Source organism: Nocardia sp. NPDC051929, assembly GCF_044548645.1.
Taxonomy (GTDB): domain Bacteria; phylum Actinomycetota; class Actinomycetes; order Mycobacteriales; family Mycobacteriaceae; genus Nocardia; species Nocardia sichangensis.
This window is the reverse complement of sequence record NZ_JBIUCG010000006.1, coordinates 1-113,407: the sequence shown is the minus strand read 5'-3', so window position 1 is coordinate 113,407 and position 113,407 is coordinate 1. Positions and strand designations below refer to the sequence as shown.

108 protein-coding genes and 1 tRNA gene are annotated in these 113,407 nt (G+C 68.4%); 62 read left to right on the top strand and 47 right to left on the bottom strand.

Going from position 1 to position 113,407, the window contains the following annotated elements:
- The first annotated feature begins 121 nt into the window (after positions 1-121).
- Both ACIHAX_RS09555 and ACIHAX_RS09550 read left to right on the top strand, forming a co-directional pair.
- Positions 122-838 (top strand): response regulator transcription factor, encoded by a 717-nt coding sequence (locus tag ACIHAX_RS09555; RefSeq protein WP_356960847.1) that lies wholly within the window; start codon positions 122-124, stop codon positions 836-838.
- Positions 835-2,376 carry a HAMP domain-containing sensor histidine kinase gene (locus ACIHAX_RS09550; protein ID WP_364431440.1) on the top strand — a complete coding sequence of 514 codons (1,542 nt, stop codon included), beginning with the start codon at positions 835-837 and terminating at the stop codon, positions 2,374-2,376. The genes ACIHAX_RS09555 and ACIHAX_RS09550 overlap by 4 nt, the downstream gene beginning before the upstream one ends.
- Positions 2,377-2,669: 293 nt before the next feature.
- Here ACIHAX_RS09550 and ACIHAX_RS09545 read toward each other — a convergent pair whose 3' ends face one another.
- The 3 genes from ACIHAX_RS09545 to ACIHAX_RS09535 form a co-directional block, all read right to left on the bottom strand.
- On the bottom strand, positions 2,670-3,470 hold the full coding sequence (locus ACIHAX_RS09545; RefSeq protein WP_397276785.1) for a PIG-L deacetylase family protein: 801 nt from the start codon (positions 3,468-3,470) through the stop codon (positions 2,670-2,672).
- Positions 3,471-3,492: 22 nt separating this feature from the next.
- Positions 3,493-3,888 (bottom strand): hypothetical protein, encoded by a 396-nt coding sequence (locus ACIHAX_RS09540; protein ID WP_356960842.1) that lies wholly within the window; start codon positions 3,886-3,888, stop codon positions 3,493-3,495.
- Between the two features lie 79 nt (positions 3,889-3,967).
- Positions 3,968-4,171 (bottom strand): hypothetical protein, encoded by a 204-nt coding sequence (locus ACIHAX_RS09535; protein ID WP_379253377.1) that lies wholly within the window; start codon positions 4,169-4,171, stop codon positions 3,968-3,970.
- A gap of 279 nt (positions 4,172-4,450) precedes the next feature.
- Between ACIHAX_RS09535 and galE the strand changes: the two genes are divergently transcribed.
- Positions 4,451-5,428, top strand: coding sequence for a UDP-glucose 4-epimerase GalE (galE, locus tag ACIHAX_RS09530; protein WP_397276783.1), 978 nt, complete (start codon positions 4,451-4,453; stop codon positions 5,426-5,428).
- A 459-nt stretch (positions 5,429-5,887) separates the two neighbouring features.
- On the top strand, positions 5,888-6,361 hold the full coding sequence (locus tag ACIHAX_RS09525) for a hypothetical protein (protein WP_397276781.1): 474 nt from the start codon (positions 5,888-5,890) through the stop codon (positions 6,359-6,361).
- A 10-nt stretch (positions 6,362-6,371) separates the two neighbouring features.
- On the opposite strand, the gene ACIHAX_RS09520 is transcribed toward ACIHAX_RS09525, so the two are convergent.
- Both ACIHAX_RS09520 and ACIHAX_RS09515 read right to left on the bottom strand, forming a co-directional pair.
- Positions 6,372-7,697: a cryptochrome/photolyase family protein gene (locus ACIHAX_RS09520; RefSeq protein ID WP_397276779.1), complete on the bottom strand. Its 1,326-nt coding sequence runs from the start codon at positions 7,695-7,697 to the stop codon at positions 6,372-6,374.
- Between the two features lie 157 nt (positions 7,698-7,854).
- Positions 7,855-8,478 (bottom strand): lipocalin family protein, encoded by a 624-nt coding sequence (locus tag ACIHAX_RS09515; protein ID WP_397276777.1) that lies wholly within the window; start codon positions 8,476-8,478, stop codon positions 7,855-7,857.
- A gap of 238 nt (positions 8,479-8,716) precedes the next feature.
- Here ACIHAX_RS09515 and ACIHAX_RS09510 point away from each other — a divergent pair, with 238 nt between their 5' ends.
- On the top strand, positions 8,717-9,562 hold the full coding sequence (locus ACIHAX_RS09510) for a MerR family transcriptional regulator (protein WP_397276775.1): 846 nt from the start codon (positions 8,717-8,719) through the stop codon (positions 9,560-9,562).
- 361 nt (positions 9,563-9,923) lie between these two features.
- Here ACIHAX_RS09510 and ACIHAX_RS09505 read toward each other — a convergent pair whose 3' ends face one another.
- Entirely contained in the window at positions 9,924-11,273 is a 1,350-nt protein-coding gene (locus ACIHAX_RS09505; protein ID WP_364431416.1) for a TIGR01777 family oxidoreductase, read from the bottom strand.
- A gap of 276 nt (positions 11,274-11,549) precedes the next feature.
- On the opposite strand from ACIHAX_RS09505, the gene ACIHAX_RS09500 reads away from it, so the two are divergent.
- Positions 11,550-12,356, top strand: coding sequence for a nuclear transport factor 2 family protein (locus ACIHAX_RS09500; protein WP_397276773.1), 807 nt, complete (start codon positions 11,550-11,552; stop codon positions 12,354-12,356).
- Between the two features lie 91 nt (positions 12,357-12,447).
- On the opposite strand, the gene ACIHAX_RS09495 is transcribed toward ACIHAX_RS09500, so the two are convergent.
- The gene (locus ACIHAX_RS09495) at positions 12,448-13,371 is read right to left on the bottom strand and encodes a sterol desaturase family protein (RefSeq protein ID WP_355079874.1); all 924 of its coding nucleotides are present in this window, start codon (positions 13,369-13,371) and stop codon (positions 12,448-12,450) included.
- A gap of 220 nt (positions 13,372-13,591) precedes the next feature.
- Between ACIHAX_RS09495 and ACIHAX_RS09490 the strand changes: the two genes are divergently transcribed.
- Both ACIHAX_RS09490 and ACIHAX_RS09485 read left to right on the top strand, forming a co-directional pair.
- Positions 13,592-14,755, top strand: coding sequence for a histidine kinase (locus tag ACIHAX_RS09490; protein ID WP_356960830.1), 1,164 nt, complete (start codon positions 13,592-13,594; stop codon positions 14,753-14,755).
- Positions 14,752-15,423 carry a response regulator transcription factor gene (locus ACIHAX_RS09485; protein WP_355079878.1) on the top strand — a complete coding sequence of 224 codons (672 nt, stop codon included), beginning with the start codon at positions 14,752-14,754 and terminating at the stop codon, positions 15,421-15,423. The genes ACIHAX_RS09490 and ACIHAX_RS09485 overlap by 4 nt, the downstream gene beginning before the upstream one ends.
- Before the next feature lie 195 nt (positions 15,424-15,618).
- On the opposite strand, the gene ACIHAX_RS09480 is transcribed toward ACIHAX_RS09485, so the two are convergent.
- A complete protein-coding gene (locus ACIHAX_RS09480; protein WP_355079880.1) occupies positions 15,619-16,425 on the bottom strand; it encodes a VOC family protein in 807 nt (268 codons plus the stop codon).
- A 635-nt stretch (positions 16,426-17,060) separates the two neighbouring features.
- Here ACIHAX_RS09480 and ACIHAX_RS09475 point away from each other — a divergent pair.
- From ACIHAX_RS09475 to ACIHAX_RS09460, 4 genes are read left to right on the top strand one after another with little or no spacing between them, the layout of a single operon-like run.
- Entirely contained in the window at positions 17,061-17,486 is a 426-nt protein-coding gene (locus tag ACIHAX_RS09475) for a hypothetical protein (RefSeq protein ID WP_355079882.1), read from the top strand.
- Positions 17,483-17,782: an SH3-like domain-containing protein gene (locus tag ACIHAX_RS09470; RefSeq protein WP_356960827.1), complete on the top strand. Its 300-nt coding sequence runs from the start codon at positions 17,483-17,485 to the stop codon at positions 17,780-17,782. The genes ACIHAX_RS09475 and ACIHAX_RS09470 overlap by 4 nt, the downstream gene beginning before the upstream one ends.
- A complete protein-coding gene (gene scnC, locus ACIHAX_RS09465) occupies positions 17,779-18,489 on the top strand; it encodes a thiocyanate hydrolase subunit gamma (RefSeq protein ID WP_355079885.1) in 711 nt (236 codons plus the stop codon). Before ACIHAX_RS09470 ends, scnC begins: the two co-directional genes overlap by 4 nt.
- A complete protein-coding gene (locus tag ACIHAX_RS09460; RefSeq protein ID WP_397276769.1) occupies positions 18,486-18,815 on the top strand; it encodes a ScnB in 330 nt (109 codons plus the stop codon). Before scnC ends, ACIHAX_RS09460 begins: the two co-directional genes overlap by 4 nt.
- 146 nt (positions 18,816-18,961) lie before the next feature.
- Here the strand turns inward: ACIHAX_RS09460 and ACIHAX_RS09455 are convergent.
- A tRNA-Met gene (locus ACIHAX_RS09455) sits at positions 18,962-19,035 on the bottom strand.
- Between the two features lie 529 nt (positions 19,036-19,564).
- Between ACIHAX_RS09455 and ACIHAX_RS09450 the strand changes: the two genes are divergently transcribed.
- A complete protein-coding gene (locus ACIHAX_RS09450; RefSeq protein WP_355079939.1) occupies positions 19,565-20,110 on the top strand; it encodes a transglycosylase family protein in 546 nt (181 codons plus the stop codon).
- An 83-nt stretch (positions 20,111-20,193) separates the two neighbouring features.
- Here ACIHAX_RS09450 and ACIHAX_RS09445 read toward each other — a convergent pair whose 3' ends face one another.
- On the bottom strand, positions 20,194-23,196 hold the full coding sequence (locus tag ACIHAX_RS09445; RefSeq protein ID WP_355079941.1) for a UPF0182 family protein: 3,003 nt from the start codon (positions 23,194-23,196) through the stop codon (positions 20,194-20,196).
- Between the two features lie 210 nt (positions 23,197-23,406).
- Between ACIHAX_RS09445 and ACIHAX_RS09440 the strand changes: the two genes are divergently transcribed.
- Complete coding sequence (locus tag ACIHAX_RS09440) at positions 23,407-23,988, top strand: PPA1309 family protein (RefSeq protein WP_397276767.1); 582 nt, start codon at positions 23,407-23,409, stop codon at positions 23,986-23,988.
- A 152-nt stretch (positions 23,989-24,140) separates the two neighbouring features.
- Here the strand turns inward: ACIHAX_RS09440 and ACIHAX_RS09435 are convergent, their stop codons facing one another.
- The gene (locus tag ACIHAX_RS09435) at positions 24,141-25,166 is read right to left on the bottom strand and encodes a PDZ domain-containing protein (RefSeq protein ID WP_356960796.1); all 1,026 of its coding nucleotides are present in this window, start codon (positions 25,164-25,166) and stop codon (positions 24,141-24,143) included.
- Between the two features lie 127 nt (positions 25,167-25,293).
- On the opposite strand from ACIHAX_RS09435, the gene ACIHAX_RS09430 reads away from it, so the two are divergent.
- The 3 genes from ACIHAX_RS09430 (at position 25,294) to ACIHAX_RS09420 (ending at position 29,370) form a co-directional block, all read left to right on the top strand.
- Complete coding sequence (locus ACIHAX_RS09430; RefSeq protein ID WP_355079947.1) at positions 25,294-26,706, top strand: zinc-dependent metalloprotease; 1,413 nt, start codon at positions 25,294-25,296, stop codon at positions 26,704-26,706.
- Positions 26,707-26,791: 85 nt separating this feature from the next.
- A complete protein-coding gene (locus ACIHAX_RS09425) occupies positions 26,792-27,667 on the top strand; it encodes a hypothetical protein (protein WP_356960793.1) in 876 nt (291 codons plus the stop codon).
- Between the two features lie 359 nt (positions 27,668-28,026).
- Entirely contained in the window at positions 28,027-29,370 is a 1,344-nt protein-coding gene (locus ACIHAX_RS09420) for an AarF/UbiB family protein (RefSeq protein ID WP_364431393.1), read from the top strand.
- 302 nt (positions 29,371-29,672) lie between these two features.
- Here the strand turns inward: ACIHAX_RS09420 and ACIHAX_RS09415 are convergent, their stop codons facing one another.
- The 6 genes from ACIHAX_RS09415 to ACIHAX_RS09390 all read right to left on the bottom strand — a co-directional run bounded on the left by ACIHAX_RS09415 (position 29,673) and on the right by ACIHAX_RS09390 (position 34,232).
- Positions 29,673-29,996 carry a WhiB family transcriptional regulator gene (locus tag ACIHAX_RS09415; protein WP_379256123.1) on the bottom strand — a complete coding sequence of 108 codons (324 nt, stop codon included), beginning with the start codon at positions 29,994-29,996 and terminating at the stop codon, positions 29,673-29,675.
- A 136-nt stretch (positions 29,997-30,132) separates the two neighbouring features.
- Positions 30,133-30,471 (bottom strand): hypothetical protein, encoded by a 339-nt coding sequence (locus ACIHAX_RS09410; protein WP_355079953.1) that lies wholly within the window; start codon positions 30,469-30,471, stop codon positions 30,133-30,135.
- A gap of 113 nt (positions 30,472-30,584) precedes the next feature.
- Positions 30,585-32,732: an ATP-dependent DNA helicase UvrD2 gene (locus ACIHAX_RS09405; protein WP_356960790.1), complete on the bottom strand. Its 2,148-nt coding sequence runs from the start codon at positions 32,730-32,732 to the stop codon at positions 30,585-30,587.
- A gap of 160 nt (positions 32,733-32,892) precedes the next feature.
- Positions 32,893-33,360: a MarR family transcriptional regulator gene (locus ACIHAX_RS09400; protein ID WP_355079957.1), complete on the bottom strand. Its 468-nt coding sequence runs from the start codon at positions 33,358-33,360 to the stop codon at positions 32,893-32,895.
- 9 nt (positions 33,361-33,369) lie between these two features.
- A complete protein-coding gene (locus ACIHAX_RS09395) occupies positions 33,370-33,813 on the bottom strand; it encodes an EVE domain-containing protein (protein WP_355079959.1) in 444 nt (147 codons plus the stop codon).
- Positions 33,810-34,232 carry an SRPBCC family protein gene (locus ACIHAX_RS09390; RefSeq protein WP_364431384.1) on the bottom strand — a complete coding sequence of 141 codons (423 nt, stop codon included), beginning with the start codon at positions 34,230-34,232 and terminating at the stop codon, positions 33,810-33,812. Before ACIHAX_RS09390 ends, ACIHAX_RS09395 begins: the two co-directional genes overlap by 4 nt.
- Positions 34,233-34,349: 117 nt before the next feature.
- Here ACIHAX_RS09390 and ACIHAX_RS09385 point away from each other — a divergent pair, with 117 nt between their 5' ends.
- Positions 34,350-34,580: a mycoredoxin gene (locus ACIHAX_RS09385; protein ID WP_379256129.1), complete on the top strand. Its 231-nt coding sequence runs from the start codon at positions 34,350-34,352 to the stop codon at positions 34,578-34,580.
- Between the two features lie 37 nt (positions 34,581-34,617).
- Here the strand turns inward: ACIHAX_RS09385 and nudC are convergent, their stop codons facing one another.
- Together nudC and ACIHAX_RS09375 are read right to left on the bottom strand one after the other, a co-directional pair.
- Positions 34,618-35,523 (bottom strand): NAD(+) diphosphatase, encoded by a 906-nt coding sequence (gene nudC, locus ACIHAX_RS09380; RefSeq protein WP_355079965.1) that lies wholly within the window; start codon positions 35,521-35,523, stop codon positions 34,618-34,620.
- Positions 35,524-35,568: 45 nt separating this feature from the next.
- Positions 35,569-36,624, bottom strand: coding sequence for an NAD-binding protein (locus ACIHAX_RS09375; protein ID WP_355079967.1), 1,056 nt, complete (start codon positions 36,622-36,624; stop codon positions 35,569-35,571).
- A 753-nt stretch (positions 36,625-37,377) separates the two neighbouring features.
- On the opposite strand from ACIHAX_RS09375, the gene ACIHAX_RS09370 reads away from it, so the two are divergent.
- Entirely contained in the window at positions 37,378-37,791 is a 414-nt protein-coding gene (locus tag ACIHAX_RS09370) for a hypothetical protein (protein ID WP_355079710.1), read from the top strand.
- On the opposite strand, the gene ACIHAX_RS09365 is transcribed toward ACIHAX_RS09370, so the two are convergent.
- Both ACIHAX_RS09365 and ACIHAX_RS09360 read right to left on the bottom strand, forming a co-directional pair.
- Positions 37,748-42,028: an ATP-dependent helicase gene (locus ACIHAX_RS09365; protein ID WP_397276765.1), complete on the bottom strand. Its 4,281-nt coding sequence runs from the start codon at positions 42,026-42,028 to the stop codon at positions 37,748-37,750. The genes ACIHAX_RS09370 and ACIHAX_RS09365 overlap by 44 nt on opposite strands.
- Before the next feature lie 43 nt (positions 42,029-42,071).
- Positions 42,072-45,503 carry an ATP-dependent helicase gene (locus ACIHAX_RS09360; protein WP_397276763.1) on the bottom strand — a complete coding sequence of 1,144 codons (3,432 nt, stop codon included), beginning with the start codon at positions 45,501-45,503 and terminating at the stop codon, positions 42,072-42,074.
- A 72-nt stretch (positions 45,504-45,575) separates the two neighbouring features.
- On the opposite strand from ACIHAX_RS09360, the gene ACIHAX_RS09355 reads away from it, so the two are divergent.
- From ACIHAX_RS09355 to narI, 13 genes are all read left to right on the top strand, one after another.
- Complete coding sequence (locus ACIHAX_RS09355) at positions 45,576-46,352, top strand: alpha/beta fold hydrolase (RefSeq protein ID WP_355079718.1); 777 nt, start codon at positions 45,576-45,578, stop codon at positions 46,350-46,352.
- 4 nt (positions 46,353-46,356) lie between these two features.
- Complete coding sequence (locus tag ACIHAX_RS09350) at positions 46,357-46,668, top strand: MGMT family protein (protein WP_364437536.1); 312 nt, start codon at positions 46,357-46,359, stop codon at positions 46,666-46,668.
- 54 nt (positions 46,669-46,722) lie between these two features.
- The gene (locus ACIHAX_RS09345) at positions 46,723-47,478 is read left to right on the top strand and encodes a VOC family protein (protein ID WP_356960778.1); all 756 of its coding nucleotides are present in this window, start codon (positions 46,723-46,725) and stop codon (positions 47,476-47,478) included.
- Positions 47,479-47,560: 82 nt separating this feature from the next.
- On the top strand, positions 47,561-49,300 hold the full coding sequence (locus ACIHAX_RS09340; RefSeq protein ID WP_364437540.1) for an NTP transferase domain-containing protein: 1,740 nt from the start codon (positions 47,561-47,563) through the stop codon (positions 49,298-49,300).
- Between the two features lie 472 nt (positions 49,301-49,772).
- Positions 49,773-49,943: a hypothetical protein gene (locus ACIHAX_RS09335; RefSeq protein WP_356960775.1), complete on the top strand. Its 171-nt coding sequence runs from the start codon at positions 49,773-49,775 to the stop codon at positions 49,941-49,943.
- Between the two features lie 169 nt (positions 49,944-50,112).
- The gene (locus ACIHAX_RS09330; RefSeq protein ID WP_356960774.1) at positions 50,113-50,454 is read left to right on the top strand and encodes a DUF1330 domain-containing protein; all 342 of its coding nucleotides are present in this window, start codon (positions 50,113-50,115) and stop codon (positions 50,452-50,454) included.
- Between the two features lie 76 nt (positions 50,455-50,530).
- On the top strand, positions 50,531-52,177 hold the full coding sequence (gene mtnA / locus ACIHAX_RS09325) for an S-methyl-5-thioribose-1-phosphate isomerase (RefSeq protein ID WP_364437545.1): 1,647 nt from the start codon (positions 50,531-50,533) through the stop codon (positions 52,175-52,177).
- Entirely contained in the window at positions 52,174-52,749 is a 576-nt protein-coding gene (locus ACIHAX_RS09320; protein WP_364437548.1) for a cupin, read from the top strand. Before mtnA ends, ACIHAX_RS09320 begins: the two co-directional genes overlap by 4 nt.
- Positions 52,746-53,438, top strand: a complete 693-nt coding sequence (gene mtnC / locus ACIHAX_RS09315; RefSeq protein WP_364437551.1) for an acireductone synthase — start codon at positions 52,746-52,748, stop codon at positions 53,436-53,438. The genes ACIHAX_RS09320 and mtnC overlap by 4 nt, the downstream gene beginning before the upstream one ends.
- 690 nt (positions 53,439-54,128) lie before the next feature.
- Positions 54,129-57,839 (top strand): nitrate reductase subunit alpha, encoded by a 3,711-nt coding sequence (locus ACIHAX_RS09310; RefSeq protein WP_355079736.1) that lies wholly within the window; start codon positions 54,129-54,131, stop codon positions 57,837-57,839.
- Between the two features lie 65 nt (positions 57,840-57,904).
- Entirely contained in the window at positions 57,905-59,665 is a 1,761-nt protein-coding gene (gene narH / locus ACIHAX_RS09305) for a nitrate reductase subunit beta (protein ID WP_356962401.1), read from the top strand.
- Complete coding sequence (gene narJ, locus ACIHAX_RS09300) at positions 59,662-60,342, top strand: nitrate reductase molybdenum cofactor assembly chaperone (RefSeq protein ID WP_355079738.1); 681 nt, start codon at positions 59,662-59,664, stop codon at positions 60,340-60,342. The genes narH and narJ overlap by 4 nt, the downstream gene beginning before the upstream one ends.
- Positions 60,339-61,097, top strand: a complete 759-nt coding sequence (narI, locus tag ACIHAX_RS09295) for a respiratory nitrate reductase subunit gamma (protein ID WP_355079740.1) — start codon at positions 60,339-60,341, stop codon at positions 61,095-61,097. The genes narJ and narI overlap by 4 nt, the downstream gene beginning before the upstream one ends.
- A 71-nt stretch (positions 61,098-61,168) precedes the next feature.
- Here the strand turns inward: narI and ACIHAX_RS09290 are convergent, their stop codons facing one another.
- The gene (locus ACIHAX_RS09290; protein ID WP_397276757.1) at positions 61,169-61,624 is read right to left on the bottom strand and encodes a VOC family protein; all 456 of its coding nucleotides are present in this window, start codon (positions 61,622-61,624) and stop codon (positions 61,169-61,171) included.
- Positions 61,625-61,935: 311 nt separating this feature from the next.
- On the opposite strand from ACIHAX_RS09290, the gene ACIHAX_RS09285 reads away from it, so the two are divergent.
- From ACIHAX_RS09285 to ACIHAX_RS09240, 10 genes are read left to right on the top strand one after another with little or no spacing between them, the layout of a single operon-like run.
- Entirely contained in the window at positions 61,936-62,697 is a 762-nt protein-coding gene (locus ACIHAX_RS09285) for a hypothetical protein (protein WP_397276755.1), read from the top strand.
- Between the two features lie 6 nt (positions 62,698-62,703).
- Positions 62,704-63,900, top strand: coding sequence for an SRPBCC family protein (locus ACIHAX_RS09280; protein ID WP_364437564.1), 1,197 nt, complete (start codon positions 62,704-62,706; stop codon positions 63,898-63,900).
- A complete protein-coding gene (gvpJ, locus tag ACIHAX_RS09275; protein WP_364437567.1) occupies positions 63,897-64,307 on the top strand; it encodes a gas vesicle protein GvpJ in 411 nt (136 codons plus the stop codon). Before ACIHAX_RS09280 ends, gvpJ begins: the two co-directional genes overlap by 4 nt.
- Positions 64,307-65,065, top strand: a complete 759-nt coding sequence (locus ACIHAX_RS09270; RefSeq protein WP_364437570.1) for a GvpL/GvpF family gas vesicle protein — start codon at positions 64,307-64,309, stop codon at positions 65,063-65,065. The genes gvpJ and ACIHAX_RS09270 overlap by 1 nt, the downstream gene beginning before the upstream one ends.
- 3 nt (positions 65,066-65,068) lie before the next feature.
- Positions 65,069-65,302 carry a gas vesicle protein GvpG gene (locus ACIHAX_RS09265; RefSeq protein WP_356960761.1) on the top strand — a complete coding sequence of 78 codons (234 nt, stop codon included), beginning with the start codon at positions 65,069-65,071 and terminating at the stop codon, positions 65,300-65,302.
- Positions 65,303-65,330: 28 nt separating this feature from the next.
- The gene (gvpO, locus tag ACIHAX_RS09260; protein WP_356960759.1) at positions 65,331-65,654 is read left to right on the top strand and encodes a gas vesicle protein GvpO; all 324 of its coding nucleotides are present in this window, start codon (positions 65,331-65,333) and stop codon (positions 65,652-65,654) included.
- On the top strand, positions 65,651-66,034 hold the full coding sequence (locus tag ACIHAX_RS09255; RefSeq protein WP_356960757.1) for a gas vesicle protein: 384 nt from the start codon (positions 65,651-65,653) through the stop codon (positions 66,032-66,034). The genes gvpO and ACIHAX_RS09255 overlap by 4 nt, the downstream gene beginning before the upstream one ends.
- A complete protein-coding gene (locus tag ACIHAX_RS09250; protein ID WP_397276751.1) occupies positions 66,031-66,816 on the top strand; it encodes a GvpL/GvpF family gas vesicle protein in 786 nt (261 codons plus the stop codon). The genes ACIHAX_RS09255 and ACIHAX_RS09250 overlap by 4 nt, the downstream gene beginning before the upstream one ends.
- Positions 66,813-67,028, top strand: a complete 216-nt coding sequence (locus tag ACIHAX_RS09245) for a gas vesicle protein (protein WP_355079760.1) — start codon at positions 66,813-66,815, stop codon at positions 67,026-67,028. The genes ACIHAX_RS09250 and ACIHAX_RS09245 overlap by 4 nt, the downstream gene beginning before the upstream one ends.
- Positions 67,021-67,320: a gas vesicle protein K gene (locus ACIHAX_RS09240; protein ID WP_355079762.1), complete on the top strand. Its 300-nt coding sequence runs from the start codon at positions 67,021-67,023 to the stop codon at positions 67,318-67,320. Before ACIHAX_RS09245 ends, ACIHAX_RS09240 begins: the two co-directional genes overlap by 8 nt.
- 76 nt (positions 67,321-67,396) lie before the next feature.
- On the opposite strand, the gene ACIHAX_RS09235 is transcribed toward ACIHAX_RS09240, so the two are convergent.
- Both ACIHAX_RS09235 and ACIHAX_RS09230 read right to left on the bottom strand, forming a co-directional pair.
- Positions 67,397-67,579 carry a DUF397 domain-containing protein gene (locus tag ACIHAX_RS09235; RefSeq protein ID WP_397276749.1) on the bottom strand — a complete coding sequence of 61 codons (183 nt, stop codon included), beginning with the start codon at positions 67,577-67,579 and terminating at the stop codon, positions 67,397-67,399.
- Positions 67,569-68,453: a helix-turn-helix domain-containing protein gene (locus ACIHAX_RS09230; protein ID WP_397276747.1), complete on the bottom strand. Its 885-nt coding sequence runs from the start codon at positions 68,451-68,453 to the stop codon at positions 67,569-67,571. Before ACIHAX_RS09230 ends, ACIHAX_RS09235 begins: the two co-directional genes overlap by 11 nt.
- Before the next feature lie 751 nt (positions 68,454-69,204).
- On the opposite strand from ACIHAX_RS09230, the gene ACIHAX_RS09225 reads away from it, so the two are divergent.
- From ACIHAX_RS09225 to ACIHAX_RS09205, 5 genes are all read left to right on the top strand, one after another.
- A complete protein-coding gene (locus ACIHAX_RS09225; protein ID WP_397276745.1) occupies positions 69,205-69,447 on the top strand; it encodes a hypothetical protein in 243 nt (80 codons plus the stop codon).
- Positions 69,444-69,653, top strand: a complete 210-nt coding sequence (locus tag ACIHAX_RS09220; protein ID WP_195046694.1) for a hypothetical protein — start codon at positions 69,444-69,446, stop codon at positions 69,651-69,653. The genes ACIHAX_RS09225 and ACIHAX_RS09220 overlap by 4 nt, the downstream gene beginning before the upstream one ends.
- Before the next feature lie 271 nt (positions 69,654-69,924).
- Positions 69,925-70,647 (top strand): TVP38/TMEM64 family protein, encoded by a 723-nt coding sequence (locus ACIHAX_RS09215; RefSeq protein ID WP_397276743.1) that lies wholly within the window; start codon positions 69,925-69,927, stop codon positions 70,645-70,647.
- Between the two features lie 607 nt (positions 70,648-71,254).
- Positions 71,255-71,872: a DUF1109 domain-containing protein gene (locus ACIHAX_RS09210; RefSeq protein WP_397276741.1), complete on the top strand. Its 618-nt coding sequence runs from the start codon at positions 71,255-71,257 to the stop codon at positions 71,870-71,872.
- A 68-nt stretch (positions 71,873-71,940) separates the two neighbouring features.
- A complete protein-coding gene (locus ACIHAX_RS09205; RefSeq protein WP_397276739.1) occupies positions 71,941-72,339 on the top strand; it encodes a hypothetical protein in 399 nt (132 codons plus the stop codon).
- A gap of 139 nt (positions 72,340-72,478) precedes the next feature.
- Here the strand turns inward: ACIHAX_RS09205 and ACIHAX_RS09200 are convergent, their stop codons facing one another.
- A complete protein-coding gene (locus ACIHAX_RS09200; RefSeq protein WP_355079778.1) occupies positions 72,479-72,925 on the bottom strand; it encodes a cupin domain-containing protein in 447 nt (148 codons plus the stop codon).
- Between the two features lie 100 nt (positions 72,926-73,025).
- Here ACIHAX_RS09200 and ACIHAX_RS09195 point away from each other — a divergent pair, with 100 nt between their 5' ends.
- Positions 73,026-73,721: a TetR family transcriptional regulator gene (locus tag ACIHAX_RS09195; protein ID WP_355079780.1), complete on the top strand. Its 696-nt coding sequence runs from the start codon at positions 73,026-73,028 to the stop codon at positions 73,719-73,721.
- A gap of 226 nt (positions 73,722-73,947) precedes the next feature.
- Positions 73,948-75,651 carry a metallophosphoesterase gene (locus ACIHAX_RS09190; RefSeq protein ID WP_355079781.1) on the top strand — a complete coding sequence of 568 codons (1,704 nt, stop codon included), beginning with the start codon at positions 73,948-73,950 and terminating at the stop codon, positions 75,649-75,651.
- Positions 75,652-75,657: 6 nt separating this feature from the next.
- Here ACIHAX_RS09190 and ACIHAX_RS09185 read toward each other — a convergent pair whose 3' ends face one another.
- A complete protein-coding gene (locus ACIHAX_RS09185; RefSeq protein WP_355079783.1) occupies positions 75,658-75,990 on the bottom strand; it encodes a TfoX/Sxy family protein in 333 nt (110 codons plus the stop codon).
- Between the two features lie 456 nt (positions 75,991-76,446).
- Here ACIHAX_RS09185 and ACIHAX_RS09180 point away from each other — a divergent pair, with 456 nt between their 5' ends.
- Positions 76,447-78,672, top strand: a complete 2,226-nt coding sequence (locus tag ACIHAX_RS09180) for a hypothetical protein (protein ID WP_364437608.1) — start codon at positions 76,447-76,449, stop codon at positions 78,670-78,672.
- Positions 78,673-78,709: 37 nt separating this feature from the next.
- The gene (locus ACIHAX_RS09175) at positions 78,710-79,327 is read left to right on the top strand and encodes a chloramphenicol phosphotransferase CPT family protein (protein ID WP_397276736.1); all 618 of its coding nucleotides are present in this window, start codon (positions 78,710-78,712) and stop codon (positions 79,325-79,327) included.
- 88 nt (positions 79,328-79,415) lie between these two features.
- Here ACIHAX_RS09175 and ACIHAX_RS09170 read toward each other — a convergent pair whose 3' ends face one another.
- The gene (locus ACIHAX_RS09170) at positions 79,416-80,333 is read right to left on the bottom strand and encodes an NAD-dependent epimerase/dehydratase family protein (protein ID WP_364437614.1); all 918 of its coding nucleotides are present in this window, start codon (positions 80,331-80,333) and stop codon (positions 79,416-79,418) included.
- A 141-nt stretch (positions 80,334-80,474) separates the two neighbouring features.
- Between ACIHAX_RS09170 and ACIHAX_RS09165 the strand changes: the two genes are divergently transcribed.
- On the top strand, positions 80,475-81,476 hold the full coding sequence (locus tag ACIHAX_RS09165) for a GlxA family transcriptional regulator (RefSeq protein ID WP_397276733.1): 1,002 nt from the start codon (positions 80,475-80,477) through the stop codon (positions 81,474-81,476).
- Between the two features lie 50 nt (positions 81,477-81,526).
- On the opposite strand, the gene ACIHAX_RS09160 is transcribed toward ACIHAX_RS09165, so the two are convergent.
- The gene (locus ACIHAX_RS09160) at positions 81,527-84,406 is read right to left on the bottom strand and encodes a hypothetical protein (protein ID WP_397276731.1); all 2,880 of its coding nucleotides are present in this window, start codon (positions 84,404-84,406) and stop codon (positions 81,527-81,529) included.
- Positions 84,407-84,703: 297 nt separating this feature from the next.
- On the opposite strand from ACIHAX_RS09160, the gene ACIHAX_RS09155 reads away from it, so the two are divergent.
- On the top strand, positions 84,704-85,480 hold the full coding sequence (locus tag ACIHAX_RS09155; protein ID WP_397276729.1) for an SDR family oxidoreductase: 777 nt from the start codon (positions 84,704-84,706) through the stop codon (positions 85,478-85,480).
- Between the two features lie 171 nt (positions 85,481-85,651).
- On the opposite strand, the gene ACIHAX_RS09150 is transcribed toward ACIHAX_RS09155, so the two are convergent.
- The 11 genes from ACIHAX_RS09150 to ACIHAX_RS09100 form a co-directional block, all read right to left on the bottom strand.
- Positions 85,652-85,888: a DUF2892 domain-containing protein gene (locus ACIHAX_RS09150; protein WP_397077419.1), complete on the bottom strand. Its 237-nt coding sequence runs from the start codon at positions 85,886-85,888 to the stop codon at positions 85,652-85,654.
- Between the two features lie 42 nt (positions 85,889-85,930).
- Positions 85,931-86,200 (bottom strand): metal-sensitive transcriptional regulator, encoded by a 270-nt coding sequence (locus ACIHAX_RS09145; protein ID WP_355079796.1) that lies wholly within the window; start codon positions 86,198-86,200, stop codon positions 85,931-85,933.
- A 16-nt stretch (positions 86,201-86,216) separates the two neighbouring features.
- Positions 86,217-88,409 carry an MMPL family transporter gene (locus ACIHAX_RS09140; RefSeq protein WP_397276985.1) on the bottom strand — a complete coding sequence of 731 codons (2,193 nt, stop codon included), beginning with the start codon at positions 88,407-88,409 and terminating at the stop codon, positions 86,217-86,219.
- Between the two features lie 198 nt (positions 88,410-88,607).
- Positions 88,608-89,753, bottom strand: a complete 1,146-nt coding sequence (locus tag ACIHAX_RS09135; protein WP_355079798.1) for a DUF6596 domain-containing protein — start codon at positions 89,751-89,753, stop codon at positions 88,608-88,610.
- Positions 89,750-90,157 (bottom strand): YciI family protein, encoded by a 408-nt coding sequence (locus ACIHAX_RS09130; protein ID WP_355079800.1) that lies wholly within the window; start codon positions 90,155-90,157, stop codon positions 89,750-89,752. The genes ACIHAX_RS09135 and ACIHAX_RS09130 overlap by 4 nt, the downstream gene beginning before the upstream one ends.
- Before the next feature lie 45 nt (positions 90,158-90,202).
- Complete coding sequence (locus tag ACIHAX_RS09125) at positions 90,203-90,700, bottom strand: pyridoxamine 5'-phosphate oxidase family protein (protein WP_355079802.1); 498 nt, start codon at positions 90,698-90,700, stop codon at positions 90,203-90,205.
- 589 nt (positions 90,701-91,289) lie between these two features.
- Positions 91,290-92,039: a sirohydrochlorin chelatase gene (locus tag ACIHAX_RS09120; RefSeq protein ID WP_397276725.1), complete on the bottom strand. Its 750-nt coding sequence runs from the start codon at positions 92,037-92,039 to the stop codon at positions 91,290-91,292.
- On the bottom strand, positions 92,036-93,277 hold the full coding sequence (locus ACIHAX_RS09115) for a uroporphyrinogen-III synthase (RefSeq protein WP_355079805.1): 1,242 nt from the start codon (positions 93,275-93,277) through the stop codon (positions 92,036-92,038). The genes ACIHAX_RS09120 and ACIHAX_RS09115 overlap by 4 nt, the downstream gene beginning before the upstream one ends.
- A 5-nt stretch (positions 93,278-93,282) precedes the next feature.
- Positions 93,283-93,684, bottom strand: coding sequence for a nitrite reductase small subunit NirD (gene nirD, locus ACIHAX_RS09110; RefSeq protein WP_355079807.1), 402 nt, complete (start codon positions 93,682-93,684; stop codon positions 93,283-93,285).
- 64 nt (positions 93,685-93,748) lie between these two features.
- Entirely contained in the window at positions 93,749-96,274 is a 2,526-nt protein-coding gene (gene nirB / locus ACIHAX_RS09105; protein ID WP_397276722.1) for a nitrite reductase large subunit NirB, read from the bottom strand.
- Between the two features lie 29 nt (positions 96,275-96,303).
- Positions 96,304-97,761 carry a nitrate/nitrite transporter gene (locus ACIHAX_RS09100; protein WP_397276983.1) on the bottom strand — a complete coding sequence of 486 codons (1,458 nt, stop codon included), beginning with the start codon at positions 97,759-97,761 and terminating at the stop codon, positions 96,304-96,306.
- A gap of 85 nt (positions 97,762-97,846) precedes the next feature.
- On the opposite strand from ACIHAX_RS09100, the gene ACIHAX_RS09095 reads away from it, so the two are divergent.
- Positions 97,847-98,005: a hypothetical protein gene (locus ACIHAX_RS09095; RefSeq protein WP_355079811.1), complete on the top strand. Its 159-nt coding sequence runs from the start codon at positions 97,847-97,849 to the stop codon at positions 98,003-98,005.
- A 105-nt stretch (positions 98,006-98,110) separates the two neighbouring features.
- Here ACIHAX_RS09095 and ACIHAX_RS09090 read toward each other — a convergent pair whose 3' ends face one another.
- Complete coding sequence (locus ACIHAX_RS09090; RefSeq protein ID WP_397276720.1) at positions 98,111-99,367, bottom strand: MFS transporter; 1,257 nt, start codon at positions 99,365-99,367, stop codon at positions 98,111-98,113.
- A gap of 65 nt (positions 99,368-99,432) precedes the next feature.
- On the opposite strand from ACIHAX_RS09090, the gene ACIHAX_RS09085 reads away from it, so the two are divergent.
- Both ACIHAX_RS09085 and ACIHAX_RS09080 read left to right on the top strand, forming a co-directional pair.
- A complete protein-coding gene (locus ACIHAX_RS09085; protein WP_355079815.1) occupies positions 99,433-100,104 on the top strand; it encodes a FadR/GntR family transcriptional regulator in 672 nt (223 codons plus the stop codon).
- Between the two features lie 194 nt (positions 100,105-100,298).
- Positions 100,299-101,780: a nitrate/nitrite transporter gene (locus tag ACIHAX_RS09080; protein WP_356960720.1), complete on the top strand. Its 1,482-nt coding sequence runs from the start codon at positions 100,299-100,301 to the stop codon at positions 101,778-101,780.
- A 273-nt stretch (positions 101,781-102,053) separates the two neighbouring features.
- Here the strand turns inward: ACIHAX_RS09080 and ACIHAX_RS09075 are convergent, their stop codons facing one another.
- From ACIHAX_RS09075 to ACIHAX_RS09055, 5 genes are all read right to left on the bottom strand, one after another.
- On the bottom strand, positions 102,054-102,707 hold the full coding sequence (locus tag ACIHAX_RS09075; protein WP_364437649.1) for a Uma2 family endonuclease: 654 nt from the start codon (positions 102,705-102,707) through the stop codon (positions 102,054-102,056).
- 191 nt (positions 102,708-102,898) lie between these two features.
- Complete coding sequence (locus tag ACIHAX_RS09070; protein WP_397276717.1) at positions 102,899-103,672, bottom strand: ESX secretion-associated protein EspG; 774 nt, start codon at positions 103,670-103,672, stop codon at positions 102,899-102,901.
- Between the two features lie 8 nt (positions 103,673-103,680).
- Positions 103,681-105,018, bottom strand: a complete 1,338-nt coding sequence (locus ACIHAX_RS09065; RefSeq protein WP_397276715.1) for a hypothetical protein — start codon at positions 105,016-105,018, stop codon at positions 103,681-103,683.
- Positions 105,018-105,401, bottom strand: a complete 384-nt coding sequence (locus ACIHAX_RS09060) for a hypothetical protein (RefSeq protein WP_397276713.1) — start codon at positions 105,399-105,401, stop codon at positions 105,018-105,020. Before ACIHAX_RS09060 ends, ACIHAX_RS09065 begins: the two co-directional genes overlap by 1 nt.
- Before the next feature lie 15 nt (positions 105,402-105,416).
- Complete coding sequence (locus ACIHAX_RS09055) at positions 105,417-105,929, bottom strand: DUF3558 domain-containing protein (RefSeq protein WP_379256048.1); 513 nt, start codon at positions 105,927-105,929, stop codon at positions 105,417-105,419.
- A gap of 284 nt (positions 105,930-106,213) precedes the next feature.
- Here ACIHAX_RS09055 and ACIHAX_RS09050 point away from each other — a divergent pair, with 284 nt between their 5' ends.
- On the top strand, positions 106,214-106,633 hold the full coding sequence (locus ACIHAX_RS09050) for a hypothetical protein (RefSeq protein ID WP_364437685.1): 420 nt from the start codon (positions 106,214-106,216) through the stop codon (positions 106,631-106,633).
- Between the two features lie 113 nt (positions 106,634-106,746).
- On the opposite strand, the gene ACIHAX_RS09045 is transcribed toward ACIHAX_RS09050, so the two are convergent.
- Entirely contained in the window at positions 106,747-106,941 is a 195-nt protein-coding gene (locus ACIHAX_RS09045) for a DUF397 domain-containing protein (protein ID WP_364437688.1), read from the bottom strand.
- The gene (locus ACIHAX_RS09040; RefSeq protein ID WP_397276710.1) at positions 106,938-107,813 is read right to left on the bottom strand and encodes a helix-turn-helix domain-containing protein; all 876 of its coding nucleotides are present in this window, start codon (positions 107,811-107,813) and stop codon (positions 106,938-106,940) included. Before ACIHAX_RS09040 ends, ACIHAX_RS09045 begins: the two co-directional genes overlap by 4 nt.
- A gap of 161 nt (positions 107,814-107,974) precedes the next feature.
- Between ACIHAX_RS09040 and ACIHAX_RS09035 the strand changes: the two genes are divergently transcribed.
- From ACIHAX_RS09035 to ACIHAX_RS09015, 5 genes are all read left to right on the top strand, one after another.
- Positions 107,975-108,418 (top strand): hypothetical protein, encoded by a 444-nt coding sequence (locus ACIHAX_RS09035; protein WP_364437694.1) that lies wholly within the window; start codon positions 107,975-107,977, stop codon positions 108,416-108,418.
- Positions 108,415-108,756, top strand: coding sequence for a hypothetical protein (locus ACIHAX_RS09030; RefSeq protein WP_397276708.1), 342 nt, complete (start codon positions 108,415-108,417; stop codon positions 108,754-108,756). The genes ACIHAX_RS09035 and ACIHAX_RS09030 overlap by 4 nt, the downstream gene beginning before the upstream one ends.
- 30 nt (positions 108,757-108,786) lie before the next feature.
- Entirely contained in the window at positions 108,787-109,419 is a 633-nt protein-coding gene (locus ACIHAX_RS09025; protein ID WP_364437700.1) for a hypothetical protein, read from the top strand.
- A gap of 251 nt (positions 109,420-109,670) precedes the next feature.
- Positions 109,671-110,870: a Cmx/CmrA family chloramphenicol efflux MFS transporter gene (locus ACIHAX_RS09020; protein WP_397276706.1), complete on the top strand. Its 1,200-nt coding sequence runs from the start codon at positions 109,671-109,673 to the stop codon at positions 110,868-110,870.
- A gap of 332 nt (positions 110,871-111,202) precedes the next feature.
- Positions 111,203-113,407, top strand: a 2,205-nt coding sequence (locus tag ACIHAX_RS09015; protein WP_397276981.1) for a DNA-directed RNA polymerase subunit beta, incomplete at its 3' end; no start/stop codon positions are given.

The following is a 113,407-nucleotide window of genomic DNA, read 5'->3' as shown; positions in this document are numbered from 1 at the left end:
GAGTATCGCCGCGTCCCGCGACGCGGCGATACTCCGTTCGCGTGTCCGCGCCCGCGCGGCTCCCAGGAAATACCCAGCTTGCTCGCAGGTCGCTCCGGGTCTGCGGCGTAACCATGGGATCATGACCGGCACCGAACCCGAAGCCCGCGTCCTCATCGTGGACGACGAACCGATGATCATCGAACTGCTCGCCGTGAGCCTGCGGTTCCAGGGCTTCGAGGTGGCCACCGCGCTCAGCGGAACCGAGGCGCTGGACCGCGTGCGCACCTTCCGGCCGGACGCGCTCGTCGTCGACGTGATGATGCCGGGCATGGACGGTTTCGGGATGCTGCGGCGACTGCGCGCCGACGGGGTCGACGCCCCCGTGCTCTTCCTGACCGCGCGCGACGACGTCGACGACAAGCTCACCGGCCTCACCCTGGGCGCGGACGACTACGTGACCAAGCCGTTCAGCCTGGAGGAGGTCATCGCCAGGCTCCGAGTCATCTTGCGCCGCAGCGGAATACAGTCTCTACAGGAGAACGCCAGCCGGATGGCGGTCGGCGACCTGGTGCTCGACGACGACAGCCACGAGGTGTGGAAAGCGGGCGCGCCGGTGTCGCTGTCGCCGACCGAGTTCACCCTGCTGCGGTACTTCATGGTCAACGCGGGCAAGGTGCTGAGCAAGCCGAGGATCCTCGACCACGTCTGGCGCTACGACTTCGGCGGCGACGCGGGCGTGGTCGAGTCGTATGTGTCGTACCTGCGGCGCAAGATCGACACCACCGAACCGAAGCTGCTGCGCACGCTGCGTGGCGTGGGATACGTGCTGCGCGAACCGCAGGTGAGCCGGACGTGAGCGTACGGGAGCAGCTCGCGCGGCGGGTATCGGCGGTCCCGCTGCGGATAGGGCTGGTGATCGTGCTGCTGCTGTTGACGGCGGCGGCGTTGTTCGCGTCGGGCGCTGCGGTGACCTCGGCGCTGAGCCGATCGCTCACCCAGCGCACCGACGAGCAGCTCTACGACGCGGCACGGCAGTGGGCGGAGCCGCGTCCGATGCGCCAAGTGACCACCGGCGACGGTCGCGTGCAATGGATTCCGGCCGACCTCCCGGCCCTGCCGGTGCAGCCGAGGTCGGCGGGCGAGCAGCCGCGCCGGTTCTTCGAACTGCGTACCGGCGCCGACGGGCAGGTGTATCAGGACCTGCCGGGCGCCAACAGCGCCGCGGGCAGCCCGGATCTCAGCGGCGCGAAAGCCCACACGCCGCAGACGGTGGGTTCCGCGGACGGTTCCTCGGTGCGCTGGCGTGTACTGACCACCACCAACCAGTACGGCTCGACCACCATCGGCCTGCCGCTCACCGACAACCAGGAGACGGTCTCACGGCTGATCTTCTTCGAGATCGGCACGGGGGCGGCGGCACTGCTGGCCCTCGGCGCCGTCGGCTACCTGGTCATCCGGCGCAGCCTGCGGCCCTTGCGCGAGGTGGAGCAGACCGCGGCGGCGATCGCAGGCGGCGACCTGCACCGGCGGGTCCCGGTGCGCGGCGTCGACACCGAGGTCGACCATCTGGCGCGGTCGTTGAACGAGATGCTCGCGCAGATCCAGCACGGCGTGGCCGCCATCGAGGCCTCGGAGGAAGCGGCCCGCCGCTCGGAGACGCGGATGCGCCGCTTCGTCGCGGACGCCAGCCACGAACTGCGCACGCCGCTGACCACGATCCGCGGTTTCGCCGAGCTGTACCGTCAGGGCGCCAGCAGCGACGCGGGGATGGTGGTCGGCCGGATCGAGGCCGAGGCCGAGCGGATGGGTCTGCTGGTCGAAGATCTGCTGTTGCTGGCGCGACTGGATGAGAAACGCCCGCTGGAGCGCAAACCCGTCGACCTGCTCGCCCTCGCCGGCGACGCCGTGCACAACGCCAGGGCCATCGCCGCCCGCCAGAAACCCTCGCCCGAGGCGCCGGATCGCCCGATCACACTGGCACTCGGCGACGGCGAGGGAACCATGGACGTCATCGGCGACGAGGCCCGCCTGCGCCAGGTACTGGGCAACCTGCTCGGCAACGCGCTGACCCACACCCCGCGGGAAACGCCGATCACGGTGCGGCTCACGGCCGCCCCCGACCGTGTCCGGGTCGACGTGATCGACGCGGGCCCCGGCCTGTCTCCCGAGGCCGCCGCCCGGGTGTTCGAACGCTTCTACCGCGCGGACGCCTCACGCACCCGCACCAGCGGCGGCGCCGGCCTCGGCCTGTCCATCGTCCAAGCCCTGGTGACGGCCCATGGCGGACGCGTGTCGGTCGACAGCGAACCGGGACGCGGTGCGACCTTCACCGTGGTGTTGCCTCGGGAACCCGCCGATACGCGCTCCGCAGGTGAGCGCATGCCACCGCAGTAGGCCGCCGCGAGAGAGGCTTCCGCGCCGAACCTCACCGCTCACCTGACGCAACCGTCGAATACCGGTCGGCTTCCCGTTGACGCGCGAGCAACCAGCGGCCGTGCTCTATCGGCATCGACGCCCCGGCTGGGAGCGCCCGGGTTCGGCGCGGTCCCGGCGACGCTCGTCCGGATCGAGTCGGCACAGCCCGCGCCTCACGACCCGCGCCGAAATGAATGCTGCTCGCGTCGAGAAATCTCGTCGGCGCAATCGCGCAAGTAACGCGGTGGGTCGCGCACCCGAGGGCACACCGCTCAGCGGGACGCGGGCCGGAAGATGTCGTCGAGCGGAGTTCCCGAGGTCGAGGTAGCGCCTTCTTCGGCGAACCACTCCCAGCGCATCACCCGGGCGAGCACCGGCGTCGGCATGCGAAGTAGCACCTTCGCGATGGCCGCGAAGCGGCTGGAGCCCTCGATGATCGACCGGTGGGCGGCCAGAGCCCTCTTGCGGCGGGCGGCTTGGGCGGAGACGTCGATCCGGTGGGTGATCGCCGAACGCGGACTGTAGAACGAGTCGAGCACCGATAAGTCGTAGTGGAAAAGTAGTCCCAGCCGCGTCAGCGAACGCACGAGGCGTGCGTAACCATCGCGGGGCAGGGTGGCATCCAGAACGCGCGCCACTTCGGCGAATTCGGCCGCGCGTTTGCCCACTTCGTGCACGCGGATGTGGTCGCGGTGGCCGTACCCTCCGTTGCGGTCGTAGCTGAGCAGGATCTCCGCGTTCTCCTCGCGCAGGATCGCGGCCAGCCGACGCGCCGCGTCCTCGGGGTCCGCGCGGGCGAATCGCATCCGGTCCGGCGGGTCGGCGTACAGCACCGGGCCGTGCCCGCTGTCGGCGTAGCCGAGGTGCGCTACGCGGTGCACGCCGAGGGCGGCGGCGCTCGCCTCCAACTCACCGAGCCGCAGCGCCTTCCGGCCGTCGAGATCGGCCATATGGCCGTCGGTGGCCACCACGATGACGGTCCGGTGCCCGGCGGCGGACAGTCCGGCCAGCGTCCCGCCGGTCAGCAGCGTCTCGTCGTCGGGGTGCGCGTGGAATGCCACAACGGTCGCCATCGCACCAGTGTGCCAAAGACATTCACAGCAGATCCCTGGCCAGCCTGGTCGCGCCGACGAGCATGTACCCGCCGGTCAGGGCGACCAGCGCGACCGCGGTCGGCCGGGGGACGTCGCCGCGCAGGACGCGCACCCCGCCGTGTGTCGTGTCGAGGATGTCCACCAGCAACGCCAGGCGCTGCCAGCGCGGCAACTCCTCGGCGGGCGCGGTGAGATACCCGAGGCCGAGCGCGATCGCCCGCGCGCCGAAGATCCGGGTCATGTAGTCGAGTTCGGGCGTGGGCCGCACGCCGAGCGCCGTGGTCAGCGTCCGCGGGGCCACGAGCGCGGCCGAGCCCAGCGCGACCCGCCCGAGCGCCAAGCCGCGCAGCGCACCGGCCAGTGCGGAGCGGTTTCGCCGCCTGCTGTTCGTCACCATGCTCCGAGCCTCGCCCACAAGGCCGATCAGGTCGATTACCAGCGAGGTAATCGACCTGATCGGCGGCGTGTCGAAGGACTCAGGGCAGCGGGACCCACTGGTTGAAGAACCAGAATCCGTGCGGGCTCGGCTGCGGGTCCTGGTGGTGCTGCTCGGGAACCGGGCCGCGGCCGTGGTCACGATCGTCGTGGCCAGGATCCGCGCTCGCGACGCCCGCGCCGACGCCGACCGCCGCCAGAGCGATGCCTCCGACGGCCGCGGCCTTCGCCACCTTGGACTTCAACGCCTTCATACTCGTTCTCCCTTGGTATCGGCCCGTGGGGCCATCGGCCGGACTTCGACCGCGAGAACGATCCTCGGCCCGGGATCTCGAGGGAGCCCGATACTGCGCTGGGAAATAGCTGGCAGCCGGATCGATATCGCCAGCGAATTCACAGCTTCGACAGCGTTCCCCGGCCGGGCTCGGACGCGATGATGGTTCGGAACCCGGACCCGGCCGCCGGCGCCCTCGTCACGGCCTACTCTGAGATCTTCCGCCAGCCACCCCCAGGAGAGGACATCCGTGAAGCTTCTCGTCACCGGCGGCGCCGGCTACATCGGCGGCGTCGTCGCGCATCAACTCGTCGACGCGGGCCATGAAGTGGTGATTCTCGACGACCTGTCCACCGGCTTCCCGGCGAACCTTCCCCCGCGCGCGACGTTCCACGAGCTGTCGGTCCACCGCGTCGCCGATGTGCTCACCCCGGCGGCGGGCTTCGACGGCGTGCTGCACTTCGCCGCCAAGATCGAGGTCGCCGAATCGGTCGCGAATCCGGAGAAGTACTGGTGGAACAACATCGAAGGCTCGCTCGCCCTGTTGCGCGCCGTTCGCGCCGCGGGCACCCCGCGCCTGATCTTCTCCAGCACCGGGTCGATGTACACCGGCGACGGCAGCACACCCTTCGACGAAAGCGCCGAGGTGCGTCCGGCCAACCCGTACGCGGCGACCAAGGCGACGGTGGACCTGATGATCGCGGGCGAGTGCGGCGCGAGCGAACTCGGCGCGGCGTCGCTGCGCTACTTCAACGCCTCCGGCGCCGTCGTCACCGGTGACACGCACCTGGGCGAGCGGCACGAGCCGGAGTCGCACCTGATCCCGATCCTGCTGCAAGCCGCTGCGGGACAACGTGATTCGTTCACCCTCTACGGCGCCGACTACCCGACGCCGGACGGCACCTGCATCCGCGACTATGTGCATGTGGCCGATCTGGCCGCCGCGCACCTGCTGGCGCTGGAGGCCATCCGTCCCGGCGAATACGAGGTGTACAACCTCGGCAACGGCAGCGGGTACTCCAACCGGCAGGTGCTCGACACGGTGCGCGAAGTCACCGGACGCGACTTCCCGGTCCACTACGGCCCGCGCAGGCCGGGTGACCCGGCCGTCTGCGTGGCCGCGAGCGGCAAAGCGGGGACCCGGCTCGGCTGGAAGCCACAGCGCCCCGACCTCGCCGACATCGTCTCCGACGCATGGGAGTTCCACCGGTCGGTGCACGGCGACTGATCGACCGGGAGAACGATCCAGCGAATCTCCGTGATTCCCGGGCAACCTTCGTCGGCGGGCCCGGGAAACACGAGTCGCTCAGAGGATGAGCAGGATCAGCGCCTTCTGCAAGGTGTCCACGATGCGGCCGATGGTGATCGCGATTTCGACGGTGCCCATGACAGGCCCCTTTCCTCGGACATGGCAAATCCTCGACACATCAATTCAAACGCGCGCGAACGGGATTCGCCAAGCTCGCGCGGGAACCCAGGTGGTCGAGGCGGCTTGATCCGCGTGTCCTCGCTCTTCGAATCATCTGTGTCGCGGCACCGGTCGCGACCGCGGGGCGGAACGTCGCCCCGCGCCAAACCTTTCGATCGACCGTCAGGAGCACCTGTGACATCGTCGCAACCGTTGGCCCGGAGACACTCGCACGACTGTTCTCGGCGGGCGGCGGATACGGTCGGGCGGGCCGCGGCGATGCTCGACATGCTCCCCGTCGTTCCCGACGCGGTAGACGCTCGGCTCTCGGCACTCGCCGAGGACATCGCGTGCGAGCCGAACTGCGATCTCACCCGCGCTTTGCGCGATGTCGTGGTCCACCTCGCGGCGACAGCCGAGCTCGCCCACCGGCACCGCGTGACGGCGCTCGCGGACGAACTCGCCGAGATCATCGGCATCGTCGAGGAATGCGGCCGGAACACGGCCCGATCGTTCGCGGCACCGTGGGATCCGGTCGGGGCGGCGCGCTATCGCGCCGAGATCCTGCGGCTCGCGGGTGACGCCGACGACGCGTTCCGCCGCTTGTTCGCACGGTGGTACTTCGACATCGACGATCTGGCGGCGATCGCCGGGATGCGGGATGTCGGCGACGAACTGGAGAACGTGATCAGAGCCTTCGAGTCGGTCGCCGACGCCGTGCTCGTGCAGCCGCCGAACGAGCTGTCCGGGTGACTCGGCCCCGCTACATCCCGACGACGTCGATGATCGGCGCCGGATAGTCCGCCGGATCGACGTTTTCCCGCCACGGTCGGTGAATGCGCGCACCGGGTAGATGCGCCAGCTCCGGAATCCAGCGCCGGACGTACGCGCCGTCCGGGTCGTAGCGCTGCGCCTGGCGCAGCGGATTGAGCACCCGGTTGGGCCTGGTGTCGGTCCCCGTACCCGCGACCCATTGCCAATTGAGCTGGTTGTTCGCCAGATCGCCGTCCACCAGCCAGCGCAGGAAGTGCTCCGCTCCGACCCGCCAGTCGACCAGCAGCGACTTGGTCAGGAAGCTGGCAGTGATCAGGCGTGCCCGGTTGTGCATCCAGCCTTCCGCGCGAAGCTGCCGCATGCCCGCGTCCACGACCGGGTGCCCCGTGCGCCCGTCCCGCCAGGCGTCGACCGCCTGCTGGTCGTCGCGCCAGCGGACCGAGCGGGGACGGTAGTCCGACCAGGCCGCGGACGGGCGGGCGGCCAGCAACTGGTGGTAGAAGTCGCGCCAAGCCAGCTGCCTGGCGAACGCGTGGCCGCCCTCGGTCGACATGTCGACCCGGTGCGCCAGTTCCACCGGCGACAAGCAGCCGAAATGGAGGTAGGGCGACAGCCGTGAGGTGGCGTCGGCGGCGAGGTCGTCGTTGTCGCGCGCGTAGTGTTCCACCGGCCCGGACAACCAGTCGCGCAGGATCTTCCGGCCCGTCGTCTCACCGCCCACCGTGAGCTGGGGCGACGTCGGGCCCGCGCACAGCTCGGCCGCATCCGGCAGCGGCAGGCCGAACACTCGCGGCACCGTGAGGTTGCGCGGCTTGTTCAGCGGCTTGCGCTGTGGCGCGTCGGACCAGCGCCGGAAATACGGGCTGAAGACCGCGAAGTGGTCGCGACCGGTGGCGGGCAGCAGCGTCTCCGGATCGGCGGCGGTGACGGTGGCGGGATGTGTGTGCAGCAGGCAGTCGCGGCGGGAGAGAAGCTCGCGCAGCGCGCGTTCCCGCCGGCGGCTGTAGCCGCTGACGTCGGCGGCGACGTGCACGCTCGCGGCGCGCACCTGCGCCGCCACGCGATCGACCTCCGCGGCCACGTCACCGCGGCGCACGACCAGGCCGCCGCCGATGGCGCGCAGTTCGTCGTCCAACTCGGCGAGGGCGGCGGCGAGGAACCTGGCTCGGTTGGGCGCGGCGAAGCGGCCGGAGAGGATGGCGGCGTCGAGCACGAACAGCGGCACCACCTCGGCGCCCTCCCGGTGCGCGGCGGTCAGCACCGGATTGTCTCGCACCCGCAGGTCGCGGGTGAACAATGCGATCGTGACGGTCACCGCGCACGCTCCCGACATGCGGCGCGAATGGTCATTCTCGAGCCTCCTTCGGACGGTGCGGTTCGTGCTCGGCGCCCATGAGGGCCGCGCCGGGACGGCATCGGGCGGCTCAGCCATACCGCGCGACGCGACCCTCGCGAGCGCCGAACACGCCGGATCACCCCGCGCAGAGCGGGACGATGCGCGACTCACCGCCTGTCGTCGGTGAGGTCAGATACAGGCAGGTGTTCTGGCCCGCGGCGGTGATCGCCGCGCGGACCTGCTGCCACGCATCGGCCTCCAGCGACACCGCGCGAGCCAGGACGAATCCGGACGCCCGGCTCGGGTCGGTGACCACCGCCCACGAATAATCCGGGCCGAGCGCGGTGACGATGTAGTTGGTCGGCCCGTCCAAGGCGTCTTGGGTCGGCACGCTGGGGAAGCTGACGTGCAGTTGCGCCCCGGTCTCCCGATCGTTCACCACCGCGGTGCCGTTGATCTCGTTCTGCGTGTTCGCCCACGTGGTGCAGGTGTTGCGCACCGCGATATTGCCCTGCGGATCGAGCGCGTAGTTCGCTTGCGTGTCCCGCGCGCAGGCGAGGTTGAAGTACTGCGGGATGGCGGCGAGTTGACGCCACGTGCCCAGATATCGCTCCAGTTCGAGGCGCGGCACCGGCGCGGGCCCCGCGACCTGGCCGGGCTGCCCCGAGGCGCCGCCCGCCGCCAGCGCCGTGACGGACAGGGCCGACACCGCCGCGACGAGCAGGCGGGTGGACGTACGCAGCAGATTGCGACGGTGCACGCTAACTCCTCGGAAATCGGCGACGCGGTCCACACTAGCATAGAACGATGCATAATTGATGCAACAGCTCTTCCCGGAGGACCGATGACACCGCGGACAGCGCCCCGGCTCACGACGACAGCCCGTCGGCTCACGCGCGACCGCCCGGCCCGAGATCGAGGATGACGTGGCGCCGCCGCGCGGACCCGTCGACCGGCCGGGTGGAACGAATCCCGTCGGCGGCGGGCAGAATAGTGCGATGCCCGCCGGTCCCGTCCCCGTGTCCGACGCGGCCGGATACACGGTGCGCGCGGTCGCCGAACGCCTCGGTATCCCGACCGCGACGCTGCGCAGCTGGAACCGCCGCTACGACATCGGCCCGCCGCAGCACCGCCCTGGCAAGCACCGCCTGTACACCGAGGCCGACATCGCCATGCTCGAGCGGATGCTGACCCTGATCCGCGGGGGCGCGAGCCCGGCGGGCGCGGCCGCCGCGGTGCGCGGGCCAGCGCCCACCCTCGGGCGCCGCGAATCGTTGCTGGAGGCGGCCTTCGCGTTGGACACCACCGCGGTCTCCGATCGAATCGAAGCGCATGTCCGCGCGTTCGGCGTGGTGGACACCTGGGATCTGCTGTGCCGACCGGCTTTCGCCGACATCGTCGACCGTCAGCTCAGCGGTGAGGGCTGCATCGATGTGGAGCACTTGCTGTCCTGGTGCGTGATCTCGGTGCTGCACCGGACGAACCCGCCGTCCGCGCCCGTCGGCACGACGCCGGTGGTACTCGCCTGCACCAGCGGGGAAACGCATTCGCTTCCGCTGGAGGTGCTGCGCGCGGCCCTCGCCGAACGCGGCGTGGGGGCGCGGATGCTCGGCGCCGACGTGCCCGCCGCCGCGCTCGCCGACACCTTGGCCCGGTTCGAAAACCCCGCCGCCGTGCTGCTGTGGTCGCAGCAGGAGTCCACCGCGCTGACCTCCGCGGTACGCGCGTGCCTGGGCGCGGGGGCCCGAGTCCTGGTCGGCGGCCCCGGCTGGGAGGCGGTCCTCCTCCCCGACGGCGTGGAACGTGTCGACAGTCTGCTCGACGCCGCCGACCTGCTCGCCTGAGGCGTCGAGATACGCCGGAACGGAACACTCGCCGCGGATCGTTCTCCGGCGCAGATCATGTGGGACCCGATCGACGACTGACGGCACCGATCCTTCTCCCACTATCGATGCAAAATTGATGCGTGGCCGAGAGGCGTATCGCTGTCGCAGCGCCACAGTAGGAAGACGGCGATGATCGAGCACACGCCACCGCCATCCCAGCTCTCGCCACTCGTCGGCAGCGATGCGCCGTAACACGATTCGGCCCTCGCCTACACAACGCCTCGCGTCGACCGCGGCCACCGACCGGACGCGACTCGCCCATGAACGACTTCCCGCCGGACCCAGAACCGCCTCAGGCGTCCCCTCGGTGTCGCCGAGGTCAGTCCGCGGACCTGCCGAGCAAGTGCCGCAGCGCCGGTTCCAGGGCCGGGGTACGGAACGGGTGACCGGCTTCGGTCAGTCGCGCGGGCACGACACGCTGGCTGGCCGAAGCCACTTCCCGGTTGCCTTCGCGCCCGAGTAGCAGCGCCGGACCGAACCCGGGTACCGGAAACAGTGCGGGCCGATGCAACACGCCCGCGAGGACCTTGGTGTACTCCGCGTTCCGAACAGGCTGCGGTGCAACCGCATTGACCGCGCCAGACAAGCCGGTGTCCCAGAGCGCCCGATGGTAGACGTCGATCAGGTCATCGATCCCGATCCACGACAGCCACTGTCGACCGTCACCGATGCGCCCGCCGAGCCCGGCCGTGAACAACGGGCGCAACAGCCGCAGCGTGCCGCCGCGCGGGGACTGCACGATTCCGGTGCGCACGCGCACCACCCGCACCCCCGCCTCCGCGGCGGGCGCCGTCGCGGCCTCCCATCCTTCGACCACGTCGGCGAGAAAGCCCGCACCGCGCGCCGACTGCTCGGTCAGCGCCTCGTCGCCCCGGTCGGCGCCGTAGTAGCCGATCGCGGAAGCGCTCACGAACACCGGCACCGCCGCCCGGGCCGCCACTTCGGCGAGTGCGCGGGTCGGTCCGATCCGGCTGTCGGCGATGGCTCGCTTGTGTCCCTCGGTGAACCGGCCCGCGATGGAAGCACCGGCCAGATGCACCACCGCGTCCACGCCGTCGAGCAGATCCGGCGCGGGATCGGCGGTGACCCACTGTCTTTCGTCCGCGGCGCGGGGTGGATGCCGGACCAGCCGCACCACGCGATGACCGCCGGCGGACAGGAACGCGGCCAGTGCCGAACCGACCGTGCCGGATGCTCCGGTCACCGCGACGGTCTTCGACACGAGCCCCGCCCCCGCCGCCCGCGCGTGGGCCGCGAGATCGTCGGCGAGCTGCCGGTGACGGTAGGCGAACATGGGGCGCAGCACCGCGGCGGGCACTGGCGCGTCCACCCTGTCCACCACCCGGGTGCGCGTCTCGTCGACGACCTCGAAATCGTGGGTGTGCCGCCACGGCAGCAGCCCGGCGGGCAGCGACCCGATTCCGTCGACGGTCACCGCGTCGACGAATCGGCGCGGCGGGTCGTACTCACGAGGATCGTGCCGGGCCACCCAGCGCAGTCCGCCGGGCAGTCCGAGCACCGCCCGCCCGTCGCAGAGCGAGTCCGATTCGGCGCGGGGCGACACCGGCTGCCAGGGCGGCGCCAGGCGGGTCATGGCGCCGGGGCGCGCGTGCCAGGCGAAAACCTCGGACCGGGGTAGATCGATGACGCTCGCGTACTCGATACCCATGACCCGACTGTAGCCCGAAATCGCCCAGACGCAGCGTTTCCGCATCGTTTTAGCCAAACTTCCCGAAAAACCGCAGGAAACTACCCGCGACAAATTGGTCCGATGCAATCCATCTGGCTCGATAGATTCGCGAGCGGCACAGGCCCCGGTGGATCAGTCCATCGAGTTCCCTTGTCGCGCGGAGGCGACCGGCGCGGACACACCGGATCACGACGCCAAAACTAGAACTTGTTCTACCATATGTCGAGTCCGGCTCACGTCGACGGAGGTTCTGCCATGCCGCTGGATCACTCGAGCGCAGCGCTGCTGACGGCCGTCGAGGCGTCGCCGCTCGCGGTCGCCGCGCACGACAAGTCCGCGTGGGTCGGCCTGTTCGCCCCGGACGCGGAGGTCAACGACCCGGTGGGCTCGCGCCCGCACGTCGGCCGCGCCGCCATCGAACGCTTCTACGACACCTTCATCGGGCCGAACACCATCGCGTTCCGGGTCGACCGCGACCTGGTCCATCCGCCGACGGTGCTGCGCGACCTGACCATCGTCACCACGATGTCGACCGGCGCCACCGTCTCGGTCCCGATGCATCTGCGCTACCGGCTGGTGGAACAGGACGGCGTCTGGAAGATCGCCTACCTGGCCGCGCACTGGGAGCTGGCGGGCATGATCTGGCAGCTGTTGCGCACCGGGCTGCCCGGGCTCGCCGCCGCGTTGAAGCTCGGACCGCAGTTGATCGTCAACCAGGGCGTCGGCGGGGCGCTGGGCATGCTGCGGGCGCTCGGCGGCGTGGGCCGTCGCGGAAAGCGGGCTACCACAAGGCTTTTCGCCGCCGCGGCGAGCACCGACCTCAGCGCCGTGCGCGAGCTGGTCGGGCAGCGGGTCGACATCGAACTGCCCGCGGGCACACCGGTGTCGGTGGAGGAGTTCACGAATCGAGCGCGCAACATGCGCTGGAGCAAGGTGATCGCCGCCGGACGCACCGTCACGGCGAGTGTGCGGCTCGGCGCGATACCGGGAGTCGCGGTCGTGGAGTTCGCGACCGATGGCGACGGCATCACGAGTCTGCGGTTCTATCTCGATTCCGTCTGATCCGAGCTCACGTCATCCGCCGCTTTCGAACGGCACCGATGCCGCCGGTAGCCGGACGGCTGGTGCCGCCCGGCTACCCGTCACCAGTCGATCAGGACGCGAGTCGCACGGCTGGGACGTGCTCCTCGGCGCGGACCGGCGGCTCGATCGAGGCAGGTGGTGCGGGGTGCTCGGTCCAGCCGGGCGGGCCGAAGACGTACCCGAGCCGCCCGCGCCAGGTGCTCGCGCCGCGCACGTCGCGGATCAGCGCCGCCAGTTCGTGGTAGTTGACCTTCAGCGGATTGTCGGTGCCGATGTTCTTGGTGAGGCCGTAGCGGACCGGTTCGGACTCGGCGGCGAAGCTGCCGAACATGCGATCCCAGATGATCAGGATGCCGCCGTAATTCTTGTCGATGTAGGGCTTGTTCGACCCGTGATGCACGCGGTGGTGCGACGGGGTGTTGAACAGGAATTCGATCGGGCGCGGCAGCGTCTGGACCCGCTGGGTGTGGATCGGGAACTGGTAGAGCAGCCCGATGCCCTGCAACAGGAAGATCATCCAGGCCGGGAAGCCCAGCAGCGCCGCGGGCACCCACGCCAGTCCACGCAGGATGTTGGGGATCGGATGCAGCCAGGAGAGGCGCAGCGCGGTGGAGAGGTTGAAGTGCTCGCTGGAGTGGTGCACGTTGTGCGCGGTCCACATCAGCCGGACCCGGTGATCGGCGCGGTGCGCCCAGTAGTAGCAGAGATCCGTCACGATCAAGCCGAGCACCCAGACCCACCACGATCGCGGCGACAGGTGCAGCGGCGTGATCGCCGCGGCGACGACGACCGCCGAGAACGGCACCAGATGCTGCATCAGCGGCTTGACCAGCCTGCCCAGCGTGAACGTCGTCACGTTGGATGCGGTGTCGCTGGCCGATCCGCCGTTGCCGGATCGGTCGGGATCACGGCGGTAGGCGATCCACTCGACCAGCATGAGCGCCGCGAATGCTGGGATGGCGTAGGTCAGCAACTCGAACTCCACACGGCCCATGGGTACTCCTTCTTCGTCTGCCGTCGATCCCCGACGCTACGGCCTCGGGCCTGGGAAGACATCGCGCCGACGAGGGACTTCGCGTCCCCCGCACGGGGGACGCGGGCGCGTCCGCACCCGGGCAGAGTTGTCGTCCGTGCGGCGTCTTCGGACGGGGCCCGATCATTAGGATCACCCTCAGGGCTCGGCACCGGAACCGAATGGAGGCGGTGACGAACTGGTGGACGTGAGCAGGTCGCTGGCTCGCCAGTCGGTGGTGGTCGCCGTGGTGGCCGCCGCCATCGACGCGGTGGTGCTCGGTCTGTGCGGCGTGTTCGCGGTGGCGCCGTGGCAGACGGTCGCCGCCGTGACGGCGATCGTCGCCGCCGATCTCGCCCTGGCCGCGCCGCCCCGGACGGCGGGCGTGGTCGCGGCGGTGCAGGTGCTCGTCCGGCTCCTGGCCGCGCTGCTGCTGTACCGGCACGGATTCCCGGTGCGATTCGCCGACGTCGGGTTCCTGGTGGCGGGATATCGCGCGGGGGCATGGCTCGCCGGGCCGACCTCCGTGCTCACCATGCTGCTGCTATGCGCGGGAGTCGCGGGAGCGCACCTGTTCACCGACAGCGCCGCGGCGCACGACTGGCGGCTGTTGCTCGCCGCGACCGTCTCCGCGGGCTGCGTACCGTGGCTGGTCGGCCGCTACACGGCGGCGCGCGGCGCCTACATCGCCGATCTGGAGCAGCGCGCCCGATTGCGGCAGCAGGAGCACCGGACGGCCGTGGAGCGCGCGGTCACCGATGAGCGGGCCGCCATCGCCCGCGACCTGCACGACGTGATCTCGCATCACGTCAGCGCGATCGGCATCCACGCGGGCGCGGCGCGGCTGGCCCTCGGCGGCACGGCGAGCGAGGCCGCCGCCCGGTCGCTGTCCGCGGTGGAGTCCAGCAGCCGGGCCGCGATGGTCGATCTGCGCCGCCAGCTCGACCTGCTGCACGGCCACGAGGACGAGGGGCAGCGCCAGCCGGGACTGGCCGACATCGACGGGCTGATCGAGCACGTCCGCGCGGCCGGGCTGGACGTCGAGACAAGCGTGCGCGGCGAGGCGGTGGAACTGCCGGACTCGCTGAACATCACGCTGTACCGCATCGTGCAGGAGATGCTGACCAACGCGCTGCGGCACGGAGACGGTACGCACGCGCGACTGGAGGTGGAGTACCTGCCCAAGCGGGTGGTGCTGCGCGCGACCAATCCCCTCGCCCCCGAACCGGTCACCGCGGACACCTCGGTACCGCGTGGCCTCAACGGAATCCGCCGCCGCGCCGAGCTGTTCGACGGCGACCTGGACTACGGCCGCGACGCCACGCACTGGCACACCACGGTGTCGGTGCCGATCGGAGGATCGTGAACCTGCCCATCCGCGTCCTGATCGCCGACGACCACAGCGTGTTCCGTTCCGGCCTGCGCGCCGTCGTCGACAGTCAGCCGGATCTGGATTGCGTCGCCGAGGTGAGCGACGGCCGCGCCGCGATCAGCGAGACCGCCCGGGTACGACCGGATGTCGCGATCCTCGACGTCCGGATGCCGAAACTGGACGGGCTCGCCGCCACCGCCGCGATCGTGGCCGCGGGCGGCACGCACGTCCTGGTGCTCACCACCTACGACAGCGAAGCCAACCTGTATCGCGCACTGCAGGCGGGCGCCAGCGGGTTCCTGCTGAAGAGCCTGCCGCCGGAAGAACTGGTCACGGCCATCCGGATCGCGGCGCGCGGAGACGCGCTGATCGATCCGTCGATGACCCGCCGTCTGGTCTCCCGCTTCGCGACCACGCTCGCACCGCCGCGCACCCCACCGGAGGTCGATCAGCTCACCGCCCGCGAACTGGAGGTGCTGCTGTTGCTCGCCGACGCGCGCAGCAATGCCGAGATAGCCGCTCAGCTCGGCGTCGGCGAGGAGACGGTGAAGACCCACGTCTCCCGCATCCTGGCCAAACTCGGTGTCCGCGATCGCATCCACGCCGTGGTCTACGCCCATCAGCACGGTCTGGTGTCGCCGGAATCGGCGCGCTCCGACTGACCCGGTATACCGACCGTGGCCTGGACCTCGACGAATCGTCGCACCCTTCGGCACGAGCGTCGTTCATGAACCGTGTCGACCGGGCCCTACGCTCCCGCGCCGCGAGCCGGGAGTCCGTCGACACCCCCGCCGAAACCACGATTGCTCCGGCGGCGACAAGCGAGCGCAGCGGCTCGGTTGTCGCCGCCGGACGACTCACGCGCCGGTCGGCGGCTCCCCGACTGTCGTCGTCGGGTCGATGAGGCCGAAGACCTCACCCTGCGGCCCCTGGACGAGGCCCATGCGGCCGAAGGGACTGTCGTCGGGTCCGGACATGACGGTGGCGCCGAGATCGCGCGCCTTGGCGAGCGCGTCATCGGTGTTGCCGACCTGGAACCAGGCCAGCCAATACGACGGGTTGTCGCCGGGCATCTTCGTCGAGTCGTTGATGCCGCCGACGGCGTCCCCGCCCTGCGGCAAGCTGAAGGTGGAGTAGACGAAATTCTCGCCGTCGCCGATTTCGGAGTACTGCCAGCCGAACACATCGGCGTAGAACTCCTGGGCCTTCTTGTAGTCGCTGGTGTGCAGTTCGTTCCAGCAGTAGGCGCCGTGCTCGTTGTATACCCCCGCGCCGCTGTGGGCCTTGGCCTCCCAGATCCCGAAGACCGCGCCGGTGGGGTCGGCGCCGACGACCATGCGGCCGACATCGAGTACGTCGAACGGTTGCATCATCAGCGAACCGCCCGCGGCGTTCACCTTCTCCGCGATGGCGTCGGCGCTGTCGGCGGCGAGGTAGGTGGTCCACACCGACGGCATCGGCATGCCTTCCGGCTTGGGTCCGATGCCCGCGGCCGCGCGGCCGTTGCGCATCGCCATCAGGTATCCCCCCGCCTCGGGCGGGCTGTCCTGGATCTCCCAGCCGAAGAGTGCGCCGTAGAATTCGCGGGCGCGCGCCGGGTCGTCGACCTGGCAGTCGACCCAGCACGGTGTTCCCTGCGGCCAGCTTCCGTCATGAGTGGGCATTGCGGGTGCCTCCTGATACGGGTTGCCGAATGTGCGGCCGAGACAGCCGGCACACGGCTAGTCAACCATCAGCATTCCGTTGGAGTGGGCCGATTCAGCCGACACTCCGGTCCTGTTCGCGAGCCTGAGACCAGGCGAAAGACCCCCTACACAGATCAGTCCCCGGTAGTCTCGTCGTTTCCGTGATCCTCAGTCGTCGCTGAGTCTCCGGTTTTGCGACTGGCTTGCCGGGGGCCTAGCCGGATCCTGGGTCGGTGTCTTCACTGCCTACCGACGTCTCAGCTGACAGTGCGCTCACCTACCGGTGCTCCGGTGTAATGACTAGTTTCCTCCACATTTTCCGCTAGTCAAGAGGGTCGGCAGCGCAATTCTCCGAGCCGGGCGCGCCCGTCTTCGCCGCGCCACAGGCATCCTTCAGCAAATCGATCTCGACGTGTACGCTCGGTATCCGAACCATGCGATTGTGACTGAGGTCACACCCGTCGTCCGACTGCACCCGCCTGCTGGGCGGGCCGTCCCGTTGGAGTTTCCATGGCGCTCGTTCCCCCTCCAGTTCCTACGCGGGAAGGCGTGCGCGAGCACACCTGCCGCAACCGCCCCGCCGTGGACCCCGGATCCGTCACTTCGGAGACATGATGAGCGCACCGAACCGATTCGACGAGTTGCAGCATCGCGTCGCGGACCTCGCACCGGTCTTTCGCGAGCCGCTGGACTCGCCCTACGAGATCTCGAACGCGTTGTTCGCCGCCCTCCGACACGTTCTGCACGACGTGGGCGGCCAGCCGGACACTCCGGTCGAGTACCGGGAGAAGGAGGAAGAGGCCTGGGAGATGAGCACGTACGTCACCTGCGAATGCCTCGGCTGGCGCGGCGTATGGAACTCCGAGGAACGCAGGCGAGCGGAGAACGACCTCGGCGCGACGCTGTACTTCGGTCTCCCCTACTACGCGCGCTGGGCGACCGTCGCGGCGAAGACATTGGTCGCCAAGGGATTGATCACCCCCGACGAACTGTCGGCCAAGCTGGACGAAGTACGCGCACGAATGGAGGCGCGCACATGAGCAGGAGATACCGGATCGGCGACCGTGTGCGCGTCCGCGACGCCACGTCGATGTTCCACACCCGCACCCAGGCCTACACCCGCGGGCACATAGGTGTCGTCGTCGAGTACCGGCCGGAGTGGATCATCCCGGAGGACGAGGCATGGGGACGGGACGACGGTCGCGTCGAGCCGTTCTACGTCGTGCGATTCCGCCAGAAGGATTTATGGCCCAAATACACCGGCTTCGACGTCGACACCCTGGAGACGGAGGTCTCCGAGCGCTGGCTCGAGCCCGCGGAGGAGGATGCCCAGTGAGCCGGACCCACGATCACGACGCGCACGCGCCGATCCGGACCAGCGAGGAGATCAGCGAATTCGAGGTGCTCGAGACGGCGGTGCGGGAACTCGCCATCGAGAAGGGGCTCTTCTCCCAGGAAGACCACCGCAGGTTCGCGGAGTGGGCCGAATCGGTGGGTCCGCACGGCGGATCGAAGCTGGTCGCCAAGGCGTGGACCGACCCCGAGTTCAAGGCCCGCCTGCTCGCCGACGGCACCGAGACGTGCAAGGAGATCGGCATCGACTGGCGCGATCCGACCGGATCGGGGACGCCGAGCGACTACACCTACTTCTACGTGCTGGAGAACACGCCCGAGGTGCACAACGTCATCGTGTGCACGCTGTGCTCGTGCTATCCGCGACCGGTGCTCGGGATGTCCCCGGACTGGTATCGCACGCCCAACTACCGTCGCCGCCTGGTGCGCTGGCCCCGGGAAGTGCTCGCCGAATTCGGCTTGCACTTCCCGCCCGACGTCGAGATCCGCGTGCACGACTCCAACCAGAAGTCGCGGTTCATGGTGATGCCGATGCGCCCCGAGGGCACCGAGGGCTGGACCGAGGAACAGCTGGCGGCCATCGTCACCCGGGACACGATGATCGGCGTGGCGCTGCCCCAGGCCGACTGGACCGCACAGCAGCCACCGAACCGAGTCGAAGCCGCCGCCGAGAAGGAGGGACGCCCGTGACGAGCGGTCCGTACGAAGTCCTGCTGGAGACCTTGGACCCCGCGTCGCACCGGGAGACCTCGCTGCTCGAGCTCGACGGCAAAGCCGACCCGTGGGAGTCCAGCATGCAGGCCACGTGCGAATGCCTCTCGTGGCGCGGCGCGTTCGACAACCTGGAACGCCGCCACGCCGAGGACACACTGGGCGAGACGATCTATCGCGACTTCCCGGTACGCACCCGATCGGTCGTCGTCACGGCGCACACCCTGATGGATCGCGGCGTGATCAGCCCGAACGAATTACGCGCCCGCATGGACGCCGTCCGGGAGCGATTCCACCGGCAGTAGCCCCGCGCGCGCCGCGGCCCGACCCGAACGGCCCGGAGCCTCGCCGGTTCCGGGCCGTTCCGGCTCGGAACGACAGCGATGCCGAGGTGCTGCCAGATCAACGCAAAACGGCTCCGGAACCATGTTCCGGAGCCGTTTTCCCTTAGTAGCGGGGACAGGATTTGAACCTGCGACCTCTGGGTTATGAGCCCAGCGAGCTACCGAGCTGCTCCACCCCGCGTCGGTGAACACAACATTACACATGGGTTCGCAGAGTCTGCAAATCGCCAGCTCAGAGGCGGTTTCGACGAGGTGAACAGACCGCACGACAGGAACATCCGCCCGCCACCGAACTCCGGAACCATGCCGCAGCAATCACGATGCCGCACATTTCCACACCGCGCCCTCAAGATTCACCACCGAAAACGCACTTCAAACGTGACCTACTTCACCATTTCAGGGTGATCTCACTCACATAACGATGCGATAACTTCGCACGGAATCAGCGTGTTGACGACGTTTCCCACCTGGTAAAACTCGCATATTCGAGTTATTCGAATCATGCAATTCCGGCGTTATCAAGATGTGATCTGCTGAGAATTCTTCGTTACCGTCACTCCACGGCCCGGATCATCCGAGACGGGCTCGAACTCGAACCGCCGAACACCGGTGACCCTGTCCCGCGGCTCGAGGATCCCCGACGACCTGGGGACAGGGACACGGCAGTAAGCACGATCGCCGTGCCGGCGGGCGCAGGGAGGGAAACGACCATGACTGAGAACCGGAAGATCAGCACCCGCGCCATCGGCTTCGCCGCCATCACCGGCGCTCTTGTTGCCGTCCCGTTCGCATTCTCCACCGCTTCCGCCTCCGCGGCCACCCACGACTGGGACGGCGTCGCGCAGTGCGAGAGCGGTGGCAACTGGGGGATCAACACCGGAAACGGCTACTACGGTGGCCTGCAGTTCTCGCAGAGCACCTGGGCCGCCAACGGCGGCAAGGGCTCGGCCCACACCGCCAGCAAGGCGGAGCAGATTCGCGTGGCGGAGAACGTGCTCGCCACCCAGGGCCCCGGCGCGTGGCCGGTGTGCGGCCGGTACCTGCGCCAGGGCACCTCCGAGCCCGAGACGCTGGCCCCGGCGGAGGAACTTCCCGCCGTGCCCGAGCCCGCCCAGCCCACCGTGAGCGCGGCGCAGTCCGTGGTCGAGAAGGCCAAGTCCGCCGCGGACGAGCTGGCCGAGCAGTACGGCCTGAAGGGACAGTTCGAGCAGATCTTGAGCCAGAACAGCGCGCTGATCGACTCCCTCGGTCGCTGACCCATCCCGCGCCGAAAGAAAGACGCCGCCATCGCGATGATGGCGGCGTCTTTCTTCGTGCCGGTCCTATCCGGCGGCACTACTCAGCGACCGGCGTCCTGATACGCCTTGACCGCGGCGTCCAGCTCGTCCAGCGCACGGCCGAAGTCCTGGAAGTTCCCGCTGCGCATGGCGTTGCGCACGTTCTCGATCTTGCGGTTGAGCTCGGCCGCCGCGGCGTCCTTGGCGGCGGACGATCCCGTCGCCGGTGGCGGGACCGAAGCGGGCGGCGGTGTCGAGGCGTTACTGGTCCCGTTGTTGCCGTTCTCGGCGGGGACCGGAGTGGTGCCCGGCTTGGGCCTGGTGCCCGAGTCACCGCCGAACGGCGTCGCCAGCGCGCCCGCGCCCGGGATCACTTGGTTCAGCGCGTCCGCCAAAGTCGAGGCGTAGCCCACCTTGACGTTGCCCGCCTCGTCGCGATAGCTCACCAGCACCCGCAGCAGCTGCGGGAAGGTCGCCGTGTTCGGCCCGGTGTTGCGTTCGTTGTAGAACGGCTCCACATAGAGGATGCCGCCGTCCGCGACCGGCAGGGTCAGCAGATTGCCATATTTGATCTTGTTCGAATTGGACAGCAGCGTTTTCTCGCGGGACACCTCAGGCGAGGTCGTCATCCGGTTCTGCGTCTGCTGCGGACCCAATGTCTGTGTGTCCGTTGGCAATCGAAGAATCGTGAATTTCCCGTAGCCGTCCGGGTCGGAACGCACCGAGATATAGGCCGCGAGATAAGGCCGGTTGTAGCCGGTCATCGCACTGGTCAGATTGAACGTCGGCTTGTTCGTTTTCGGGTCGCCCAGCAGCACGTAATACGGCGGCTGGTTGGCGGTGGTCCCGCCCTCGGTGGTCGGGTCGGCGGGAACCGACCAGAAAGCGTTGTTGGTGAAGAATTCTCGGGGATCGTCCACGTGATACTTCGACAGCATCTCGCGCTGCACCTTGAACAGATCCTCCGGGTAGCGGAAGTGCGCCCGCAGTTCCGGCGAGATCTCGCTCTCCGGCTTCACCGCGCCCGGGAACACCCCGCGCCATGCCTTCAGCACCGGGTCCGAGGAGTCCACCTCGTAGAGCGTGACGCTGCCGTCGTACGCGTCGACCGTCGCCTTCACCGAGTTGCGGATGTAGCTGACCGCCTTACGCGGCAGCAGCCGCCCGGTCTTCTTGTCGATGCTGTCCTCCAGCGCGCCCTCCAGCGAGGTGGTCTGCGCGTAGGGGTAGTTGTCCAGCGTGGTGTAGGCGTCCACGATCCAGACGATCCGTCCGCCGACAACCGCGGGGTAGGCGTTGCCGTCGGTGGTCAGCCAGGGCGCGACCTTCTGCACCCGCTCGCGCGGGCTGCGGTTGAAGATGATCTTCGAGTCGTCGCCGATGGCCGAGGAGAACAGGATGTTGCGCTCGGCGTACTTGGCCGCGAAGGCCAGGCGGTTGAACCAGTTGCCGATCGGCACGCCGCCCTTGCCGGTGTAGGTGTACTGGGCGGTGTCGGAGTCGTACTCGCGCGGACGCTGGCCGTCCATCGCGCCGACGATCGCGTAGTCCGGGTTCGCCTGCGAGATCAGCTCGCCGAAGTAGACGCGCGGCTGGTCCACCTTGATCCGCTGCTTGTCCGCCGGCGTGAACAGATCGCTGACCATGAAGATCGGATAACCGCCGTCGCCGCTGCCCCCCGCGGCATTCGGATCGTCCGACGGCGGCTTGTTCACCCGGTTGGCCGGGGCGGCGACGAAGCCGTTGCCGTGGGTGTACACGGTGTGACGGTTGATCCAGTCGGTCTGGTTGCCGCTCAGCGCCGCGGGCGAGAGCTCCCTGGCGGCGACGATGTAGTCCTGGACGTCACCGTCGAGGTTGTAGCGGTCGATGTCCAGCGACTCCGGGAAGCCGTAGAAGTTCTTCAGCTGGCGCAGCTGCGTGAATGTGGGCGAGAGGATGTTCGGGTCGAGCAGCCTGGCGTTGCCGACGGTCGCGGCGTCGACCGGCACCTCGAGCGGGCTCTTGCTGCTCTCGCCCTTGTAGTCCTTGTAATCGATCCTGTCGTCGGTGATGCCGAACGCCTGCCTGGTGGCGGCGATGTTGCGTTCGATGTACTCGCTCTCCTTGTCCGCGGCGTTCGGCCGCACCGAGAACTGTTCGACCACCAGCGGCCACACCGCGCCGACCAGGATCGAGGACAGCACCAGCAGCGCGGCGGCCATCGCGGGCACCCGCAGATCGCGCAGCACGATGCCCGCGAAGAAGGCCAGCGCGCAGATCACCGCGATGGACAGCAGGATCAGCTTGGCGGGCAGCACCGCGTTGATGTCGGTGTAGGAACCGCCGGTGAAGGTGGGTTCCTTGCGGCTGCTGGAAAGCAGTTCGTAGCGGTCGAACCAGTAGGCGATCGCCTTGAGCAGGACGAAGATCCCGGCCAGTACGGCGAGCTGGATGCGCGCGGGGCGGGTGAGCGTGCCCTCGCGGCCGGTCAGCCGCAGGCCGCCGAAGACGTAGTGGGTGACCAGGCTGGCGAAGAACGCGATCACCACCGCGACGAACAGCCAGTTCAGCACCATCCGGTAGAAGGGCAGGTCGAAGGCGTAGAAGCCGACGTCGAGGCCGAACTCCGGATCCTTCTCGCCGAACGATCCGCCGTTGAGGAACAGCTGCACCGTCACCCAGTTCGACTGCGCCACCAGACCCGACAGCAGGCCCAGCAGCACCGGGATGCCGACGCCGAACAGCCGCAGCCTGCTCATCACGGTGGTGCGGTAGCGCGCGATCGGATCGTTCGGACCCGCTACCGGCACGAACACCGGCCTGGTGCGGTAGGCCAGCAGCAGCGCCAGCCAGACCACCAGGCCGACGAAGGCCGCCACGACGAGGAACAGCAGCACCCTGGTCCGCAGCACGGTGAGATACACGTTGCGGAAGCCGACCTCGCCGAACCACAGCCAATTCGTGTAGGTGTCCGTCAACCGCGGCCCGAGCAGCAGTAACGCCGCTAGGACGATGGCCGCCACCAGCAGCACACGGCTGCGTCGGGACAGCGAAGGTAAGCCGGTGGGGGGCCGCATGCCCACGATGCCACTCTCCAAGGTCCGGCGACGCTCGCACCGATACGCTCGGCCGATGCGCCGCAGTCCGATGTTGCGGGTGGTCCTTCCGGACCGTCTCGGCCCACTCTACGGAAATCGGACACCATGCAGCTGGCAGGGTTGCGCTTGCCGCGCCGGGGAACCGATCGCCCGGGTTTCCGGCTGTCCGCGCCTGCGGTTTGATTGGATGTTCGCGTGAGCCCAGACCTGCACGCCGAACTCGTCCTTGCCCGATCCGTCCGGGAGGTGGCGGAATTCGTCGATGCCGAGGGGTGGGGCCGTCCCCCGCAGATGTTCGCCCTGGTGCCGACCGCGGATCTGGTCGCGGCGCAGCCGGAACTGGAGGATCAGCTCGACGAGGGCGACGAGCTGACGCCGGTCGCCCAGGAAGCTTTCCCGGACGACATCACCGGCGGCTCGATCGCCCTGGACGAATTCCTGGCCACCACCAGTTGGCCCCCCGCCGTCCGCGGTTGCGTGCTGGTGCAGGAGATCGTGGTGCTCCCTCCGGACGCCGAATCGACGCTCGACGACGCGCTCGCCCCGCTGCTGGCCGACCACGATGCCGCCGACGCGGCCGCGCGCGCCGCCGCCGAGGCGCACCCGGAGCGCCGGGAGGCCCGGTTGTTCGCCGCGGTGCTGCGCGACGGCGCGTCGCTGTGCCTGTTGCAGCTGCGCCCCGCGGACGACGCGGACGATTTCGGCGACCTCGACCTGCGCACCTACCCCAATCTGGCGCCGAACCTCGTCGAAGCGCTGCATCACACCCTGGAGTGAAGCGCTGACGCTCCGGTGCGGCGCTGCGCGGCCCGATCGCGGTTCAACGGCCGGGCGCGCGGCGTTCTTCGGTCGGGATCACCAGCCGCTGCGCGGTCCGGGCGAGTCGCGCGGCTTCCGTCGCGGGTTGTCGACCGACCGAGCGATCCGGCTCACCCGCAGCCGACCGGTTCCTTGCCGGTGTTGATCTCGTTGAGCGACTGCACCGCGCCGGTGAGTGTCTCGACGCGCACCAGCCGCAGGCCGTCGGGAGTCCGCTGTTTGGCCTCGTCGCAGTTGGCGGCGGGGACCATGAAGGTCTCCGCGCCCGCGTCCCGCGCGGCCATCATCTTGTACTGGATGCCGCCGATCGGCCCCACCTTGCCGTCCTGATCGATGGTTCCGGTGCCCGCGACGAACTTGCCGCCGTCCAGTTCGCCGGGGGTGAGCTTGTCGATCAGGGCCAGGCTGAACATCAGACCCGCCGAGGGGCCTCCGATGTCGGCGAGATTGAACGCGACCTCGAGCGGCGGCCGGGCGCCCTCGCCCGGCGTCACGCCGAGGTAGCCCTTGGCCGGGTCGCCGGGGCGGGCGCCGAGCACGATCGACGCGGTCTGCTCGGCGTTGTCGCGCCGGAAAACCACGGTGAGCGTGCTGCCGGGCGCCTGGGACGAGACCGCGGTCACGACATCCTTGGGGGTCGTCATCGGCGTGCCGTTGATGCTGATCAGCTCGTCACCCGCGCGCAGCGCGTCGTGGGCGGGCCCGTCGTCGGACACCTTGCGCAGCAGCACGACCGTGGGCAGGTTCAGGTAGTGCAGGGCGGCGACCTCGGCGTTGCCCTCCGAGTCCTTGAAGTCCTCTTGGTTGGACTTGTCGATCTCCTCGCGCGACACGCCGGGCGGGTAGACCTCCGAGCGCGGCACCAGGCCGTGCTTGCCGCTGGCCCAGAAGCCGAACGCCTCGAAGATGCTCAGCCCGTCGCGCACCGACACCGTGGTCATGTTGAGATGACCCGTGGTCGGATCGATCTCGGTGCCCCGCACATCGACGACGTCCTTGCCGTCCACCGTGCCGAGGGTGTTGAAGGTGGGGCCGGGCCCGAGTGCGACGAACGGCACAGTCAGTACGCTGCCGACGACACCGAGCACGAGCACCGGGATCAGTGCGGCCACCAGGGTGAGGATCCGACGATTCACCTGGACCACAGTAATGACAGCCCGCGGCGTGAGTGGGCGGAGGCGGTCATTTCGCCCGGGCGCGCCGCCTCCGGTTTCGCGCCGCGCGAACACAGGGACGCTGTGCTACACGCGTAACGTGAAGAGCATGAACGACCTCCCCTTCGGATTCTCGAACCGCGACGACGACGATCGCAAGCGCGGTGACGAGCCGAGCGGTCCCGGCCCGAACGACCCGTTCGGTTTCGGTATCGGTGGGTCCGGCGCGGGCGGGTTCGACCCGGCGCAACTCGGCCAGATGCTGACCTCGCTCGGCCAGATGCTCAGCGGCATGGGACAACCGGGCTCGGCGCAGGCCGGGCCGGTGAACTACGACGTCGCCAAGCGGCTGGCCCGCCAGCAGCTCGGCCCGACCGTCGCCCCGGTGAGCTCGGGCGCCGCGAGCGCGGTGACCGACGCCGCGCACCTCGCCGAACTCTGGCTCGACGGCGCGACCACCCTGCCCGCGGGCGCCGCCAAGACGGTCGCGTGGACCGCCAACGACTGGATCGAGCAGACCCTGCCCACCTGGCAGCGGCTGTGCGACCCGGTCGCCGAGCAGATTTCGGGCATGTGGACCGCGGCGCTGCCGGAAGAGGCCAGGCAGTTCGCCGCGCCGATGGTCGGCATGCTTGGCCAGATGGGCGGCCTGGCCTTCGGATCGCAGCTCGGCCAAGCGCTCGGCCAGCTCGCCAAAGAGGTACTGACCTCCACCGACATCGGCCTTCCGCTCGGCCCCACCGGCACCGCGGCGCTACTGCCCGCGGCGATCTCGGAGTTCAGTGCCGGACTGGAGCAGCCGGAAAGCGAGATCCTGGTGTTCCTCGCCGCGCGTGAGGCCGCCCACCAGCGGCTGTTCGCGCACGTGCCGTGGCTGCGTCAGCAGGTGCTCGGCGCGGTCGAGGACTACGCGCGCGGCATCCGGATGGACTTCTCCGCGATGGAGCAGGCCGCGCAGAACATCGACCCGATGTCGCTGACCGATCCGTCGAAGCTCGAGGAGATCTTGGCCCAGGGCACGTTCGAGCCGCAGACCACGCCCGAGCAGAAGCAGGCGCTGGAACGGCTGGAAACGCTGCTGGCGCTCATCGAGGGCTGGGTGCAGGTGGTCGTCGCCGACGCCGTGGGCGACCGCTTGCCCGGCGCGGGCGCGCTGGCGGAGACGCTGCGCAGGCGGCGCGCCACCGGCGGTCCCGCGGAACAGACCTTCGCCACGCTGGTCGGGCTGGAGTTGCGTCCGCGCAAGCTGCGCGAGGCGGCGGCGCTGTGGCGCAGGCTCACCAGCGACGCGGGCATGACCGCCCGCGACCGCGTGTGGGCGCACCCGGACCTGCTGCCGGATTCCGACGACCTGGACTCCCCCGCCGGTTTCATCGACTCGGTCATCGGCGGCGGCGCCACCGTCTTCGACGACCCGCTGGCGCAATTGGCCGAAACCGAGGCTCGTGAGCGAGCAGCACGCGAGCAAAAGGACGACGACACCGGCCCCGACCTGGGCAAAGAAGGCGGCGAATCCTCCTGATTCAGGCTGTGGATGACGCGAAATCCTGTGGATAACCAAGGATTTCGCCACGGGCCGCACCCCCCGAGGTTCGCATACTGATGACATGACAACGATGTGTCGTGGTCCTCGATTGCGGCCGCGGGTTACCGTCCTGGTCCGCCCGACCGGCGTCGTCCAACTCGGTTGCGATCCGGAAACCGCCGTGGTGCTCGATCCGGAAGGCATGGACGCGGAGACCGTCGTCACCTTCCTCCGCCTGCTCGACGGTCTGCGCACCAAGCCGCAGATCATCTGGCGCGCCGGAGAATGCGGTATCGATGCCGAACGCGCCGTGGCATTGCTCACGCTGGTCGACGAAGCCGGACTGCTGGACCACCCGGAGGACCGGGCCGGTCACGTGCGAACAGTGCGAGTACACGGCCTCGGGCCGCTGTCGGACGCGGTGTCGGCCGGCTTGCGGGCGCTCGGTATGCGGCCGAGCCGTTCCCGGGACTACCCCACCGGTACGGCGACGGCGCGGTCCTGGGGAGTGGACCTCGTGGTGCTCGCCGACACGCTGATGCCCGACCCCCGACTGGTGAGTGATCTAGTGCTGCACCAGATCCCGCATCTTTCACTGCGCATCCGCGACAGCAAGGGCGTCATCGGTCCCTTGGTGTTGCCGGGCGTCACCAGCTGCCTGCGCTGCGCGGACCTGATCCGCGCACGGAACGACACCGACTGGCCACACCTGGCGGCCCAACTACTCGGCCGCATCGGCCACGCCTCCCCCGCCGGAATCGCCGCCACCACGGCAATCGCCCTCGCCGAACTCGAAACGATCATCGACTGCTCGCCCCGACGAACCCCCGCCACCTTGAACGCGACGCTGGAACTGGACCTGGACTCCCACACCCTCGATCGCCGCCGATGGGACCGCCATCCCGACTGCGGGTGCGTGCACCTTTCCGCAGCGCACGGCGTCGGAATACCGCCGTGATGCCTCCACCCAGGAACTCATCTGGCGACCGCGAGCACGAACCGCATCGGTCCACCCCAACGACGGCGACGTCGGTCACTGACTCCGCACCGTGGGCGTGGCGGGCGCGGGACAAGATCACCTTCGCCGCGCTGGACTGGCGGCCGGATACCTCGCTGAAGCTGATCTGCCCTGGATGAGCCCCGCCATCCCGAACGCGACTCTCGAACTGAATTCGGATTCACACCCTCGGTCGGCGCGGACGCGACCGGTACCCCGCATGCATGTGCGCACTCGTTTCCGCAGGTCATGCGCACTGAAGCCGATGGTGATCAAGATTGCCGTGGCCGACCGGCCGGTCCGTCCGCCATGATGGGTACGTGTCTGAGATCGTGCGCCGTCGCTCGTCCCGCAACGCCAAGTTGGCCAAGATTCCACTCGGCATAGCCGGGCGGGCGGCCGTGGGGTTCGGCAAGAAGCTCGCCGGAGGCGACAAGTCGGAGATCAACGCGCAGCTCAATCAGAAGGCCGCGGAGCAGCTGTTCACGGTGCTCGGCGAGCTCAAGGGCGGCGCGATGAAGTTCGGGCAGGCGCTCAGCGTGATGGAGGCCGCGGTCCCCGAGGAGTTCGGCGAGCACTATCGCGAGGCGCTCACCAAGCTGCAGGCCGCCGCGCCGCCGATGCCGGCCGCGACTGTCCACCGCGTGCTCGACCAGCAGCTCGGCACCCAGTGGCGGACCCGCTTCCGTGAGTTCGACGACGCCCCGGCCGCGTCGGCCAGCATCGGGCAGGTGCACCGGGCGGTGTGGTCGGACGGGCGCACCGTCGCGGTGAAGGTGCAGTACCCCGGCGCCGACGAGGCGCTGCGCGCCGATCTCAAGACCCTGTCTCGCATGTCCGGTCTGGTCGCTTCCGTGATCCCCGGCGCGGACGTGAAGCCGATTCTCGCCGAGATCACCGAGCGCACCGAAGAGGAGCTGGACTACCGCAACGAAGCCGCCAACCAGCGCGCATTCGCCAAGGGCTTCGACGGGCACGCCGAGATCGTGGTGCCGAAGGTGGTGGCGAGCGCGCCGAAGGTGATCGTCACCGAATGGCTGGACGGCGTCCCCGTCTCCACGATCATCAAGCAGGGCGCCGAGGATCCGGAGGGCACCCGTGCGCTGCGCAATCGCGTCGCGGGGCTGATGGGCCGGTTCCACTTCTCCTCCCCGGAGGTGGTCGGACTCCTGCACGCCGACCCGCACCCGGGCAATTTCATGATGCTGCCCGACGGCAAGTTGGCGGTGATCGATTTCGGAGCCTGCGCACCGATGCCGGACGGTTTCCCCCCGGTGCTGGGCCGAATGCTGGCCCTCGCGGTCGAGGAGCGATTCGCCGAACTCACCGAACTGCTATACGACCACGGCTGGGTGATCCCCGGCCGAGTGGTCACCCACCAGGAGATCGCCGACTACCTGCGGCCGTTCACCGACCCGATCCAGGCCGACTCGTTCCACTTCACCCGCAGGTGGATGCAGCGGGTCGCGGGCAAGGCTTCGGAGATCTCCAGCCCGGAGATGAAAACCGCACGCGCACTGCAACTTCCGGCGCAGTACGTGATGATCTTCCGGGTACTCGGCGGCTCCGTCGGCATCCTGGCGCAACTCGACGCCGAACTGCCGTTCATGCAATTGGTCCGCACCTGGATGCCCGGCTTCAGCGAGGAACGCACCGCCTCCTGAGCAGAATCCCCTCGAACTCGGTCGAAGCGATAACCCCCGCGCTGAACCGCGCAACTAAAGCGCGCAACTAAAAAAAGAAACTTCACGCCACCCCCGGCCCCGTCGGGTGCGAGTCTTACGAGCACCGTTCGCGGCCCGTCTCGCGGCCGCGAACACGCAGCGCCGCAGGCGCTGCAAAGCAGACCAGCCGCCCACCAGACAACGGTGGGCGGCTGGTCTGCTTTCTCGTTCGTTGGCTCGGCCCGTGCCGGGACCGACCGAATCGAGCACATCGACCGGAGGGAGGGAAGTCACTCCCCGGCTCATGCCGGGACCGCGACCTTGCGCGGACGACCACGCGGACGCTTGCGGGCGATCACGACACCCTGGTCGAAGATCTCACCGCCCCAAACACCCCATGGCTCACCACGATCCATGGCGGCGCTCAGGCAGCCCTTGCGGATCGGGCAGGTCGCGCACAGCGCCTTGGCCTGCTCCAACTGGACCGGGCTCTCGGCGAACCAGAGGTCCGGGTCTCCAGCACGGCAGGGCAGGACCTTGGTGATCTCCTGGGTCCGAGTAGGCGACGCCACGGTTCGGCATGTCACGTCAGTAGTGGCCTGCGGCCAACTCTGTGCGGTGAACACGTCGTTCTCCTTCAGCTCGTTTGCAGCGGTTCGTTTGTTGTGGCGAAACCGGTGCCGGTCGGCTGAAGGGCCGGAGAATACTGGCCACGGTTTCGCTGTCTTGCGATCCGTGGCCAGGAGGTCGGGGAGGAGTTCCCTACCTAGGTCGACATCTGTGTCGAGTCCTGTTCACGGTCGCTGGGTGTGCGGTGCGGAGGCGTGCTGCCCGCGGATCCGCCGGCTCGAAGCCGACTTCATCCGCGAAGACACCGACTGCTGCCTCGACAGCCGTCGGGTGCCAGCCCGCGCTGGGCTTGCCCTGAATCTGGGTGCGGTTCGACGCATGCATGGCAAGGCAATTCACTTGCGTGCCGGACATGCCGAACGCACCGATTCCGGACAGACCGATCCCCTGCAAGGCGAGGATCCCCCGGGAGGCCGCCATGGGCGCATAGACCGCAACGCCACTGGCGCCGAAGTTCATGATGTTGTCCATTGCTCTGCCTCCCTCCTGTACTCGTTGTGTGTCGGTAACTGTGCGCGCCGAGATGCCCTCCCGGTGCGTGAAATCCACCATAGGCAAGATCGTCGAGCGGGACAACCTATTTTCTACCTGCGGTTTTGTGATGTGGATCGAAGCCGGGACGCCACGATCGCGAGCACATCTGCGCCGAACTGGTCGATCTTCTTCGCGCCGATGCCCGCGATCGCGGCCAGCGCGGCGTCGTCGGCGGGCTGTTGTTCGGCGATCGCGGTGAGCGTGGTGTCGGTGAACACGACGAATTCGCGCACCCGCAGCGCCTCCGCCTTCTCCGCACGCCAGTCCCGCAGTGCGGCAAGCAATTCCGCGTCCAGCTCGGCCGGGCAACGGCGGCAGCGGCCGAGCATGGTCGCGTAGGTGCCGATCAGCGGTTTCGCGCAGACCCGGCAGGTCGGGCGGACACCGTTCGGGGCCGACGGCGGTGCCGCGATCCGCGAGGCGGGCGAATCATCCGGCACGAGACCGTTGAGGAAGCGCGAACGCCGCCTGCTGCGCCTGCCGCCCTCGTTCCTGGCCAGCGCCCAGGACAGCCGCAGATGTTCGCGCGCCCTGGTGACCCCGACGTAGAGCAGCCGCCGTTCCTCCTCGAGCGCCGCCTCGTCGGCGACGGAGCCGTCGTCGGCGAGGACGTGCGCGATCGGCATGGTTCCGTCCGACAGCCCGACGAGGAACACCGCGTCCCACTCCAACCCCTTGGCGGCGTGCAGGGAGGCCAGCGTGACGCCCTGCACCGTGGGTGGATGCCTGGCCTCGGCGCGAGTCGCGAGCTCGCGCAGCAGCCCGGTGAGGTCGAGCCGGTCGTCGTGGCCGACGAGTTCCTCGGTCAGCCGCACCAGCGCGACCAGCGAGGTCCAACGTTCACGCGCCTGGGCGCCCGCGGGTTCCGTGGCGGTAAGGCCGAGCGGCGCGAGCACCGCGCGGACCAGCGAGACCAGGGAGTTGCCGCTGCGCGCCTGGTCGGGCAGGTCGTCGCGGGCGGCGGCTTGCCGCAGTGCCTGCACGGCCTGCCTGACCTCGGCGCGCGCGAAGAAGCCCTCGCCGCCGCGCACCTGATAGGGGATACCGCGCTCGGTGAGCGCCTGCTCGTAGCTCTCCGAGTGGGCGTTGATCCGATAGAGCACGGCGATCTCGGCGGTCGGTGTGCCCGCCGCGACGAGCCGGCCGATCGCCTCGGCCACCGCCGCGGCCTCCGCCGGCGCGTCGTCGTATTCGGCGAACACCGGCTCGGGCCCGTCGGCGCGCTGGCCGATCAGTTGCAGCCTGGTACCCGCGATGCGCCCGCGCGCCGCTCCGATCACCCGATTGGCCAGCGACACCACCTGCGGAGTCGACCGATAGTCGCGTTCCAGCCGGACCACGGTGGCGTCGGGGAAGCGCCGGGAGAAGTCCAGCAGGTAGCTCGGCGTGGCGCCGGTGAACGAATAGATGGTCTGGTTGGCGTCGCCGACGACGGTCAGGTCGTCGCGGTCGCCGAGCCAAGCGTCGAGCACGCGCTGTTGCAGCGGGGTGACGTCCTGGTACTCGTCGACGACGAAACTGCGGTAGCGGCCGCGGAATTCGTCGGCCACCGCCGGATAGTCCTCCAGCGCTGCGGCCGTATGCAGCAGCAGGTCGTCGAAATCCAGCAGCAGCCCGTCCGGCGTCGCCTTGAGCTTCTCGTAACCCGCGTAGACGTCCGCGACACGCAGTGCCTCGTAGGGCGTCTCGCGCCGCTGCTTCGCGACCGCCGCCGTGTAATCCTCCGGAGCGATGAGCGAGGCTTTCGCCCACTCGATTTCGCTCAGCAGGTCGCGCACGCTGTCAGTGGCCGTGGACAGCCCGGCCTGGTGCGCCGCCTGCGCGACGATCGGGAATTTCGCATCGATCAGCCGCCACGGCACGTCGCCGACGATCTGCGGCCAGAAGTACTTCAGCTGCCGCAACGCCGCCGCGTGGAACGTCCGCGCCTGCACCTGGGTCGCTTCCCCGCCGAGACCGAGGGCCCGCAGCCGGGTCCGCAGTTCCCCAGCGGCCCGAGCGGTGAACGTCACCGCGAGCACCTGATCGGCTTTGACGTGCCCCTGCGCGATCTGATGCGCGATGCGATAGGTGATGGTCCTGGTCTTTCCGGTGCCCGCGCCCGCGAGCACGCACACCGGGCCGCGCGGTGCTCGCACGGCGGCGGCCTGCTCGGGATCGAGGTCTGCGAGGTCGAGAGCGGGCACGCGATCCATCATGACAGCGCCCACCGACACACAACCGGTCGCGGTCGGGAGCAGCCGCTCGCGAGCAGACCGGCACCGAGGCAAGAGACGGCATCGGCGCGGTAGCCGTGCGCCGCACGCGACCGCCCGTTGTACGCCTCGTCGCCGCTTCGGGCGGCCGGGCGCGTGGCGTTCAGCGGTCGCTCAGCAACCGCAGGGAACGAGCGAAGGGGGCGCTGTCTTGCGAGCCGAGCGGCGCGAAGAACTCCGCGTCGCATTCCTCCACCGCGACGATGGCCCGGTTCACCAGCGCCACGCCCGCTTCGGTGGCGACCAGGGCCTTCGCCCGGCGGTCGCTGGGGTGGTCGCGGCGTTCGATCAGACCCTTCTGCGCCAGGGCGCGCAACACCTGAGAAGTCATCATCGGATCGGTGGCGGCGTATTCCGCCAGGTCACGCTGCCGGACCGGATCTTCGCGGCCGGCGGCGAGGTAGGTGAGCGAAGCCAGCAGCACGAATTGCACGTGGGTCAGGTCGAAGGGAGCGAGCGCCGCCCGCTGTGCCGCCTGCCAGCGGTTGGTCACTTGCCACAGCAACAGTCCGGGACTTTCCTCTGCCGCGCGAAATCTGGAACGCAGTCCGCCGTCCCCCGCCTCGTGCATCGGCCTCCCTCACTCGTCGGTCATCTCCCGCGCGATCAGCGCGTAGTCGTGCGGGCTGAGTTCTATCAGGCCACGACGCAGGATCATCCCCCAGTTCGGCACGCTGGTGAGGTCCAGTTCGTCACGCAGCGTATCGATCGGCGCCTCCCGCGCTTCGGCTCGGTAGCTGACCGAACGGCGCCACGGCCGGAAGCAACCGCCGTCCTGCGGGTCGGCCTGCCAGGCCGGGTGGTCGTCGATGGTGCCGATCGCGGTGAACGAGCGCACCGGCGCTCCGGCCCGCATGCCCTCGCGCGGCGAGTAGTACACCAATCCGTCGCCCGGCCGCATGCGTTCCACCGCAGCGCGCTTGCCGTGGTTCGCCTGGGCGATGCCCAGCTCGACACCGCGCCGGACATGTTCCCTGGACACGACGGCAAGCCAGTACTTCGTGCTCGAACCGGTAGCACTCATGCCGGGACCCCCTCGGCGACGGCCACCAGTGCGTCCAGGTCGGGCTGCACGGATTTCGCCAAGTCGGCGCCCAGGATCTTGATCCACAACAAGCGCAGCGGTCCGTCGATCGAGACCGTGACGGTGACCGTGGTGCGGTTTTCCGCGACGGCGACCTCGTGGGCGAAGGTGAGCCGCGCGCCGAACAGCTTCGAGACGTCGACGAACTCGCGATCGGTCAGACGCGCGACGACGAACCGGATCTTCGGGCCGCCTTTCGGCCGCAACGTCCCGGTGGCGCCCTCGGCGAACGGTCCGTCCAAGCGCACCCACTCGGTGTCGGTGTTCCACTCCGGCCAGGTGGCCATGTCGGCCCAGCGGGCGAAGAAGGCGGTCGGCGGCGCACTGGAGGTGGCCTGCGCGGTGGCGATGATCGTCATGCATTTAGTATGCGCGCATACTAAATGTCGCGCAAGTCGGGATATCGTTCGAGTCGGAACAGTGCGCGGACGTCCGGCGTTGCAGTGTCCGTGACTGACGCGAACCCCACCCTGACGATGTACTCGACCACCTGGTGCGGCTACTGCCGCAGGCTCAAGAAGCAGCTGGACGAGGCGGGCATCGGCTACGTCGAGATCGATATCGAGCAAGACCCGGCGTCGGCCGAATTCGTCGGCAGCGTGAACGGGGGCAACCACGTCGTGCCCACCGTGAAGTTCGCCGACGGTTCCACCGCGACGAACCCGTCGCTGGCGGCAGTCAAGCAGGTCCTCGCCGGTCTGTCCTGATCAGCCGCCGCGCGCGGGTCGCATCGGCCCGCGCGCGCTAGTCGATCGCGGCCCAGGATTCGATGATCGTGCGCGCGATCGAGATCGAGCCGGGCAGCAGCAACCGGGCGCCCCCGTCCCGATTCGACCAGTCGCCCACCGCCAACGCTTCGCGCACCTGTGCGCGGGTGAACCAGTCGGCCTCGGCGATCTCACCATCGGTGAAGGTCAGCGGCTGTGTGGGATCGGCCACCGCGGCGAAGCCGAGCATCAGCGAGCGCGGGAACGGCCACGGCTGGCTGCCCAGGTAGGTGATCTCGCGCACGTCGAGGCCGACTTCCTCGCGCATCTCGCGCTCCACGCAGCGCTCCAGCGACTCGCCCGCCTCGACGAACCCGGCCAGCAGCGAGAACAGCGACTTCGGCCAGCTGGCCTGGCGGGCGAGCAGCACCCGCTCCCCACCGTCGTGGATCAGGCAGATCACCGCCGGATCGATGCGCGGGAACTCCTCGTAACCGCTCTCGGTGACGCGCGACCAGCCCGCCTTGGCCGACATGGTGACGGTGCCGTCCGCGCCGTGGAACCCGGCCTTGTCGTGCCAGTTCAGCAACGCGATCGCGGTCGAGAGCAACGCGGCGGTGCGGTCGTCGACGGCGCCGCCGGCCAGCGCGCGCAGGTCGGTCAGCGCGCCCTCCAGCTCCGGATCACGCACCGCCCACAGATGGACGCCCTCCTCTACACCGAGGAACACCGCGTCCGGGCTCGGCTCGGCGGAGAACTCCACGGCCGGGTCCAGGATCAGGGCGCTTTCGTCGAGGCGCACCTGCCCGCGGCGGTTGATCCGCAGGAGCCTGGCCTCGGCCCAGCCCTCCTTCAAGGCCTGGGCATCACCTCGGATGTGCTCGGCCCTGTCGACGACAGAACGGGAGAGCAACGGAACGCTATTGAGCTGAAATGCCGACACGGTTCGAGACTATCGCCGAAGCTGCGCGGCCGGTTCGCGCCGGGGTCACTTGCCCGCTCGACGGATGTACAACAGCTTGTCGCCCGCCTCGACCGCGTCGACTTCCGGCTCGCCCACGCGGTAGAGCACCCCGTTGCGCACCACACCGAGGACGATATCGCTCAGATGCCGTGGCGAGCCGCCGATCTCGGACGGCTCCACCTCGCGTTCGGCGACGGCGAAGCCCTCCTCCGGGGTGAGCAGGTCTTCCATCATCTCCACGACCGTGGGCGTGGTGGTCGCGATGCCGAGCAACCGGCCCGCCGTCTCCGAGGACACCACCACCGAGTTCGCGCCGGACTGGCGGACCAGGTGGGTGTTCTCCGCCTCTCGGATCGAAACCACGATCTTGGCGGCCTTGTTCAGCTCCCGGGCGGTCAGGGTGACCAGCACGGCGGTGTCGTCGCGATTGGTGGCAACCACCACCGAGTCGGCGTGCTGCACACCGGCCAGCCGCAGCACGTCGGACTGGCTCGCCGAGCCGTGCACCGTGACCAGCCCGGCGTTCGCGGCCGCCTCCAAGGCGACCACGTCGGTGTCGACAACGACGATGTCGGCGGGCTGCACCCCGTCGCCGAGCATGGCGTCGATCGCGGTCCGCCCCTTCGTGCCGTATCCGACGACCACGGTGTGATTGCGCACAGTGTGCCTCCATCGCTGAATCTTGAAAGCCTGCCGGGAACGTTCGGTCAGCACGCCCAGCGTGGTTCCGACCAAGACGATCAGGAACAGGATGCGCAGTGGGGTGATGATGACGATGTTCGCCAGCCGCGCCTCGGGCGTCACCGGGTGGATGTCGCCGTATCCGGTGGTCGACAGCGACACCGTCGCGTAATAGAACGCGTCCAGGAACGACAGTTCGTTGCCCGAGTTGTCGTGGTACCCGTCGCGTCCGAGGTAGACCACCAGCGCTGCCAGGAACAGCAGCCCCGTCGCGAACAGCACCCGTCTGGTCAGCGAAATCCACGGACTGGTCTGCACTTCCGGGATGCGCAGCAGTCCGACCAGGGCGAAATCGGGCCTGCTGGCCAAGCCCAGGCTGCGCGCTCGGTCACCGAACACCGGGCACACCCGTCGTTTCGTCGCTCGTGTCGGTCATACCCGGTAATCCTTGTCCCTCCGGCACACCGGGGAGCCTACTGTGTTGGATTTGCCGCGACTGCGTCGCGGCGTGTTTGGGGGCCCCGGGGGGGGGGGGGGTGGGGGGGGGGCCCCGGGGGGGGGGGGGGGGGCCCGCGGGGCCCCCCCCCCCCCCCCCCCCCCCCCCCCCCCCGGCCCCCCCCACGGCGGATGCTCGGTCTCGCTTCGCTCGGAAGACGTGGTGGGGGTGCGCTGGGCACGTCGGCATCGAAGCTCGCTATCAGGTGTACGCGGTTCGTAGTGGTCGGCTACAGGATCGCTGCCCTTGCTCCTTCCTCGCGGACACAGCGCCCCGTCTCCTTCGTCGCGGCGCATCCGACGCCAGCTCGGCCGCGGACGCCAACACGATCCGTGTCGTTTCACCCGACCCGGGTACCTGCTCATTCGAGCCCGGCTCGGTTCACGGGCCGCAGCGGCAGACTGTCGAGCGGACCACCGCAGGCAAGCGCGGCGTTGGCGGTCGCTCGGTGCGAGCCAGGCTGTGTCGGCTCCGCAGTCGCGCGGTGGGGTCGCGGCGCTTCGGCTGGCGTCCGCGCTGATCACTCCCGCTCGATCTTGGTGAGGAGCGAAGGACGTGCCCGAGGCAGGGGCGGCGGTTCGGAGGTGCGGACCGCCGGGTCCGCATCCAAGTGACCCGGGGTCGACGCGGAGCGGCGCGGATGTAAGGGTGCCTGCATGGCAGAAAATACGCTGACGTCCGTGTCCGACGGTGGGCGGCGGCCCGCGCTGGCCCTGGCCGCCCTGCTGTTCGGCTCCGGGGTGCTGCATTTCGTCCGGCCGAAGCCCTTCGATTCGATCGTGCCGCGCTTCCTGCCCGGACGCGCCCGCGACTACACCTACGCCTCCGGCGCGGCCGAGATCGGTGTCGCCGCCGCCCTCGCGGTCCCGCGCACCCGCGGCTTCGGCGGACGGCTGGCGGCGCTGCTGTTCATCGCGGTGTTCCCGGCCAACGTGCAGTTCGCCGCGGACATGCTCGCCAGCGAGAAGGCGCCGCGGCTGGTGAAGATCGGCTCGGCGCTGCGGCTGCCGCTGCAGATCCCGCTCGTCACTCAGTCGCTGGCGGTGAGCCGGCGGGCGCGGCGTTCCTGATCAGCTCGGCCAGTTCGTCCGGACCGGCCAGGTTCGGGGGCGCGATGGTGCGGCCGGTGCGCACGTAGTGGAATGCGGCGCCGATCCGGGGCAGCATCTCGTGCTCGGGCCGTCCCTCGCGGGCGGCCATCAACCGCGCCCAGGCCAGGCGGTAGACGGCCAGCTGCATGGCGACCGCCGGTTCCTCGGCGGCGCTCGGCTCGGCGCCGGTCTTCCAGTCGACTACGATCCAGCCGCCGCCGGGTTCGGCGAATACCGCGTCCATCCGGCCGCGGATCACGGTGCCCGCGATCGAGGTTTCGAACGGGATCTCGACTTCGATCGGACTGCGATCGGCCCAGCGCGAGTTCAGGAACGCCTCCTGCATCGCGCTCAGCTCGGCGTCCAGGCCCGCGTCGGCCGCGCCGCCGTCGGCCGCGCCCGGCAGTTCGTCCAGACCGAGCAGGCGGGTGGAGCCGAACCACCGCTGCACCCAGGCGTGGAACGCGGTACCCCGGCGGGCCAGTGGATTCGGCGGGTAGGGCAACGGACGACGCAAGCGGGCGGCGAGCTTCGCCGGGTCGGCCCGGAGTTCGACCAGAGCGGTCGCCGCGATCTGTCCAGGTAGTTCCACCTCTTCGTCGGCGGCCGCGGCCGCGTGGTGTTCGGCGAGCAAGGCGTCGACGTCGGCGGCCCAGCCTTCCGGATCGGCGGGATCCGGCGCAAGGCGGGCGTCGTGCGGGCGGTACAGGTCCACCGGCGGGGGCGGAGCGAAGCCGGTCGCGGCGAATGCCGGTTCGTCGGCGGACAGATACTCCTCCACCGGGTCCGGCGCCGAACCGAAATAGGGCTCGAAATCCGCGTAGGGATCGGCGTATTCGATGGACCCGACCTCGAAGTCCCCCGCGAAATCGTCGGGCGGGTATTCGTCGTCGGGTGGATAGTAGGCCGGTTCATCCGCGAACCCCGGCTTGTCAGCGGGCCGGGGAGTAGGTCGATTCATCCGCGAATCCGACTCATCGCGGGGTGAATAGTAAGCCGATTCGCCGGTGAGACTCGGCTCATCACCCGGCCCGTAGTCGCCCGGCTCATGCTCGAACTCCGGCTCAGCGCCGGGCAGGCCAGAAGCCGAATCGCCAGTGAGACTCGGCTCATCACCCGGCCCGTAGTCGCCCGGTCGGTCCGCGAAACCCGGCTCGTCGACGTCCGGCGCGGACGGCATCTCGGCACGGGCAGACCTGGTTCTGCGGATCGAACCAGCAGCGCCGTGCGGCTTCGAGCCGTGGTGCCCGGCGGCGGCGGGACGGGCGCGCAAATTCGCCAGGGCAGCGCGGACCAGTGCCGCGCCTTGTTCGATGGGCTCGCGGCGGGCGCCGAGGGGATCGCGCGGCCACTCGGCGGCCGCGGGGTTGTCGGTGAACGGGTTGACGGCGTCGGCGGCGGGCGGGTCGTCCCAGCGGTCGATCGCCAAGACGTCGCACGCCGGGCTGCCGGGGTCCTGGTGCGCGCGCTTCAACTCCAGCAGGAAATCCGAGGGGCCTTTCGGAGTGCTGCCGGTCTCCGCCCAGTAGTGGGCCGAAACCAGCAGCACCCGTTCGGTTCTGGTGAGCGCGACGTAGAACAGGCGCCGTTCCTCATCGATCCGGCGGCGCTCCAGCGCCTCCTTGTGCGCCTTGATCGCGCGGTCGAGGTCCGCGCGGTCGTACAAGTCGGTGAGCTCGAGCACCGGCACGCCCTCGGCCGCGTCGTCCTGCCTGCGGTCACCCCGCAGCGACGTGGGCAACTCGGCGAGCGCGCCCAGCCACGTGCCGGAACCGACTTTGGACGGGAACACGCCCTCCACCACGTGCGGGACCGCGACGATCTCCCATTCCAGGCCTTTCGCCGCGTGCACGGTCAGCACCTGCACCCGGTCCTTGGCGACCTCGACCTCGCCCGGCTCCAGCCCGTTCTCGACCTCTTCCGCGGCGGCGAGGAACGCGAGCAGTCCGCCGAGCGAGGCGCCGGTGTCCGCGGCGTACCCGGCCACCACATCGGCGAACGCGTCCAGATGCTCGCGTCCGGCCCCGGTGCCCGCCATAGCTCGCCGGGTTTGGGTCTCCACACCGACGCCGATGGTGCGCTCGACATCGGCGACCAGTTCCGCCAACGGCTGACCGCTGCGTTCGCGCAACGCGGCCAGTTCCCGTCCCAGCGCCTCGATGCGGGCGAACCCGGCGGGTGAATACCGCTCGGGCGGACCGGGATCGGCGATCGCGTCGGCCAGCCCGGCCTGTTCGGCGGGTTCCGGCGCCACTTCGCGCAGCGCCTCGTCCAGCGCGGCGCCGTCGGCGATCTCGGTATGTCCCTCCGATCCGGGACGCCGGATGGACAGGTCCCTGGCGCGGCGGGCGAGCGCGGCGATGTCGGCGACCCCGACGCGCCAGCGCGCGCCGGTCAGCACACGCATGGCGGCGCTGCCCGCACCCGGTTCGGCGATCAGCCGCAGGGTGGCGACGACGTCGGCGACCTCCGGTGTGGCGAGCAAGCCGCCGAGTCCGACGATCTCCACGGGAAGACCTTGTGCGCGAAGCGCTTCCGCGAGCGGCGCGGCATCGGCATTGCGGCGCACCAGTACGGCGGACGTGGGCGGCTGCTGTTGGGCCGCGTGCCGGGCAGCCCACTCCGCGGCGATTCGCCCGGCCACCCACTCCCGTTCGTCGGCGACGGTGTCGGTCAGCGCCAGCGCCACCACACCCGGCCCGGCGCCGGGCTTGGCGCGCAAGGCATCGACCGTCACCCCGCCGCTCTCGGACGCCTTGCGCCGCAACGGTTCCGCGACCAGATTCGCCAGTGCCAGCGCTTCCGGCGGATTGCGCCAGCTGGTCAGCAAGGACAGCGTCGGGGCGGGCACGCCCGGCGCGCTGGGGAAGTCGGTGGCGAACCGGGGCAGGTTCGCCGCCGAAGCGCCACGCCAGCCGTAGATGGATTGCATCGGGTCGCCGACGGCGGTCACGGCTAGTCGCTGCGTTTCGTGCCGGCGCGAAGGTTGGTCCGCACGCCTCGCCACGGTGCGCGGGTCGTGTGCGCCGGCGAACCGCGGTTGTCCTTCGACGTCGTTCGCGTCGACGCCCGGCGACCGCGTGCTCTGCGCGGGGTGAGCAGGAAGCGCGTCGGTGGTCGATGACGACCCGGACCCGGTTTCCGGCAGTGTGTCCGAACTTGCCACGACGCTCTCCCGCACACCGGGCAGCGCCGCCCTCTGTGCGACTGTGTGAACGCCCGCGGGTGACGAAGCATCGTCGCCGCGACGATCGCCCAGAGGAATGTCGGGCGGAGTCGCTGGCTGCGGTGTCTGCTCCTCCGGCGCACCGCCGAACAAGGCGGCGAGCAGGACCCGCTGGGCGTGGCCGGTGTCCTGGTACTCGTCGAGCAGGACCAAGCGGAAACGGGCGCGTTCGGCGGCGGCGACCTCGGGGTGCTCGGCCGCCAACCGTGCGGCGAGGGACATCTGCGCGCCGAAGTCCAGTGCGCCCCGTCGGCGCAATGCCTCGGCGAGCTCGTGCACCAGCGGTAGCAGCGCTACCCGTTCCCGCTGCACTTGCACGATGTTCAGCAGGGTCTGGCTCGGGCCGCCCCGCTGCCGCGGGCCCGGGGGCAGCGTGTATACCAGCTTCGCCAGTTCGGTGTGCGCCTCGGCCAGTTCCTCCGGCTCGACCAGGTGCTCGGCCAGCTGCCCGGACAGCGCGAGCACCGCCTCGGTGACCGACACCGGGGTGCGATCGGTCTCCAGATCGCCGTCCCAGGTGTGCACCACCTGGTGGGCGAGCTGCCAGAGCTGGGTCGCGGTCAGCAGGGTCGCCGACGGTTCCACCGGCAGCAGCAGGCCGTGTTCGGTGAGCAACCTGCCCGCGTACGAGTGGTAGGTGCTGATCTCCGGTTCCGCGCCGGTCAGCTGGGCGCGCAGGCGGCCGCTCGGGTCCAGTTCGCGCAGCAGCGGCGCACCCGCGAGCCGGGCCAGCCTGGTCCGGATCCTGGCGGTCAGCTGTTGGGCGGCTTTGCGTGTGAAGGTCAGCCCGAGCACTTCGTCCGGCAGCACGAGCCCGTTGGCGACCATCCACACCACCCGGGCGGCCATCGTCTCGGTCTTGCCCGCGCCCGCGCCGGCGACCACGAGGGTGGGGCCCGGCGGCGCCGCGATCACGGCGGCCTGTTCGTCGGTCGGCGGCGGCAGGCCGAGCGCCTGCGCCAGCTGGTGCGGCGTCACCCCGCCCGTCACGGCGGCGCCCCGGCGACCGGCCGCGGCGGGACCGAGAGCGCGCTCACTCGTCGGTCACCTGCCTCCCGCTGTCCTGCACGGGGCAGCTGCCCGCGACCGCGCAGTGGCGGCATCCGTCGTTGCGCATGGCGAGGTAGCTAGGGCCCTGAGTGGACGACGCGGCCTGGTGGATCGTGTCACGCCAGTGCTCGAGCGCCTCGGCGTCCAGCGGAGGCTGCGTGCGCTGAGTGGCGCCCTCCGCCTTGCTCGGCTTGGCGACGTACACCAATCGCGCCCCGCCGGGTTCGCCCGCCGAGCCGATCGCGGGTTCCGGCTCGGCCGAACCGGATACCTCCGGTGCGTCGAGAGCGCCTGCGGCGGCCGCTACCTGGTAAGTCGCCAGCTGCGCGTGATCGACGGCGGCCTGCTTGGTGACCGGCGACTTGCCGGTCTTCACGTCGACGATGACGAAACGGCCTTGCGCGTCTCGCTCCAGCCGGTCGACGCGGCCCCGGATCCGTACGGCGCGTTCGTCTTCCGTGCGCGCGGGCAGCACGCAGTCCACCGGCACCTCGACTCCGGCCTGGGTGAGTTCGCCGCGCGTGTTGCGCACCCAGGCCGAGAAGGTCTCCAGCATCGCCTCGGTGCGGCGCAATTCCTGCCGGGAATGCCAGCCGGTCCCCGGATCCACCGCCCGCCAGGCGCGATCCAACGCGGCGCGCACCTGTTCCTCGGGCACTTTGCCCGCCAGCGCCTGCACGAGCGTGTGCACCAGATTGCCCTTGACGGCGTGCGGGTTGTCGCCGTCGGTACCGCCGTTGCGTTCCAGCGCCCAGCGCAGCGGGCAGGTGCGCAGCAATTCGACGGTGGAGGGCGACAGCGCGACCGCGCCGTCGTCCTCGGTCCACAGCGGTCGCCGCGAGCTGAGTTCGGTGGTGCCGTACCAGTCGTCGGGGTGGGTACCCCGGACGCCCGCGTCGGCCAGCCGCGCGAGCTGGTGCGCGGCGCGGCGCCTGCGTTCCGGGTCGGACTCCGGATCGCAGACCACGCCGCGCAATTCGGCGACCAGCGAGTGCATCACCAGGGCGCGGCCGGGGTCGGCCACCGGGAGCGCACCGGGCTCGCCGTCGTCGTCGTGTCCGAGCAGTTCGGCGAGAAAGCGCGACGGCACCAGATCGCGTTCGCCCGCGACCGATTCCACGGCGGTGACCAGCAGCGACCGCCGGGCCCGGCTGCACGCGACGAGCAGCAACCTGCGCTCCTCGGCGAGGATCGGCGCCGCACGGCTCACCCGCTCCCCGGCATCGGACACCCCGGCGGTGAGATCGACCAGATCTTCGGTGTGCAAGAGGGTGCCGCGGGTGCGCGGATCGGGCCAGATCCCTTCCTGGACGGCGGCGACGGCGACCACATCCCATTCCCGCCCCGCGGCGGCGTGCGCGCTCAGCAGCGCCACCGCTTCGCCCGGCAGTGTACGAGGCGCAGCGTCCTGCGGAATCTCCTGCTGCGTCAGGTATTCGACGAACCCTTCGATGCTCGCGCGCGGCAACCGGTCGACATAGGCGGCGGCCGCGTCGAACAACGCGACCGCGGCGTCCAGATCGCGATCGGCCTGCATGCCGACCGCGCCGCCGCGCTCGGACTGCGCCACCCAGCGCCGTTCCAGCCGAGAACCGGTCCACAGCGCCCACAGCACGTCCTCCAGGCTCGCGCCGCGCCCGCGCACCTTGCGCGCCCGGCGCAGCGCGTCCAGCACCCGGCGCAGCGGCGCGGCCTCGACCTCGGTGAGCCGGTCCATGATGGCCGGATCGCCGGTCCCGATCAGCAGATCGCGCAACATCAGTGCGGAGGGGCGGTCGATGTCCGAGTCGCGGTCGGTCGGCGAATCGTCGCCCGCGTCCGATGTTTTCGCCCCGGCGCGCACCGATTCCAGCACCGCGCGCCGGATGCCGCGGCGCAACCGGCGCAAAGCGATCTGGTCCGCGCCGCCCAGCGGCCCGGACAGCAGATCGAGGGCGTCCTCCGGCTCGAACGCCGGTTCCGCGCCCCGTTGCGCCTGCTCCCCCGCCAGGACCGCGCGCAGCGAGAGCAGCATCCAAGCCGCGCCGCGCCTGCGCGCCAGCGGCGTGTCCAGCGCGGGCTGCCGCACCGGCACGCCCGCGGCGAGGAGGGCGCGGCGCAGCGGCGCCAGCGACAGCGGTACCGAACGGACGATCACCGCCATCCGCGACCATGGCAGCCCGCCGGTGAGATGCGCGCGGCGCAAGTGGTCGGCGATGAGCGCGGCCTCTTTCGCCGGCGTGGCCAGCACGCGCACGCGCACCTCGGTGCCGTCCTCCCGCGGGCCGGTGTCTTCCGGCACGGGGATGCGCTGCGGCGCACTACCCGGCAGGCGTGCCGCGATCCGGGCGACCGCCAGCTCCACCTGACCGCTGAACCGATGGTTGTCGCGCAACACGACTCGCCGCTCGGGTGGCACGTCGAGTTCGGCGACGAATCGCGCGTCGGCGCCGCGGAAGGCGAACACGGCTTGGTCGGGATCGCCCGCGACCACCGTGGTCCTGGCGCTGTGCCCGATCGCTCGCACCAGGATCGCCGCCTGCGGGTCCAGGTGCTGCGCGTCGTCGACCAGCAGGTATCGGATCCTGGCGCGTTCGGCGGCAAGCAGATTCGGGTCGGCGGCCAGGGCGTCCAGCGCCGCGCCGACGAGTTCGGCGGCGTCCAGCGCGGGCGCGGTCGCCTCCGGCGCATCGACGCCCACCGACCAGCGCAGCAGCATCGTCTGCTCGTAGCGGAGGGCGAACCTGCCCGCCGCCACCCATTCGGGCTTGGCGTGCTCGCGGCCGAGGCGCACCAGGTCCTCCGGCCCGATGCCGCGTTCGGTGGCCCGGAGCATGAGATCGCGCAACTGTTCGGCGAACCCGCCGAGCGCGAGGGCGGGCCGCAGTCGCTCCGGCCACAATCCGTGCGCGCCCTCGGCCATGTCCGCCAGATCGCCGCGCAGCATCTCGCGCACCACGGCGTCCTGTTCGGCTCCGGTCAGCAGACGCGGCGGCGGGTTGCCGTGCGCCATCGCGTGCCTGCGCAGCACAGAGAAGGCGTACGAGTGCAGGGTGCGCACCAAGGGTTCTCGTGTGGCGCCGGGCACACCGCCCTCCGCGCCGGGGCCCGGGCCGCTCAGCCGCGTGGTGATGGCGTCTCGTACAGCGCCCGCGGCTTGTTTCGAATGGGTCAGTACCAGCACCGATTCCGGGTCGGCTCCGGCCGCGATGCGCCCGGCGGCGAGGTCGACCAGCAGGGCGGTCTTACCCGTGCCCGGGCCGCCGAGCACCTGCCAGGGCCGCCATCCCGGGCGCGCTGGACCGGCCTCGGCCGCGGCGTCCAGCAGCGCGCGGACGTCGGCGCCCCAGTCTCGCGGCCGGGGCGCCACCACGTTCCGGCGAACCAGTCGCACCGCGCCATCCGATCGCACCACGCGGGCTATTGCAACAGACACGACCGACACGCCGGTACACGCCTCCGCCCGACCGGCGCTGCGGCCGATCACGGCGCAGGTCAGAATGGACCGGTGTCTGTTCTGAATGTCCACCGGTTCGGTCCGACGACGGGACCGGTGGTGCTCGCCCTGCACGGTGTGACCGGTCACGGCAAACGCTGGGAAGATCTGGCGACCCGGCATCTGCCCGACGTACGGGTGCTCGCACCGGATCTGCGCGGGCACGGCCGCTCGACCTCGCTGCCGCCGTGGAACTTCGAGACCATCGTCGAGGACCTGGTCGAGTTGGTCACCGCCGAGGCGGACGGCCCGGTGGTGGTTGTCGCGCACTCCTTCGGCGGCGCGTGCGCGCTGCACCTGGCCCATCGGCATCCCGAACTGGTGCGCAAACTGGTGCTGCTCGATCCGGCGATCGCGCTGGAGCCGGAATGGCTCAACGAGATCGCGCTGTCCACCCTGGTCTCGGCCGACTACGACAGCGTCGACCACGCGCGCCAGGACAAACTCGACACCGGCTGGGGCGATGTGGAGCCGCGATTGCTGGAAGCCGAACTCGACGAACACTTGATGCCCACCGCCGACGGGCGCTTCGGCTGGCGGATGAGCCTGCCAGCGATCAACTCCTACTGGGGCCAGCTGGCCCGCCACTGGGTGCTTCCGCCCGCCGACCTGCCGACCGTGCTGGTGCAGGCGATGAAGGTGCACCCGCCGTTCGTCACGCCGGAATTCCGCGCGGCGCTCACCGAGCACATGGGCGCGGGCCTGACCGTGCTCGAATGGAACTGCGATCACATGGTCGCCCAGGCGTATCCGGCCCAGACCGGCGAACTTGTGCGCTCGGTGCTCTGAGCCGATGCCGATCACCGACGCCCAGATCGAGCAGGTGCGCGCGCTGGTGGCGGCGGTTCCGGCCGGCCGGGTGGTCACCTACGGCGACATCGCGGCGGCCGCCGGTTTGTCGACGCCGCGCACAGTGGGCTGGATCATGCGCACCGACTCGGCCGATCTGCCCTGGCATCGGGTGCTCGGCGCGAGCGGCCGTCCCGCCGCCCATCTGGCTCATCGCCAGCTGCGCCTGCTGGCCGAAGAGGGCGTGCCGATCCGGGACGGACGCGTCGACCTGCGCGCCGCACGCTTCCCGCTGCCCGATCTCCCCGGCGACTGAGCGCCGCTTTCCGAAATTCCTCCGTGCCGGAATGGCGGCCAGTACCGTTGATCCATGCCCACCCGCCTGGCATGTGTCGTGTTCGACGCCGACCGGCCGCGTTCGGTCGCGGATTTCTGGGCCGAACTGCTGGGCTGGAGTGTCACCCTCGACCGCCCCGACGAGGTGAACGTGGCGGCTCCCGACGCCGACGGCGGCGACTTGGCGCTCACCTTCCTGCCCGCGATGCGGGCCAAGGTCGGCAAGAATCGCCTGCACCTCGATCTGGCCACCCGCTCGCTGGACCACCAGCGCACCCAGGTGGACCGGGCGCTGGCCTTGGGCGCGCGCTCGATCAACATCGGGCAGGGCGCGGTGCCGTGGGCGGTGCTCGCCGATCCGGAGGGCAACGAGTTCTGCGTGCTCGAACCGAGGGAGGAGTACGTGGACACCGGGGCCGTCGCGGCGGTCGTGGTCGACACGCGCGATCCGCAACGCCTGGCCGAATTCTGGTCGGCCGCCACCGGCTGGCCGTCCATGCGGCGCGGCGAGCGGCTGGCCGGATTACGCGCACCGACCGGACTCGGCTCCTGGCTGGAGTTCGTGCGCACGCCCGACGCGGGGTCGGGCCGGACCAGAATGCGCCTGGATCTCACGTCGTTCCCGGCCGACGACCGGGCCGCCGAGGTGGCCCGGCTGCACGCGGCGGGCGCCACCTCCATCGACCGTGGCGCCCCGGCCCCCGACCGGGAAACCGACCTCGTGCTCGCCGACCCGGAACTCAACGAGTTCCGGCTGCTGCCACCGGCCCGCTTCTGGTCGAACGCCTGATCGACGCCGTCCGCTCCCCGGCTTCCCCATGGTGACGAATTAGCATGGCCGCCATGGTGTACCTGACTCCGGGTCGTGGCGTGTGACGGCCGCCGACGCGATCGTGCTCGCGGGCGGCCGGGCCAGCCGGATGGGCGGCGTGGACAAACCGGCCATCGTCATCGGCGGCCGTTCCATGCTCGAAGTGGCGCTCGCCGCCGTCGCCTCGTGCGCGCGGACGGTGGTGGTCGGACCGCACCGTCCCGAGTTGGCGCCGGAGATCACGCAGGTTCGCGAGGTGCCGCCCGGATCGGGTCCGGTGGCGGCGATCGACACGGGGCTGCGGGCCCTCGGCTCCGCCGCCCCGCTGGTCGTGGTCCTTGCCGCCGACCTTCCGTTCCTGTCCCCGTCGGCGATCGCCGAACTCATCCGGCACGCCACCGAATCGGGAGCGGACGCGGTGTTCGCGGCCGACGAGTCGGGTCGGCCGCAATACCTGATCGGGGTGTGGCGGCGTTCCGCGCTTGCGGCCGCGCTGGACGAGCTCGACGCGCTGATCAATCAGCCGATGAAGGCGCTGGTGCCCGCAGCCGCCGGGATCATCCCGCTCTCCGGCGTCGGCGACTGCGACACCGAAGAGGAGGTGCGACAGGCCAGAGCGGCGGTGGACGCGCCACGCCAGCAACCACCGCTCGAGCTCGGCGAGGCGCGAAACCTGCTGCGTACCGAACTTTCCCGGCTTACCGCGTACGAAGCCGACCTGTCATCGGTGATCGGGGCCGCGCTCGCGGGCCCATTGACGGCCGCCGGGCCGCTGCCTCGCTTCGACGTCTCGGCGATGGACGGTTACGCCGTGGCGGGCGACGGGCCGTGGCGCCTGCGCCGCGACGTCGGCTTCGCGGGCGGACGGCGTCCGGTGGGGCTGCTGCCGGGCGAGGCGGTGCGCATCGCCACGGGCGCGCACGTCCCCGATGGCACCACGGGCGTGCTGCGCGACGAGTTCGCGCACGTCGCCGACGAAACGCTGTACCGCCTGCCGGACACCCCGCTGCGCGACGACATCCGCCGCCGCGGCGAGGACCGGGCGGCCGGTGATCCGGTCGCGCCGGAGGGTGCACCGGTCACCGCGGCGCTGGTCTCCGCGGCCGCGAGCGTCGAGGTCACCGCCGCGCCGGTGCGCGGCCCGGTCCGCGCGCACGTCGTCATGACCGGTGACGAGATCCGCAGCGAAGGTCCACTGCAGGCGGGGCAGACCCGCGATTCGATCGGCCCGGTCCTGCCGGAACTGCTGGCCAGGTATGGCATTCGCACCACCGATCGGGTGCACCTGCGCGACACTCCGCACGGATTCGACGAGGTCCTGACCGTCGCGCCGGATCGCGACCTGCTGGTGATCGTCGGCGCGACGGGCGGCGGGGCGGCCGATCAGCTCCGTGCCGCCCTGACCCGCGCCGGAGCCCAGATCGTGGTGCCGCGGCTGCGGCTGCGGCCGGGCGGTTCCACCGTCGTCGCCCGGCTCACCTCCGGCACCACGGTGCTCGGCCTGCCGGGCAACCCGTTCGCCGCCGTCGCGACGCTCATGGCGCTGGCACCCGCGATCGTCGAGGGCCGCACCGGCGCGCTCCCCGCCCGCCCGCTGCGCGGACCGCTGCACAACGCCGCCGAGATCGCCGGACAGGTGACGCGCATCGTTCCGGCTCGCGCCGCCGAGGAAGGCGGATGGATCGGCGACCCGGTTGTCCGGACGGCACATCTGGGCGGCCTGATCGACCGCGACGGCCTGGTGGTCGTCCCGCTCGATGCCGGGGACGGCGCGATCGTCGAATTCCTGCCGCTGCGCTGAACCCTTCGGCCCGCGGGTGCGTCGTGGACCGAACGAAACTGGTTGCGGGCCTTGGCTTCAGCGAGTTCGAGTGGGCGCGGAATACGGGGGTGCGCCGATGCTCGGCCGACGTCGATCCGAAGTCGCTGCGGTGCAGCGGGTTTCGTTGCCACGGGAACCCGCACGCGCACTCCTTCGCGGCAGCGGAGTCGAACGCGATATACGTCGGCGAAGCGATCCACGAGGCAAATAAAACGAACGCCTGACCGCCGTTTTCATCCGGCCCAACCCGCCTCGACCTGGTCGGAAGAAAAAGTCGAACTGAACTGGATTCATTACTGAATACAGGGTTCAAAAGCGCTCTTACCAGCGCGAACACAACAACCGAGCCGCTCGGAGCCATATTTTTCATTTCCTCTTCCACAGGCCATTCCCGCTCGCTATCGTGTGTTCGTTAGGCGAATATCAATCCCCCGGAAAGGACCGAGTGGAGATGACTGAAAAGTCGAAGAAAACGCCTAAGAAAATGCCGAAGCAGATGCCGAGGCAGCAGCAGCAACAGCGCCAAGAGCAGGACATCCGCGAGGGCGCTGACATGGAAGGCCGTCGGGGCAACCGGTCCGAGATGCCCGACCGGCGCGGCGAGCAGGAGCGCCGCCGCTAGCTGATCTGCGCCACCCGCGCCGCCGGCCCCACCTCCTCCCGGGACCGGCGGCCGCGGTCGTTTCGGGGCCCTCGTGCTTACCCCGGAGGTAATTGCCACCCCGCGCGAGGCGGACCTACCGTCGGTTCGACGCCATCTCCGGCGTCGTCGAACGAAGGAACCACACGCCATGTCCGCCTATGGCTTCGCCCATCTCCGCAGTCGCAGGCCGCATCCCGACATCCTCGAATACCTGGAGCGCATCCAGGCCACCTTGGACCCGTTCGGCGGCCGCTTCGTCATCCACGGCTCCCCTGCCGAGGTCGTGGAAGGCGACTGGCCCGGCAGCATGGTGCTGATCGAGTTCCCCGGGATGACCGAGGCGCGGGAGTGGTATCACTCGCCCGCTTATCAGGAGATCCTGCCGCTGCGCGCCGATCACATCGACGGCGACCTGCTGCTCATCGAGGGCGTCGGCCCCGACTACGACCCGCGCGAACGCGCCGCCAAACTGCGCGCCGGGGCGGCCTGACGCGATTTCGGCTCGCCGTCCGGCGTCCGATACCGTTGACCAGGCACGACCCGGTTCGACGCGAAGGATGCGCCTGATGGACGACAGCTCACTGGTCTGGGACGACGGCACGCTCGTCACCATCGACCAGCGCGGACTGCCGCACGAGGTGCGTGAGCTGCGGCTGAGCACCGTCGACCAGGTCATCGACGCGATCGAGACGCTGGCCGTTCGCGGCGCGCCCGCCATCGGCATCGCGGGCGCGTTCGGCGTCGTCATCGCCACCGCCGCGCACACCGTAGGCGGCGTGGTGGACGAGACCGCGGCGCAGGCCGAAGCGGACCGGATCGCGGCGGCCCGGCCGACGGCGGTCAATCTGGCCTGGGCGGTGCGGCGGGTCCGGGCGAAGGTGGGCAGGGGCGCCGACGCGGTCCTCGCCGAGACCCTCGACATGCTGGCCGAAGACGGCCGGGTCAACCGGGCCGCCGCCACCAACGCCGCCGACCTGGTGCAGCGCCTGTGTCCGGACCGGCCGCTGCGCGTGCTCACCCATTGCAACACCGGACGACTCGCGACCAGCGCGTTCGGCACCGCCATCGGCACGCTGCGGGTGCTGTCCGAGCGCGGCGCGATCGAGCAGGTGCTGGTGGACGAGACCCGCCCGCTGCTGCAAGGCGCCCGCCTGACCACGTGGGAACTGGCCGAGGCGGGCATCCCGCACCGGCTGACCATCGATTCCGCCGCCGCCTGGGCGATGGCGACCGGACAGGTCGACTGCGTGCTGGTCGGCGCCGACCGGGTCACCGCCAACGGCGACGTCGCCAACAAGATCGGCACCTACGGTCTCGCGCTCGCCGCCCGCCACCACGGCATCCCGTTCGTCGTGGTGGCCCCGGAGTCGACCCGCGACCTCTCGATGGCCACCGGCCGGGAGATCGTCGTGGAGGAACGCGCGGCGGCCGAGGTGACCGGATTCGGCGGTGTGGCAACGGCTCCCGCGCACACCGAGGTCTTCAACCCGGCCTTCGACGTCACGCCCGCCGATTTGGTGACCGCGGTGGTCACCGAAGAGGGTGTGGTGCACCGGTCCGATCGGTCGCCCGGCGCGGAAATCGCGGACCTCGCCCGCGAGCTGTACCGGCGCGGCTGGATGCCGGGTACGGCGGGCAATATCTCCGTGCGCACCGGCGCGACCGCCGTGGTCACCGGGAGCGGGCTGTCCAAAGGGGAGCTCACCGAGCGCGACATGGTCACCGTGCGCGTCGCGGACTCCGCGCCCGTGACCGATCAGGGGCGCAAACCCTCCGCGGAGACGACGATCCACACCGCCGTCTACCGGGCCCGTCCGGCGCAAGCGGTCGTGCACATCCATCCGCCGTTCGCCACGGCACTGGCCACCCGCTCGGCGACGCCGGGAATGCTCGGCACGCTGCGGATCACCGACTACGAGTTGATCAAGGGACTCGGTGGCGGCGATCCGGCCGTCGCGGACATCCCGGTCTTCCCGAACTGGCCCGAGGTGCCGCGCATCGGGGCCGACATCGAGCGCTATCTCCTCGACCACCCCGACGCGCTTCCGGTCCTGATCATCGCCGGGCACGGGATCACAGCGTGGGGCGATGATCTCGCCCAGGCGCGCGATCGCGCCGAATGCCTGGAAGCATTGTGTGAGCTGGTGTGCCGCACCGGTAGTCCGGCGGCGTTCGGCCCGCGCGACGATTTTCTCGAGATTGGACTGACATGACCCTGCTGCAGGTGATGGCCGCCGACAACGCGGCCGACGTGCGCGTACGCACCAGCGACGACGAGATGATCGGCACCGAACTCGCCAGGCACGGCATCACGTTCGGCCGCTGGCCGGTGGTGGAGAACGCCGCGTCGGTGCCGTCGGAGGAGTTGCTCGCGCACTACGAGACGAACGTCGCCGAACTGAACGAGACCGGGCGCTACAAGCACATCGACATCGCCCGCATCCACCCCGACGACGCCGACCCGCAGTGGCCGGAGATCGCCAAGGGCGCCCGAGGGAAGTTCCTCGACGAGCACCGCCACGCCGAAGACGAGGTGCGCTTCTTCGCCGCCGGGCGCGGTTGCTTCTACCTGCACCTGGGCGAGGAAGTTCTCGCGGTGGTCTGCGAGGGCGGCGATCTGCTCTCGGTTCCGGCGGGCACGCTGCACTGGTTCGACATGGGCGAACGCCCCGACTTCATCGCCATCCGCTTCTTCGAGGAGGAGGACGGCTGGGTCGGCGACTTCACCGGCGACAAGATCAGCGCGGGCTTCCCCACCCTCGACGAGCTGCTCACCGCGCCGTGATCGACGCCGTCGTCGTCGACATCGAGGGCACCACCAGTCCCACCGCCGCGGTTCGCGAAGACCTGTACGGCTACACCCGCGAACGGCTTCCGGAGTGGCTGGCCGAGAACAGCTCCGCGGCCGCGGCGCCCGTGCTGGCCGCGACCAGGCAGCTGGCCGGGCGGCCGGACGCGGACCCGGCCGAAGTCGCCGCGATCCTGCGCGGGTGGCTCGACACCGACGTGAAGGCCGAGCCTTTGAAGACCGCGCAGGGTCTGATCTGCGCGGAGGGTTTCCGCAGCGGCGCACTGCACGGCGAGTTCTTCCCCGACGTGCCACCGGCCCTGGCCGCGTGGCACGCCGCGGGTCTCGCGCTGTACGTCTACTCCTCGGGATCGATTCGCAATCAGCAGGATTGGTTCGCCTTCGCGCATGGAGGCAGTCTGTCCGGCCTGATCAGCGGCTACTTCGATCTGTCGACGGCGGGCGGAAAACGCGAGGCGTCCTCCTACGACAAGATCGCGGGCGCCATCGGCGCACCCGCCGAGCGCATCCTGTTCCTGTCCGATCACCCGGACGAACTCGACGCCGCCGTCGCCGCTGGGTGGCGAGTGGTCGGGCTGGCCCGACCCGGCGAACCCAATCCACCTCGGCCGCCACACCACTGGGCCGACACGTTCGCCGACATCAACCCCGCCGACCAGGTCTGATCGCGCAGATAACCTCCTCGGAACCGCGACCACTTTCGGCCGGATCGACCGAGCCGCGCGTCGGTCCATATGCCGATGTCGTTTCCGTCCACCGTGGGGCCGTGTTGCGAGAGGACGGCGTTACCGCGAGTCGGCAGCCGTTCCACCACCGCACGGCCGATCCGTCGTCCACCGCCGGTTGTCATGAGCGACAGTGTCACCCGGCGGGTGGTAGCCAGACTGGCGACGCCACCCGGACCCGATCGAGGCGACGGCGGATCGGGCGGAGCCTGGAGCACAGTGCAATTGATCGACGTCGAGCGAATTCACAGCGAATTGTGATTACGCTTACAATACGTTGCCACCGAGCCGCGAGCGAAACTCGCCGGAACACTGGAAAAATGCCCCACTGAAGATCGATCCAATGTGTTAACAAATGTAAAGCACTGGAGAACCCGCCGTTTCCAAAGCATCACCGACATGCGTGCGGGCGGACTCCTCGGATCCGATTTTGTCCAGTTCAGAGCCGTTTGCCCCTGGTCGGCCCAGCGGATGCCGCCCGATAGCACCGCGCTACCGTGACCGTGAGGTTGCGCCGGTCTCACAACTCACCACCCTTCCGAATGGGCTGTGAGAAAGACGTTTGGTCAGCCGTGCGCGCCTCTTTACAGTCGGAACATCAACCCGATCGCACAGCTCGAAGGGGACGTCGTGGTTAATTCGCGTACCCAGGGTCATACACCCTCCGCCCCGGCCACCGACGCCGGGGACGCGCTCCTGCGGCTGGGGAAATATTTCCACCGGGGCGAGATATCGTCCGATCAGCGGACGCTGCACAAGGTCGGCGGTCGCAGCGCCGACGAGTTCTACCGGGATCGCTGGTCGCACGACAAGGTGGTGCGCTCCACGCACGGCGTGAACTGCACCGGGTCCTGTTCGTGGAAGATCTACGTCAAAGACGGTGTGATCACCTGGGAGTCACAGCAGACCGACTACCCCTCCGTGGGCTCGGACAAGCCGGAGTACGAGCCGCGCGGCTGCCCGCGCGGCGCGTCGTTCTCCTGGTACACCTATTCGCCCGCCCGGGTGCGCTACCCGTACGTGCGCGGCACGTTGCTGGAGCTGTACCGGGAAGCCAAGTCCCGGCTCAAGGATCCGGTGCTGGCCTGGGGCGAGATCGTCGAAGACCCCGAGAAGGCGCGCAGCTACAAGGCCGCGAGGGGCAAGGGCGGATTCGTCCGCGCCGAGTGGTGGGAGGCGGCCGAAATCGCCGCTGCCGCACACGTTTACACGATCAAGCAGTACGGCCCGGACCGGGTGGCTGGGTTCTCGCCGATCCCCGCCATGTCGATGGTCAGCCACGCCGTCGGCGCCCGCTTCATCTCGCTGCTCGGCGGCTCCATGCTGTCGTTCTACGACTGGTACGCCGACTTGCCGGTGGCATCGCCGCAGGTGTTCGGCGACCAGACCGACGTGCCGGAGTCCGCGGACTGGTTCGACGCGGGCTATCTCATCATGTGGGGCTCGAACGTGCCGGTCACCCGGACGCCGGACGCGCACTACATGACCGAGGCCCGCTACCGGGGCCAGAAGGTGGTCGTGGTCTCCCCCGACTACGCCGACAACACCAAGTTCGCCGACGAGTGGGTGCCCGCGCGTCCCGGCACCGATGCCGCGCTGGCCATGGCGATGGGCCACGTGGTGCTGAAGGAGTTCTTCGTCGAGAAGTCGACGCCGCGATTCCTCGACTACATCAAGCGCTACACCGATCTGCCGTACCTGATCACGCTGGACGAGCGCGACGGGGCCTACCTGCCCGGCAAGTTCCTCACCGCCGCGGACCTGGGCCGCACCGGCGAGGGCGTCGAGTTCCAGACGGTGCTGCTGGACGCGCAGGCGCAGCCGGTGGTGCCGAACGGGTCGCTCGGTCATCGGTTCGGCGAAGCGGGAACCGGCCGCTGGAACCTCGATCTCGGGGACGTCGATCCCCTTCTGAGTCTGTACGGCCGCACCGACGATGCTGCGGCTGTACAGATTCCCCGCTTCGACAGCGACGTTCCCGGCGTGCTCGTGCGCGGCGTGCCGACCACGACCGTCGCGGGCAAACGTGTCACCACGGTCTTCGATCTGCTGCTCGCCCAGTACGGCGTCGGCCGCGACGGACTGCCCGGCACGTGGCCGAGCGGCTACGACGACGCGACCGAGCCCTACACCCCGGCCTGGCAGGAAGCCATCACCGGCGTGCCCGCCGTGCAGGCCCAGCGCATCGCGCGGGAGTTCGCCGACAACGCCGACCGGTCCGGCGGCCGCTCGATGATCCTGATGGGCGCGGGCACCAACCATTGGTTCCACTCCGATCAGATCTACCGCGCGTTCTTCACCCTTACCCTGCTGACCGGCTGCCAAGGCGTGAACGGCGGCGGCTGGGCGCATTACGTCGGGCAGGAGAAGTGCCGCCCGGTCACCGGCTGGTCCACCCTGGCCTTCGGCCTGGACTGGCAGCGCCCGCCGCGGCAGATGCAGGGCACCGTGTTCTGGTACCTGACCAACGACCAGTGGCGCTACGACCCGTTCACCGCCGAGTCGTTCGCCTCTCCGCTCGGCACGGGCAAGTTCGCCGGGCGCACGGCCGCCGACAACATCGCGCTGGCCAGCCGGCTGGGCTGGATGCCGAGCTACCCCACCTTCGACCGCAACCCGCTCGACCTGGTCGACGAGGCCGAGGCCGCGGGCAAGACCGCGCCGGAGCACGTGGTGGACGGGTTGAAGTCCGGCGACCTGAAATTCGCCTGCGAGGACCCGGACGCGCCGGAGAACTTCCCACGCTGCCTGACCGTGTGGCGGGCGAACCTGCTCGGTTCCTCCGGCAAGGGCAACGAGTACTTCCAGCGCCACCTGCTCGGCGCCGACTCCAACCTGCAGGGCGCCGAAGCCACCGGCGTGCGGCCGCAGGAGCTGAACTGGCGGGAGACCGCCGCCACCGGCAAGCTGGACCTGCTGCTGTCGCTGGACTTCCGGATGACCAGCACCACGCTGTTCTCCGACATCGTGCTGCCCGCCGCCACCTGGTACGAGAAGCACGACCTGTCCTCCACCGACATGCACCCGTTCGTGCACGCGTTCTCCCCGGCCATCTCGCCGCCCTGGGAGGCCAAGACCGACTTCGACGCCTTCCACCGGATCGCGCGCGGCTTCTCCTGGATGGCCGAGAAGCACTTGGGCAAGCGCAAGGACATCGTCGCCGTTCCGTTGCAGCACGACTCGCCGGACGCGACGGCGCAGGCGGGCGGCCGCGTGCTGGACTGGAAAGCCGGTGAGTGCGAGCCGATTCCGGGCAAGACCATGCCGAAGCTGGTCGTGGTCGAACGCGATTACCCGAAGATCGCGGAGAAGATGGCCGCGCTCGGGCCGCTGGTCGACACGCTCGGCGTCACCACCAAGGGCGTCACCACCTATCCCGACCAGGAGGTGGAGTACCTGGCCGGGGTGAACGGCACGGTCGTGTCCGGTGTCGCGCAGGGCCGCCCGTCGCTGGCCAAGGACACGCACGCGGCCGAGGCGATCCTCGCGCTGTCGGGCACCACCAACGGCAGGCTCGCGGTGGAGGGCTTCCACGCGCTGGAACGCCGCACCGGAACGAAACTGGCCGACCTGGCCGCCGAGCACGAGGGCAAGCGGATCACCTTCGCCGACACCCAGGCGCGCCCGGTGCCGGTGATCACCTCGCCGGAGTGGTCGGGCAGCGAGACCGGCGGACGCCGGTACTCGCCGTTCACCATCAACACCGAGCGGCTCAAGCCCTGGCACACGCTCACCGGGCGGCAGCACTTCTACCTCGATCACGACTGGATGATCGAGCTCGGCGAGCAGCTGCCGATCTTCCGTCCGCCGCTGGACATGACCGCGCTGTTCCGCGAGCCCTCGATCGGCGAGGTCGGCGAGCGGGGCGTCACGGTGCGTTACCTGACGCCGCACTCGAAATGGTCGATCCACTCCGCCTACCAGGACAACCTGCACATGCTCACGCTCTCGCGCGGCGGTCAGACGATTTGGATGTCCGATCGCGACGCGGCGAAGATCGGCGTGGCCGACAACGACTGGATCGAGGCGATCAACCGCAACGGCATCGTGGTGGCTCGCGCCATCGTCAGCCACCGGATGCCGGAGGGCACGGTGTTCATGTACCACGCCCAGGACCGCGCGGTGGACGTGCCGCGTATCGAGGGCATCGGCGAGGACACCAAGGGCCGGGGCAAGCGCGGCGGCATCCACAACGCGCTCACCCGCATCATGATCAAGCCCTCGCATCTCATCGGCGGCTACGCGCAGCAGTCCTTCGCGCTGAACTACCACGGCCCCACCGGAAATCAACGCGACGAGGTGACCACGATTCGCAGGCGCTCGCAGGAAGTGGAGTACTGACATGGGCGAGTGCGGCACGCGGGCACCATCCACCGACGCGAGAAAGCGGTACTGACATGCGCGTCATGGCACAGCTGGCCATGGTGATGAACCTGGACAAATGCATCGGCTGCCACACCTGCTCGGTCACCTGCAAGCAGGCGTGGACCAACCGCGGCGGCACCGAGTACGTCTGGTTCAACAACGTGGAAACCCGCCCCGGGCAAGGCTATCCGAGGCAGTACCAGGATCAGGAGAAGTGGAAGGGCGGCTGGACGCTGAACAAGCGCGGCAAGCTCACCCTGAAGTCCGGCTCCCGGCTGAAGCGGCTGCTGAACATCTTCGCCAACCCGGATCTGCCCACGGTCGAGGACTACTACGAGCCGTGGAGCTACGACTACGACAACCTGCTGTCCTCCCCGCCGGTCGACACGACGCCGGTCGCGCGGCCCAAATCACTGATCACCGGCCAGGACACGCAGGTCACCTGGGGCGCCAACTGGGACGACGACCTCGGCTCCGGCCCCGAGCAGGTCGGCAAGGACCCGCTGCTGGCGAAGCTGTCGGAGCAGGTGAAACTGGAGTTCGAAGAGACCTTCATGTTCTACCTGCCGCGCATCTGCGAGCACTGCCTGAACCCCTCCTGCGCGGCGTCCTGCCCCTCCGGCGCGATCTACAAGCGCGCGGAGGACGGCATCGTGCTGGTGGATCAGGACAAGTGCCGCGGCTGGCGGCAGTGCGTGTCGGGCTGCCCGTACAAGAAGATCTACTTCAACCACAAGACGGGCAAGGCGGAGAAGTGCACCTTCTGCTACCCGCGCGTGGAGGTCGGTATTCCGACGGTGTGCTCGGAGACCTGCGTCGGGCGGCTGCGCTACATCGGCGTCATGCTCTACGACGCCGACGCGGTGCTCGAGGCCGCGTCGGTAACCGACGACAAGGATCTCTACCCGTCGCAGCTCGGGGTGTTCCTCAATCCCCATGACCCGCGGGTGATCGCGGAGGCGGAGCGGGCCGGGATCTCGCCGGAATGGATTCAGGCCGCCCAGGATTCGCCGGTCTACAAGCTGATCGTGGACTATCAGATCGCGCTGCCGCTGCATCCGGAGTACCGCACCATGCCGATGGTCTGGTACGTGCCGCCGCTGTCGCCCGTGGTCGACGTGCTCAGCGAGACCGGCCACGACGGCGAGAACGTGTCCAACCTGTTCGGCGCGATCGACGCGCTGCGCATTCCGGTGGAGTACCTGGCCGAGCTGTTCACCGCGGGCGAGGTCGGGCCGGTGCGCGCTTCGTTGCAGCGCCTCGCGGCGATGCGCTCGTTCATGCGGTCGGTGAACCTCGGTGAGGAGCCCGATCCCTCGATCGCGCCGTCGGTGCGGCTGGAGCCCGAGGAGATCGAGGCGATGTACCGGCTGCTGGCCATCGCCAAGTACGAGCACCGCTATGTCATCCCGAGCGGCGCGGGAGCCCGTGCGCACGAACTGGATTCGCTCGCCACCGGGTGCAGCCTGGACACCGACGGCGGTCCGGGCATGACGGCGTTCGATCAGATGGTGGAGAAGTTCCATCTCACCGACGCCAACGACGCCGCGCCGGAGCAGAAGTCGTCCCGGATCAACCTGCTGAACTGGGATGGCAAGAGCACCGAGGGCCTGGTGCCGAGCAATGGCGCCGCGAACGGCAACGGGCACGCCGACGGCACGAGCAACGGGCACTCGGGTAACGGCCACGCGAACGGCGCAGGCGACGGGCTCGCAGGCAACGGGCACGGCGCGGGCAACGGCGACGGCTCGGGCAGCGTCGCGGGTGATCCGGCCTCCGCGCCGAGCGGAGCGGGGCGATGAGCCTGCTGAAGTTGCGCCGCCGCCCGGAAGCGGTGGTCGAACTCGCCCAGCGCGACCGCCAGCTGGTGTGGCGAATCGCCGCATTGCTGCTGGACTACCCCACCGAGCAAACACTGGCCATGATCGACCAATTGACCAGCGCCGCAGCCGATCTACCCGACGAGGTGCGCACACACCTGAGCGGATGCCTCGACTACCTGCGGACCACCCCGCCGCTGGAACTCGCGGCCGCCTACGTCGCGACCTTCGACATGCGCCGCCGCGCCAGCCTGCACCTGACCTTCTACGCCTACGGCGACACGCGCAAGCGCGGAATGGCGTTGCTGCGTTTCAAGCACGCCTACCGGCACGCGGGTGTCGAACTCGGGGACGAGGAACTGCCCGACCATCTGCCGGTGCTGCTGGAGTTCGCCGCCACCGTCGACCCGATCGGCGGCGAACGGCTGCTCGGCGAGCACGTTCCGGTGCTGGAGCTGCTGCGACTTTCGCTGTCGGACAACAACTCCCCCTACGCGGGAGTGCTCGCGGCGATCGGGGCGACGCTGCCGCCGCCCACCACCGCCGACCGCAGGCGCATCGCCGAACTCGCCGCCCAGGGCCCGCCCGAGGAGGAAGTCGGGCTGGAGCCCTTCGCGATGGACCCCTCCCTGTTCGACGGATCGGAAGGCCGACGATGAACGCATCCCCGCATCTGCCGGTCGCGCTGTGGCTGATCCTGCCGTACGTCGCGTTCACCTCCTTCGTGCTCGGGCACCTGTGGCGCTACCGCAACGACCAGTTCGGCTGGACCACCCGTTCCTCGCAGATCTACGAGAGCCGCCTGCTGCGGCTGGGCAGTCCGCTGTTCCACTTCGGCATGCTCGGGGTGTTCGGCGGGCACGTGCTCGGCGTGCTCATCCCGGAGTCGTGGACCTCGGCGGTCGGGATCTCCGAGCACGTGTATCACGTGGTCGCCGTCGCGGCGGGGTCGCTGGCCGGGCTGGCCGTGCTGGCCGGTGTCGGCATCCTGCTCTACCGGCGATTCACCGTTCCCGCCGTCCGCAAGGCGACCACGGGCAACGACAAGCTGATGTACGGGCTGCTGACCGCCGCACTGGTCACCGGCCTGCTCAACACCTGGGGCAGCAACCTGCTGTGGGGCACCTACAACTATCGCGAGACTGTCTCGCCCTGGTTCCGCAGCCTGTTCACGCTCACCCCGCAACCCGAGCTCATGGTGGACACCCCGTGGACCTTCCAATTGCACGGGCTGGTCGTGCTCGCCCTGATCGGGCTGTGGCCCTACACCCGGCTCGTGCACATGTTCAGTGCGCCGGTCGGCTACCTGGTGCGGCCGTACGTGGTCTACCGCAGCAAGGAATACGACGCCCCCGACAAGCGCCGCTACGCCCGCGCGTGGGACGCGCCCGTGACCCCCGAACGCTGGCGCTGACGACGCCGTCGCGCGAGACCCCGCCCGGACAACGGCGTCCCGGCGGGGTCTTCGGCGTTCCCGGCGCCTGATCAGGCGTTGTCGTAGGCGTTCTGGAGAGCCTCGACATCGAGCTTGGACATCGACCGCAAGGCGGTGCCGACGGCGATGGTCTTCGCGGGATCGTCACCGCTCATCAATTTCGGCAGCGCCGAGGGCACCACCTGCCAGGACAGGCCGTAGCGGTCCTTCAGCCAGCCGCACGGGCCGGGCTCGCCGCCGTCCGCGGTGAGCGCGTCCCACAGGCGGTCGACCTCGTCCTGGGTGTCCACGACCACTTGCAGCGATGCGGCATCGGTGTGCGGGTGGTCCGGTCCGCCGTTCATCAGCGTGACCGCCTGACCGTCCAGGTCCAGCGAGACGATGAACGCCGAGCCGTCGGAGTGGCGGGAGACCTCGACCACGCGCGAGTTCGGGATCACCGCGGCGTACAGGGCGGCGGCTTCCTCGGCGGCGTTGTCGAACCAGAGGAACGTGTTGACGGACATGATGTGCTCCTGTGTTGTGGCGTGACTTGCTGTCACCCACTGGTCGGAGCCGCTCGCTCGCCTTCGACACAGTTCGCGAAGCTTCTCGAAATTTTTTTTTCGACCTCTACCGCCGAGTGATCGCTGAAACAGGTTCGCCAGCCTGCGAGTTCCCAGCTTTCCGCAGGCAGAACCCATCGACCCATCGGGTAACCAGGCATACGCTGAAGTTTGGCCGCTGCCATGTGGTCTATCCCACTTCTGGGGACGTCAAAGTCTCGCCGCCCCGGCTCAGCAAAGCCGTGGCGGCGGAGACGAGCAAGGAGTGAGCAATGAAAGGTGGAGCAAGAATCGCGTTAGGGGTGGGCCTCGGGTACCTGCTCGGCCGCACGAAGAAAATGCGCTTCGCGATGACGCTGGCGGGAGCCGCGATGGCGAGACGATCCGCGGGAACACCCGCCGAACTGCTCGAGCGCGGCACGGAGCTGCTCAAATCGACGCCGGAGCTGACCAAGATCACCGACACCGTGCGCGACGAGTTGCTCGGCGCGGTGCGTTCGGCCGCGGTCACCGCGGCGAGCAACCGCATGGACGCGCTCAGCAACCGGTTACAGCAGGGGACGACGCTCCTGGCGGGCGAAGAACAACGCGGCTCACAGGAGGCGGATGAGGAGGACGAAGAGCAAGAGCAACAGCCTGAGGACGAGTACGAGGACGAAGAGCAAGAGGGCGAGTACGAGGACCAGGAGCAAGAGCCCGAGGACGAGTACGAGGACCAGGAGCAAGAGCCCGAGGACGAGTACGAGGACCAGGACGAGGACGAAGATCGAACGCCCGAGGACGAGCACGAAGAGGAAGAACAAGAGCCCGAGGACGAGGACGAATCCGAGCGGGGCGAGGAAGAGGACGACACCGAGCGGCCTGCCGCGCGGACGCGCACTCGCCGGTCGAGCACCACCGCCAAGCGCGGAGCGAGCTCGCGGACCGCCGACCGTTCGTCCGACTCCGCGGATCGTAAGCCGTCCGGGACTTCCGGCCGCCGCCGTACTCGCGCCGAGGCCGGCCAGGCCCCCGTGCGCCGCACGAGGAGGTGACCGGCGATGGCGAAGATTTTGCGTGACGCGACGGAAGGAGTCGGCAAGGTAGCCGCCGATACGGCGGGCCGGGCTGCCAAAGCCGCGACCGGGGCGGGATCATCCGCGAAGAAGGCGGGAGCCTCCGCCAAGAAGGCCGGATCTTCCGCCAAGAAGAACGCGCCGCCGCCCACGCCGACCGGCATTTTGCAGCAGTCGTTGCAGAACCTCACCGGAGCGCTGACCGAACGCGCGGTGACCGGACTCACGAACCAGGTGTCGAAGACCGCGGGCCGATTGAACGAGTACGCCGAGGGCGGCGGCGGGGGGAACCTGCTGGCGGCGCTGACCGGCGTGCAGAAGCTCGCCGGTGGCTCTTCGCCGTTGAGCACGGCCATGAGCATGGGCAAAACCAAGCTCGGTCACTCACTGCGCGAGCAGTTCGAGAACGTGAAGGAATCGCTCACCGGTGGCAAGGGCAAGGGCGGCAGCAAGAAGATCAAGCTGACGAACATCGTCGAGCACATCGACGTCGGCGTCCCGATCCACCTGGCCTACGACCAGTGGACCCAGTTCGCGGATTTCCCGAAGTACACCAAGAAGCTCGAGCAAGTCGAGCAGGTGGCCGACGAAAAACTCAGCTGGACCGGCAAGGTGTTCTGGTCTCGGCGCACCTGGGAATCGACGATTCTCGAGCAGGTGCCGTTCGAGCGGATCATCTGGCGCTCCAAAGGCCACAAGGGATACATCGACGGCGCGGTCACCTTCCACGAACTCGTACCGGGTTACACCCGCATCCTCGTGGTGCTGGAGTACCACCCCAAGGGATTCTTCGAGAAGACCGCCAACATGTGGCGGGCAGCGGGTCGCCGCTGCCGCCTGGAGCTCAAGCACTTCGAGCGGCACGTGATGACCGAGGCCGTGTTGCATCCCGACGACGTCGTCGGCTGGCACGGCGAGATCCGTGACAGCGAGGTCGTCAAAGACGACGAGACCGCTCGCCGCGAGGAAGAAGAGGAGAAGTCCGAAGAAGGCCAGGAAGCGGAACAAGAACCGGACGAGGAGCCGGACGAGGAAGAAGAAGACAAGGCCGACGAGCAAGAGACGGACGAGCGAGACGAGGACGAGCAAGACGAAGATCGGCGTCCTCGCCGTCGACCGGCCGCCCGCCGCCGTAGCACGGCGACCCGCCCGTCGCGCGAGAAGCGAGGAGCAAACGCATGACGATCGAACCCGCGGGAGGCGGAGGCGGTGGCGGAGCGGGCACGATGGCACGCCCGAACTCATCCAGCCTGGCTGACGTGATCGACACGATTCTGGATAAAGGCCTGGTCATCGACGCATTCGCACGCGTGTCGCTGGTCGGCATCGAACTGGTGACCATCGACGCCCGCGTCGTGGTGGCCAGTGTGGACACCTATCTACGTTTCGCCGAAGCCGTCAACCGGCTGGAGATTTCCACCAGCGAACCGAAGGGGCTCACCGACATCGTCGGCGACGTCACCCAAGGCGCGGCGAAGCACAAGACGCAGGGGGCGCTGGAAGCTGCGGGCGAGAAGGTCATGGACTTCCTCGGCGACGTGCAGGACAAGCGCCAGACGGCGAACAGGCCCAAACGTAAGGAGGGCTGATGACTACCGCGACATCTGTCTACGTCTACGGCATCGTGCCCGCCGACGTGGAACCCGAGCCGCACGCCAGCGGCGTGGGCGACCCACCGGGTGAGGTATCGGTGATACGGCACGGCGAGATCGCCGCGCTGGTCAGCATGCTCGAGTCGGATCGGCCGCTGGGCACGCCCGACGACCTCACCGCGCACGCCGAACTGCTGGACGGATCGGCCGCCGTCGCTCCGGTGCTGCCGCTGCGCTTCGGCGCGGTCATGACCGACACCGAGGCGGTGGAGAACGAACTACTCGGAGCGAACGAAGACGAATTCCGCTCCGCGCTGGAGCAACTCGAGGGCCGTGCGCAGTTCGTGGTCCGCGGCCGTTACGTCGAGAACACCATCCTCCGGGAGCTGCTCGACGAGAACGCCGAGGCCGCCCGGCTGGCCGGGGAGATCCGTGACAAACCGGAGGACGCCACCCGTAACGAGCGAATCGCGCTCGGCGAGATGATCAATCAGGCCATCGAGTCCAAGCGGGCCGAGGACACGCGCAAAGTGGTCGCCGAGCTGGAGCAGTTCGAACCACTCGTCAACCAGCGCGACCCCACCCATGAGGAGGAGGCCGTCCACATCGCGGTTCTGGTCGAACTGGACCGGCAGAAAGACCTGGAGGAGACGCTGCGCCGGCTCGGCGAGGACTGGGACGGCCGAGTGGAGTTGAACCTGCTCGGTCCGATGGCGGCCTACGACTTCGTCATGAAGCGCGCACCCGAGGGGTAAGGCATGTTCGGTGTGCTCACATCAATCCTGACGTTGCCCGTCGCCCCGGTCCGCGGCGTGATCTGGCTGGGCGAACTGATCCAGGACCAGGTGGACCAGAAGATGCGAGATCCCGCCGTCATGCGGCGGGAACTCGAGGAGATCGATGCGGCCGCGGCAGCTGGTCAGCTGTCCGAGGAGGAACGCAAACAAGCGCAGCAGGCGGTCCTGGATCGCATGACCGGCCGTCGGGCGTGACCGCGGTCGACCGGAAGGAGTGATGCGCGTGGCCCGCAAGACAACTTCCGAGGACGTCGACCCGGCCGCCGACGAACCACCTCCCAGCACCCCGGCGCAGGCCGCCGCCATGGCGGTGGAAAACCTCGTCGAACTGACGTCGAAAGAGGTGCAGGGCGTCACCTCGATGGAACCGACGGAGGACGGCTGGCAGGTGGAGATCGAGGTGCTCGAGGACCGCCGGATCCCGTCGTCGGCGGACATCCTCGCGCTCTACGAGGTCGAGATCGATCTCGACGGGAACCTCCTGGCCTACCGCAGAACAAGGCGCTACGGGCGCGGCAGCACCGACATCGGAAGGGCTCGGTCATGACGGTGGTGCCCGGCGGATCGTCCGCACCGCAGCCGTACAGCGGACATTCGTCGACGAACCTCGCCGACATACTCGAGCGAGTGCTCGACAAGGGCCTGGTGATCGCTGGCGACATCCAGGTGAACCTGCTCGACATCGAGCTGCTCACGATCAAGCTGCGGCTGGTGATCGCGTCCTTGGAGACCGCCAAGTCGGTGGGCATCGATTGGTGGGAGACCGATCCGTGGCTCAACAGCAAGGCCCGCACGCTGGAGCGGCAGGATCACGATCTCGAACTCGAGAATCAGAAGCTCCGCGACCGGATCGCGGAACTGGAGAGCGCGAAGGAACAACCGCAACGCATCGAGCGTCGCCGCCAACCGAGGGAAGAGCGGTCGTGACGGAGGGCCTCGGGGTCTGGCTGTACGCGGTGACGCCCGGCTGCGGCGGCGAGGAGCTGGGCGAGCTGACCGGAGTCGCGGGCGAGCCGGTGCGAACGGTGGTCGTGGACGGGTTGACGGCGATCGTCGGCTCGGTGCCGCTCGAGGTGTTCGGGGAGCAGCCGCTGCGGGCGCATCTGGAGGACCTCGATTGGCTGGAAGGGACGGCCCGTGCGCACGACGCGGTCGTATCGACCCTGGTGCGACGAGGCCCGACCGTCCCGCTGCGGCTGGCCACCGTCTTCCTCGACGACAACCGGGTGCGCGACCTGCTGACCGAGCGGCGAGCGGATTTCGCCGCTGCGCTGGAGCTGGTGAGCGGCCGCACCGAGTGGGGCGTGAAGGCCTACGGCGACCGCGCCGCCCTGACCGCCGCCGTGGCCGAGTCCCGCACCGCGAGCGAAGGCAAGGGCGCGGGAGCCGCGTATCTGGCCCGGCGCCGGGCGCAACTGTCCGCGCAGGAAACCATCGAACGCGACGCGGCCCAGCGCGCCGAGGAGATCCACAGCCGCCTGCTCCAGCACGCGGCGGCGGGGCGACGTCAGGCGCTGACCGACCCGGCACTGAGTGGCCGTCGTGATTGGTTGGTGCTCAACGGGACCTACCTCGTGGACGACGACCGCACCGACGACTTCGCCACCATCGTCACAGCGCTCGGCGACCAATTCCCTGGCATCCGCCTCGAACTCACCGGCCCGTGGCCGCCGTATTCGTTCGCGGGCGTGGAACGAGAACCGGCATGAGCCGCGCCACACGCGAGGTCGACGACGAGCGCCGGGTCTCGTTGGTTGATCTGCTGGATCGGGTGCTGGCCGGCGGCGTGGTGATCTCCGGCGACATCAAGCTCGCCATCGCGGACGTCGACCTGGTCCAGATCTCGCTGCGGGCGCTGATCTCCTCGATCAGCACCCTCTCCGGACCGCTGCACGCGCTGGAGGCACCCGGCGATGACTGAATTCGGCGGCATCCCACCGCGTATCGACACCGACCCGGAATCCGTCGAGCGCGGCCTGGTCAGCCTCGTCCTCACTTTGGTCGAGCTCCTCCGCCAGCTCATGGAACGCCAAGCACTCCGCCGCGTAGACGCGGGTGACCTCACCGACACCCAGATAGAACGCATCGGCACCACCCTCATGCTCCTCGAGCAACGCATGGAAGAACTCCGCGACCACTTCGGCCTCACCCCCGAAGACCTCAACATCGACCTGGGCCCCCTCGGCACCCTCCTCCCCCGCGACCCACCCTGAACATCAAGATCAACGGCACATGAGCGAGAGTTCTTCTCGGCAAACGCCACAGCCATGTGCCGTTGATCTTGAAGTGTCAGATGCCAGCGGTGAAGGCGTCCCAGGCGGCGGGTGTGAACACCAACGCTGGGCCGGTCGGGTTCTTGGAGTCTCGGACGCCGACCATGCCGCCTGCCAGATGGGCGACCTCTACGCATTCCTTGCCCCCACCGCTGCGGCTGCTCTTGAACCACTTCGCCCCGGACAAGTCAGCGTTCACTGTCGTACTCCCTCGCCACCTGTCGTAGCAGGCTCTTACTCGTCGGCACATCCAGGGCGGACTGCTGGATGACGTTGTACGCCTGACGATACCTCCCGACATCTTTTGCACGTTCGAGGTACATGTCACCCGCATAGGACTCCACGTAGACCACGCTGGGAGCAGCTTCGCGCCCTTTGGTGTCGAGACCGAAGTCCAGGATGACGAAAGGCCCGGGAGCGATACCGAGAGGGAAGCCCGATGAGAACGGTTGGATACGGATTGCCACGTTAGGCGGCATATTTGCGAGATGCCGTGCTTGACCTCCCATGACCTTGGGGCCGCCCACAACGTAACGAATGGCCGCCTCGTTCAGGATGACTGTGGCGCTGGCAGGTTGGGTCTTGCGGTGAATCAGGGCTTGCCGCTTGAGTCGCAACTGCGCTCGTCGTTCGAGATCTTCTACCGGCTCGTCCGGGAAGTACGCGCGATCGAGCACGCGCGCATAGTCCGGAGTCTGAAGGATGCCGGGCACGATGTCAGGCCTGTATAAGGCCAGTTGGTGCGCACTGGACTCGAGGCCGACATACAGATTGAAATTTCCTTCGATCAAGTCGTCGAACGCGTGCCACCACGACTTGGCCGTCGCCTGCTGCGCCAGCCCTTTGAGGGCAGCCGTCAGGTCCGGGGCAACATCGTAGATGCGGCATAGGGCCTCGACATCAAGTTCCCGAACCTTCGGCGACTGCCCCTTCTCAACACGCTGAAGCTTGCTTGTCGACCACTGCATCATCGGCCCGACCTGTTCGAGCGTTAGATTCGCCGCCTGCCGAGCCTCCCGCAAGTACCGGCCGAGCTGACGTCTGGGCAGTGTCGTCTCGATGTCGTCGGACACGCTTCCTCTCTTTCCATTGCGCCCGTGACTGATTCCTGTGATGAGAAAAGTCTCGGGCACTCACGACAAACTGTCTGGCGGTTTGCGAAAACTCTCTATGAAAACCCATGGAGCACTTGCAGAGAACGGATGGACAGCGGTTCCCTTGGGTGAGCGCCTGGTCGGACGTAGTTCGAAGCGCTCCGACGTTCCTTCCGCCGTCCGCATAGCGGTTTGGCCGGGACAGAGTCGCAACTTCCAGCAACAGATCTGAGGGGAGCGCAGATAGCGATGCAATCGTTCGGGGACACACCGCGATCCAGGTGCTACTACTACCGGCGCGAGTGCGATCTACCCGCTGTGATCGACCCGCCCGAGTTGGGGCGGATCATCCTGCGTGCCGGGTACGTGTGCGGGGTGACGATGCCCACGCGTTTGGGGCAAGCAACGAAAGCCCATATGCAGAGCCGGGGTGAATTCCTCGGACCCGTTGTCGCACATCCACGTTCGGACCGCTGGACGTTCCTCGTCGGGGCGGACCTCCCGGACGACGACCGGCTGTTTGCGGAGTTGTTCCGGCTGGACGTGAGCGTGGCCCGGTCCGGAGCGACGATCGCACTCCCCTCGCCCACCGCCTCTTCCGGCGCGATCCGCCAGTGGATAGTGCCGCCGCGCGGACCATATCGGCCGTCGGGGCGCGTTGTGCTGGAGGCCATTCGAGCGTGGGCGGATCAGATGCCGAACCGCCAACGGGGATTCCGGGTGGTGTCCCGTGCCCGATGACGGTCTCGTGTGGCTCTTCCCTAACGACGCCAACGGCCGACCGCATTCACTGCGGACCCGATTCGCCCACGACAACCCACACTGGCCGGTATCCAGCCGCAAGAACGCACTTCGAGCCCTAGACCTGCATCGCGACTGCGACTACCTCACCTGCTCGACCTTCGTCACCGCCGTGATCGTGAGCCGTGACGACTTCCGCTACTTCCGCAACCGCGAACCGGAGCGGCCGTGACATCCCCACGGCCCGATGAACCCGACGTCCGCCTGTCGATATTCCTGCACGGCATGCGTTTCGACTTCGTCGCCTGCCTCACCGCCGCCCTGCTGTTCGTCCAGGAACACCAGACCCGCCGCTACACCGATGCGGTAACCGTAGCGATCACCGACACCAGCGGCCTACGCCGCCTACCGAACGAGCGCCTGTACCTAGAACCCTGAATCGACGGCGGCTCCTTCGATCACCAGTCGCACGCCCAACAGCTGAACGGTGCGCACCTGACAAGGCACAGGGAGCCGGGTACAGACCCCGCCGGTTCGCGACCGGGTTTCCACAGAAGCGCGGAGATTCGGGATTCACACACCGGTCGGCCACCGCCGATAGCTCAAACCGTAGAGCCCCGCTTCGTGATTGTGTCCCGTGCTCCGGCGGCGGGCACTGTGCACCCTCGACATGAACGTCCGGCCAGCTCGAGGCAGGATTGCGGTCAGCATGACGGACAACGACGGCTTCTTTCGCACCGGACGGCGGCGGCACATCGCGCGGCTGGCGCTGTTCGTCGTGTTCCTGTTCGGGATGTTCTATCTGGTCGCCGTCGCGGGAGTGATCGACGTCGAACGCGTGCGCGACGCGATCGCCGCGACCGGACCCGCGGCCCCGTTCGCCTATCTGGTGGCCTCGGCGGTGCTCGGCGCGATCTTCGTGCCCGGCCCGATGCTGGCCGCCGGGAGCGGCCTGCTGTTCGGGCCGCTGGTCGGGACGTTCGTGACGCTGGGTTCGGCGGTGGGCACGGCGACCATCACCAGTTTCCTCGGGCGGCGGGCAGGCCGCGAAAGCGCGCGCGGGTTGCTCGGCGCGCAGCGTGCCGAGCGCATCGACGCCCAGATCGAGCGGCGCGGCTTGTGGGCCGTCGTCGGCCAGCGCTTCGTCCCTGGCATCTCGGATGCACTGGCGTCGTACGTATTCGGCGCGTTCGGAGTCCCGCTGTGGCAGATGGCCGTGGGCGCGTTCATCGGCTCGGCTCCACGGGCATTCGTCTACACCGCTCTCGGCGCATCGATCGGCGACCTGTCGGCCCCGCTCGCCTACACCGCCATCGCGGTCTGGTGCGCCACCGCGATCATCGGAACTTTCGCCGCGCACCGCGGATACCGCAGCTGGCGTAGCGGCGCGAACCGCGAGCCAGAAGCTGCGCCGGATCGCTGCGGGGACTAGGACAAGTAGATCTACCTGCGCCGACTGTGCGATCTAGATGTGGCCGTACTGGTCGAACCCGGCTCGGACACCGCGTTACGTCCATCACCGCCTGCCCCAATCGCTGACGCGAGACGGCAAGCGCCGCTTCCGGATACGCGACCCCGACGACTCGAAGCACGTGCTACTGCGAAGCGGTCGACCTGGATATGGCTGCTGTGCGTATCGATCACGGCGGCAATCGGTTTCGCCGCCGCGTGGGCGGCCCACCGACTGCGCCAGGAACTGCTCGGGTTGGTCGTGACAGGACTGGTTCACCACCGTCGTTTTCGCCGAGATCGAACGACTCGACCTCACCGGCGCACCGAGTTACGTCCCGGCCATGAACGCCGCAGTGGAACGAATGCCGCAGTGGTGCCGGGCTGTCGTCTGCGGTGTTCCGCCGGCGGTCTATCTCGCGGTGGTGATCGCTGTCCTCGCCTGTTGGCTCCGGTCGCGCCGAGCCCGGAATACCGTCGGCACACAGCCGCCGATCCCGATCTCGAGCCACAACTAGGGCACGTTCGAGAGTCTCCGATCGTCCCTGTGCTGGTGTTCGAGACCTCCGCGGCGCGGTACTTTTGGTCCGGTGAGCAACCGGGAGCCACTTGTCCGGGCATTGATCGACCAGGATAAGCCGAACAGGGCTCCGGGGCCGATTCACCTGGCATTCACCTTCCTTCCAGTCGTTGTGTTGGTGTGCGTCTACTACGACTGGTGGCCGTCGCGCTACGGCTCCTTCGCCTGGGTTGATCCGCTGTTGTCCGGCGCTGCGGCCGTACTGGTGCTCCTCATCTGCGGTGCGGTATGGGCGGTCCGAACGCTGCATGTCGTAGGTAGGGACCGGACATGGTCATGGTGGATCGCGGCTAACCCCGCGATGATTCTCACTGTTGCAGGCACAGTTGCGCTCCTGCCCCGCCCGTCGTTCGAAGACACCCGTCCGCAGTTCGAGCAGGTGGCCCTTGACCTACAGGCGAGTTCGGAATCTTCACGCTCCCATTTCGAAATCGGCCGGTTCGACATCAGCTATGTAAGGAAGGACCCGGACGGAACCGTCTACTTCATCGAGGGTGGCGGGCTCGGGCTCACGGTGAGCAGTGGGTGGGCATACTCACCTCATGGCACACCGGTTGGATTCGACGACTTCACCGCAACTCACCTCGGTGGCCCGTGGTATGAGTTCACTGCTGTGTGGCGTAGCTGACGCCGCCGTCTGCTCACCACTGGGAGCATCGAGCGTTCCAGACCAGCTGGTATGACACGCTGTCCGTCATGTCCACTCGGCCCATCACCTCGCCGAACCTCACCGGCCAGGGACGTATTGCCTCGATTCTGCGGTTCACCACCGAACTGATTGCCTGGATCGCCACCCCATGGGCACTGGCCGATCACTCGGTCGCGCTCGCGGTCGCGACATTGGTCCTGCTCATCGGGCTGCCGACCCTCTTCGCCACCCCTGGCGACAAAAGACAGGTCCTCATCCCGGTCCCCGGCATAGTCACCATCGGTCTCGTCGTCCTCCAACTCGCCGCCGCCGTACTCGCGTCCTGGGCCATCTGGCCGGCCTGGGCGGCCGTCGTCGTCACCACGTTGACGGCCGTCACGGCAATCACCGAACTGCCACGTTGGCGCTGGCTACTCGGGGCACCGGCCGGTGCCGCCGGTCGGTGACCCTAGGACCGACACCGGTCGAATTCCTGCATGATGCCGATACCGTTACGGTGACCGCGCCGCCGGATCGCCCGACCGCGACCGCCGACATCCGGACGCCATCGGGCTCGGCAACCACCGCCCATGCGACCGAACGGTCCTACGCGCAGGCCGGGGCGGGTGCGTCGACGAACAGCGGTTCGCCCGTGGGCGGGGCGTAGACGACGTCGAGGACGAGCGGCTCCGCGCCGAGGTTCCGGCCGATGTGCACGTTCCATTCACCCGCGGGCTCGTAGATGAACTCGCCGGTCCGGAAGACCGGAGCGTCGCAGTCGGGTCCGGGGTGGGTGAGCGTGCCCGAGCGGACGAAACCGAAGACCGGACCGAGATGGTAGTGCCAACCGGTGGAGCCGCCGGGGCCGATGGTGATCTCGCGAACGACCAGATCGGTGCCCGCGACGAACGGCACCAGCCCGGCGGGAATCTGCGCCTGGCCGAGGGTGACGGCGGTGATGTCGCTACCGGGCGTTGCCTCGGCGGGCGCCGCGCTCACCAGCGCGCCGGCGAGCGCAACCGGCACTGCGGCGACGCGGAGAAAGAGCGTCATCCTGGCAGCTTAGCCACGGCGGCGGTATCGGAACACGCGTTCGCTCAATGCCGCCGCGGTGACGAGCACCCGCGCTCGGATCCTGGATTACCGTACGTACGTGGCCCGGACAGACGAAGATTCGACGGCGAAGATCCTCGACGCCGTCGTGTCGATGCTCGAATCGCACGGCTACGACGCGGTCCAACTGCGTGCGGTCGCCCGCAACGCGCACGTCTCGCTGGCCACGGTCTACAAGCGGTACCCCACCCGCGACGATCTGATGCTCGCCGCCGTCGAGCAATGGATGGCGACCAACACCTACGCCGCCCCTGCCCCGTCCGTCGAGGACGAGACGCTGGCCGACGGCCTGGTGCGGTTGATGCGTTACGTGTTCGAGCCGTGGGAACGGAATCCCCGGATGCTCGAGGCCTACTATCGCGCGCGGTCCGGCCCCGGCGGCCGACGACTCGACGCGCAAGGCTTCGACGCCGTGCTGCCCGCCGCGAGCGCCCTGCTGGCCGATGTCGATCCCGACTACACCGCCGACATCGCGCTCGTGCTGACCAACATGATCTACGCGCTGATCGGCCGTTTCGCGAACGCCGATCTCGATATCGCCGAGATCCTGCCCGCGATGGAGCGCACAGTCCGCAGGCTGACCGGCAACAACGAACCGCTGGCGGCCGCCGCCGGGTCCACGCGGCCGGGTGCGCCGGGGTTCCCGTGGAGCGCTTCGCTGGTCTTCCCGTTCTCCCCCGGCACTTCCACGGATACAGAACAGTCGTCGGACGCGACGGATCGGCCGTCGGCGTAGACGCGTCGGCCGCAACCCTGCCGAGAAGCACGGCCCGTTGGCCGTCGACCATCCGACTCGAAACCCAGGCGGGTCGCCGGTGAAATACGTTCGGGCATTACATATTTCACACATTCCCGACAAATGGAACAAACCCGAACGGCGAAACCGTCTGTTCACGAGGTATTCCCGCGTGCGGTGCGATGTCGAGTTGCTCCGTGCGCCGTGCCGGTACAGCATCTGCGGTATGCCGTCCACACCGCTGAATCCAGCAGGCGACATTCCGGACACCGGAATTCCCGGCCATCTCGCTGCCCACATGACCATGCCCGAGCAGCACGAATGGCACCGCGCCTACCTGCGCCGTCGCCCTGTGTCGCGGCGCAACGTGCTGCGCGGCGCCGCCGCGGCGGCAGCGGTGGCCGCCGTCGGCACGACGCCGTTCGGCAGGCGCGCCTACGCCGACGAGGCCCAGCTCGCGGTGGGTGGACGGCGCGTCGCCTTCGGGCCGGACGCGGCCAGCCAGTTGCGTTTCGCGGCGCAACTCTCGCGGCGTCCGGCGGGCGCCACGGTGTATCTCGACCACGGACCGACACCGGCGTTGGGCGCGACGGTCCAAGCCGAGGTGCGCAACCTGCTCACCCAGCTGCCCACCGCCGACGGCGGCGTGCTCGCGGCCGAACAGTTCTACGTCCACGCCCCGGTGGACGGCCTGCCCGGACGGGTGCCGCACTTCTATCGCTGGCGGACCTCCGACGGATTCGTCGGCGACATCCGCGCCGCCGCACCCGCGATGCCCAGCGCACGCCCCGCGGTCCTTCCGTTCCGGTTCACCATGATGGGCGATCAGGGCACCGACGAAACACCCGCGCTGCCGGAGGGCGTCGCTCCCGGCGACTACGACGACAAGTACTACAAGGCCGACAACGATCCGGCCGCGCCGCACGCGAGCAACGTGCTGCGCCAGATCGCCGCCGCCCGGCCGGACTTCCACATCCTCGCAGGCGACATCGCCTACGCCGACCCGTCCGGCGCGGGCAAGCCGGGGCAGTTCGCGGCGCACGGAGCGCAGCAGGCGAGCGGTTTCGACAAGTACAACCCCTACGTCTGGGACGTCTACTTCAACGCCATCGAGCCCAGCGCCGCCCAGACACCGTGGATGTTCGCCACCGGCAACCACGACATGGAGGCGACCTACGGCGACCACGGCTACGGCGGGCATCTGGCGCGCCTGGACTTCCCCGGCAACGGTCCGGCGGGCTGCCCGTCGGCGTATACGTTCACCTACGGCAATGTCGCGGTGCTCTCGCTGGACGCCAACGACGTCTCCTACGAGATCCGGGCGAACAGCGGCTACTCCGGCGGGGCACAGACGAGTTGGGTGGAACGCACCCTGGCCGCCCACCGCGCCGACCCCGACATCGATTTCATCGTCTGCTTCTTCCACCACTGCGCGTATTCGACCACCGAATCGCACGCCAGCGACGGCGGTGTGCGTGACGCGTGGGTCGGGCTTTTCGACCGCTACCAGGTCGACCTGGTATTGCAGGGTCACAATCACGTCTACGAGCGCACCGATCCGCTGCGTGGCGGGCAGGCGACGAAGGTCGCGGGCGACAACTCGATCGTCTACCCGGAGACCGACGGCACCGTCTACTACACCGTGGGCGGCGGCGGACGCCCGCGCTACGAATTCCAGCCCGGGTCGCGGGAAACCTTCCGCGGCAGCGAGCTGGCCGACACCTCGGTGCCGAACAGTTACGTGTGGACCCCGGGCGGCGGTAAGCAGGACGAAGCCGCGCCGTGGTCGCGGGTCCGCTTCCGGAATTACTCGTTCCTGCGCGTCGACGTCCGGCCGGGCGTGTTCGCCAGCGAGATGGACGTGGTCGCGGTCGACGAGTACGGACGCGAATTCGACCGTGTGCTGTTCCGGCGGCAGGTCAGGGCCTGAGCGGAGCTACTTCTTCGTTTTGGGTGGGAGGGTCCGGGCGTAGGCGACGCCGCGCTCGACCCATTCCCGCAGTACTTCGTCGTCGTCGACGGCGGTGACCCGCAGCCAGCCGACCATTTCGCGCCCGCCCATGACCATTGGCTCCACCGTGTCACCGAGGAGCCGCTCGCCCTCGTCGGGATCGACCCGCACCAGCAGACCGCCCTGCCTGCTGGCGGCCACCGCCATATTGCCGCCGATCAAGAAGGCCAGGCCGCCGAACATCTTCCGCTCGGTGAGTTCGGGGCCGGGTGCGATCAGTTCCCGGATTCGCTCGGCCAGCTCCTCGTCGTATGCCATGACGGCATTGTTCACCTGGTGTACGACAAGTCGGGCGATCGACGACCGCGTGTCCTCCCCTGGTCGCCGTCCGGGGCGAATATCGCGTACACCGATGACGTGGCCTGCGTCGAAGGCGGTTGGTTGCGCTGAAACAGTCTGTATACCAGTTGATTTGGCGCGCTTTGTAAGTAGACGGCCGAGGTGCGTACGTACACTCCCGAGCCGCCTGGATGTCATTGGACGTTCAGGCGGATGTTTCCGTCCCTGTCTGTAATACAGGACGTGAGACGGGGGCGAGACGCCATTGACGTTCGCGTGCAACCCGTTTCGGAATTCGCAGTCGACTGCGCCCCCAGAGACGGGACGAAGGACTCTTTCGTGCACATCTGCCCCCAGGCGGTGCGATCACGCACTGTCCGCCTCAGTTCGACCGAGCGGCATTCGATCGGAGTCCCCCGCGAGTTTCCCACAGCCGTGACCGCGTTGCTCGCCGGTGCGCCGAACTGGTGGCCGGGTTCTCGGCCGGGCGTTTGGCGGCGGCGGGCGATCTGGACCACCCTCACTCTCTTCGCGCTCTTCGTGTTCCCGGGCTTCCTCGGTGCGCTGGCCGTCGCCCAAGACGCGGCGGGCAGCACTTCCGGAACCTCCGGCATCGACGGGCTCAGCTGGATGAACATCCACGACTCGTCGGGCATCCCGCTGTCGGACTACCGATTCGCGACCGGCGACGAGAGCCTGTTCAAGCCGCGCGCCACCATTCTGTGGGCCGTGCTGGGCTTGGAGTTCATCGGCTACATCGCCATCGTGACGACGGCGATCTGGTTGATCGGTTACGCGTTGAGCTTCCGGTGGCTGGACATGTTCAGTGCGGCGTTGCACGGCGTGGCCGACACGCTCACCGGTCAGATCGCGACCCCGATCATGCTGGTCACCGCGGCGACCATCGGCGCGGTCTGCGTGGCGTGGTTCATCGCGCGCGGCTACCACGCGAAGGCCACCATGCAGGTGGTGACGATGGTGGGCGTCGCGCTGCTGGGCCCGTTGTTCCTCGCCGAGCCTCTCGCGGATGTGCTGTCCTCGCACGGGTTGCTGGCCCAGGGCCGCGATCTCGGGATCTCGGTGGCCGCCGGTCTGAACGGGAACGCCGACCCGAATCCGACCCAGTTGGTGGCGACGATGCAGAGCGACCTGGCCGACAATTTCGCCCGGAAGCCGCTACAGGTGTGGAATTTCGGGCACACGGTGGACCAGCGGCCCGCCTGCCGATCGGCGTGGTCGTCGGGGGTGGCGGCGGGTGACGACTCCCGGGTGATCAGCGGCCTGAAGTCCTGTGGAGACAGCGCCGCGCGCGCGAAGGCCGAGAATCCCTCCATGGGGCAGGTCGCCACGGGTCTGATGCTGCTGGTCTGCGGCGGCATCCTGCTGGCCTTCGCGATGTACCTCGGCATGAAGGTCATCAAGGCCGCGCTGGACACGATCTATCACGGGTTCATGTCGATATTCGGCTTCGCGGCGGGCGGATTCGTATACGGCCCGACGCAGACGTTCCTGGTGCGCAATGTCGTCGACAGTTTCGTCGCGGCGGCACGAATGACGGCGTACACCATCTTCCTCGGGGTCTACGTCTTGTTCATGGGCAATCTGTTCGCGCAGGCGCGCGGACAGGTCATGGCGGTGATCATCATCGCGGGCACCGTCGAGATCGTCGCAGTCCTCCAGCTCAAACGCCTCAGCAGCGGTTTCAGCCGGGGCAACGACTGGATCGCCAACCGATTCGCGCTCGCGATGCAGGGCAGCGGGAGCAAGTCCGGGAGCAGCGGCGGCACCGCCCTCGGCATGGGCGGCGGCGGCGGTGGGAAGTCCGCGCCCGGTATGGGATGGGTGACCCCACTCTCCACGCTCAACACCATCAACTCCTCGCCGGTGACGGCCTGGCTGGCGGGCGGGCGGGTCAATCCGTTCAATCCGCTCTCCAGCACCCGACGGACGATCGAACGCTCCACCAGAAGGATCCTGGCCAGCCGCGAAGCGGGGTACGTCGAGCATCAGCTGTCCCGCACCAACTGGCGTGGTGTGGCGGTCGACGCGGCCGAGCAGGTCGGCGGCATACACACCCAAATAGGCGTGTCGCGGGCCTTGAAAGTATTGCGCGACAACAAGGTTCCCGATTCGCGCATCCATGCTGTCCTGCTCTCCTCCGGCGCGAGCCACGAGCGGGTCACCAATGCGCTGACGGCATACTCCGTCCAGGAGTCGACGGCATCGCAGAACCCGTACAGCTTCGCGCCGTTGCAGAAGGCGATCGCGGCGGCGTGGGCGGTGGACAACCACGTCGACCACGAAGCGCACGATGCCTTCGCCGCCCAGGCGGTGATCGCCGCGGACAGCTTCGTCCGGCACAGCAACGCGCCCGCCCCCAACGCGAACATCGATCAGGCGTTCGTGCAGCGGGTCGAGCAGAATTGGCATTCGGACCGGGCGCTGCGCGCGGCGATCACCCCGGACGAGTGGGACGGCGCGGGCCGTGACACCCGTTGGGCGATCGGCCACCGAGTCGCGACCATGCACCAGGAAGCGGCCAGGGAGTACTACGCGAACCCGAACGACATCAACCGCGAAGCCCTGATGCGATCGGCCAGGCGCGTCGCCAACCTCGATCACCTGGATCCCGACGGTGGCCTCGACCCCTGGAATCCGTAGCGAGCCGGGCTGGACGATGGCCCGGTAGCGTGGCGGGATGCGCAGCGTCGAACCGCCCAGCCGCGTCATCTTCCTCAACGGAACGTCGAGCTCGGGTAAGACGACCTTGGCGCGAGCCATCCAGGACGAGAGCGACATCCCCTTCGTCTACTGGGGCATCGACACGTTGTTCCAGCTCATTCCGCCGAACTGGGGCGGAGGACGTGACAGTCCGCTCAGCCGAGAGGGATTCTGGTACGACCGCGGCCGGGACGCGGACGGCAGCCCGATGGTGGTCATCCGCTACGGCGAGGTCGGGCGGCGGATGCTGCGTTCCGCCTGCGCCGCGGCCGCCGCCTTCGCCCACGGCGGGGACCACCTGGTGATCGACGAGATGTTGCTGAGCGCGGATCTACTGCCAATCTGGATGGCCGCGCTGGCCGGGCTGGACGTGCAGCTGGTGCGCGTCACCTGCCCGCTGGCCGTGGCGGAGCGGCGTGAACAGGCGCGCGGACGCGACGTCAAAAAAGGCTTGGCGCGCGGCCATTTCCACCTGGTGCACGAACACGGCGCCACTTACGACACGACCGTTGACACCAGCACGGGCACCCCCGCCGAACTGGCCAGAACTGTCCTGCGACGACAGCAGTTCGCGGGGAAGGCGACGTCTTCCTGACCGATGTCCGCGCGAGCGTCCGCCAGCGGGTGCTCACCTTTCGGCGAAGATCTCGACCTCACCGCGCCGCCACGCTGTGCGGTCCGGATCACGCTCGAGCCGCGTGCACGACCTGCGCGAACACCTCGTCCGGGTCGGATGCCTTCAGGCCGAAGGTGTCGCGAATGGCCGAGTCGTCGACCGTGAAGGCCGCGTGCGACATGTGGTAGGTCTCGAACAACTCCGGCCAGAACGGGTCGGTGAGGCCGAGCAGCGTCAGTTCGCGATCGCTCATGACCGCCAGCCGCGGCTCGGGCGCCCCGGCCGCCGCGGCGAATCGTCCGGCCAGCTCCCGCGCGGTCGCGGTGATGCTCGGCGCATGCCACGGCCTGCCCCACGCGCGCTCGTCGCGGGCGACGGCGACCGCTGCCGCCGCCGCGTCGCCGACCGCGGTGTAGGCATGCGGAAGGTCGAGTTCCTGCGGCAGCAGCGCCAACTGCCCCGCCGAGATCTTCGGCTGGGCGAGGAGCGAGAACACCGAGATCGCGCCGGGACCGATGAATTGGGACGCCCTGACCTCGGTGACGCGCACTCGGCCCGCCCGGTGCGCCTCTTCCGCTTCCCGCCACATGCGGGCGCGAACCCGCCCTTTCGGCCCGGTGGCCGCCAGCGGTGCCTGCTCGGTGACCGGCCCGTCGGCGGGACCATAGCCGTACAGGTTGCCGAGCATCACGTAATTCGCACCGGACCGCTCGGCGGCGGAGCGAATGGACCCGAACAGCGGCGGGATGGTCTCCGGCCAGGTGTGATACGCGGGCATGGCCATGTTGAACAGGGTTTCGGCGCCTTCGGCGACAGCGGTCAGCGCGTCCGCGTCCGAGGCGTCGAGGGCGATTCGTTCGATGTTCGGGTGCTCGGGCCCCGCGCCGCTGCGGCTGACCATGCGTACCCGGTCGCCGGACCCGGCCAGTAGCGCCGCGGTGGCCGAAGCGGTGGCGCCACGTCCGACGATGACATGCGAATGCATGCGTATTCCTCTCTGCGACAAGTGTTTCCACACGACCTGCGGCATTCGGGGTGCCGTTCGCCGGTCGTGCGCTACTCAGCCTGCCGGTGCGGCGACGGGTAAGCTACTGGCTGGATTGCCAACTATCCCAAGGATCAGGCCATGCAGACTGTCGCCGTCGTCGCGGTTCCTCCGGTGAAAGCTTTCGACCTGGCCATGCCGGAAACGGTGCTGGGCGCGGCGATGGTCGACGGCGAGCCCGGCTACCGCATCGTGGTGTGCACCGCCGTGCCCGGCGTGCTGCCCGCAGGGCTGGGTGGATTCGACGTGGTCGTCTCCCGGGGCTTGGCGGCGATCGAGGAGGCGGACATCGTCATCGTGCCGAGCACCGGAAGCCGCGCCGACGCGGACGCCGCCACGCTGACCGCCCTGCGTCGCGCGGTGGCCGCGGGCAAGCGCGTCACCTCGATTTGCAGCGGCGCCTTCGTGCTGGCGCAGGCCGGCCTGCTGTCCGGCCGCACCGCCACCACCCACTGGGCTCTCGCCGACGAACTGGCGGCGAACCACCCGGACGTGTCGGTCCGCAGTGACGCGCTGTTCATCGAAGACGGCCCGATCACCACGGCCGCGGGCGCGGCGGCCGGAATCGACCTGTGCCTGCATCTGATTCGCGCCGACTACGGCGCGACCGTCGCGAACGCGGCCGCGCGCACGGCCGTCGTCACCCCGGTGCGGCCCGGCGGCCAAGCCCAGTTCGTGGACGCGCCCTTGCCCGCCGAGAACGGCGTGACGCTCGCCGACACCCGCGCCTGGGCGCTGCGACGGCTGGACCTACCGTTGTCGCTGGACGATCTGGCCGCCCACGCCCGCACCAGCGTGCGCACGCTCACCCGCCGCTTCCACGAGGAGACCGGCCTCAGCCCGCAGAAATGGCTGCTGCACCAGCGCCTGCAACGCGCCAGGGAGCTACTGGAATCCACGACGCTGCCGATGGACCAGGTGGCCAGGCACAGCGGCATCGGCTCGGCGGAGTCGCTGCGCCAGCACATGATCCGGCACGTCGGAGTGCCACCGAGCAGCTATCGGGCGTCGTTCACCCGGTCGCCGGCACATCCGGATTTCGCGGACAGGGCGGTCGGCGCCGGAAGACCGACCAGCCCATGAAGGAGCCGTCACGCCGACTGAGCGAAACGCCGGCGGCAGTCGAACGCGCCCTACGGGCAGCGGGCTTGAGCGGGACGCGCGACTCCCATCAAGGCGTTCCATTCGGCGCCGGTGAGATCCGGACCAGCATGCGCACAAGCGGCCCGGATCAGGCCGTCCGGTGAGATGTCCCGTTCGATCAGCGTCCCATCGACGCCGCCGGAGAACGCGGGACCGGGATTCACCGTCACGAGATACCGTCCATCAGCGGACAAGGCGACGGCGGATGGGACGTGCCAAACGGAATCAGGCTCGAGTTCGCCCAGATTCGTGCCGTCGGCGGCGAAGACAGTCAGATAGCCTGCCTCGTCTTTCGCGACGACCACGTTCGCGTCCGCAGCGGCGGCGAGCTGCGCGGCCGAGTTCCGAGTACTGCGGAAGGGGATCGTCCGCTCTCGATGCGAGCCGGTCCGATCCCAGATCTCTATGCTGTCTTTCCGGCGGATCAGCAGATGCCGTCCGGCGAACAACACCGACTGCGCGTCCTTGCCGTCGATGTCGTGCGCGTTTTGCTCTCGCGCCAAGTCATAGACCGATATGTGCTCGGCATCGCGCATGACCAGGAACTCTCCGGCCGCGTCGATTCCCGCTTCGACGACATGGTCTGTGTCGACCGCGCCGCCCAGCGGGATGAATTCCGAGTTGATGCCGCCGGTGGCCAGATCATGCAGATACGCCCGCCCCCTGCTGTCGAGAGAAACAGCGGTGGGTGATACGGACGACACACCGGCCGCCTCGACGCTGATCTGCGGTGGTGGCGAGGACAGGACCGTCACCTCGAACGGAGTCTCCACGTGGGGTTTGGGCGGGGATACACGTCGCTCGTAGCCGGATGCCGGATTCGCGGCGATTGCCAGCATCGTGCCATCCGCGCGCCAGGCGAGTTTCCCGGATAGTCCCGGTATGGAGAGCTGCCGGGAGGGGTTCGGCCCGAGCTGTTGGATGATCACCACGTCACTGTTGAGCGCCGATTCTCCCGGATCTTTGTCCTGACCGGTGATCACTGCGGTGCGCCCGTCCGGGGACAGCGACAAGCTTGGTTCACAAGAATTGCATCCTTTGACGATCGGCACCGCTAAAGATTTCGCCAGCCGGTCGCGCTGCGCGAGATCCCACAGGGTGATCAGTCGCCCGGACGCCGAAACCAGCTGCGTTTCGGAGGTCCCGAGGAAACGCAGTAGCTTCCGGTCGAAATCGACGGCGGTACCGGTGATCAGCGGTGGCGGTTCCGGAGGCCTCGGCTCGCCGGTGACGGGCCCGACATAGAACCCGGCGTCGGCACTGGGCACCGCCGCTATCCGCGCCGAGCGGCTGAGCACGGCGGGAGCCGATCGCCTCGGCATCGCGACGCCCACATATCCGGGCTCTGGGCGCACAGCGCTCGGAGTCGGACGCAGCCGGAAAACCGGCGCCGGAATACCGGGCAAGACGGCGCAGGCGAACGAGGACCCGTCGGGCGACAATTCCCCGACGCCTTGGCCGTCGCCGCAGGCGTTGTCGGTGTCGAAAGGTGAAAGATCTCGGTCGGCGCCGCCGCGAAGCGAGATCTGCCGCACCTTGCCGCCGGTTTCGAGCAGACGCAACGCCGTGTCGTCGGTGAACACCATGCTCGTCACCGCTCGGTCGATCGGATGTGACGAGAGAACCCGTCCAGCGGCATTGTCGATGATGTCGACCGTCCCCGGGGTGCCTTCCGCCGCCTTGGTCTGCCTGCGATGGACCGCACCGAACTTCCCGGACGCGGATACGGCGACGACATCGACTTCGCTCGCGCCGGGCACGCCGAAGTCCGGCCGACCGGAGTTGCTGCCCCACAGTGTGATCGAGGCGCCATCCGTGGCGAGAACCGTCCGGCCGTCCGCGGCGACGGCCAGCGAGCGGATCTCGCCGGGCAAACGCGCGACCGAGGTCGTCACCGAGCCTCCCGGCGCCCATGTCACGACTTGTCCATCGGCGAGCCCGGCAACGACGGTTCGACCGTCGGCACTGCTCTGCAAGGCCGTGACCTCCGCAGGTGCCGCCACGTAACGAGCGACTTTCGGACTGGCCAGATTCGCGCGCAGCAGGGCGGCTTGGTGACGTGGACTCGGGTCGAGACGGTACGCCGCCACGGCCAGCAGCAGGGCCGCGCGGACATCCGTGGCCATCTTGGTGTCGGCGACGGAGGCCATGAGCCGCGCCGTGGCGATCTTGGCCTGCTCCTCGGCGCGATTGCTCTGCACCCGAGCCACGACCGCCGCGATCAGTGCCACGACGAGCAAGATGACCAACGCGCCGATGGCGGTTCTCGCCCAGCGCAAGTTCCGCTTGGTCTGCTGGTAACCCTCGGATTTGACGTCGGCCTCGGAGACGCCGCGAATCACCGCGGCGATCCCGACCGCGATGGCGTCGATGTCCGGACGCGGGACTCCGTTCGCGTCCGCACGCCATTTGAGCGTTTTGTATACGGGTTCGGACGCGAAAACACCGAACAGGCGTGGCGGTAGGGCGGTCGAGCGCGCCCGGTCCCAATCCCCGGCTTCTTCGTCCCAGAACAGGGACCCGGCACTGAGGACCAGCAATATCGTCTCGGGAGACCGATTCGCCAGCCACCACTCGATTTCGCGGTCCACCCATTTGGAGCCTGCGGCCTCGGGTGAAGCCACCACGACGAGCCACTCGGAACGCGACAGGCCCGCGACGATCTTGCCCCACAGTTCGGCACCGATCGGGACACCGCTGTAGTCGAGGAAGATGCGCGTTCGCGGGAAGCGGTACCAGGGTCGTGGCAGCTTCTCGATCGCGTTCTGGACCAGCGGAAGCACCGCACGGTCCCGCTCGCCGCTGTAGGACAGGAACGCGCCGTATCCGGTGTCCGCACGGGTGGTGCGGCGCCTCAGCCCCGCACGCACAACCGCTCCTCGCGTCCTACCGCGTTCGCGCCACCACGAGCCACGCCTCCCACCGGCATCAGGTCCTCTCTCCCGATCGTAGAGGCTCCTGCACTCGCCTCGACATCGATTCAACCACCGCGTCAGCGTTCGGAGCTCGATACCAGAAGATCAGTCCTGCAATCATTTTCGCCGATATGAGACGAGGACAGGCGATTCGGCGTTCGGTCACCACGTCATGCCGCGAATGTCCTGGGCGACGCACCGTGTGACGACGGCCTCGCACGTTCCCGCGGACTTCGGCGGTAGAAGTGGTCCATGACCAAGATTCTCGTCACGGGCGGAACCGGCGCGCTGGGCAGACAAGTGGTCGATCGGTTGCGTGAAGCGGGCCATGACGTACGGGTACTGTCCCGTCGCCCTGGCGCGGGCACGCACGTCGGCGACCTGCGAACCGGTGTCGGCGTAGCGGAGGCGGTGGCGGGAACCGAAGTGATCGTGCACGCGGCTTCGGATTTTCGTCGCGCGGGTGGCGCGGACCTCGAGCAAACCGAGAACCTGCTGCGGCATGCACGGGAGGTTCGGCACCTGCTCTACGTGTCGATCGTCGGAATCGACCGGATCCCGTTCTGGTACTACCGCAACAAGCTGGCCTGCGAGCAAGCCGTCGTCGACAGCGGCGTCCCGCACACGATCCTGCGGGCGACGCAGTTTCACGAGCTGATCGCTGCGCTGTTGCGGACCGTCGAGAAATGGCCGGTGGCGCCGTTGCCCACGACCTTTCGTTTCCAGCCTGTCGCCGCCGCCGACGTGGCGCGGCGGGTGGCCGAGTTGGCCATGGGCGAGCCGCTCGGCCGGGCACCCGACTTCGGCGGTCCGGAGGTGCTGACGATGGCACAGTTGGCGCGGGTTTGGCAGGGTGTCCGGCATCGGCCCCGGCGTATCGTCCCGCTCCCCGTTCCGGGACGAGTCGGGAGCACGTTCCGGGCCGGGCTGAACACATGCCCGGATCATCCCGACGGCACGCAGACCTGGTCACAGTTCGTCGCGTCGAATCCGGCGAATCCCTACACCGGTCGGAAGAAGCCTTCCTGACCGCGAGACTTCGACCGCACCGACTCATTGCCGACGCGAACGGGGCGGGCCCAATCGTCCGGGCGCACGCGATCCGACGCCCGGCCCGCCCGCGAACCGCGGCCGGTTCAGCGCCGCTCAGGCTCTGTCGGCCGCCGCCGATTCGACGGCCGCCGAGCGCGTCGATGTCGGTCAGCGCGAATTCGGGCTGGCGCCCGCGGGAATGCCGGCGCGGCGCATGAGCAGGGTGGCCGGGCACCAGCCCACGGCGCTGTAGAGCAGCAGATTGGCCCCGACCAGGGCGGGAAGCAGCAGCCACCACGCCGAGATCGTCGCGGCGAGTACGGTGCCGAGCAGCACGAACGTTCCGGCCAGCAGCGGAACCAGGCGTGCGATGGTCCATTCACCTGGCCAGCTGGATTCGATCATCGGTCATCCTTCTCCAGATCACGCCCTCGCGGAACGCGTGCGTCACGCGAGGGCAAGGAACAGTTTCTCCAGTTGATCCACCGTCATCGGATCGGCGGTCTCGGCGTCGGGGTTCGCGAGGCATTCCCGCAGCCCGGTGGCGACGATCTTGAAACCCGCTCGGTCCAGTGCCTTGGAGACCGCGGCGAGCTGGGTGACCACGTCTTTGCAGTCCCGGCCCTGCTCGATCATCGCGATCACTCCGGCGAGCTGGCCGTGCGCGCGGCGCAGCCGATTGAGTACCGAGGCGATGGCGTCTTCGTCGCCGACCATGATGTTTCTCCTTCTCTCACTTAGTCTTCACAATACCCCTTGGGGTATCATCCGCCGACTCTGTCCGCTCGTGGGCGAAACTGACGGTGGGCAGAATCCGGCGCAGCCAAGCCGGGGACCACCACGCGGCCCTACCGGTCAAGCGCAGCGCGACCGGCAGCAACACCAAGCGCACCACCACCGCGTCCAGCAGCACCGCGACGCCGAGGATGATGCCCATCTCTTTCGGCGGAAGCGGATCGGCCAGCGCGAAGGTGAAGAACACCGCGACCATGACCGCCGCTGCGGCGAAGATGACCCGGCCGGAGTGGGCCAGCCCGTCGATGCCCGCCGTCCGGGGATCTCGCGAGCGCTCGTAGTGCTCCTTGGCCGTGGCCAACAGGAACACGGTGTAGTCCATGGCGATGGCGAAGATCATCGCGAAGAAGAACACCGGTCCCCAACCGTCGAGGAATCCCTGCGGACCGAAGCCGAGCAGGCCCGCACCGTGACCGTCCTGGAAGATCAGCTTCGCCACACCGAACGCGGCCGCGGTCGACAAAAGGCTGACCAAGGTGCCCAGCGCGGCGATGAGCGGCGCTTGCAACGCCACCAACAGCAGGACGAAGCCCAGGACGAGGATCACCCCGACGACGATCGGCAGATAGTCGTCGAGCGCCTGTTGCAAGTCGAGGTTTTCCGCCGGTGCGCCGCCGACGAGGGCATCGGCAGGCAGTCGCTCACGCAGGTTGTCGAGGATGCCGCCCAGCCGGTCGTCGGAAGGATCGACGGCGGGCAGCGCCTGCATCATGACCAGGCCGGAATCATCCGCGGCGGGCGCGGGCGGCGTGACTGTAGCGATGCCGTCGGTCGTGGCTGCCGACTCGGCGGTGCGGGCGGCTTCGGCCTCGGGGACGACGATCTGCAATGCGCCTGGCGCGCCCTCGCCGAGTTGACGCTGGACCAGTTCGTAGCCCTGGCGCACGGGCGCGTCGGCGGGCACGACCTGGATCGAGGGCATCGCGACCTGCAATCCGGTGGCAGGCAACGCCAGCGCCGCCAGCACACCGAGCCCTGCGAGCGCGAACGGCCACGGGTGATCGTGCAGTAGCTGCCCCCAGCGGGCGAACCGCGGCGAGCGATGCTGCTGACGGGTCGCGTACGGCAGTGCCGCGGCGTTGATCCGGCCACCCAGCGCGCCCAGCGCCGCAGGCAGCAACGTCAGCGTGGCGGCGAGCACGAACACCACCGCGAGCATGATTCCCACGGCCATGGTGCGCACCGCGGGCGCCGGAACGAGCAGCACCGCCGACAGGCTGACCAGCACGGTCAACCCGGAGAGCACGACAGCCTTGCCCGCGGTGGCCATGGTCTCGGCCACCGCCGAACGGGAATCGGCGGACTTGGTGAGCGCGTCACGGAAGCGGGCGACCAAGAACAGCGCGTAGTCGATGCCCAACGCGAGAGCGAACATCATGGCGAAGTTCATCGCCCACACCGAGATCGGCGTGAGGTGGTTGAGCAGCACCAGACCACCGGCCGAGGCGACCAGCCCGGCCACCGTCAGCAGCAGCGGAAGCCCGGCAGCGACCAGCGAGCCGAAGGCCAGCACCATGATCGCCAGCGTGACCGGCCAGGAGAACAGCTCGGCCTCGAGCATCGCCTCGTGGTTGGCCTTGTTGAAATCGCTCCACAACGCCGACGCACCGGTGGGATAGACCTCGACTCCGTCCCCGGACAGCGCGGTCAGCGCCGCCTTGTGCTCGTCGACGGCCTTGACCATGTCGTCGGTGGAGGCGTTCGCACCCGCGATCAGGATGCCGGTGTGGCCGTCCGGGCTGATCGTCATGCCCGGCTGCGGCGGGACGACGGCGCCGAAGCGGGAATCGTCCGCGAAGATCGCCGAGATCCGGCCCAATGTCTGCCGCATCGTCGGATCGGCGACGGTCTCGGTGTCGGAATGCACCACTACCTGCACCGCCGCCGACGAATTCCCGCCGAAGTGTTGCTGGGCCAGCTCACGGACCCGCACCGACTCCGAACCATCGGCCTGCCATCCGGCTCCGGCCAACGAGGTGAACACGCCGGGCGCCGCCGCCCCGAGCGCCACCAGCGACAACAGCCACACCGCGAACACGATCCGGGCCCGCCCTGCCATCATCGCGCCCCATCGCGCCAGCAGGCCGCCGGGCCGCACCGACTTGCCGGCGTCGACCCGGTCCTGCCCCATGAATGTCGTCGGCCGCATCGGCGCTCCCTTTCCCTGCTGTACGAATCGCAGCACTCAACCTGCTCTGGCATACCCCTGGGGGCATAACCGACTATACCCATGGGGGTATATGAGATGTAGTGGCATACCCCACAGGTTCGGAGACTCCCGATGACAGCAGCGAGGGGAGCAGACTCCGTGTGGGTGAGCAACCCGTGCTCACGAACGCAGTGACTGCCTCACCCGCGCCGCCTCACGGGTGAGGTGGTCGCGTTCCGGCGCGCTGGTGGCTGCTCGGGATGCCTCGGCGTACAGCTCGGCGGCCTGCTCGAGGTCGCCGGCGCGTTCGAGGAGATAGGCGCGAACGGCGGTGTACCGGGGCAGATCGGAATCCACCTCGCTCAGCTCTGCCAAGCCGGCTTGCGGTCCGTCGGCCTCGCCGACGGCGACCGCGCGGTTGAGTCGCACCACCGGGCTACCCGTGAGGTGCAGTAGTTCGTCGTACCACTCCACGATCTGCACCCAGTCCGTCTCGGCGGCGCTCGGCGCATCCGCGTGCAGGGCGGCGATCGCGGCCTGCGCTTGGTATTCGCCCAAGCGGTCGCGAGCCAGCGCGGCTTGCAGAATCGTCACTCCTTCGGCGATCAGGCCGGTGTCCCAACGTGATCGGTCCTGTGCACCGAGCGGCACCAGGCGACCGCCAGGGCCGAGGCGAGACGCGCGGCGGGCATGGTGCAGCAGCATGAGCGCCAACAGGCCCGCGACCTCGGGCTCGTCGGTGGAGCCCGCCAGCTGACGGGTGAGGCGGATCGCTTCGGCTGCCAGATCGACGTCCCCGCCGTAACCCTCGTTGAAGACGAGGTAGAGGACGCGCAGCACCGTCGCCAGGTCGCCGGGTCGATCGAGCGGCAGCCCAGCGAGACGCCGCTTGGCCCGGCTGATCCGTTGTGCCATGGTCGCTTCGGGCACCAGGTAGGCCGTCGCGATCTGCCGCGTCGTCAGGCCGCCGACCGCGCGCAGCGTCAACGCGACGGCCGAGCCGGGCGACAGCGACGGGTGCGCGCACAGGAAGTAGAGCCACAGTGAGTCGTCCGTGCCCGGCACCGGGCCGGTCGGCGGCTCGACCTCCACGGCGAGTTCCCGCCCGCGCCGCGACGTTTCGGTCCGGGCGACATCGAGGAACTTGTGCCAGGCGGCCGCGACGAGCCAGGCTTTCGCATCGCGCGGTGGATCGTCGGGCCAGCTTCGCAGCGCGCGGATCAGCGCCTCCTGCACGGCGTCCTCGGCCGACGCGAAGTCGGCTCCGCGCCGGACGAGGACACCGATCACCGCGGGCACGAGTTCCCGCAGCAGCGACTCGTTCACTCGGTGACCGTGGGCAGCGCGGTGAGGAACGGCCGCACCTCGAGCCACTCCTGGACCGGCTTCCCGCCCGCACCGGGTGCGGCGGACAGCTCCGCGGCCAGCTCGATGGCGCGCTCGTAGGTCTCGACGTCGATCACCATCCAGCCGGCGATCAGGTCCTTCGTCTCGGCGAACGGTCCATCGGTGACCGGCGGGCGGCCCTCGCCGTCCGAGCGGACGAACGTGCCCTGCGGGGAGAGCGCTTGACTGTCGACGAACTCGCCGGTGGCCTCGAGCCGCGCGGCGAAGTCCTGCATGTACTGGACGTGGGCCGCGAGTTCTTCCGGGGTCCACTGGTCCATCCGCACGTCGTTGACCGATGCCGGTGCGCCTCGGTAGTGCTTGAGCAGCAGATACTTGGCCATCATCTTCTCCTTGGATCGGTAGGGCCCATTCTTGCCGCGTCGCTCTCAGGCATGCTGACGTTCGGCCCGTTGCCGAATCAACTCCTCTACCGGGCTGGGCAGTGTTGTCTCGAAGTCGATGAGTTTCGCCCAAGTCGGGGTGACGACGATCCGGACCATGCCGTCGTAGAGCGAGCGGACCTCGGCCTCCCACTCGACGCGCTGCTCGGGTGTCATCTCGTAGCTGCCGTTCATCTGGAGATACTCGTCCGGGATGCCGTCGACGACGTCAAGCTCAGCGCGCCCGCGGATGAGCAGCAGCTTGGGCGGGTGGACCTCGGTGTCGATGGTCAGGGCAACCATCGGGTTCTTGCGCAGTGCGAACAACTTGGGGGCGTTCTTCGTGGTGCACAGCACGATCTCCGAGCCGTTCCAGGTGAAGCCGATCGGGATGCTGCGCGGTGTGCCATCCGTGGCGACATAGGCCAGCCGGGTCAGGTCGCGGGCCAGCAGCTCCTGGCTGATCGGACGGTTCAGGATCTCGGTGATCTCGGTCGCTCGCATGGTGATCGCTCCTACGTCGGGGTGGTCGAGCGACATGTCCGTAGCCGCTCGTATCCCTGGGACGGAGCCGACCGGACGTTCTCGACATCCGGAGCCGCGCCCACCCTATGCGCTCGCCGCGGAACAGGCTGCCGATCCAATCGGCCCGGATCTGCGGATCAGTGGAGGAGAGTAGCGGCAACTGCCGGTTCACGCGGCGGCCCATCGTGGCGAGGAACGGTTGGCAGCGCGTTCAGCTCGCCGCATTGCTTCGGCGTGACCTTGTGCGCCGACGGTCACGGGTTCCTGCTGGGCATGGGTGTGCGACCTGGCGCACCGCCGTCTCCGGTCTCGGCCGGATCACCCGCGCCACGCTCGGATACTCACACGCCAGCCGGAACAGAAACGTCGGCGAACCGCCCGCGCCAGCAGGAAACGTCCAGTTCCGCCAACTCCAGCTGGCCCGACCCAACGAATCGCCCGCTACCAGGAGATAGGCCGAACATTGCTTTTTCGGCGCGGCAACTACCGGTACGCGAATCGATCGAACGGCATCGATCGCGCCGGCTCGCGTCCTCGCGCCACCGATTCCGCGGTGGACGGCCGATGCTCAGCGAACCCGCGCCCGCACCAACTCGCCGGCTGCGACCCGATAGCGCTCGGCGATCAAGCGGACCACCGCCGGGTGCACGCCGATGGGTTCGGCGACGCCGTCCGCGCCCGCCTCGTGCAGACGCTGCTGGAACAGGCCGTGCGCGAGCAGATAGGAGGCGACGAACACCCGGCCCGTCCCCGCCGCGCGCAGTTCCGCGACGACCTCCGGCACCCGCGGCGCACCGGTCGCGACGTAGCCGATACGGACCGGAACGCCGAGGTGTTCGGCCAGCAGCGCGGCCGCGCGCCGGACATCCTGGCGGGCCCGGGCGTCCGAGGAGCCCGCGGCGGCGAAGACCACCGCGTCACCCTCACGCCAACCCGCGGCACGCAGACGCATCGCCATGATCCGCGCGAGCGCCGGATCCGGTCCCATGGCGGGCGTGACCGTCACCGCGGGATGGTCGCTCTCGGCGACCTCGCGCGGCACGTCCTGGTAGACGTGATAACCCGAGGCCAGGAACGCCGGAACCACCACGGCAGGCACGGATTCCCCGGCCGGGGTCACCAGATCGCGCAGCACTTCCGAAGGCGAAGGACCGAGGACATCCACGAATGCCGTACGCACCCAGGGCGTCTCGGTGCCGGGCCCCGAAATCCCGGCACCGAGCTCCTTCGTCACGGCCTCGGCGAGCGCCGCGATCATCTGCACGCCCTTGGTGCTGCGGGTCCCGTGGGCCACGAGCACCAGGGCGGGCGCGGTCACCAGCTCCCCGCAGTCTGGATGTACCGAGGTGCCCGGGTCGGAATTCCGACACCGGGCACCTGCGGTCCTCCTGTCGCGGTGGGCCGTGGGTTGTTGTCGATACATTCCGCCGGGTCCAGCGCGAGCCGATACCCACGTTTGACCACGGTCTGGATCGCTTTCGGCGTGCCGAGTCCGGCGCGCAGCCGGGCGATAGCGGTCTCCACCGCGTGCGTGTCGTCCCCGCCGCCGGGCAGCGCGGCCAACAGATCCTCGCGCGAGACGACCCGACCGGGCTGGCGGGCCAGCGAACGCATCAATGCCATCGGCGCGGGCGCCAGCTGACGCACCTCACCGTCGACCACTACGCACGCGCCGCGCACGCTGATGATGTGGCCTGCGGCGTGAATCCGGTTGGCCCGCCTGGGCAGTTCCTCGGCGACGTGGCGGGCCAGCGCCCCCAGCCTGGCTCGGCCCGGCATCGAGGTGGGCACCCCGAGTTCCTCCAGCGGCGCGGCCGTGATGGGGCCGACGCAGGCGGGCAGCACCCGGCCGCGCAGCGCGTACAGCAGCCCTTCCAGCAGCCCGGTCTCCTTGGCGCGCATCAACATCGACGCCACGGCGGGGGCGCTGGTGAAGGTGACGCAGTCCATGCCCGAAGTGACGATGGCCTCGATCAGGTGGTCCATCGGCCCCTGATCGTCCGGCGGCACCCAGCGGTACACCGGCACCGGAACGACATCCGCTCCCGCGCAACGCAATACCTCGCAGAAGTCGGGCACCGGCTCCCACTCGGTGGTGGCCCCGTGCAACTGCACGGCGATCCGAACACCTTCCACGCCCTCGGCGAGCAGGTGATCGAGCACTTCGGCGGACGACTCGGAGGCTGGCGACCACTCTTCGCGCAGTTCCGCGGCGCGGATAGCGCCCTTGGCCTTCGGGCCGCGGGCGAGCATCCGAGTGGTCCCAAGCGTCGCGCGCAGGTCCTCGGCGAGACCCCAACCCTCGGCGGCCTCCATCCACCCACGGAAGCCGATTCCCGTGGTGGCCACGGTGATCTGCGGTGGATCGGCGACCAACTGCCGGGTCACCCGCTCCAGCTCGTTGTCGTCGGCGAGCGGGATGATGCGGATTGCCGGTGCGGAAACGATGTTCGCGCCCCGGCGTTCCAGCAGTGTGGCGAATTCCTCCGCCCGACGGGCCGCCGTGATGCCCACCGTGAATCCGGCCAGGCTCGCGCCCGCGTCAACTGTTGTCATTGGGTTCATCCATCCGAGGACGCGAGCGCGGTGGCCACCGGCTCGTTGGAAATCGAGACGATGCCGTCGTCCACGCGCACCGCGTACACCGGCAGCATCGCCGATTCGTCGTCCAGGCAACGCCCGTCGACCAGGGAGAAGGCCTGCTTCAGCAGCGGCGAGGCCACGACGGGCGCCCCGCCGCGGTCGCCGACGATCCCGCGCGACATGACCGCCGCCCGGCCGATCGGATCGATATTGCCGACGGCATACAGCATGCCGTTCTCCAGCAGGAAAAGGGCGGCCTGTCGGCCACCTTTGAGCAACACCGCAACGCCGCGGCCGGGAATCAGGTAGTCGAGACGGCAGGCCTGCGTCCACCCAGTGGTGGTAGCTGCGGCGATGCCGGGGGTATCGATCACGGTCATCGGTGTCATCCTCCAAACGCCTTACTCATTGGTACCGACGTTCTGTTTCCATGCGGTTAAGCGGTCATTTCCCCTGCGTGGCGACCGGAACTTCCGGCAGTCCGAGCAGGACGGGAACTTTCCGCTCCCCGGATTCGTCGAAGGAAATCGTCGGATCGGCTTCCTCCGGGGCGTTGACGAACGATACGAAGCGAGACAGCTTCTCTTCGTCTTCCAACACCGCGGCCCATTCGTCGCGGTAGCCGGCAACGTGCTGAGCCATCGCCGCCTCCAAATCCTCGGCGATGCCGAGGCTGTCCTCGCAGACGACCTGCTTGAGGTAATCGATGCCGCCTTCCAGGGCCTCCTGCCACGGAGCGGTGCGCTGCAAACGATCAGCGGTGCGGATGTAGAACATCAGGTACCGGTCGATGTACTTGATCAGCGTCTCGTCGTCGAGTTCACCGGCCAGCAGGACGGCGTGCTTCGGGGTGAGACCGCCGTTGCCGCCGACGTAGAGGTTCCAGCCGTTCTCCGTGGCGATCACGCCGACGTCCTTGCCGCGCGCCTCGGCGCATTCGCGGGCGCAACCGGAGACCGCCAGCTTCAGCTTGTGCGGCGAACGCAGCCCGCGGTAACGCTTCTCCAGCAGCACGGCCATGCCGACCGAGTCCTGCTGACCGTAGCGGCACCAGGTGGAGCCGACGCAGCTCTTCACCGTGCGCAGCGACTTGCCGTACGCGTGACCGGATTCCATGCCCGCGTCCACCAGCCGCTTCCAGATCAGCGGCAACTGCTCGACGCGCGCGCCGAACAGGTCGATGCGCTGACCGCCGGTGACCTTCACGTACAGGCCGAATTCCTTGGCCACCTCGCCGATGGTGATCAGCTGCTCGGCGGTGACCTCACCGCCGGGCATCCTTGGCACCACCGAGTAGGTGCCGTTCTTCTGCAGGTTGGCCAGGAAGTGGTCGTTGGTGTCCTGCAGCCCGGCCTGCTCGCCGTCGAGGATGTGGTCGCTCGAGGTGGAGGCGAGGATGGACGCCACGGTCGGCTTGCAGATGTCGCAGCCGGTTCCCTTGCCGTACTTGGTGATCAGGCCGGAGAAGGTGCGGATGCCGGTGACCTGGACGATCTGGAACAACTCCGCACGCGACTGCTCGAAGTGCTCACACAGCGCCTTGGACATCTCCACGCCGGACTGCTCGAGCAGCTTCTTGAGCATGGGAACGCAACCGCCGCAGGAGGTTCCGGCGCTGGTGCAGCTCTTGATCCCGGGGATGTCGCAGGCGCCTTCGGCGATCGCCCCGCAGATCGCGCCCTTCGACACGTTGTTGCAGGAGCAGATCTGCGCGTCGTCGGGCAGTGCGTCGGCCCCGAGTTCGGCGCCCGCGGGCGAGATCAGCGCGGCCGGTTCGGCGGGCAGCGGGCGGCCGACCAGCGGACGCAGCGCCGAATAGGCGGTGGCGTCGCCGACCAGGATGCCGCCGAGCAGGGTCTTCGCGTCATCGGAGACGACCAGCTTGGCGTAGGTGCCCTTGGCCGCGTCGTGCAGCACCACCGACAGCGCGCCCTCGGTGACGCCGTGCGCGTCACCGAAACTGGCCACGTCGACACCGAGCAGCTTGAGCTTGGTCGACATGTCCGCACCGGGGAACTCGCCCGCGCCGCCCAACAGGCGGTCGGCCACGATCTCCGCGGTGGTGTACCCCGGCGCGACGAGGCCGTAGCACACGCCCTCCACCGCGGCGCATTCGCCGATGGCCCAGATGTTCGGGTCGGAGGTCTGCAGGCCCAGGTCGGTGACGATGCCGCCGCGGGGACCGACCTCCAGGCCCGCGTCGCGGGCGATCTGGTCGCGCGGGCGGACGCCGGCGGAGAACACGACCAACCCGGCATCGATCACCGTCTCGTCGGACAGGGTGACCTTCACTCCCTTGTCGGCCGCCTCGATCGAGGAGGTGCCCACACCGGTGTGCACGTACAAGCCGAGGTCGGTGACCAGGCGCTCCAGGATGGCGCCGCCGCCCTCGTCGACCTGAGCGGGCATCAGCCGGGTGTTGTACTCCACCACGTGCGGGGTGAGCCCGAGCAGGCGCAGCGCGTTCGCGGCCTCCAGACCGAGCAAGCCGCCGCCGACCACCACGCCCACCGCGCCGGAACCGGCGGCTTCGGCGGCCGCGCGGATACCGTCCAGGTCGTCGAGGGTGCGATAGACGAAGCATTCCGGGCTGTCGTGGCCGGGCACCGGCGGCACGAACGGGTAGGAACCGGTGGCCAGCACGAGCGCGTCGTAGGCGAGGATGTCGCCCGAGGACGTGGTCACCTTGCGCGCGGCCCGGTCGATGGACTCGGCGCTCTGGCCCAGCCGCAGCTCGACCAGTTCGTCACCGGCGTACTCGTTGCCGGGCAGCGCGAGCGCGCTCGGGTCCCAGGCGCCGACGTAGGACGACAGGCCGACGCGGTCGTAGGCGGGCAGCTGCTCCTCGCTGAGGATGATCACCTGCCACTGGCCTTCGGTGTCGCGCGAGCGCAGCGCCTCGACGAACCGGTGCCCGACCATCCCGTGGCCGACGACCACCGCGGTCTTGCGAGCGACTGTGGGGTTCATCTGTGGGTCCTCCTGGACTGGATCGGGTGTCAGGCGCGGGCCGAGCCGGCGGACGGGGACTGGGAGTGACCGGCCTCGGCTTCGAGGACGAAGGTCTCGGCTTCGGTCACGACCTCGGAATCGGCGGGCAGGCCGCGCAGGCTGGGACGGCGCAGGAACACCGCCCAGACCACCAGGGCGCAGACCACGTAGAAGGCCATGAACACCCAGAACGCGGTGGTCGCGGACTTGGTGGACGCGTAGGAGGTGCGCAGCACCAGGTTGATGCCCACGCCGCCGAGTGCGCCGATGGCGCCGACGAAACCGATGAGCGCGCCGGAGGTGTTCTGCGACCAGGCCGCCCGTGCGGCGGGCGTGGCGTCCAGGCTCTTGGATTTCGCCTCGAACACCGACGGGATGATCTTGGTGACCGACCCGTTGCCGATGCCGGAGAGCACGAACAGGGCGATGAAGCCGACGACCAGGGCGGTCATCACACCGCCGCCCGCCACGCCGTTGTTGTTGTCGGCGGCCGTGCTGGCCACGGTGACCAGCACGGCCGCCGCCATCATGGCGCCGAAGACATAGAGGGTGACCCGGCTACCGCCGATACGGTCGGCCCACTTGCCGCCGTAGGGCCGGGCCAGCGAGCCGAGCAGCGGACCGATGAACGCGATCTGCGCGGCGTGCAGCGTGGCCTGCGCGACGGTGTCGCCGCCCGCGCGGAAGCTGATCTGCAGGATCTGGCCGAAGGCGAAGCTGTAGCCGATGAACGAGCCGAAGGTGCCGATGTAGAGGAACGCGATGGCCCAGGACTGCGGCACCTTCAGCGCCGTCAGCATGTAGGACAGGTCGGCCTTCTGGTTGGGCAGGTTGTCCATGAACAGTGCGGCGCCCAGGCCGGCGATCGCGATCAGCACCAGGTAGACCGCGCAGATCAGCGAGGCGTAGCCATTGCCGAGGGTCGCGATGACCAGCAGGCCGATCAGCTGGATCACCGGGACGCCGATATTGCCGCCGCCCGCGTTCAGACCCAGCGCCCAGCCCTTGAGCCGCTGGGGATAAAAGGCGTTGATGTTGGTCATCGAGGAGGCGAAGTTGCCGCCGCCGAAGCCCGCGAACGCGGCGATCACCAGGAACGTCGTGTACGAGGTGCCCGGCTGGTTGATGAAGTACAGCGCGAGCAGCGTCGGCACCAGCAGCATCGCCGCGCTGAAGACGGTCCAGTTGCGCCCGCCGAAGCGCGCGGTCGCCACGGTGTAGGGAATCCGCAGGAACGCGCCGACCAGGGTCGGCATGGCCACCAGGAAGAACTTGCCCGCCGGGTCGATGCCGAACTTGTCGGTCGGCATGAACAGCACCATCACCGACCAGATCGACCAGACCGAGAAGCCGACGTGCTCGGCGAAGACCGACCAGATCAGGTTGCGGCGGGCGATGTCCTTGCCGCCCGCTTCCCAAGCGGCGACGTCCTCCGCATCCCAATGATCGAGATGCGGCCTGCGGATCTTCGTCCGTCCCAGCGCTTCCAGACGGTTACGCGTCAGCGTGCTCAACGGGGCCTCCCAAAGTCGGTTGGCCCCACGGTAGGAAATGGGTATTGCCGAAATGCTGCGCGAAATGACCGTCAAATCAACGGTTGCTCACGATTACCGGTTCCGGGAGGTGAGTTTCGACCAAATGTTTCAGGCATGTGACGCAACAGTTTCCGTGCGTCACGAAAAGGCTTATCTCGAATTCGCCGACCGGTGAGGTGTGACGCGCGCTACTCCGCACAATTCGAATGCGCCCATCCTGACCCCGTTCGCACAGCCGCGCAACCCGAACTGTGAGATTTCCGGCCGACGGCCGCGCGCGTCAATTCCAGGTGTCCTCGAGCACGCGCGGCTTGCACGCCTGCCACGCACCGGCCAGCAGGACCAGCACGGCGACGCCGAGCATCGCGAACGGAGCCAGCCAGCCGCCCGTGGCCGTGTGCAGCACGCCGAACAACAGCGGACCCACGCAGGCCACCGCGTAGCCGACGCCCTGGGTGAAGCCGGACAGCGCGGCCGACCCGGCAGGCGTGCGGGTGCGCAGGTTGATCAGCGTCAGCGCCATCGGGAAGGTGCTCGGACCCAGGCCGAGCACGACCACCCACAGGATCGGCGCCGCCATCGGCGCGACCAGCAGCCCGGCGAACGCGACGAAGAACAGCGCCGCGCAACCCACCACCACGGGGAACGGATTGCGGAATCGGGCCACCACGGTCGGCGCGCTGAGCGCGGCGACCAGGCCGACCACGGCGAACAGACCGACCATGGCTCCGCCGTACGCCGCGCTCGCACCGGCCTCGCTCAGGATCTTCGGCAACCAGGCGAACATCGCGTAGGTGGTGAGCGAGGTCATGCCGAACATGCCCGCCATGCCCCAGGCGATCGGCGAACGCCACACCCGCCCGCCGTGCGGCTCCCGCACCGGCACGGCCGTGCGGTCCGCGCCGTCGTGCCCGCGACGGCCACGCAGCACCGCCACCCACGGCACCGCAGCGGCGAACCCGAGCAGACCCCACACGCCGAGCGAGACGCGCCAGCCGTGCGCGTCCGCCACCGGGACCGCGGTGACGGCGGGCACGACCGTGCCGAGTTGCACCATCACTATGTACAGCGAGCTGATCCCGGCCAGGCGATCCGGGAAGTACCGCTTCACCAGCGGCGGGATCACCACGTTGCCGATACCCATGCCCGCGAGGGCGAGCGCGGAGAACACCAGCAGTTCGGCGGTGCCCGACATCAGCACCCGGATCGACATGCCCGCACCCGCCATCAGCATGGCCGTCAGCGCGGTGCGCTTCAGCCCGAGCCGGACCGCCAAGACCGGGGTGAGCAGCCCGGACAGCGCGAACATGGCGGTGGGGAGCATCCCGAAGACGCCGACAACGGCGGTGCCGTAACCGATTTCGGCGCCGATCCGCTCGGCGAGCGGGCTGAACGCGGTGACCGCGACTCGTAGGGTGAGCGCCGACATCACGATGGCTGCCAGGACCAGCGCCCGGCCCTCGATCAGCGCACGTCGACGGCGCTCGACCAGGACGGATTCCTGGCGAGCCTCGGTTTCGGGAAGGGTCGCAGACACCGAGAAATCATAGGATGACCGGATGAAGTGCGGCAACGATTTGTGATGGGCGGTACTCTGTCGAGGTGCAACCCGTCCGGCGCACCAGCCTCATCGCCCAGGTCACCGAGCAGCTGCGTGCCGAAATCCGTTCCGGCCGTTGGCCGATCGGCTCCCGCATCCCCACGGAGCCGGAGCTCACCGAGCTCACCGGCACCGGCCGCAACACGGTGCGCGAGGCCGTCCAGGCCCTCGTGCACGCCGGCATGCTGGAGCGTCGCCAAGGTTCCGGAACGTACGTGATCGCCGCATCGGACCTCGGCGGAACTCTCGGCAAATATTTCGCCGACGCCGAGGAACGCGACGTGCTGGAGCTGCGCCTCGCGCTGGACGTCACCGCCGCGGGCCTGGCCGCGCGCCGCCGCGACGACTCCGACATCGCGAACCTGCTGCGCCTGCTGGCCGAACGCGACAAGAAATGGGAAGACGACCCCGCCTCCGCGATCGAGGCGGACGTCCAGTTGCACCGCGCGATCGTCGTCGCGAGCCACAACGCGGTGTATCTCGAGTTCTACGATTCGCTGCTGCCCATCATCGAACAGGTCATCCGCGCGCGGACCGCCAAATCGGATGACTCCTATACCGACGAACACGCCGCGCTCGTGCACGCCGTGATCGACGGCGATCCCGAACGGGCCGCCTCCGCGACACGCTGCTTCCTCAACTCTCTCATCGCGGAATATCCGGACGCGCGGTAAACGGCGTCAGGTAACCAAGTGGTCACCATTCCCGGCCGCGCAATGTGAGTCGGATTTGCCGGGAACGTCATCGAGGGCCACGGGGACGCAACAAGCGGCTCATACCTTTGTCTCGACCGTAGCTAGGCACTCGACAGCCGCCGGCGGCACTGCGCCGCGATGAGGGCCGGTCGAGCCGAATCGAGAGGAAGCCGATGACCGCCGTAGCAGCCACCGGCCAGCAGTCGCAGCCAACGACTTTCGAATATCAGAAACGTGGCCGGTGGCTCGACCACTGGGATCCCGACAATCCGACGTTCTGGGCATCCGGCGGTGCGAAAACCGCGCGCAAGAATCTCATCTTCTCCGTGTTCGCCGAGAATCTCGGCTTCAGCATCTGGGTCATCTGGGGCACCGTGGTGACCAGCATGGGCGCCGCCGGATTCGACTTCCTCGCCGGGCTCGGCAAGGGCAACCCCACCGCGGTGAGCAACGCGCTGCTGCTGACCTCCACCCCCACCCTGGTCGGCGCCGCGCTGCGCATCCCGTACACCTTCGCCGTTCCCCGGTTCGGCGGCCGGGCGTTCACTGTGTTCAGCGCGGGGATGCTGCTGCTTCCCACACTCGGCCTGGCCTACTTCGTCAACCAGCCGGGCACGCCGATGTGGGTGTTCCTGTTGCTCGCGGCGCTCGCGGGCGTCGGAGGCGGCAACTTCTCCTCCTCGATGGCCAACATCAACTTCTTCTTCCCCGAGGGCAAGAAGGGAGCGGCGCTGGGCATCAACGCGGCGGGCGGCAACCTGGGCGTCGCCCAGACCCAGCTGGTGCTGCCGTTGCTGATCACCCTCGGCACGCACATCATGGCCAAGGATCCGGGCGGCTATCGCTTCGGCATCACGCTGTCGGTGCTGGTCTGGGTGCCGTTCATCCTGGCCGCCGCGTTCGGCGCGCTGCGTTACATGGACAGCATCGGCACCGCCAAGTCCGATGGGAAGTCCTACCGGCGCGCGCTCACCAACCGGCACACCTGGGTGATGGCGATCCTCTACATCGGCACCTTCGGCTCGTTCATCGGCTTCTCCTTCGCCTTCCCGACCCTGATCAAGGCCAACTTCCCGGACCTGGCGAAGATCGGCTGGATCACCACGCTCGGTAACCTCGCGTTCCTCGGGGCACTGGTCGGGTCGTTCAGCCGTCCGTTCGGTGGCTGGGTGTCGGACAAGGTCGGCGGCGCGAAGATCACCCTGTACGTCTTCGGCGGCATGGCGGTCGCGGTCGCGCTGATCATGGCCGGGCTGGAACTGAAGAGCTTCCCGCTGTACCTGATCGCGTTCCTGCTGCTGTTCGTGCTCACCGGCATCGGCAACGGCTCGACCTACCGGATGATCCCGACCATCTTCAGCGCGGAGTCCAAGAAGTACGCCGCCGAGCACGGCCTCGACCTCACCGAAGCCGCCGCCTCGGCCAAACGTCAGGCGGGCGCGGCGATCGGCGTCATCGGCGCGGTCGGCGCCTCCGGTGGCTGGCTGTTGCAGCAGGCGCTGCGGTTGTCCAACACCCACTTGCACAGCATGGCCCCCGCGTTCTGGGCCTACGCCGGTGCGTTCCTGGTGATGGCGGCCATCACCTGGTGGTTCTACCTGCGGTCCTCGTTCGCCATCCAGCGCGTCCCCTCGCTGGCCTACGCGAACGTCTGACCGATCGGCCTGTCCCGCGGTCCGGACCCCGCGGGACACGGGCGTCATCTCCGCCGCCCCCTCCGGCGGAGCCGCCCACCCCACAACCGAACGTCCGCCCGTCGCCCGGGGCCAGATCCCGGGTCCGGCAACGGGTCCCGGCCTGCACCGGGACGACGCGCGGACGTTCGGTTTCGTCGTGCAACCCGGCAGTGATCGACTCACCGACTCGATTCAGGACCGTGGGTCCCGACTTCGTCCTGACCGTAGGTCACCGGATCCCTTTGGAATGGTTCAGAATTCGAGTTCGGACCAGGGAATGGCGATTGGGAATGGAAAGTCGATCTCGATGCCGCCCGAATCACCGGGTACCCATTCACCGACCATGAGGTAGTTGGACGCGTGGAGTGGATGAACCCCCTCCGGAAGCTGAGCATGCCCGGTCTCGACCGCGTAGGCACGAACAATGGCGATGGCGCTCGCTTCCCGGGCCAGAGTCACTTCCCAATACCATGGAATTCCGGCGCTCGCGTACCGAACCTTCTTCGCCTCGATGTCAGCCTGGGTGTTGGATGGCGACAGGACCTCCCCGACCAGCAAGGTGTCGCCGCCACGGACATCCTGATACGGGGTTTCGAGACACCTGTGAACGAGGAAGTCGGGAGTAAGGAAATCGGACTTGCCAGTGCGGCCCAGAAAGACATTCGTCTCCGTCGTGACGCGCCAGCAATGCTGTGTGTGCTCGGACATGTCTTGCCCGGCGCAGCGGCGCAAGGCGCTCCACATCAAATTCGTGAATGTTTGATGTTCGGAGGGACCGCGGCGCACCCAGACCACGCGGCCGTTCCACAACTCGATCTGACTCGCGATCTCCTCCGGGAGTCGCTCCAACTCCTCCCAGGTCATGTACTCGGGGAGGTCGGGCCGCTCGATACGCGGAACGGGCATGCCGCAATAGTAGATGACCTGCCCACCCAGGAGGGGCTACCGAGCGGCGGTCGACACGGTGCTTGGTCTGGTTGCGCGGTCCCCGGTGACGAGACCACCCGGGAGTAGAACCAGGTGATGTCCGTACCGTGTTCAGTTGATCCCGCAGGCCACCGCGTCTGCGGAGGGTTGGGCGCGCCCGGCCACTCCGGTCAATACGGTAGGTGGACCCCGTCGCGCACTTCCTTGACCGTTCTGCTGATCATTTGCTGCAAGGTGGCGGCGACGCGCTCGGCGGTGGTGGGTTTGATCGTCAGCAGATCCGCGCCGAAAGTGACGTAGCGGCCGTCGTTTTCGACGTCGTTGAGCTGGAAATCTTTGCGGCCGTGCGTATGCCGGTTGTCGACGCTACCCATCGCGTAAACGCCGACGTGACCGATCAACGTCATCGCCCGGGTGAAGAACCGCTCGAACTCCTCCCGCGGCGTCGGTCGCCAAGCGTCGCGGACCGGCGGCCTCGGCCGCGCCAACTCCTTCGCGGAAGCCTGCAACTGTTTCCCCTGCCCCGGGCCGCAGACGGGGAAAACGTCGACCACGGCCCGCGCCACCGCACCGGCGGGTAACAGCGTCAGCACCACGTCACCGCCGTGTTCGGGGTCCGGTCCCGGTTCCTGCACCGCGACCGCGCCGTGCTCGTAGTGCACCCCCGCATGGGCGCGCAGCCTGCGGTTGCGACGCTTACCGGCGAAGCCGGCCACTTCCACCCGGGCCTCCGGCGCCAGCAGCACTTCCACCGCCCGCAACAACTCGTCATCGATGCGTGGGCGCAGCGACTGCGCCGCCGCCTGCCGCAACCGCAGACTCTCCGACCGAAATTCCGTCATGTACTGGTGTTGCAAGGGATACGGCAGCACATCCCGGCCGGTGGACTCCCACAATGTCCGGAATTCGAGCGCGGTGAACCGCCAGTTCTGCACCTCGGGCATGGGCGTCCTTATCGCGGGTTGTCCCCGATGACCGGCGGCACCGTCCCGGGCAACTCGTCCAGGCCGATGAGCTCATTGCCGTGTTCCTGAGTGATCAGGTAATCCGGAATGCCCTTGGTGGATTCCTCGTCTGACTTGCCGCCGCGCGCACCCGGAGCCATTCCGCCCATTCCGCTCGCACCGGCGCGGCCGGGAGAGGTGCCGGTTCGCGCGGCGGCCGGAACCGCGTTGGTGCTGTTCGGTGTGCCTTTCGACGGCACCGAGACACCGGGTGCACCGGGACCGGTCGGACTTCCCGGACTGCCGGGTGTGCTCGAGTGCGGACTGCCGGGACTGCTCGGCGATGTGCTCGTAGGAGTCGTCGAGGCAGGCGTTGTCGAAGAGGGCGTGGTGGAAGCCGGTGTGGTCGAGTCCTGCGTAGTCGACGACGGGTCGGTATTGGTCGACTCCGATGTTTTCGAGGCGTCGTCCGAGGGTTGGTTGCTCGACTGAGTCGTCGGGTCCTCGGTGGAGTTCGTACCGGAGGGATCCGAGCTGGGCGACGAAGTTCCCGACGGGTTACCGGTGCCAGTGTTCGTGCCTCGCGGGCCGCTGCCGTCACCGACACCACCCGGATTCGCGGTGGTCGCCGGACGCGGAATCACCGGCACATTGGTATCGGACTCCATCACGACCGGAGCGTAGACGGTTCTCAACACGCGAACTGCCTCGGTCTTCGTGTTGTACTCGGCGACATCGTCATTGCGCCATCCCCGCCCGGCGACGAAGGCGAGAGCGTTGCCGATTCCGCTGCGATGTTCCGGCGCGTGCGGGACCAATTGCTTGGTCGGCTCCAGCCCGGTCAGCAATTCGGCCAGCTTGTTGCCGGTCAGCCGGGCCGCGTTGGAAACCTGGGCACCTTGGGCGGCATAGTCGCCGACCGCACTCGCTGCGGCATTGCGCGCCTCACCCCGCCACACACTGTCGTCGGTAGCCCGCGCCATGGCTTTCGTAAAGGTGTCCAAAGAGGTTTGGTGCCGATCGGCGATGGTGTTCCACGCGGTCACCAGGTCACCGACCGCCTTCAAATCGATCTGATCGACCTTGCCACGCAGCGTCGCGATATCGTGCCGCTCGAACTCGTCCGCGTCGAGAACCTCCCTCGGCCGGAATTCGCCCTGGAACCCGACACCCGCAGCGCGGCTCCGCACGCCGTCGCGCTGCTGGTTGTACTTGTCCTGCACCCCGGCCACATCGACGTCCGGCTGCAACTCCTCACCCGATATCCAATTGGTGACGTTGCGAAGCATCGTAGAACCGAGTTCCCCCATATCGAAGACTCGCAGAGAGTCGAACGGGTTGCCCATCAGCGCACCTGCTCGGTGGTGTTCGCGAACTGCGTCGCGTTCTCGATGTCCTTCCCTGTGATCCGCTTGAACGAGATCGCCATGACCTCACGCATGTTCTTCACGGTCTCGATGTGTTCCAGGATGATCTGGTCGATCGAATTACCGTCCCCAGTACCCTGTTTCAAGAATTTGGTTTCAAGACCCCGGGCCATATCGAAATCACCGAAACCGCTGACATTCTGCACTCTGCGTGACAGGTCGCGAATACCTTCTAGATCGGCGATTCGCTGGTCACACGCCTTCGCGCAGAGATATGCAGCATTCTCGTCGTCGAGATACAGTTCCCCTCCCCGCGCTTGACTGACGAGTCGACTCCAAACCGATGCGTTGCCCTCGCTCATATCGCCCCTCCCTGATCAACGCGGTAGTACCGGTACGATCGACTCCCCGACGCGGTTCAGGACCACGCACGGGTCTTCGAGGTTGTCCTGGCCAGCCCTGTTCATGGTAGCTACCTGCATGACGCCCTGAGCTGCCGGAAAAAGCACATCGCAGTCGAAATTCTTCGAGGCGCCCTCGACCCGGAATTGACGGCCTTGACGACCGGCCACAGTGACGTCCTTGAAATCGACGTTTCCAGGCTTGCGCTCGAATTCCGCCACAGTGCGACCGGTCGAGTACACCGTGATGGAGTACTTCGAACCCTTCCAACTACAGATCTCCCAGCCGGACTGATGCACTCCCGCGATACCGGACTCCTCGGTTTTCGGATCGACGCCCGCAGCCCGCAGCGCATCGTCGGGAATCCCAGTGCAGGGATTGAACAGAGCCTGTGTCGCTGTGGTGCTGGAACCCGTCGCAGGCGATCCGCTCGTGGTGTCTTCACATCCCGCAGCACCGGTCGCCAGCGCTCCGATGAGCAGTGCCAACAGGATTCGATGACTCATCCCCACCCTCTCGACCCGTGACGACTCAAGTGGGCCAACAGTAGCAGACGAGCAGCGCGGCGCTCCTTGGTCGCGCTGGTCCAGAGGCGTTCTGCGCGTGCCAGGTGTGATGCGGCCGGGAGACTGGTGCCGGGAAGCGGCGGGGTCCTCTCCCTGTTGGGACGTACAGAGTTTGGGGCCCAATCTATGGTGGCAAGGCAGTAACGAGTTCGACGAAAGCTAGGACATACGACTGAGTTCGACGAATTGTTCAAGGAGCTGGAACGATGAAGTTTGGCAAGATCGTGGCCGGGTTTGCGCTCGCTGCCGCCGCAGTCTCTGTTGCTCCCGCCGTCGCCTCCGCTGACGATCCGGAGTTTCCGCGCAACGGTGTTATCCCGCCCGGCACTTATCACGTCGGGCGGGGGCCCTCCAATGTGATCGGGTCGCCGATCGAGAACTGCGACCTGCAAGTTTTTGTGGATGGTAGGACGGTGGTTCTGGTGTGCGGAACCTCCAGCCGGGGAGGGCATCAGATGCCGGTCGGTCCGGACGAGACGTATGTTTCGTTCGACTTCGTGCCCCTTGGGCTCGATCTGCATGACATCGACCCCCGGCAAGGGCTTTGGAGCGGAACGGTGAATATCGCCGGGACTCCGATTGTTGCCCCGTACCCGCTGGCAGCAGTATGGCTCAGCCGCCGTTGAACCGCACGCGCCAATAGCGCATGGCTTGCGTCAGTATCCGTGACGGATACGGCCCGGACATCGGCTATGAGGCCGAGGTCCGGGCTGTCTGTTTGTCTACGCCGATCCGCAGATCAGAGTGCAGTCGCGACGCACGCGGTGAAGGAGTCCCATTGGCCCGGCGCGAAGATCAGCGCCGGACCGTTCGGGTTCTTCGAATCGCGGACGCCGACGTGACTAGCCTCGAGCCACGCGACTTCGACGCACGCATCAGCCTCACCACTGTGGACAGACTTGAACCACTCCGCTCCGGATAGGTCGATGATCATTGTTCGTATCTCCTGGCCATAGTCCTGAGCAGGTCTCTCGATCCTTGCTCTTCGAGTGCCGCACCATTGAGGGCTTCGTGGATCACCCTGAAGCGGTTCACATCGTCCGCATCCTCGAAAATCATTGTCCCTATTGCGCCTTCGGTGTAGACAACGGACGGCTCGCCATGAGGGAAGTCGATAATGATGAACGGCGGTACCGCCAATCCCCCTGGGAAGCCAGCAGCAAAGGGAACGACTCGGATCGAGACGTTCTCTCGCGTACCCATGTCAGCAAGGTGACGGTATTGCGAAGACATGATTCGCATAGACCCGACCACAGTACGCAGGGCCGACTCATGCACCAGGAATTCGGCCCGCATCGGTTTGTGCCTGCGGGTAAGAATCGCTGATCGTTGGATTCTCCGTTCTACGAGCCAGTCAGCATCTGCGGAGGAGCCCATCGGTGCAGACGATCGCACACTGCGGGCATAGTCGGGAGTCTGCAACAGGCCCGGTATGATGAGCGCTTGGAAGAAGTGCAATTCTGTTGCCGCGGCCTCCAATTGCAGATACGTGTTGAAGCCGGGGCGTACCAGATTCCGGAAGTCCTCCCACCACGGTCTCACACGCGCCTGCTCGGCAAGCAATTTCAGATACTCCGTCCGCTCCTCCGGCAGCCCGTAGTACTCGCAGATGAACTCGATGTCCCGAACCTTGATCTTCTCGTTCTGCCCCAGTTCCAGCCGTCCGAGCGCGGATCGGCTGATCTCCAGGACCTCGGCTACCTGCTCGAGGGTGTAGCCGTTGGCCTGACGTGCGTCGCGCAGTGCGCGGCCCAACTGGCGACGCGGCAGCGTCGTCCGGCTGACGTCCGACTTGGTACCGACCATTTCCGTTGCGTCCTCCCCTGCTGTCCCACGGTGTGACCTGCTTTTTCCCACGGCGAGAATCGACATCCGCGCACTCGGGAAGCGCTCAGCGCGTATGCGCCGATTGCCGGGCACCGGTCGATTCGAGCTCCCCGTCGTGAGCACGTTCGCAGCATATGCACATGGCCGAAGAACACGGAACAGAACTCGAATTCGTCACGAATTCCCGTGCACCGGCGCCGATTACGTGCGATCAACAGCCGACGAGTCACGGCACCGGGCCGCAGCGGCCTGGGCGTCGCGAAGCCACGGACGGCCTCCTCGTTCCGCCCGGAATCTGCCGTCACGCCGATGTGCGGTTGGCGCACGAGCAGATGCGGGCGCACCTGGCCTGCCGGATCGAGCGGTGCGCATGGAAGGCCGCGGCGTATCGCACACTCGTCATCACCGGTCGGCTGATACCGCAGGCGGTGAGCCACCGGGAACGCGCCGCCGCCCGAGGACTCCGGTTCCCGTCCCATGACGGACACGACAACGCCGACCGCGCTCTCGACGTGCGCACGATTCAAGCTGTGCTGGAGCAATTGTCGGCGTTGGCGGCCCCACCGGAATCCTTCCGGGGGTGAGCCGATTGCATCGGACCACAACGGGAACCGCACAGGCCGGCTGGCGAGTGGTGGGCAGTCGCATCGAAATCGTGTTCTTGCGTGACGAAGCCGATCCCACACCCGCCTACCGGCTGCGCAACAACGGCGACACCGTGCCGATCCCGCTGGGCGAGAACGGATTCGTCGCCTTCGATGAGCGCGCACTGCCGGATCTGGCGCAGGTCCGCGAATGGTTCCCGCGCCACTTCCGGCTGTGGGACGCGGTGCGCATCGAGTTCTGGGACATTCTGCTGCCCGCCCACGGAGCACGCACCACGGATCCTCCCGGACCGCCCCAGCCGGGTGAGTTCGCCTGACCGATTCCACGCCCCCTCCAGAGAGCGAAAATGCCCGATCGACGAAATCGACCACAGGACAAGTCGCGCAAGCCGACGAGTTCCGCCATCCGATACCCACCCAGCGCCACGATCGATTCACTACTCGCGGCCATGCTGGCCGAGCGTCGCGCAGACGCCGCCGACAGCGACACCGTGCATTTCTGGGGATTCGCCCGCACCGGAAGCGCCACCGCGCACGACGCGGCCCACACTCAGATCGTCCTCGATCCCGACGCCGAACGCTCTCCCGTCCTGGATTCGGCCGAATGGCTGATCCGGAGATTCACCGGCCGCGTGTGGGCGTTCGGGCTCGCCTACCTGACGGTGGGCGAGATATTCACCAGCCCGCACGAGGCGATGCAGGCCGCGGCCGCGGGCCGATCGAGCGAACGCGCCACCGCCGATCCCATCTGCGCGGCAACGATATTCGACGCCCGAGGACGCACCTACACGTCGCTGACGTACACCCACCTGCCCGAACTCGGACCGACGCCCACCTCGGTGGGCGACACCCGCCGGTGCACCGACGCCTGGATAGCCCTGTTCGACCAGCGCGCCGTAGCGGCGCATGTGTGGGCGGCGGCCATAACGCTCGATCCGTCCGCGAACCACGCTGCCATAGCCCGCCTACGGGGTCACTGAAAATCGCGTTGGCCGCGCCTGCACGCGTTGTTATGGTGTGGTCGTGAATTCCCCGGAGTCGTCCAGACGGTAGCCGCCCGGCATACGCGCCGGGCGGCGTTGTGAATGCGAAACCGCTGGTCGTAGCGCGACCGAGTGGTTATTTCGCAACGCCGGACGAAGCAGGTTTCTCCGCGGAGGGTGACGGTTCACCCGATTTCCGCGACCATCTCGGGCGCTTTGTCGCGCCCTGTATCCGGGGAGTTCCTTTTATGCCCATTGTGGTGTTCGTGCTGGCTGTCGCGGTGTTCGCGCAGGGCACGTCCGAGTTCATGGTTTCGGGGTTGCTGGAGGCGATCGCCGTCGATGTCGGGGTCTCGCTCGGCACCGCCGGTCTGTTGACGTCACTGTTCGCGGCGGGCATGGTGCTCGGCGCGCCGGTGATGGCGATGGCGGCGGGCAGGTTGCCGGTCCGGCATTCGATAGCGGCGTTCTTGGCGGTGTTCTGCGCTGCTCATGCCGTCGGCGCTGTGACCAGTGAGTTCACGGTCCTGCTGATGACGCGGGTCGCCGCCGCCGCCGCCAACGCGGGATTCCTGGCAATCGCGCTGGCCGCTCTGCCGCACTTGGTCGGCTCGGTGATGGTGGGGCGCGCGACCTCGGTGGTGGTGTCCGGGGTGACCGTGGCGTGTATCGCGGGGGTACCGGCCGGCACTGTGCTGGGGCAGATCTGGGATTGGCGTATCGCGTTCGGGGCTGTCGCGATCGTCAGCGGGGCAGCGGTGATTCCGGTGTGGGCGATGGTGCCCCGTACGGCTCGCACCGGTGATCGCCCCGCCACAGCTGAGTCCTCTTTGCTGCGGGAGTGGGCGGTACTCGGCGAACGGCCGGTACTCACCTCGGTGCTGGTCGCGGTGCTGGTCAACGCGGCGACGTTCGCGGGATTCACGTTCCTCGGTTCGATCACCGCAGGGCTCTCCACAGCGGACAGCCGCTGGGTTCCGATCGTGCTGGCCTTGTTCGGCATCGGTTCGTTCGTCGGCGTGACGGTCTGTGGCCGCCACAGCGACCGTCATCGCGAGCGGATCGTCACCGTAGGAACGAGTGGGCTCGTCGGGGTGTGGTTACTGGCCGCTCTGACCGCGCACGCACTGCCCGGCGTCGCGATCATGGCGACGGTGTCCGGGGCGGTCGCGTTCGGAGTGGGATCGACACTGATCACGACGATCGTGCAGACCGCGGCGCCCGGCGCGCCGCGGATCGCGGGTGCGCTGGCCACCACGGCGTTCAATATCGGCGCTGCGCTCGGCCCCCTCACCGCCGCCGTGGTCGTCGACCACACCGGTCAGCCCGCGAAGGCGTTGTGGTGTGGCACGGTTCTCACACTCGCCGCGGCCACGGTCGTGCGGGCGACGAGGCAACCGGTCGCATCACCGGCGGCGACCGCCGCGGCAGGCGACCCGCTCGAGTAATGCTGGCGAATTACCGCTAATAGACTTGACGAACGGAGGATCGAGATGTCACTATAAATATGGGAAGACACAGGAAATGGCGTGTCTTCTTTCTTGTTGTCTCTCGACATCGGTCGAAATCGGGTGTAATTTAGGGCTTCGCGCCGGGTCGCGTGCTGTCCAACTCTCGAAATACGAATTGACCGTGGAAAGTGGCACAGTCTGCGTGCCACCTTCTACCCGTTGTTGTCGAGTCATGTTCGGACACGGTCCAGCACGGTGCGCCATGTGAATTACCGCCCACAGGACAAGCAGATACCGTGACGCCCACGCGAACGTATGGGCGTCATGAGGTGCTGGAAGGACGCATCTTGACAGTCTCGAGTCAGACCGACGTCTATGCCGCAACGCCCGCCGATTCCGGATTCTCCCCCTCGCCGAAACGGCTCTCGTTCGCGAAGATCCGTGAGCCCCTCGAAGTGCCGGGCTTGCTGGAAGTCCAGACCGATTCGTTCGAATGGCTGATCGGCACGCCCGCCTGGCGCGAACGGGCCACCGCGCGCGGCGAATCCGGCGCCGGTGGATTGGCGGAGGTGCTCGCGGAGATCAGCCCGATCGAGGACTTCTCCGGCTCCATGGCGCTGACGCTCTCCGATCCGCGCTTCGAAGAGGTCAAGGCCTCGATCGATGAGTGCAAGGACAAGGACATGACGTATGCGGCTCCGTTGTTCGTGACGGCGGAGTTCATCAACAACAACACCGGTGAGATCAAGAGCCAGACGGTCTTCATGGGTGACTTCCCGATGATGACCGATAAGGGCACGTTCATCATCAACGGCACCGAGCGGGTCGTGGTGTCACAGTTGGTGCGTTCGCCGGGTGTGTATTTCGACCACAGTGTCGACAAGGGCACGGAGAAGGACTTGCACAGTGTGCGGGTCATCCCGAGCCGTGGCGCGTGGCTGGAGTTCGATGTGGACAAGCGCGACACCGTGGGTGTGCGCATCGACCGCAAACGCCGCCAACCCGTGACGGTGCTGCTCAAGGCGCTCGGCTGGACGAGTGAGCGGATCGTCGAGCGCTTCGGTTTCTCCGAAGTGATGATGACGTCCCTGGAGAAGGACAGCACATCGGGCACCGATGAGGCGCTGCTGGACATCCACCGCAAGCTGCGTCCGGGCGAGCCGCCGACGAAGGAGTCCGCGCAGACCCTGTTGGAGAACCTGTTCTTCAAGGAGAAGCGCTACGACCTGGCGCGCGTTGGCCGGTACAAGGTCGACAAGAAACTCGGCATCCGCAGCGGCGGCTCGCCGGCGCTCACCGAGGACGACATCGTCACGATCATCGAATACCTGCTGCGGCTGCACGCGGGCGAGAAGACCATGACCGCTCCCGGCGGCGTCGAGGTCCGGGTCGAGGTCGACGACATCGACCATTTCGGCAACCGTCGGCTGCGCACCGTCGGCGAGTTGATCCAGTCCCAGGTCCGGCTGGGGCTGTCACGGATGGAGCGCGTGGTCCGCGAGCGGATGACCACCCAGGACGTCGAGGCGATCACGCCGCAGACCCTGATGAACATTCGTCCCGTCGTCGCGGTGCTCAAGGAGTTCTTCGGAACCTCGCAGCTGTCCGTATTCTTGGATGAGCGCAACCCGCTGGCGAGCTTGACCCAGAAACGCCGTCTCTCGGCGCTGGGCCCGGGTGGTCTGTCCCGGGAGCGCGCCGGTCTGGAAGTCCGCGATGTGCACTACAGCCATTACGGCCGCATGTGCCCGATCGAGACTCCGGAAGGGCCGAATATCGGCCTGATCGGCTATATGTCGGTGTACGCGCGGGTGAATCCGTTCGGCTTCATCGAGACGCCGTACCGAAAAGTGGTCGACGGCAGGGTCACCGACGAGGTGGACTACCTCACCGCCGACCAGGAAGACCTGCATGTCGTGGCGCAGGCGAACGAGCCGCTCGACGCCGCGGGGCGTTTCGTGAACGCGCGAATCGCGGTGCGCCGCAAGAATTCCGAGGTAGAGCTCGTCGGATCCGCCGAGATCGACTATATGGACGTCTCGCCGCGCCAGATGGTGTCGGTCGCGACGGCGATGATCCCGTTCCTCGAGCACGACGACGCCAACCGCGCCCTGATGGGTGCGAACATGCAGAAGCAGGCGGTTCCGCTGATCCGTTCCGAGGCGCCGATCGTCGGCACCGGTATGGAGCTGCGCGCGGCGGTCGACGCCGGCGACGTGGTGGTGAACGAGAAGGCCGGTGTGGTCGAGGAGGTCTCCGCCGACTACGTCACCGTGATGCACGACGACGGCACCCGGCGCAGCTACCGGATGCGCAAGTTCAACCGGTCCAACCAGGGCACCTGCTCCAATCAGCGCCCGATCGTCGACGAAGGCCAGCGAATCGAGATCGGTCAGGTCATCGCCGATGGCCCCGCCACCGAGAACGGTGAGATGGCCTTGGGTAAGAACCTGCTGGTGGCGATCATGCCGTGGGAGGGTCACAACTACGAGGACGCGATCATCCTGTCGCAGCGGTTGGTGGAGGAGGACGTT

Excerpts from the sequence above, each read along its gene's own strand:
- ACIHAX_RS09430 (WP_355079947.1), top strand. The coding sequence starts at position 25,294 with ATGAACGACCTCCCCTTCGGATTCTCGAACCGCGACGACGACGATCGC.
- ACIHAX_RS09385 (WP_379256129.1), top strand. The coding sequence starts at position 34,350 with ATGTACTCGACCACCTGGTGCGGCTACTGCCGCAGGCTCAAGAAGCAG.
- ACIHAX_RS09370 (WP_355079710.1), top strand. The coding sequence starts at position 37,378 with ATGGCAGAAAATACGCTGACGTCCGTGTCCGACGGTGGGCGGCGGCCC.
- ACIHAX_RS09075 (WP_364437649.1), bottom strand. The coding sequence starts at position 102,707 with ATGCCCGTTCCGCGTATCGAGCGGCCCGACCTCCCCGAGTACATGACC.
- ACIHAX_RS09505 (WP_364431416.1), bottom strand. The coding sequence starts at position 11,273 with ATGGGTATCGAGTACGCGAGCGTCATCGATCTACCCCGGTCCGAGGTT.
- ACIHAX_RS09065 (WP_397276715.1), bottom strand. The coding sequence starts at position 105,018 with ATGGGCAACCCGTTCGACTCTCTGCGAGTCTTCGATATGGGGGAACTC.
- narH (WP_356962401.1), top strand. The coding sequence starts at position 57,905 with ATGGCACAGCTGGCCATGGTGATGAACCTGGACAAATGCATCGGCTGC.
- ACIHAX_RS09510 (WP_397276775.1), top strand. The coding sequence starts at position 8,717 with ATGCCCGCCGGTCCCGTCCCCGTGTCCGACGCGGCCGGATACACGGTG.
- ACIHAX_RS09145 (WP_355079796.1), bottom strand. The coding sequence starts at position 86,200 with ATGGTCGGCGACGAAGACGCCATCGCCTCGGTACTCAATCGGCTGCGC.
- ACIHAX_RS09125 (WP_355079802.1), bottom strand. The coding sequence starts at position 90,700 with ATGCGAGCGACCGAGATCACCGAGATCCTGAACCGTCCGATCAGCCAG.
- ACIHAX_RS09020 (WP_397276706.1), top strand. The coding sequence starts at position 109,671 with ATGCCCATTGTGGTGTTCGTGCTGGCTGTCGCGGTGTTCGCGCAGGGC.
- ACIHAX_RS09470 (WP_356960827.1), top strand. The coding sequence starts at position 17,483 with ATGAGCAGGAGATACCGGATCGGCGACCGTGTGCGCGTCCGCGACGCC.
- ACIHAX_RS09320 (WP_364437548.1), top strand. The coding sequence starts at position 52,174 with ATGACCCTGCTGCAGGTGATGGCCGCCGACAACGCGGCCGACGTGCGC.
- ACIHAX_RS09265 (WP_356960761.1), top strand. The coding sequence starts at position 65,069 with ATGTTCGGTGTGCTCACATCAATCCTGACGTTGCCCGTCGCCCCGGTC.
- gvpJ (WP_364437567.1), top strand. The coding sequence starts at position 63,897 with ATGACGATCGAACCCGCGGGAGGCGGAGGCGGTGGCGGAGCGGGCACG.
- ACIHAX_RS09070 (WP_397276717.1), bottom strand. The coding sequence starts at position 103,672 with ATGCCCGAGGTGCAGAACTGGCGGTTCACCGCGCTCGAATTCCGGACA.
- ACIHAX_RS09395 (WP_355079959.1), bottom strand. The coding sequence starts at position 33,813 with ATGAGTGCTACCGGTTCGAGCACGAAGTACTGGCTTGCCGTCGTGTCC.
- ACIHAX_RS09270 (WP_364437570.1), top strand. The coding sequence starts at position 64,307 with ATGACTACCGCGACATCTGTCTACGTCTACGGCATCGTGCCCGCCGAC.
- ACIHAX_RS09080 (WP_356960720.1), top strand. The coding sequence starts at position 100,299 with ATGACCGCCGTAGCAGCCACCGGCCAGCAGTCGCAGCCAACGACTTTC.
- ACIHAX_RS09345 (WP_356960778.1), top strand. The coding sequence starts at position 46,723 with ATGCCCACCCGCCTGGCATGTGTCGTGTTCGACGCCGACCGGCCGCGT.
- ACIHAX_RS09245 (WP_355079760.1), top strand. The coding sequence starts at position 66,813 with ATGAGCCGCGCCACACGCGAGGTCGACGACGAGCGCCGGGTCTCGTTG.
- ACIHAX_RS09475 (WP_355079882.1), top strand. The coding sequence starts at position 17,061 with ATGAGCGCACCGAACCGATTCGACGAGTTGCAGCATCGCGTCGCGGAC.
- ACIHAX_RS09400 (WP_355079957.1), bottom strand. The coding sequence starts at position 33,360 with ATGCACGAGGCGGGGGACGGCGGACTGCGTTCCAGATTTCGCGCGGCA.
- ACIHAX_RS09480 (WP_355079880.1), bottom strand. The coding sequence starts at position 16,425 with ATGCCCACTCATGACGGAAGCTGGCCGCAGGGAACACCGTGCTGGGTC.
- ACIHAX_RS09525 (WP_397276781.1), top strand. The coding sequence starts at position 5,888 with ATGCTCGACATGCTCCCCGTCGTTCCCGACGCGGTAGACGCTCGGCTC.
- ACIHAX_RS09280 (WP_364437564.1), top strand. The coding sequence starts at position 62,704 with ATGGCGAAGATTTTGCGTGACGCGACGGAAGGAGTCGGCAAGGTAGCC.
- narI (WP_355079740.1), top strand. The coding sequence starts at position 60,339 with ATGAACGCATCCCCGCATCTGCCGGTCGCGCTGTGGCTGATCCTGCCG.
- ACIHAX_RS09115 (WP_355079805.1), bottom strand. The coding sequence starts at position 93,277 with ATGACAACAGTTGACGCGGGCGCGAGCCTGGCCGGATTCACGGTGGGC.
- ACIHAX_RS09095 (WP_355079811.1), top strand. The coding sequence starts at position 97,847 with ATGGGTATTGCCGAAATGCTGCGCGAAATGACCGTCAAATCAACGGTT.
- ACIHAX_RS09500 (WP_397276773.1), top strand. The coding sequence starts at position 11,550 with ATGCCGCTGGATCACTCGAGCGCAGCGCTGCTGACGGCCGTCGAGGCG.
- ACIHAX_RS09025 (WP_364437700.1), top strand. The coding sequence starts at position 108,787 with ATGCCCGATCGACGAAATCGACCACAGGACAAGTCGCGCAAGCCGACG.
- narJ (WP_355079738.1), top strand. The coding sequence starts at position 59,662 with ATGAGCCTGCTGAAGTTGCGCCGCCGCCCGGAAGCGGTGGTCGAACTC.
- ACIHAX_RS09240 (WP_355079762.1), top strand. The coding sequence starts at position 67,021 with ATGACTGAATTCGGCGGCATCCCACCGCGTATCGACACCGACCCGGAA.
- ACIHAX_RS09170 (WP_364437614.1), bottom strand. The coding sequence starts at position 80,333 with ATGCATTCGCATGTCATCGTCGGACGTGGCGCCACCGCTTCGGCCACC.
- ACIHAX_RS09335 (WP_356960775.1), top strand. The coding sequence starts at position 49,773 with ATGACTGAAAAGTCGAAGAAAACGCCTAAGAAAATGCCGAAGCAGATG.
- ACIHAX_RS09285 (WP_397276755.1), top strand. The coding sequence starts at position 61,936 with ATGAAAGGTGGAGCAAGAATCGCGTTAGGGGTGGGCCTCGGGTACCTG.
- ACIHAX_RS09040 (WP_397276710.1), bottom strand. The coding sequence starts at position 107,813 with ATGGTCGGTACCAAGTCGGACGTCAGCCGGACGACGCTGCCGCGTCGC.
- ACIHAX_RS09190 (WP_355079781.1), top strand. The coding sequence starts at position 73,948 with ATGCCGTCCACACCGCTGAATCCAGCAGGCGACATTCCGGACACCGGA.
- nirD (WP_355079807.1), bottom strand. The coding sequence starts at position 93,684 with ATGACCGTGATCGATACCCCCGGCATCGCCGCAGCTACCACCACTGGG.
- ACIHAX_RS09130 (WP_355079800.1), bottom strand. The coding sequence starts at position 90,157 with ATGGCCAAGTATCTGCTGCTCAAGCACTACCGAGGCGCACCGGCATCG.
- ACIHAX_RS09050 (WP_364437685.1), top strand. The coding sequence starts at position 106,214 with ATGAAGTTTGGCAAGATCGTGGCCGGGTTTGCGCTCGCTGCCGCCGCA.
- ACIHAX_RS09330 (WP_356960774.1), top strand. The coding sequence starts at position 50,113 with ATGTCCGCCTATGGCTTCGCCCATCTCCGCAGTCGCAGGCCGCATCCC.
- ACIHAX_RS09200 (WP_355079778.1), bottom strand. The coding sequence starts at position 72,925 with ATGACGCTCTTTCTCCGCGTCGCCGCAGTGCCGGTTGCGCTCGCCGGC.
- nirB (WP_397276722.1), bottom strand. The coding sequence starts at position 96,274 with ATGAACCCCACAGTCGCTCGCAAGACCGCGGTGGTCGTCGGCCACGGG.
- ACIHAX_RS09255 (WP_356960757.1), top strand. The coding sequence starts at position 65,651 with ATGACGGTGGTGCCCGGCGGATCGTCCGCACCGCAGCCGTACAGCGGA.
- ACIHAX_RS09205 (WP_397276739.1), top strand. The coding sequence starts at position 71,941 with ATGTCCACTCGGCCCATCACCTCGCCGAACCTCACCGGCCAGGGACGT.
- ACIHAX_RS09405 (WP_356960790.1), bottom strand. The coding sequence starts at position 32,732 with ATGATGGATCGCGTGCCCGCTCTCGACCTCGCAGACCTCGATCCCGAG.
- ACIHAX_RS09545 (WP_397276785.1), bottom strand. The coding sequence starts at position 3,470 with ATGGCGACCGTTGTGGCATTCCACGCGCACCCCGACGACGAGACGCTG.
- ACIHAX_RS09140 (WP_397276985.1), bottom strand. The coding sequence starts at position 88,409 with ATGGGGCAGGACCGGGTCGACGCCGGCAAGTCGGTGCGGCCCGGCGGC.
- ACIHAX_RS09060 (WP_397276713.1), bottom strand. The coding sequence starts at position 105,401 with ATGAGCGAGGGCAACGCATCGGTTTGGAGTCGACTCGTCAGTCAAGCG.
- ACIHAX_RS09425 (WP_356960793.1), top strand. The coding sequence starts at position 26,792 with ATGACAACGATGTGTCGTGGTCCTCGATTGCGGCCGCGGGTTACCGTC.
- ACIHAX_RS09555 (WP_356960847.1), top strand. The coding sequence starts at position 122 with ATGACCGGCACCGAACCCGAAGCCCGCGTCCTCATCGTGGACGACGAA.
- ACIHAX_RS09495 (WP_355079874.1), bottom strand. The coding sequence starts at position 13,371 with ATGGGCCGTGTGGAGTTCGAGTTGCTGACCTACGCCATCCCAGCATTC.
- ACIHAX_RS09215 (WP_397276743.1), top strand. The coding sequence starts at position 69,925 with ATGACGGACAACGACGGCTTCTTTCGCACCGGACGGCGGCGGCACATC.
- ACIHAX_RS09165 (WP_397276733.1), top strand. The coding sequence starts at position 80,475 with ATGCAGACTGTCGCCGTCGTCGCGGTTCCTCCGGTGAAAGCTTTCGAC.
- ACIHAX_RS09540 (WP_356960842.1), bottom strand. The coding sequence starts at position 3,888 with ATGGTGACGAACAGCAGGCGGCGAAACCGCTCCGCACTGGCCGGTGCG.
- ACIHAX_RS09185 (WP_355079783.1), bottom strand. The coding sequence starts at position 75,990 with ATGGCATACGACGAGGAGCTGGCCGAGCGAATCCGGGAACTGATCGCA.
- ACIHAX_RS09290 (WP_397276757.1), bottom strand. The coding sequence starts at position 61,624 with ATGTCCGTCAACACGTTCCTCTGGTTCGACAACGCCGCCGAGGAAGCC.
- ACIHAX_RS09350 (WP_364437536.1), top strand. The coding sequence starts at position 46,357 with ATGCCGATCACCGACGCCCAGATCGAGCAGGTGCGCGCGCTGGTGGCG.
- ACIHAX_RS09450 (WP_355079939.1), top strand. The coding sequence starts at position 19,565 with ATGACTGAGAACCGGAAGATCAGCACCCGCGCCATCGGCTTCGCCGCC.
- ACIHAX_RS09045 (WP_364437688.1), bottom strand. The coding sequence starts at position 106,941 with ATGATCATCGACCTATCCGGAGCGGAGTGGTTCAAGTCTGTCCACAGT.
- ACIHAX_RS09035 (WP_364437694.1), top strand. The coding sequence starts at position 107,975 with ATGGCCGAAGAACACGGAACAGAACTCGAATTCGTCACGAATTCCCGT.
- ACIHAX_RS09390 (WP_364431384.1), bottom strand. The coding sequence starts at position 34,232 with ATGACGATCATCGCCACCGCGCAGGCCACCTCCAGTGCGCCGCCGACC.
- ACIHAX_RS09150 (WP_397077419.1), bottom strand. The coding sequence starts at position 85,888 with ATGATCGAATCCAGCTGGCCAGGTGAATGGACCATCGCACGCCTGGTT.
- ACIHAX_RS09155 (WP_397276729.1), top strand. The coding sequence starts at position 84,704 with ATGACCAAGATTCTCGTCACGGGCGGAACCGGCGCGCTGGGCAGACAA.
- ACIHAX_RS09410 (WP_355079953.1), bottom strand. The coding sequence starts at position 30,471 with ATGGACAACATCATGAACTTCGGCGCCAGTGGCGTTGCGGTCTATGCG.
- mtnA (WP_364437545.1), top strand. The coding sequence starts at position 50,531 with ATGGACGACAGCTCACTGGTCTGGGACGACGGCACGCTCGTCACCATC.
- ACIHAX_RS09175 (WP_397276736.1), top strand. The coding sequence starts at position 78,710 with ATGCGCAGCGTCGAACCGCCCAGCCGCGTCATCTTCCTCAACGGAACG.